Source organism: Mucilaginibacter sp. P2_A4, from assembly GCF_056405015.1.
Map to the genome: position 1 here is coordinate 115,343 of NZ_JBFUCX010000013.1, position 110,369 is coordinate 225,711.

At 40.5% G+C, this 110,369-nt stretch carries 91 protein-coding genes and 1 rRNA gene; 36 read left to right on the forward strand and 56 right to left on the reverse strand.

Going from position 1 to position 110,369, the window contains the following annotated elements:
• Positions 1-82 precede the first annotated feature (82 nt).
• The 3 genes from AC1DYB_RS22290 to pyrE all read right to left on the reverse strand — a co-directional run bounded on the left by AC1DYB_RS22290 (position 83) and on the right by pyrE (position 3,280).
• Positions 83-1,711, reverse strand: coding sequence for an ABC-F family ATP-binding cassette domain-containing protein (locus tag AC1DYB_RS22290; RefSeq protein ID WP_477438127.1), 1,629 nt, complete (start codon positions 1,709-1,711; stop codon positions 83-85).
• Positions 1,712-2,088: 377 nt separating this feature from the next.
• Positions 2,089-2,484: an SRPBCC family protein gene (locus AC1DYB_RS22295; RefSeq protein ID WP_477438129.1), complete on the reverse strand. Its 396-nt coding sequence runs from the start codon at positions 2,482-2,484 to the stop codon at positions 2,089-2,091.
• Positions 2,485-2,620: 136 nt separating this feature from the next.
• On the reverse strand, positions 2,621-3,280 hold the full coding sequence (gene pyrE / locus AC1DYB_RS22300; RefSeq protein ID WP_477394902.1) for an orotate phosphoribosyltransferase: 660 nt from the start codon (positions 3,278-3,280) through the stop codon (positions 2,621-2,623).
• Here pyrE and AC1DYB_RS22305 point away from each other — a divergent pair.
• Positions 3,279-3,917, forward strand: a complete 639-nt coding sequence (locus tag AC1DYB_RS22305; protein ID WP_477438131.1) for an NUDIX domain-containing protein — start codon at positions 3,279-3,281, stop codon at positions 3,915-3,917. The genes pyrE and AC1DYB_RS22305 overlap by 2 nt on opposite strands.
• Here AC1DYB_RS22305 and coaD read toward each other — a convergent pair.
• The 3 genes from coaD to nudK form a co-directional block, all read right to left on the reverse strand.
• Positions 3,886-4,347: a pantetheine-phosphate adenylyltransferase gene (gene coaD / locus AC1DYB_RS22310; RefSeq protein ID WP_477394906.1), complete on the reverse strand. Its 462-nt coding sequence runs from the start codon at positions 4,345-4,347 to the stop codon at positions 3,886-3,888. The two genes, AC1DYB_RS22305 and coaD, sit on opposite strands and share 32 nt — an antisense overlap.
• A 70-nt stretch (positions 4,348-4,417) precedes the next feature.
• A complete protein-coding gene (locus AC1DYB_RS22315) occupies positions 4,418-4,786 on the reverse strand; it encodes a DUF4406 domain-containing protein (protein ID WP_477438133.1) in 369 nt (122 codons plus the stop codon).
• Positions 4,783-5,361, reverse strand: a complete 579-nt coding sequence (gene nudK / locus AC1DYB_RS22320; protein ID WP_477438135.1) for a GDP-mannose pyrophosphatase NudK — start codon at positions 5,359-5,361, stop codon at positions 4,783-4,785. The genes AC1DYB_RS22315 and nudK overlap by 4 nt, the downstream gene beginning before the upstream one ends.
• Positions 5,362-5,419: 58 nt before the next feature.
• On the opposite strand from nudK, the gene AC1DYB_RS22325 reads away from it, so the two are divergent.
• Positions 5,420-6,169, forward strand: coding sequence for a DeoR/GlpR family DNA-binding transcription regulator (locus AC1DYB_RS22325; protein WP_477438137.1), 750 nt, complete (start codon positions 5,420-5,422; stop codon positions 6,167-6,169).
• On the opposite strand, the gene rsmD is transcribed toward AC1DYB_RS22325, so the two are convergent.
• The 3 genes from rsmD to AC1DYB_RS22340 all read right to left on the reverse strand — a co-directional run bounded on the left by rsmD (position 6,170) and on the right by AC1DYB_RS22340 (position 8,052).
• Positions 6,170-6,721: a 16S rRNA (guanine(966)-N(2))-methyltransferase RsmD gene (gene rsmD, locus AC1DYB_RS22330; protein WP_477438139.1), complete on the reverse strand. Its 552-nt coding sequence runs from the start codon at positions 6,719-6,721 to the stop codon at positions 6,170-6,172. It abuts the gene before it with no gap.
• Complete coding sequence (locus AC1DYB_RS22335; RefSeq protein WP_477438141.1) at positions 6,697-7,509, reverse strand: DUF3822 family protein; 813 nt, start codon at positions 7,507-7,509, stop codon at positions 6,697-6,699. The genes rsmD and AC1DYB_RS22335 overlap by 25 nt, the downstream gene beginning before the upstream one ends.
• A 78-nt stretch (positions 7,510-7,587) precedes the next feature.
• Positions 7,588-8,052 (reverse strand): hypothetical protein, encoded by a 465-nt coding sequence (locus tag AC1DYB_RS22340; protein WP_477394919.1) that lies wholly within the window; start codon positions 8,050-8,052, stop codon positions 7,588-7,590.
• A 78-nt stretch (positions 8,053-8,130) separates the two neighbouring features.
• Between AC1DYB_RS22340 and AC1DYB_RS22345 the strand changes: the two genes are divergently transcribed.
• Positions 8,131-9,552, forward strand: coding sequence for an ATP-dependent DNA helicase (locus tag AC1DYB_RS22345; RefSeq protein WP_477438143.1), 1,422 nt, complete (start codon positions 8,131-8,133; stop codon positions 9,550-9,552).
• 297 nt (positions 9,553-9,849) lie between these two features.
• The gene (locus AC1DYB_RS22350) at positions 9,850-10,683 is read left to right on the forward strand and encodes a nuclear transport factor 2 family protein (RefSeq protein ID WP_477438145.1); all 834 of its coding nucleotides are present in this window, start codon (positions 9,850-9,852) and stop codon (positions 10,681-10,683) included.
• Between the two features lie 173 nt (positions 10,684-10,856).
• Here AC1DYB_RS22350 and AC1DYB_RS22355 read toward each other — a convergent pair whose 3' ends face one another.
• The 3 genes from AC1DYB_RS22355 to AC1DYB_RS22365 form a co-directional block, all read right to left on the reverse strand.
• The gene (locus AC1DYB_RS22355; protein WP_477394927.1) at positions 10,857-11,183 is read right to left on the reverse strand and encodes a HesB/IscA family protein; all 327 of its coding nucleotides are present in this window, start codon (positions 11,181-11,183) and stop codon (positions 10,857-10,859) included.
• Positions 11,184-11,317: 134 nt separating this feature from the next.
• Positions 11,318-11,731, reverse strand: a complete 414-nt coding sequence (iscU, locus tag AC1DYB_RS22360) for a Fe-S cluster assembly scaffold IscU (protein WP_477438147.1) — start codon at positions 11,729-11,731, stop codon at positions 11,318-11,320.
• 126 nt (positions 11,732-11,857) lie between these two features.
• Positions 11,858-13,069 carry an IscS subfamily cysteine desulfurase gene (locus tag AC1DYB_RS22365; protein WP_477438149.1) on the reverse strand — a complete coding sequence of 404 codons (1,212 nt, stop codon included), beginning with the start codon at positions 13,067-13,069 and terminating at the stop codon, positions 11,858-11,860.
• 106 nt (positions 13,070-13,175) lie between these two features.
• Between AC1DYB_RS22365 and mce the strand changes: the two genes are divergently transcribed.
• The 6 genes from mce to prmA all read left to right on the forward strand — a co-directional run bounded on the left by mce (position 13,176) and on the right by prmA (position 17,904).
• Positions 13,176-13,577 carry a methylmalonyl-CoA epimerase gene (mce, locus tag AC1DYB_RS22370; RefSeq protein WP_477438151.1) on the forward strand — a complete coding sequence of 134 codons (402 nt, stop codon included), beginning with the start codon at positions 13,176-13,178 and terminating at the stop codon, positions 13,575-13,577.
• A 218-nt stretch (positions 13,578-13,795) separates the two neighbouring features.
• A complete protein-coding gene (locus AC1DYB_RS22375; RefSeq protein ID WP_477394939.1) occupies positions 13,796-14,044 on the forward strand; it encodes a type B 50S ribosomal protein L31 in 249 nt (82 codons plus the stop codon).
• 66 nt (positions 14,045-14,110) lie between these two features.
• The gene (locus AC1DYB_RS22380; RefSeq protein WP_477438153.1) at positions 14,111-15,295 is read left to right on the forward strand and encodes a GlmU family protein; all 1,185 of its coding nucleotides are present in this window, start codon (positions 14,111-14,113) and stop codon (positions 15,293-15,295) included.
• Between the two features lie 127 nt (positions 15,296-15,422).
• Positions 15,423-16,187 carry a triose-phosphate isomerase gene (gene tpiA / locus AC1DYB_RS22385; RefSeq protein ID WP_477438155.1) on the forward strand — a complete coding sequence of 255 codons (765 nt, stop codon included), beginning with the start codon at positions 15,423-15,425 and terminating at the stop codon, positions 16,185-16,187.
• A gap of 157 nt (positions 16,188-16,344) precedes the next feature.
• Positions 16,345-16,812 (forward strand): hypothetical protein, encoded by a 468-nt coding sequence (locus tag AC1DYB_RS22390; protein WP_477394945.1) that lies wholly within the window; start codon positions 16,345-16,347, stop codon positions 16,810-16,812.
• Between the two features lie 255 nt (positions 16,813-17,067).
• Entirely contained in the window at positions 17,068-17,904 is an 837-nt protein-coding gene (gene prmA / locus AC1DYB_RS22395; RefSeq protein ID WP_477438157.1) for a 50S ribosomal protein L11 methyltransferase, read from the forward strand.
• Positions 17,905-17,995: 91 nt separating this feature from the next.
• Here the strand turns inward: prmA and AC1DYB_RS22400 are convergent, their stop codons facing one another.
• Together AC1DYB_RS22400 and AC1DYB_RS22405 are read right to left on the reverse strand one after the other, a co-directional pair.
• Positions 17,996-18,640, reverse strand: coding sequence for an NAD(P)-dependent oxidoreductase (locus AC1DYB_RS22400; protein WP_477438158.1), 645 nt, complete (start codon positions 18,638-18,640; stop codon positions 17,996-17,998).
• Between the two features lie 54 nt (positions 18,641-18,694).
• Complete coding sequence (locus tag AC1DYB_RS22405) at positions 18,695-19,102, reverse strand: Rrf2 family transcriptional regulator (protein WP_295716395.1); 408 nt, start codon at positions 19,100-19,102, stop codon at positions 18,695-18,697.
• A gap of 296 nt (positions 19,103-19,398) precedes the next feature.
• Here AC1DYB_RS22405 and AC1DYB_RS22410 point away from each other — a divergent pair, with 296 nt between their 5' ends.
• Positions 19,399-19,740, forward strand: coding sequence for a helix-turn-helix domain-containing protein (locus AC1DYB_RS22410; RefSeq protein WP_295716393.1), 342 nt, complete (start codon positions 19,399-19,401; stop codon positions 19,738-19,740).
• Between the two features lie 30 nt (positions 19,741-19,770).
• Here AC1DYB_RS22410 and AC1DYB_RS22415 read toward each other — a convergent pair whose 3' ends face one another.
• The 5 genes from AC1DYB_RS22415 to AC1DYB_RS22435 form a co-directional block, all read right to left on the reverse strand.
• On the reverse strand, positions 19,771-20,889 hold the full coding sequence (locus AC1DYB_RS22415) for a GNAT family N-acetyltransferase (RefSeq protein WP_477438160.1): 1,119 nt from the start codon (positions 20,887-20,889) through the stop codon (positions 19,771-19,773).
• A gap of 76 nt (positions 20,890-20,965) precedes the next feature.
• Complete coding sequence (locus tag AC1DYB_RS22420) at positions 20,966-21,163, reverse strand: hypothetical protein (RefSeq protein ID WP_295716391.1); 198 nt, start codon at positions 21,161-21,163, stop codon at positions 20,966-20,968.
• Positions 21,164-21,301: 138 nt separating this feature from the next.
• Complete coding sequence (scpB, locus tag AC1DYB_RS22425) at positions 21,302-21,853, reverse strand: SMC-Scp complex subunit ScpB (protein ID WP_295716390.1); 552 nt, start codon at positions 21,851-21,853, stop codon at positions 21,302-21,304.
• An 87-nt stretch (positions 21,854-21,940) separates the two neighbouring features.
• Positions 21,941-23,065: a CofH family radical SAM protein gene (locus tag AC1DYB_RS22430; protein ID WP_295716389.1), complete on the reverse strand. Its 1,125-nt coding sequence runs from the start codon at positions 23,063-23,065 to the stop codon at positions 21,941-21,943.
• A gap of 122 nt (positions 23,066-23,187) precedes the next feature.
• Entirely contained in the window at positions 23,188-25,173 is a 1,986-nt protein-coding gene (locus tag AC1DYB_RS22435) for a M1 family metallopeptidase (RefSeq protein ID WP_477438162.1), read from the reverse strand.
• A gap of 120 nt (positions 25,174-25,293) precedes the next feature.
• Between AC1DYB_RS22435 and AC1DYB_RS22440 the strand changes: the two genes are divergently transcribed.
• The 3 genes from AC1DYB_RS22440 to AC1DYB_RS22450 are packed head-to-tail and all read left to right on the forward strand — an operon-like array spanning position 25,294 to position 27,744.
• A complete protein-coding gene (locus AC1DYB_RS22440; protein WP_477438164.1) occupies positions 25,294-26,043 on the forward strand; it encodes a prolipoprotein diacylglyceryl transferase in 750 nt (249 codons plus the stop codon).
• Entirely contained in the window at positions 26,036-27,433 is a 1,398-nt protein-coding gene (locus AC1DYB_RS22445) for a radical SAM protein (RefSeq protein ID WP_477438166.1), read from the forward strand. The genes AC1DYB_RS22440 and AC1DYB_RS22445 overlap by 8 nt, the downstream gene beginning before the upstream one ends.
• The gene (locus AC1DYB_RS22450; protein WP_477438168.1) at positions 27,430-27,744 is read left to right on the forward strand and encodes a hypothetical protein; all 315 of its coding nucleotides are present in this window, start codon (positions 27,430-27,432) and stop codon (positions 27,742-27,744) included. Before AC1DYB_RS22445 ends, AC1DYB_RS22450 begins: the two co-directional genes overlap by 4 nt.
• A gap of 84 nt (positions 27,745-27,828) precedes the next feature.
• On the opposite strand, the gene AC1DYB_RS22455 is transcribed toward AC1DYB_RS22450, so the two are convergent.
• From AC1DYB_RS22455 to AC1DYB_RS22495, 9 genes are all read right to left on the reverse strand, one after another.
• Positions 27,829-28,755: a Ppx/GppA phosphatase family protein gene (locus AC1DYB_RS22455; RefSeq protein WP_477438170.1), complete on the reverse strand. Its 927-nt coding sequence runs from the start codon at positions 28,753-28,755 to the stop codon at positions 27,829-27,831.
• A gap of 75 nt (positions 28,756-28,830) precedes the next feature.
• Positions 28,831-30,069, reverse strand: a complete 1,239-nt coding sequence (locus tag AC1DYB_RS22460) for an ABC transporter permease (RefSeq protein WP_477438172.1) — start codon at positions 30,067-30,069, stop codon at positions 28,831-28,833.
• Complete coding sequence (locus tag AC1DYB_RS22465) at positions 30,062-30,982, reverse strand: ABC transporter ATP-binding protein (RefSeq protein WP_295716380.1); 921 nt, start codon at positions 30,980-30,982, stop codon at positions 30,062-30,064. The genes AC1DYB_RS22460 and AC1DYB_RS22465 overlap by 8 nt, the downstream gene beginning before the upstream one ends.
• Positions 30,983-31,221: 239 nt before the next feature.
• On the reverse strand, positions 31,222-32,373 hold the full coding sequence (locus AC1DYB_RS22470) for an exo-alpha-sialidase (protein WP_477438174.1): 1,152 nt from the start codon (positions 32,371-32,373) through the stop codon (positions 31,222-31,224).
• Positions 32,374-32,628: 255 nt separating this feature from the next.
• The gene (gene dnaJ / locus AC1DYB_RS22475) at positions 32,629-33,798 is read right to left on the reverse strand and encodes a molecular chaperone DnaJ (protein ID WP_295716376.1); all 1,170 of its coding nucleotides are present in this window, start codon (positions 33,796-33,798) and stop codon (positions 32,629-32,631) included.
• A gap of 130 nt (positions 33,799-33,928) precedes the next feature.
• The gene (locus AC1DYB_RS22480) at positions 33,929-34,540 is read right to left on the reverse strand and encodes a nucleotide exchange factor GrpE (RefSeq protein ID WP_295716374.1); all 612 of its coding nucleotides are present in this window, start codon (positions 34,538-34,540) and stop codon (positions 33,929-33,931) included.
• Between the two features lie 231 nt (positions 34,541-34,771).
• Positions 34,772-35,452, reverse strand: a complete 681-nt coding sequence (locus tag AC1DYB_RS22485; protein WP_295716373.1) for a cell division ATP-binding protein FtsE — start codon at positions 35,450-35,452, stop codon at positions 34,772-34,774.
• A gap of 4 nt (positions 35,453-35,456) precedes the next feature.
• Positions 35,457-35,660 (reverse strand): fructose-6-phosphate aldolase, encoded by a 204-nt coding sequence (locus AC1DYB_RS22490; protein WP_295716372.1) that lies wholly within the window; start codon positions 35,658-35,660, stop codon positions 35,457-35,459.
• A 107-nt stretch (positions 35,661-35,767) separates the two neighbouring features.
• The gene (locus AC1DYB_RS22495) at positions 35,768-36,793 is read right to left on the reverse strand and encodes an acyl-CoA reductase (protein WP_477438176.1); all 1,026 of its coding nucleotides are present in this window, start codon (positions 36,791-36,793) and stop codon (positions 35,768-35,770) included.
• Between the two features lie 100 nt (positions 36,794-36,893).
• Here AC1DYB_RS22495 and AC1DYB_RS22500 point away from each other — a divergent pair, with 100 nt between their 5' ends.
• Complete coding sequence (locus AC1DYB_RS22500; RefSeq protein WP_295716369.1) at positions 36,894-37,247, forward strand: 4Fe-4S dicluster domain-containing protein; 354 nt, start codon at positions 36,894-36,896, stop codon at positions 37,245-37,247.
• A gap of 186 nt (positions 37,248-37,433) precedes the next feature.
• Positions 37,434-38,195 carry a C40 family peptidase gene (locus tag AC1DYB_RS22505; RefSeq protein ID WP_295716367.1) on the forward strand — a complete coding sequence of 254 codons (762 nt, stop codon included), beginning with the start codon at positions 37,434-37,436 and terminating at the stop codon, positions 38,193-38,195.
• Between the two features lie 15 nt (positions 38,196-38,210).
• Here the strand turns inward: AC1DYB_RS22505 and AC1DYB_RS22510 are convergent, their stop codons facing one another.
• From AC1DYB_RS22510 to AC1DYB_RS22565, 12 genes are all read right to left on the reverse strand, one after another.
• Positions 38,211-39,113, reverse strand: coding sequence for a WD40 repeat domain-containing protein (locus tag AC1DYB_RS22510; RefSeq protein WP_477438179.1), 903 nt, complete (start codon positions 39,111-39,113; stop codon positions 38,211-38,213).
• An 85-nt stretch (positions 39,114-39,198) separates the two neighbouring features.
• The gene (gene hisIE, locus AC1DYB_RS22515; RefSeq protein ID WP_477396786.1) at positions 39,199-39,786 is read right to left on the reverse strand and encodes a bifunctional phosphoribosyl-AMP cyclohydrolase/phosphoribosyl-ATP diphosphatase HisIE; all 588 of its coding nucleotides are present in this window, start codon (positions 39,784-39,786) and stop codon (positions 39,199-39,201) included.
• A 166-nt stretch (positions 39,787-39,952) separates the two neighbouring features.
• The gene (locus AC1DYB_RS22520; protein WP_477396788.1) at positions 39,953-40,342 is read right to left on the reverse strand and encodes a hypothetical protein; all 390 of its coding nucleotides are present in this window, start codon (positions 40,340-40,342) and stop codon (positions 39,953-39,955) included.
• Positions 40,343-40,345: 3 nt separating this feature from the next.
• Positions 40,346-41,101, reverse strand: coding sequence for an imidazole glycerol phosphate synthase subunit HisF (gene hisF, locus AC1DYB_RS22525; RefSeq protein WP_477438181.1), 756 nt, complete (start codon positions 41,099-41,101; stop codon positions 40,346-40,348).
• 125 nt (positions 41,102-41,226) lie between these two features.
• A complete protein-coding gene (locus tag AC1DYB_RS22530) occupies positions 41,227-41,976 on the reverse strand; it encodes a 1-(5-phosphoribosyl)-5-[(5-phosphoribosylamino)methylideneamino]imidazole-4-carboxamide isomerase (RefSeq protein ID WP_295716362.1) in 750 nt (249 codons plus the stop codon).
• Positions 41,977-41,981: 5 nt separating this feature from the next.
• Positions 41,982-42,572 carry an imidazole glycerol phosphate synthase subunit HisH gene (hisH, locus tag AC1DYB_RS22535; protein ID WP_295716360.1) on the reverse strand — a complete coding sequence of 197 codons (591 nt, stop codon included), beginning with the start codon at positions 42,570-42,572 and terminating at the stop codon, positions 41,982-41,984.
• A gap of 87 nt (positions 42,573-42,659) precedes the next feature.
• Positions 42,660-43,802, reverse strand: coding sequence for a bifunctional histidinol-phosphatase/imidazoleglycerol-phosphate dehydratase HisB (gene hisB / locus AC1DYB_RS22540; RefSeq protein ID WP_477438183.1), 1,143 nt, complete (start codon positions 43,800-43,802; stop codon positions 42,660-42,662).
• Positions 43,803-44,876, reverse strand: coding sequence for a histidinol-phosphate transaminase (gene hisC / locus AC1DYB_RS22545; RefSeq protein WP_477438257.1), 1,074 nt, complete (start codon positions 44,874-44,876; stop codon positions 43,803-43,805).
• 207 nt (positions 44,877-45,083) lie between these two features.
• Complete coding sequence (hisD, locus tag AC1DYB_RS22550) at positions 45,084-46,370, reverse strand: histidinol dehydrogenase (RefSeq protein ID WP_477438185.1); 1,287 nt, start codon at positions 46,368-46,370, stop codon at positions 45,084-45,086.
• A 77-nt stretch (positions 46,371-46,447) separates the two neighbouring features.
• Positions 46,448-47,299, reverse strand: a complete 852-nt coding sequence (hisG, locus tag AC1DYB_RS22555) for an ATP phosphoribosyltransferase (RefSeq protein WP_295716355.1) — start codon at positions 47,297-47,299, stop codon at positions 46,448-46,450.
• A 300-nt stretch (positions 47,300-47,599) separates the two neighbouring features.
• A complete protein-coding gene (locus AC1DYB_RS22560; protein ID WP_477438187.1) occupies positions 47,600-49,141 on the reverse strand; it encodes a hypothetical protein in 1,542 nt (513 codons plus the stop codon).
• A gap of 153 nt (positions 49,142-49,294) precedes the next feature.
• The gene (locus tag AC1DYB_RS22565) at positions 49,295-49,786 is read right to left on the reverse strand and encodes a D-glycero-alpha-D-manno-heptose-1,7-bisphosphate 7-phosphatase (protein ID WP_477438189.1); all 492 of its coding nucleotides are present in this window, start codon (positions 49,784-49,786) and stop codon (positions 49,295-49,297) included.
• Between the two features lie 427 nt (positions 49,787-50,213).
• Here AC1DYB_RS22565 and gltB point away from each other — a divergent pair, with 427 nt between their 5' ends.
• From gltB to AC1DYB_RS22580, 3 genes are all read left to right on the forward strand, one after another.
• Positions 50,214-54,731, forward strand: a complete 4,518-nt coding sequence (gltB, locus tag AC1DYB_RS22570; protein ID WP_477438191.1) for a glutamate synthase large subunit — start codon at positions 50,214-50,216, stop codon at positions 54,729-54,731.
• A gap of 6 nt (positions 54,732-54,737) precedes the next feature.
• The gene (locus AC1DYB_RS22575) at positions 54,738-56,216 is read left to right on the forward strand and encodes a glutamate synthase subunit beta (protein WP_477438193.1); all 1,479 of its coding nucleotides are present in this window, start codon (positions 54,738-54,740) and stop codon (positions 56,214-56,216) included.
• 203 nt (positions 56,217-56,419) lie between these two features.
• Positions 56,420-56,953 carry a DUF4142 domain-containing protein gene (locus AC1DYB_RS22580; RefSeq protein WP_477438195.1) on the forward strand — a complete coding sequence of 178 codons (534 nt, stop codon included), beginning with the start codon at positions 56,420-56,422 and terminating at the stop codon, positions 56,951-56,953.
• Here AC1DYB_RS22580 and AC1DYB_RS22585 read toward each other — a convergent pair.
• The 3 genes from AC1DYB_RS22585 to AC1DYB_RS22595 all read right to left on the reverse strand — a co-directional run bounded on the left by AC1DYB_RS22585 (position 56,945) and on the right by AC1DYB_RS22595 (position 61,149).
• Complete coding sequence (locus AC1DYB_RS22585) at positions 56,945-58,147, reverse strand: DUF763 domain-containing protein (RefSeq protein WP_477438197.1); 1,203 nt, start codon at positions 58,145-58,147, stop codon at positions 56,945-56,947. The genes AC1DYB_RS22580 and AC1DYB_RS22585 overlap by 9 nt on opposite strands.
• A gap of 130 nt (positions 58,148-58,277) precedes the next feature.
• Positions 58,278-60,191, reverse strand: a complete 1,914-nt coding sequence (locus AC1DYB_RS22590; protein WP_477438199.1) for an AMP-dependent synthetase/ligase — start codon at positions 60,189-60,191, stop codon at positions 58,278-58,280.
• Between the two features lie 70 nt (positions 60,192-60,261).
• On the reverse strand, positions 60,262-61,149 hold the full coding sequence (locus AC1DYB_RS22595; protein WP_477438201.1) for an alpha/beta fold hydrolase: 888 nt from the start codon (positions 61,147-61,149) through the stop codon (positions 60,262-60,264).
• A 323-nt stretch (positions 61,150-61,472) separates the two neighbouring features.
• On the opposite strand from AC1DYB_RS22595, the gene AC1DYB_RS22600 reads away from it, so the two are divergent.
• Genes AC1DYB_RS22600 through AC1DYB_RS22610 form a run of 3 tightly spaced genes read left to right on the forward strand, consistent with a single transcriptional unit; the run spans position 61,473 to position 66,749 of the window.
• Entirely contained in the window at positions 61,473-64,916 is a 3,444-nt protein-coding gene (locus AC1DYB_RS22600; protein WP_477438203.1) for a ThuA domain-containing protein, read from the forward strand.
• Positions 64,917-64,941: 25 nt separating this feature from the next.
• Complete coding sequence (locus AC1DYB_RS22605) at positions 64,942-65,802, forward strand: sugar phosphate isomerase/epimerase family protein (RefSeq protein WP_477438205.1); 861 nt, start codon at positions 64,942-64,944, stop codon at positions 65,800-65,802.
• Between the two features lie 2 nt (positions 65,803-65,804).
• Entirely contained in the window at positions 65,805-66,749 is a 945-nt protein-coding gene (locus AC1DYB_RS22610; protein ID WP_477438207.1) for a sugar phosphate isomerase/epimerase family protein, read from the forward strand.
• Between the two features lie 204 nt (positions 66,750-66,953).
• Here AC1DYB_RS22610 and AC1DYB_RS22615 read toward each other — a convergent pair whose 3' ends face one another.
• The 5 genes from AC1DYB_RS22615 to AC1DYB_RS22635 form a co-directional block, all read right to left on the reverse strand.
• Positions 66,954-68,555, reverse strand: coding sequence for a T9SS type B sorting domain-containing protein (locus AC1DYB_RS22615; protein WP_477438209.1), 1,602 nt, complete (start codon positions 68,553-68,555; stop codon positions 66,954-66,956).
• Positions 68,556-68,628: 73 nt separating this feature from the next.
• Positions 68,629-68,763, reverse strand: a complete 135-nt coding sequence (locus AC1DYB_RS22620) for a hypothetical protein (protein ID WP_295716336.1) — start codon at positions 68,761-68,763, stop codon at positions 68,629-68,631.
• Between the two features lie 249 nt (positions 68,764-69,012).
• Positions 69,013-70,911 carry an AAA domain-containing protein gene (locus AC1DYB_RS22625; RefSeq protein ID WP_477438211.1) on the reverse strand — a complete coding sequence of 633 codons (1,899 nt, stop codon included), beginning with the start codon at positions 70,909-70,911 and terminating at the stop codon, positions 69,013-69,015.
• 71 nt (positions 70,912-70,982) lie between these two features.
• Positions 70,983-71,564 carry a TetR/AcrR family transcriptional regulator gene (locus AC1DYB_RS22630; protein WP_477438213.1) on the reverse strand — a complete coding sequence of 194 codons (582 nt, stop codon included), beginning with the start codon at positions 71,562-71,564 and terminating at the stop codon, positions 70,983-70,985.
• A gap of 78 nt (positions 71,565-71,642) precedes the next feature.
• Positions 71,643-72,398: an SDR family oxidoreductase gene (locus tag AC1DYB_RS22635; RefSeq protein ID WP_295716332.1), complete on the reverse strand. Its 756-nt coding sequence runs from the start codon at positions 72,396-72,398 to the stop codon at positions 71,643-71,645.
• Positions 72,399-72,758: 360 nt separating this feature from the next.
• Here AC1DYB_RS22635 and AC1DYB_RS22640 point away from each other — a divergent pair, with 360 nt between their 5' ends.
• Positions 72,759-74,495, forward strand: a complete 1,737-nt coding sequence (locus AC1DYB_RS22640; protein WP_477438215.1) for a phospho-sugar mutase — start codon at positions 72,759-72,761, stop codon at positions 74,493-74,495.
• 376 nt (positions 74,496-74,871) lie between these two features.
• Here AC1DYB_RS22640 and AC1DYB_RS22645 read toward each other — a convergent pair whose 3' ends face one another.
• The 3 genes from AC1DYB_RS22645 to AC1DYB_RS22655 form a co-directional block, all read right to left on the reverse strand.
• Positions 74,872-75,936: an AI-2E family transporter gene (locus AC1DYB_RS22645; RefSeq protein WP_477438217.1), complete on the reverse strand. Its 1,065-nt coding sequence runs from the start codon at positions 75,934-75,936 to the stop codon at positions 74,872-74,874.
• Positions 75,937-76,064: 128 nt separating this feature from the next.
• Positions 76,065-76,394, reverse strand: a complete 330-nt coding sequence (locus tag AC1DYB_RS22650; protein ID WP_477438219.1) for a nuclear transport factor 2 family protein — start codon at positions 76,392-76,394, stop codon at positions 76,065-76,067.
• Between the two features lie 33 nt (positions 76,395-76,427).
• Entirely contained in the window at positions 76,428-77,231 is an 804-nt protein-coding gene (locus AC1DYB_RS22655) for an SDR family oxidoreductase (protein ID WP_477438221.1), read from the reverse strand.
• 139 nt (positions 77,232-77,370) lie between these two features.
• Here AC1DYB_RS22655 and AC1DYB_RS22660 point away from each other — a divergent pair, with 139 nt between their 5' ends.
• The gene (locus AC1DYB_RS22660; protein WP_477438223.1) at positions 77,371-77,769 is read left to right on the forward strand and encodes a winged helix-turn-helix transcriptional regulator; all 399 of its coding nucleotides are present in this window, start codon (positions 77,371-77,373) and stop codon (positions 77,767-77,769) included.
• 56 nt (positions 77,770-77,825) lie between these two features.
• On the opposite strand, the gene AC1DYB_RS22665 is transcribed toward AC1DYB_RS22660, so the two are convergent.
• Positions 77,826-79,058 (reverse strand): multiheme c-type cytochrome, encoded by a 1,233-nt coding sequence (locus AC1DYB_RS22665; RefSeq protein WP_477438225.1) that lies wholly within the window; start codon positions 79,056-79,058, stop codon positions 77,826-77,828.
• A 730-nt stretch (positions 79,059-79,788) separates the two neighbouring features.
• Between AC1DYB_RS22665 and AC1DYB_RS22670 the strand changes: the two genes are divergently transcribed.
• Positions 79,789-81,009, forward strand: a complete 1,221-nt coding sequence (locus AC1DYB_RS22670; RefSeq protein ID WP_477438227.1) for a DUF2264 domain-containing protein — start codon at positions 79,789-79,791, stop codon at positions 81,007-81,009.
• A gap of 64 nt (positions 81,010-81,073) precedes the next feature.
• On the opposite strand, the gene AC1DYB_RS22675 is transcribed toward AC1DYB_RS22670, so the two are convergent.
• A complete protein-coding gene (locus AC1DYB_RS22675) occupies positions 81,074-81,682 on the reverse strand; it encodes a hypothetical protein (protein WP_477438229.1) in 609 nt (202 codons plus the stop codon).
• Between the two features lie 298 nt (positions 81,683-81,980).
• Positions 81,981-82,325, reverse strand: a complete 345-nt coding sequence (locus AC1DYB_RS22680; protein ID WP_477438231.1) for an RNA recognition motif domain-containing protein — start codon at positions 82,323-82,325, stop codon at positions 81,981-81,983.
• A gap of 680 nt (positions 82,326-83,005) precedes the next feature.
• Here AC1DYB_RS22680 and AC1DYB_RS22685 point away from each other — a divergent pair.
• From AC1DYB_RS22685 to AC1DYB_RS22705, 5 genes are all read left to right on the forward strand, one after another.
• Positions 83,006-84,616, forward strand: a complete 1,611-nt coding sequence (locus tag AC1DYB_RS22685; protein WP_477438233.1) for a DUF6377 domain-containing protein — start codon at positions 83,006-83,008, stop codon at positions 84,614-84,616.
• Between the two features lie 500 nt (positions 84,617-85,116).
• Complete coding sequence (locus AC1DYB_RS22690) at positions 85,117-88,143, forward strand: SusC/RagA family TonB-linked outer membrane protein (protein ID WP_477438235.1); 3,027 nt, start codon at positions 85,117-85,119, stop codon at positions 88,141-88,143.
• Positions 88,144-88,153: 10 nt separating this feature from the next.
• Positions 88,154-89,692, forward strand: a complete 1,539-nt coding sequence (locus tag AC1DYB_RS22695) for a RagB/SusD family nutrient uptake outer membrane protein (RefSeq protein WP_295716310.1) — start codon at positions 88,154-88,156, stop codon at positions 89,690-89,692.
• Positions 89,693-89,764: 72 nt separating this feature from the next.
• Positions 89,765-93,064 (forward strand): VCBS repeat-containing protein, encoded by a 3,300-nt coding sequence (locus AC1DYB_RS22700; RefSeq protein WP_477438237.1) that lies wholly within the window; start codon positions 89,765-89,767, stop codon positions 93,062-93,064.
• A gap of 8 nt (positions 93,065-93,072) precedes the next feature.
• On the forward strand, positions 93,073-96,408 hold the full coding sequence (locus tag AC1DYB_RS22705; RefSeq protein ID WP_477438239.1) for an FG-GAP repeat domain-containing protein: 3,336 nt from the start codon (positions 93,073-93,075) through the stop codon (positions 96,406-96,408).
• 7 nt (positions 96,409-96,415) lie between these two features.
• Here AC1DYB_RS22705 and AC1DYB_RS22710 read toward each other — a convergent pair whose 3' ends face one another.
• The gene (locus tag AC1DYB_RS22710; protein WP_477438241.1) at positions 96,416-97,345 is read right to left on the reverse strand and encodes a GyrI-like domain-containing protein; all 930 of its coding nucleotides are present in this window, start codon (positions 97,343-97,345) and stop codon (positions 96,416-96,418) included.
• A 228-nt stretch (positions 97,346-97,573) separates the two neighbouring features.
• On the opposite strand from AC1DYB_RS22710, the gene AC1DYB_RS22715 reads away from it, so the two are divergent.
• Positions 97,574-98,902, forward strand: a complete 1,329-nt coding sequence (locus AC1DYB_RS22715; protein ID WP_477438243.1) for a vanadium-dependent haloperoxidase — start codon at positions 97,574-97,576, stop codon at positions 98,900-98,902.
• A 17-nt stretch (positions 98,903-98,919) separates the two neighbouring features.
• The gene (locus AC1DYB_RS22720; protein WP_477438245.1) at positions 98,920-100,962 is read left to right on the forward strand and encodes a glycosyl hydrolase family 95 catalytic domain-containing protein; all 2,043 of its coding nucleotides are present in this window, start codon (positions 98,920-98,922) and stop codon (positions 100,960-100,962) included.
• A gap of 51 nt (positions 100,963-101,013) precedes the next feature.
• Here AC1DYB_RS22720 and treA read toward each other — a convergent pair whose 3' ends face one another.
• Entirely contained in the window at positions 101,014-102,606 is a 1,593-nt protein-coding gene (gene treA / locus AC1DYB_RS22725) for an alpha,alpha-trehalase TreA (protein ID WP_477438247.1), read from the reverse strand.
• A gap of 340 nt (positions 102,607-102,946) precedes the next feature.
• Here treA and AC1DYB_RS22730 point away from each other — a divergent pair, with 340 nt between their 5' ends.
• From AC1DYB_RS22730 to AC1DYB_RS22745, 4 genes are all read left to right on the forward strand, one after another.
• Positions 102,947-104,155 (forward strand): efflux RND transporter periplasmic adaptor subunit, encoded by a 1,209-nt coding sequence (locus AC1DYB_RS22730; RefSeq protein WP_477438249.1) that lies wholly within the window; start codon positions 102,947-102,949, stop codon positions 104,153-104,155.
• 40 nt (positions 104,156-104,195) lie between these two features.
• Positions 104,196-107,360 carry an efflux RND transporter permease subunit gene (locus AC1DYB_RS22735; protein WP_477438251.1) on the forward strand — a complete coding sequence of 1,055 codons (3,165 nt, stop codon included), beginning with the start codon at positions 104,196-104,198 and terminating at the stop codon, positions 107,358-107,360.
• 17 nt (positions 107,361-107,377) lie between these two features.
• The gene (locus AC1DYB_RS22740) at positions 107,378-108,784 is read left to right on the forward strand and encodes an efflux transporter outer membrane subunit (protein ID WP_477438253.1); all 1,407 of its coding nucleotides are present in this window, start codon (positions 107,378-107,380) and stop codon (positions 108,782-108,784) included.
• Positions 108,785-110,236: 1,452 nt separating this feature from the next.
• Positions 110,237-110,369 (forward strand): 16S ribosomal RNA (locus AC1DYB_RS22745); the annotation flags it as partial.

The window sequence follows — 110,369 nt, forward strand, 5'->3', positions numbered from 1 at the left end:
TGGTTTGGGGATTATAGATTTTAGGTAGATTTTTTTGAATTAATCCCTTTGTCTTTAAGCCTTAGCCTGTTACAGCAGTATTTTATACTGCTGCATACAAATCCTCACGCTGTTTTAGTACCACAGCGCTGTTAATATATTCATCATAGGTCATCAGTTTATCAATATAGCCACCAGGGGTTAGTTCAACTATGCGGGTAGCAACGGTTTCCACCAGTTCATGATCCCGTGAGGTAAACAAAATGGTCCCCCTAAAGTCTTTCATGCCATTATTAAGCGCTGTGATCGATTCAAGATCAAGGTGGTTGGTAGGCTCATCGAACATTAACAAGTTGGCTTGTTGCAGCATCATACGGCTAAACATGCAGCGCATTTTTTCGCCTCCTGATAATACATTGCTTTTTTTCAATACTTCTTCGCCAGAGAATAACATTCTGCCTAAAAATCCGCGAATAAATTGGTCATCCTTTTCGCCGGGAGAGTATTCACGCAGCCAGTCGATAAGGTTATCATCTTTGCCTTTAAAGTATTCTGCATTATCAATAGGGATATCTGCCGGGTTGATGGTAACACCCCATTTAAAGGTGCCCTTGTAATCGGTATCTCTGCCGGTTAAAATGTTATATAAGGCAGTTGTGGCTAAACTATTTTGCGACAAGATGGCAATTTTATCGCCTTTGTTCACAGTAAAATTGATGTTGGCGAATAAAATTTCGCCATTAAGCGATTTGCTTAAATTTTCAACCTGCAGGATTTGGTCACCTGCTTCACGGCCAAGGTTGTTAAATATAATTCCTGGATATTTACGGTTCGACGGTTGTATCTCGTCAATATTGATCTTATCCAGGGCCTTTTTACGGCTGGTTGCCTGCTTGGATTTAGAAGCATTTGCGCTAAACCGACGGATGAACTCCTGTAGTTCCTTAACACGCTCTTCTGTCTTTTTATTTTGATCAGATCTTTGTTTTAGGGCTAATTGGCTTGATTCGTACCAGAATGTATAGTTACCGGTGTAGATGGTCATCTTGGCAAAGTCAATATCCACAACGTGAGTACAAACAGTATCCAAAAAGTGCCTATCGTGCGATACTACTAATACAATAGCCTCATATGAGGCTAAAAAGTCTTCCAGCCAGCTTACTGTTTGGATATCCAGATCATTGGTAGGCTCATCAAGCAGTAAAATATCAGGTTTGCCAAAAAGAGCCTGTGCTAATAACACACGTACTTTTTGAGTATTATCCAAATCTTTTACAAGGTTGTAATGAAATTCTTCTTTAATGCCCAGGTTGCTCAATAGGGTAGCTGCATTACTTTCGGCATTCCAGCCATCCATTTCGGCAAAAAGATTTTCCAGTTCACCTGCACGCTCACCATCGGCATCCGTAAAATCTTCCTTTAGGTAAATGGCATCCTTTTCTTTCATGATGGCATACATTTCCTTATGCCCCATCATCACGGTTTCTATTACCGAAAATTCATCAAAGGCATAGTGGTTTTGACTTAACACCGCCATACGTTCGCCGGGTGTAAAACTCACCGAACCACTGGTTGGGTCAATATCGCCCGAAAGAATTTTTAAAAATGTTGATTTTCCTGCACCGTTGGCACCTATAATGCCATAGCAGTTACCTTGCGAAAACTTTAAATTAACGTCTTCAAATAATGTACGCTTACCGTAACGTAGAGATAGATTGGATACCGTGATCATGCTGCACCTGTAATTTGCCGCAAAATTACGGTAAATACTTCGTTTTATGGTAAACTAAGCAGATATTATGTTTTTGAGGGTGTTGGGGAAAAATATCGTATTTATTTCCCACAAATATTTTGGTAATTGTGGATGCAATTGCTCAAAATATTTGCTAAGAGTAGACTAAATGCCTGTTTTATACGTTGTAAGGATAAATTTTACAAAATACAAATGAATGGAACAACCTTTGACTTACAATAATAAATAAATTAAATATCAACGGGTCATGGGAGCATTAATCGTAAGCTTAGTTATCATCAATATTGTGATAGCTTTCAATAATATACAAAAACGCAAGGTATATTAAATATATACCTTACGGCCTGCAAATGCACTTAAATTAATATATTATTTAAGGTTAGTGTTTCATGGTCGGCCAATTTTTGTAGAGGCCCCGAGGCGAGCATCTTTAACATCATGTTAAGGTCTGCATTAATTGTAAAAAGAACATCGGTATGGTTGTTATTGGAAGATAATGACCATTTTAATTTCAGATCAAACGGAGGCTTTGCAGCCGGAACAATCACAATTTCCTCATTAGCTACGCGGCTTTCTATTTTTAGTGATAGTTTGGCCATATTTGGTATGCTAAAACTGGCTTCATCAGCAGTAGATACCCATTCCTGTATATTATCAGGCATTAGTTTCTGGTGATTGTTAAAGTCGGCCAGGTAGCTATATACCTCAATTATGGGTTTGTTTATGCTGATAGAACTGGTGAATGTGGTCATTTATTAATTTTGAGATTTGAGAAATGCTGAAAGTTAAATCGGTCAAAGTTCAAATAGCCCAATAATTACCTGCATTAAGCTTTATGCAAGAATTACAGGGCATTACCGGCGATATTATAATATTTAGGATTAATTTTTAGCTCGAAGCAATTTGTCCCCAGGTAGCAGGAGCTTCACGCCATTGTTTTAAAACGGCAACGTCCTTTTCTGCAATAAATTGGTTTTCTTCGGCGTATTTTATCAAGGCATTATAGTTTGATAAGGTAACAAACGGACAACCGGCATTCTTGAAATTTTCTGTTGCCACATCAAAACCATAGCTGAATATGGCTGCGAGGCCGGCAACTTCAAATCCTGCGGTTTTTAAAGCGTCAACAGCCTGTAAGCTGCTTTTTCCGGTTGATATCAAATCTTCAATTACAACAACCCTTTTACCGGTAGTAGTAGTAATATCTCCTTCAATTAAACTGCCTGTGCCATGTTCTTTTGCTTTGGCACGTACATATATAAATGGAAGCCCCAATTCCTGTGCTACTAAAGCGCCTTGTGGTATGCCCGCGGTTGCTACGCCAGCTATACAGCCAACACTGCCAAATTTTTCCTGAATAATAACAGTTAATTGTTGCCTGATATAGGTACGGATTGACGGATGAGAGAGCGTGACGCGGTTATCACAATAGATTGGCGATTTCCATCCCGAAGCCCATGTAAAAGGATTATTAGGTTGTAATTTAATTGCTTTAATTTGCAACAGGAATTCGGCAACCTGCTGTTCTATCTCATTTTTATTAAACATGGCTCAAAAATACAGAATTTATATTAACGAAAAGGTTATCCTGCTAACAGAATCAGAACCTCATAAAGTTGAAGATTATGAAAAGCTTGAAGCAGAGACTTTTGATCTTAAAATAATTTATACCTGGATATTGGCTAACCCCAAAAAACTGTTTTATATAAAGTGCAATAACGCCAAAGAATTTTTAAAATCAGTTAAAAAAAGCATAACACTTATTGAAGCTGCCGGCGGACTTGTAAAGAACACTGCAGGGCATTATTTATTTATATATCGTAATAATAAATGGGACCTGCCAAAAGGTAAAATTGAAAAAGACGAAAAGGTAAAAGAGGCCGCCGTGCGCGAGGTAGAGGAGGAGTGTGGTATAAAAGTAAGCAAGCTAAAAGATAAGATATGCAAAACTTACCATGTTTATATTAACCGGGGGGATGTTGTGCTCAAAAAAACCCACTGGTTTAACATGGATTGCAAGGACAGGAACAAGTTAAAACCCCAAAAAGAAGAAGGCATTACCGATGCCCGCTGGTTTGAAAAGCATCATATTGAACCCATAATTGACAATACGTTTCCATCTATTTTGGATGTATTGCATAAAGAAAAACTGGCTATAAATAAGCTAATGCCTCAGAAGGAATAAATTGGGCAACATCGCCGTGATGACGCATAATTTCACGTACTATAGTTGAGCTGATGGATGAATATCCTGGCTTACTTACTATAAAAATACTTTCAATATCGGGTACCAGGGCATGATTCATTTGGGCAATGGCTTTTTCGTACTCAAAATCGGATACGGTACGAATTCCCCTGATCATGTACGTGGCTCCAATGCTTTTACAAAAGTTAACTGTAAGGCCTTCGTAAGCTATGATATGAATGCGGTCATCGTGCTTAAAAACGGCTCTCAGCATCTGTTCGCGGGTTTCAATACTCAATAAGCCTTGTTTGCTGCTGTTTGCCCCAATGCCGATGTAAACTTTATCAAACAGATTAACAGAGCGTTTCACAATATCAACATGGGCCTTGGTAACCGGATCAAATGAGCCTGGAAAAAGAGCGATTTTCATAGTAGGGTAATGTTAATGCTTCTGCCAAAAGTAGCAATGATTTTTAAAGTTTAATGCTGTTAGATGGAATTTATAATGCTATTATATCTTCCAGTTTGTAATAAACTTTAATGCCTTGTTCTTTTGCTATTCTAACATCTTCATCAGCTCCTTTTGATTCCCCTGAAATTCTAAATATCGCGTCACATTTTGAAAGTATCCTGCGCGATACCGGGTATGAAATTTCTTCGTAGGCTTCGTCGCCGGGATATTTTGAGCCGGCCTGTTTTAAAAGAGGTAAAGCAAACCATTCGCCAATTACAGGGATGTGCCCTGCCCTGAATATGGGGAGTGCCGCCTCTTCCATTTTTTTTAAATTTTCTGCCATTAATTCAGGATTGTCATTTGTGCCCGAACGGTAGGGGCCGGCTATTAAAATTGTTAAAGGTTTATTCATCATGATATTAAATTATTTATTTGGGCATATTGCAATAACATTATTGTTTTGGCATCTCTTATTTCGCCATTGTTCATCATTAGTAAGACTTCGGCGAAAGGTAGTTCCAGCACTTCTATATTTTCGTTCTCTTCGTCAAGGCCGCCGCCATTGCTTACTTGCATGTCTTTTGTATATTCGGCTATAAAAAAATAAAGTAGTTCAGTTACCGATCCGGGCGACATGTAGGCCTCAAATACTTTTTTTACATTGGCAACCTTGTAGCCTGTTTCCTCCTCAGTTTCTTTCCTTATACAATCTTCGGCGTTATCTTTATCAAGCAGGCCGGCACAACACTCAATAAGCGTCCCACTTGCGTTGCCATTGATGTAAGTGGGCATCCTGAATTGCCTGGTAAGTATTACAGTTTTATTGGCAGTATTATATAAAAGTATGGTTGCACCATTGCCCCTGTCATAGGCTTCGCGGCTGAGTTGCGATACTGAGCCGTCCTTTTTGGTTGCCTCAAAAGTCACTTTATTTAGGGTATACCAATTATTTGATAGGATATCAATCTCTAATATTTTAATTTTATCCATGGTTTTTGATTGAATTTGATCAATTATGATTATTTTTGAACAAATCAACAATATTTAAATGAACTTTCAAAAAAGAAAACAAAAAATTCTTGATAAACTAAATAGCTTAGGGGAGGTGGATATTAAAGATCTGGCTATTGAGTTAAATATTTCAGAGATCACCGCCCGGCGGGATTTAAATCAGCTTGCTAATGATGGGCTCCTTTACCGCACGCACGGCGGGGGGATGAAGCTTGATCCATTAGCAAAACCACATGATTTCTTGAATAAAACTGCTCAAAATTCAACAGTTAAAGATAATATTTGCCGTGAGGCAGCCGAACATATAAACGATGGCGATATTATTTTTATGGATTGCGGCAGTACTGTTTTTCGTTTATGCCAGTTTATAAAAAATAAAAAAATAAAGGTGATAACCAATTCGTTACCTGTTGTTTATGAATTGCAAAATTGTGCGGTATCACTAAATGTAGTAGGAGGTGAGTTTAATAACGAACGACAAGCGGTGCATGGTAAAATAGCAAATGAACATATAGCCAGGTATCATGCGGGCAAAGCCTTTTTGGGTGTTGATGGTATATCACAGAACGGGTTATTTGCCAATAGTGAGCTGGAAGCTGATATTACGTTAGCCTATATACTACAAAGTGCCTACACTTATATGTTGTGCGATGGCAGTAAGATAGGAAAAGAAACTTATTTAAAGTTTGCTGATATTAACCAGGTAGAAGCCATTATTACCAATGCTGATGACGCAAAACTGGCCTGCTTTAAAGATACTGCTTTAACTATTTTAAAAGTGAAATAACTAAAGTGGCTGATCTGTGGGGTTTCTGAAAAAAGAAAACGACGAATGCCCATATTTTCGCTGCTCCACAAAAGCCGGGTGTTGACTAATGTTTTGCATTGATTGATGTTCAACTATTAACAGAGCGCCTGGTAAAAGAATGTTCCTTTCAAAAACAATTTTTGGTATGTCGGGAATCCTGTTCAGGTCATATGGTGGGTCGGCAAAAACCAGGTCATATTGTTCCGTTTCTATCTGCAGGTATTTGAACACATCTTCTTTGTAAACTTTTACCTGGTTTAGTTTATGCTGGCGCGATGTATCTTTCAGGTAATTTACACAATGTATGCTCCTGTCAACAGAAATAACTTCAGCAGCGCCCCTTGAAGCAAATTCCAGTGATATATTGCCGGTACCGCTAAACAGGTCAAGCACCTTGATACCCTCAAATTCAATTTGATTGAGCAGAATGTTAAAAAGAGCTTCCTTCGCCAGATCGGTAGTAGGGCGTACCGGAAGATTTTTAGGTGGGTTAAGCCTTAAACCTCTTAAAGTGCCTCCGATGATGCGCATAATGAAAGAGCAGAAAGTGACAGTATTTTATGACCTTCAATTTCGTAAGGTAATTGAAGCGGGGTTATGTTGTTGATTTCCACTTTGCCGAAAAATTCGGCTAAGCGGGTGATGTTTTTATCGCCGGTGTTAACCTCGCCACTTAAATATACATAAGTGTAGGCAGGTTGTAAATTAAGTTCACTGGTTACTAATGATACAAAATAAGCCAGTTCATCTTCGCCGGTAAACTCAAAGGTATTGTAAAAACGAAGCTTGCTAAAGTTGAAGTTGGCTATCTCCACCGTTTCCTCGTTGATGTTCAGGTACAGGTCCCGGTCGCCGGGGTGGTTAGCAGCTATCGCGTTTAGCCAGCCTTTTGATGAAAATACAGTATTGCGTAAACCAAAATCCTCAGCGGCACTTATTAAAGCTTCTGATGTTTTATAAATAATGATGTTTTTATTATCCAATGGCTGGGCTAAAACTTTTTCGTTAGCCTGTACATCAAGAAAACGAGCCACATTGCTTACCTGGTCCTGCTTAAAAATGCTTTGTGGCAAAAGTGTAAAACCAGTATTGGGTAAACCAATAACTACCTTTTTGTAGTTTGCAGATAACAGATCGAGCAACTCTTGCGGATCACTTAATTCATCCAGCGGGTGTTTATCTGCCAGGGCGATAAGCTTGTTTTGATCGCTTACCGCGTATGAAAACGATGTTTTATCAATTTGTATTAATAAAGTATAGCCCTGTGCTTTATCAAGACTAAAGTTATCATCATGGTAATTGTAGTTGTGTTCGCTCATGCCAGTTTAACAAAAGTAATATTTTTTAGCAGATACCATATAGGCAACTATTAAAATGCTTTCACTTTTGGGTGATGCCTAAATAAGAAACCTTGAAAAAAGAGATAGCAGAATATAAATAATTAGAGGCCGCCAGATAGGTTTGGGGTAATAGTCATCATCAGGGAAGTATTTTTTAAAGAAATATCTTGTTAGTATCAACCCGCCTATAATGTTTAGCGCTATAATTAAGCCCATGAGTTCCATCATGGGTAATAGCTGGCCAAATGTTAAAGTTGCACCCGACGAAGCTTTTTTAAGTAATTCGGTATCTATTTTAATACCAGAATACCTTATTACATTAATATATAACAAATAAAAAAGCACCAGGAAAAGTAAAACCTGGCTTATTGCTTTTTTATAGCCGGCTGCCCATAAGTTTAAAACAAGCAACACCCCGGCAAATAAAAAACTGAAAATAGAAAAACCAAAAATTGCCCGTTTTGAATAGATATCTACAAAATCGTCTGGTTGTTCTTCTACTTTATCCTCATTAAATTCCATGGTCAAATTTATAACTAATCCTGTTAGCTTTTTAATAAGGGTAAAGGTTTTTCAATTACTTATCAGCATTTTTGCAAAGTGACTGTAATTGATCATATCCGTAAAGCATTCCCGCATACTCCCACAGGCCAGCAACTGGAACTGTTTGATCGGTTGCATGCTTTTTTGCAGAGCCGCGATGGCGACGAATGTTTTATACTGCGTGGTTATGCAGGTACCGGCAAAACCACGGTGCTGGGCGCTCTTGTAAAAGCATTAAAGCAATATAATTACAGATCGATATTACTGGCGCCAACCGGGCGGGCTGCCAAAGTGATCACCAATTACTCGGGCAAAAAAGCCTTCACTATTCATAAACGCATTTACCGTAAAAAATCGGCCCTTAACCTTGATGATGGTTTTGCTATTGCTGATAACCTGGCCAGCGATACCCTGTTTATTGTAGATGAGGCATCTATGATATCAGATGATCCTGTTGGCAGCAGGGCATCTTTGTTGTATGACCTGGTAAGGTACGTGTACAATGATAAAAACTGCAAACTGGTACTGGTGGGGGATACCGCACAGCTGCCGCCTGTGGGCTCAGATAATAGCCCTGCTTTGGATGAAGCTATTATGAAGGGGAAGTTTGGCGTAAACGTTTTTAAATATGAGCTTACGGATGTACTTCGCCAGCAAAAGGATTCGGGTATCTTGTTTAATGCTACTGCTATCCGCGATATTATCCGACAAAAAGAGGTGACTACCCCTAAAATTATTACCAAAGGCTATAAGGATGTTTTTAGGATGACTGGTGAACGGCTGGAAGAAGGGTTGAACTATGCTTATAACAAATACGGGTACGATAGAACGCTTATCATTTGCCGCTCAAACAAGAACGCCAATTTATATAATGGCCAGATCCGTAACCGCATCCTGTACCGGGAAGAGGAACTCACCGGTGGCGATCAGATCATGGTGGTTAAGAATAACTATTTCTGGCTCAAAGATAATGATGAGAATAGTACCGATTTTATTGCCAACGGTGATATTGCCCGTATAAGAAAGGTACGCAGGATTGAGGATATGTATGGTTTTCGTTTTGCAGACGTGCAGATAGAATTTATTGATTACGCCGAAGACCCGGTACTGGATTGCAAAATACTATTGGATACCTTGTATGCCGATTCGCCAGCCCTATCGCAGGAAAATCAGAAGAAATTTTACGAGGAGGTAATGAAGGATTATGCACACCTCACTAATAAAAGGGCAATGCATAATGAGTTAAAACTAAATCCATATTATAACGCCCTGCAGATCAAATTCGCCTATGCCATTACCTGTCATAAGGCCCAGGGCGGCCAGTGGGATGCGGTTTTTGTTGACCAGGGTTATGTAACCGACGAAATGATCAATATGGATTTTCTTCGATGGTTTTACACCGCTGTTACCCGTGCCACTACCGAACTGTTTTTAGTAAATTTTGATAACCGCTTTTATAAGGTTCCGGTGGAGTTTTAATGAGCAGGTGCATAGTTCCTGTCATGTGAAAACATCACCCGGAATACTTTTAATATGAATTTTCAGCAATTTAAGTGACCTCGGTCCAAATTCTGTCTTCAAAAATTCTTTTATTCTTTGTTCGGGTACTTCGCTCTAAAAAGCTATCTTTATTCCATAATTACTTCAACAACATATCAAATAAGGATTGCCAAAAATCCTGCCTGTTAATCCAGGTTTCTGAAACGCTGATTGCTTAGCGCAAGTGTTTCGCACAATCTAATTTTTACATCATTCTATTATTCTAATCTAATCGTAATGAAAATTACAAATAAATTGGCAATGGGTTTTTGCTGCGCATTAATGTACACAAGCCCGGCCATCAAAGCAAATACACCTATGGATACTTTATCAAATAAACAAAAAGTACTATCGTTTTACAAGCTGATTGTTGGTCAGCGCAAAGCCGAACTTATCCCCGAATTTGTATTGGAGGATTATAAACAACACAACCCAACAGTTGCCCAGGGCAGAGCGGGCATCACCGGGATGATCAACTACCTGAAAACGCTGCCACCGCCGCCTGCGGAAGCTAAATCACCCATCATTCGCGCTATACAGGAGGGCGATCTTGTTGTTACCCATCTTGATATTCAGTTTATGGGTAAGCACATGGTAGTTATCGACCTTTTTAAACTAAAGGACGGAATGCTGGCCGAACATTGGGATGCCATACAGGAAATGCCCGATCAAACAGGCCTGGCTATCACCGCGACCAACGGTACCACAGATATCGATAAAGGGAAATCAGCAGAAAATAGTAAACAGATCGTAAATAGGTTTTATGAGTCTGTCATCAATAAGCAATCACCTATTGAGCTTATTAAGCCTGATTACATTGAGCATGATCCATCAGTAATTAACAGCGGTAAAGGCCTTGCGAATTATTTATCGGGCGATCCTGATCGTAACATTAAAATTCACCGTGTTATCGCCGAAGGAGATTTTGTAGTAGTTCAATCTCAATTTAAAAGAGGGGGGAAGGGATTTGTACGCTATGAAATTTTTAGGATTGGCACTGATAAGATTGCAGAGCACTGGAGCGCAGAACAGGCTGTGCCGGAAGGTATTGAGGCTGAAGATATGTTTTAAAATTCCGTCTGGGTCATCCCGAATTTATTTCGGGATCCCACTTGCAAGGTCGCCAGCATGTGGGTTAGCGTGTCCTGTGGGATGCTGAAACGAGTTCAGCATGACCTTATTTAGTAAAAACAAAAGCGGCATCAATTCGACGCCGCTTTAATATATTTTTTTACTGTAAATGGTTATACAGAGAAACTTTCGCCACAGCCACAGGTACGGCTTGCATTAGGGTTGTGAAAATTGAAGCCTTTTCCGTTTAAACCGTCAGAGAAATCAAGTTCGGTACCGGCAAGGTAAAGGAATGATTTCATATCCAGGGCCATGCGTACGCCCTGATCTTCAAAAAACTGGTCGCCCTTTTTTTCTTCGTTATCAAAATCAAGATTATATGATAAACCAGAGCAGCCACCTCCCTGAACAGACACACGCAGAAAATAAGAGGCATCAAGCCCCGAATCCTGCATCAGGTGTTCTATTTTACTTTTAGCTTTATCAGTTACAGTTACCATAGTAGTAGAATCAAGAGGTAAGAATCAAGAGTCAAGAATTTATCTTGAAATTCAATCTTACTTAATATTTATTAATCTATGTTAAAACCAAGAGACCATAGTCTTATATCTTGACTCTTGATTCTAACGTCTTATTAATGGTGTGCTTTTTCGCTTACAAATGCTTCTAAGCCGTTTTTTACGCGGAAATCATTGATAGCTGCTTTTATAGCATCCTCTGCCAAAACAGAGCAGTGGATTTTTACAGGTGGCAAAGCCAGTTCTTCAACAATATCCATATTGTCAATCTTCATGGCATCATCGATGCTTTTGCCCTTTAACCACTCAGTAGCTAAAGATGAAGAAGCGATTGCTGAACCGCAACCGAAAGTTTTAAATTTTGCATCGGTGATAACATTGTTATCATCCACCTCAATCTGCAGACGCATAACGTCTCCGCATTCAGGCGCACCAACTAAGCCAGTACCTACTTTGTGGCTACTTTTATCCAAAGTGCCCACATTGCGGGGGTTAGTGTAGTGATCGATTACTTTATCAGAATATGCCATTTCAAAAATTTTTAAGTAGTAGTTATTTGTTCTGAGCCAGGTAAATCCTAAACTCTAATTTCTAAATTCTAAAATAAATCTTGCGCCAAATCCGAAATTGAAATTTCGAAATCCGACATCAAAAAATTAATGTTCTGCCCACTCAATTGAGTTAAGGTCAATTCCCTCTTTAAACATCTCCCAAAGCGGAGAAAGCTCACGCAGGTGGGTAACCGAGTTTTTGGTTACTTCAATAGCGTAATCAACTTCTTCTTCGGTAGTAAAACGACCTAAGCCAAAGCGGATAGATGAATGTGCCAAATCGTCAGATAAACCTAAGCTTTTCAGTACGTATGAAGGCTCCAGCGAAGCTGATGTACAGGCAGAGCCTGATGATACAGCAAGGTCTTTCATCGCCATCATTAAACCTTCACCTTCAACATATTTGAAAGAGATATTGGCTACATGTGGCAAGCGGTGCTCAACGTTTCCGTTTACATAGCTTTCTTCCAGTACAGTTAATGCCGATTGTAGTTTATCGCGTAAAACTGAAAGTCGTTTTGCTTCGCTTTCCATCTCTAAACCGCAAAGCTCGCAGGCCTTACCTAAACCAACAATGCCCGGTACGTTTAAGGTACCTGAACGCATACCGCGTTCGTGGCCACCGCCATCCATTTGCGCTGTAACTTTAACTCTTGGTCCTTTACGGCGAACGTATAATGCGCCAACACCTTTAGGACCATATATTTTATGTGCCGATAATGCCAAAAGGTCAATGCCATCAGCATTAACATCAACAGGTATTTTACCAACCGCCTGTACAGCATCTGTCATAAACAGTGCGCCATATTTGTGAGCGATAGCAGATATTTCTCTTATAGGTTGTATAACACCAATTTCGTTGTTGCCATACATAACCGATACTAAAATGGTTTCGCTGGTCATGGCAGCCTCTAAAACAGCAAGATCAACAAGACCATCTTCTTTAACCGGAAGATAAGTAACCTTGCCACCCAGTTTTTCTACGTGTTTACAGGCATCAAGCACAGCTTTATGCTCCGTAACGGTAGTTATAATGTGATTGCCTTTATCCTTATACATTTCAAATACACCCTTGATAGCAAGGTTATCTGATTCTGTAGCGCCAGAAGTAAAAATTATTTCTTTCTCATTAGCGCCAATCAATTTGGCCACCTGCTCACGTGCATAGTCAACACCTTCTTCGGCCACCCATCCAAAAGGATGGTTACGGCTGGCGGCATTACCAAATTTTGTTGTAAAATAAGGTAACATGGCCTCCAGAACGCGTGGATCCATCGGTGTAGTTGCATTGTTATCTAAATAAATTGGGATATTCATAATGCTAAGTATATTAACAATACAAAGATACACAAGTTTTTATTTAAAATCATTCAAAACAAAGGGTAAATTAACAAACCTGACTATTAATTTACAATATTTGGACATGAATAAAGTGGAGCATATTGGGATTGCCGTAAGCGATATTAAGGTTGCTGGTGATATATACGGGAAGCTTTTAAATACTCCTGTTTATAAAACCGAGACCGTGGAGCAGGAGGGGGTACTAACCGCTTTTTTGCAAACGGGCCCCAATAAAATTGAGTTGTTACAGGCTTTAAATGAGGATAGCCCCATAGCTAAATTCATCTCCAAAAAAGGGGAGGGGATTCATCATATTGCTTTTGAAGTAGATGATATTATTGCCGAGATGCAGCGGTTGAAAAGTGAAGGTTTTATATTGCTGAATGATACACCTAAGCGTGGTGCTGATAATAAATTAGTTTGCTTTGTGCATCCTAAGAGTGCGAACGGTGTGTTGATTGAATTGTGCCAGGCGATCAGTTAGCAGTTTGCGGTGGGCAGTTAACAGGCGATTGTGATTTGTAAATCAATAGTTTATGGTCGATTTTTATTGCCGAATGATAACTTATTATTATCTGTATTTTAAAGATGCAAACTGCCAACTGAATACTGCAAACTAATTTGAATCATTCTTTTGCTTATTCTAAAATAAATATTACATTTGCGCCTCTTTTAAAGACTACAAAGATAAGTTTATATATAATGAAAAAAGATCTGCATCCATCAAACTATAGGTTAGTTGTGTTTAAAGATATGTCAAACGACTATGCTTTCATGACTAAATCATGCATCGATACACGTGAATCCATTAAATGGGAAGACGGTAACGAGTATCCATTGATCAAATTAGAAATTTCGCACACTTCGCACCCTTTCTATACCGGTAAAATGAAACTGGTTGATACTGCAGGTCGTATCGATAAATTCCGTACACGTTACAACAAGAAGTAATTTCTTGTTTAATTAAATATTTACAAGTCTCGGCTTTGCAGCCGGGACTTTTTTTATTTTTGTGCCATGGGACTTATCCTTTTCGACGATAACACACACCAAACACTGCTACCGCTTACCTATACCAGGCCCGTGGCCGATATGCGCATAGGTATCCTTACCATTGCAGAAAAGTGGGCTAAGTATTTAAATACTAATACTTCTTTTTATACGCTTGATTATTTGCAGGCCAAATTTCCTGTAAAAATCGAGTCTGATAATTTATTTATAAACGGCGCGGTTTGCCCCGACGAAAACTTGTTGAATGCTATTAACAAGCTACAAATCGGTGAAGCGTTAAAATGTAGCGATCAGCTGCTGGCCGTGAGGCTGAACCGGGCCGAGGCGGAAAGCTTTGATGCCGGTGCAGCATTTGGCAACGTTACTGATTACACAGATTCGTTTGTTTTTATTCGCTATCCGGAAGATATTTTCAGGAAGAATGAAATTGAGCTTAGGAAGGATTTTCAACTTCTTACCAAAGGCCGCACTAGCGCCCAAATAAGTTCAACCAATACCATTATAGGTAACGATTTTTTTGCCGAAGAAGGTGCAGTTGCTGAGTGTTCTACATTTAACACTACCAACGGGCCAATATATTTATCAGCCAATACCGAGGTTTGGGAAGGTACCCATATTCGCGGCGCTTTTGCATTATGCCAGCATTCGCAGGTAAAAATGGGGGCGAAGATCTATGGGGCTACCACCGTAGGGCCGTATTCACGTGTTGGTGGCGAATTGAATAACGCCGTTATCTGGGGGTATTCGTCAAAAGGGCATGAAGGATATTTAGGCAATGCTGTGCTTGGCGAATGGTGCAACATTGGTGCCGATACCAATAACTCGAATCTTAAAAATAATTATGCAGAGGTGCGCCTTTGGGATTATGATACGCAGCGTTTTAGAAAAACCGGTCTGCAATTTTGCGGATTAATTATGGCCGACCACGCCAAATGCGCCATCAATACCATGTTTAATACGGGTACCGTGGTGGGGGTTAGCGCCAATGTTTTTGGGGCCGGCTTTCCACGTAATTTTGTTGCCGATTTTTCATGGGGTGGAGCGCAGGGTTTTGAGGTTTACTCCATCAAGAAAATGTTTGAAACTGCCGAGAAAGTATTTGAACGCCGGGATCACCGTGAGTTCGACGACATAGAAAAGAACATACTGCAAAAAGTATTTGAATTAACCGAGGAATATAGAAGGTTTTAGTGAGCAGCTATTGGTTGATTAGGTGAATGGTTTTGCCGGGCGTCCTAGATCTAAAACCACTCACCTAATCAACTTAATCAACCACTCACCAAACCCCATAAACTAAATCAATTAAAATAATAAAATCATGAGAAAAAAAATTGTTGCCGGAAACTGGAAAATGAATCTTGACTATAATGAAGGATTAGGCGTATTTACCGAGATCATCAATATGGTTAAAGACGAAGTGACCGGCACACAGGAAGCGGTTATCTGCAGCCCTTTTATTCATATCAATAGCCTGGTACAATTGGCAAAAGGTTACAATAAAGTTTCTGTAGGAGCACAAAATGCTCACCAGGCAGAGAGTGGCGCGTATACCGGTGAGATCTCTGCAAAAATGATCAAATCAGTAGGTGCTGCTTATGTTATAATAGGTCACTCAGAGCGTCGTCAGTATTTTGGCGAAAGCAATGAGTTGCTGGCTAAAAAAACCGATACGGTATTAAAGCATGATCTTCGCCCTATTTTTTGTATCGGCGAAACGTTGCAGGAGCGCGAAGCTAACCAACACTTTGATGTGATTAAATCACAGCTTGTTGAAGGTGTATTCCATTTAGAGGCTGCCGATTTTTCAAAGTTGGTTTTGGCTTATGAGCCTGTTTGGGCTATTGGTACCGGCGTAACTGCTTCATCGGCGCAGGCTCAGGAAATTCATGAATTTATCCGCAAAGAAATTGCCACCAAATACGGCCAGGATGTTGCTGATAGCACTACCATTTTATACGGAGGTAGCTGTAACCCTAAAAATGCAGCCGAACTATTTGCTCAGCCAGATATTGATGGTGGCCTGATAGGTGGTGCATCGTTAAAATCACGTGATTTTGTAGATATCATCAAGGCTTATAATTAATTGGATAGGGTGTAAGCTAAACTACGTTTCATTGCTAATATTTCAAACAGAAATAATTATTGAACGTTAATCAGGTGTGTTAATGAACACACGAACACAAGCCAACACGTCATTGCGAGGTGCCTCGCAATGACGTGTTTTTAGGTAGCTTTTAAATATGAAAGTTTTTCTCCCGCCATTAGTTGCTTTTATTGGGTTTGCTGCCTTTGTAATAGTTAGCGCACTTGCCCATGCTATGCAGATAAGTGATATGGGAGAGGGGAACGTTCATGCTTTTATGGCTTGTTTTTATTATTGCTGGCCATTATATTTTATAGTAGCCATATTAACGCAGTGGATAATTATTGTTCCTGTTTGGAATGCCTTTGTGTTACACTCAGCAGCTGCAGCGTTGATTACCTTTAGTGTGGTTGCCGCTATTTGTACGTTTGCAGCAGGAGGCGTTGCTTATGCCATTTGGGATGAGCAATCCGGGTATGATAGTTTAATTGGCCTCACTACCATTATGTTATTTATTCAGCTGGCTTATTGGGCTGTTAATTTTTTTATATTGTTTTTGGTTACCGGTAAAACGGTTACGTTGAAAAAGAAGGATGTTGAAGAGACAGCTGTGCTGGAAGAGTAAAACAAGATAAAAATTTGTGAACGCAAGTTTTAAATTTGGGACACTGAATAATTTGTCATCCTGAACGCAGTGAAGGATCTATTCGGAGACTGTACAGGGCGAAGATGTATGGCGGATAACAGATCCTTCACTGCGTTCAGGATGACAATTTTTTGCTAATACGTCATACAAGGAACGAAGCAATTGGATACGATATGGAATGAGTTCGCAATCATTCATATCCCGCAATTGACGTGTTATAAAACATTATCTATTATGAACTACTACGAATTACTTTTTACCACTATAACTACCGAAGATTACCAGCAGGATCTGCTGATAAATACCCTGGGTGATATTGGTTTTGATACTTTTGAAGAACTGGATTTTGGCTTTAAAGCTTATATTCCGGTTGATGATTTTGATGAAGAAAAGCTGATAGAACAGCTATTGCCGTATCGTGAATTGTTTACTTTTAGTTATGAGGTAACGCTTATCCCTCAAAAAAACTGGAACGAAGTATGGGAAAGTAATTTTGAACCGATAGAGATAGGCGATAAAATATATGTAAGGGCCACCTTTCATCCGGCCCGGCCAGAGATTAAATACGAGATCGTGATAGATCCTAAGATGGCTTTTGGTACCGGCCATCATCAAACCACATCCATGATGCTGGCATTGATGCTGGAGAATGATTACAAGGGTAAAAATGTATTGGATATGGGATGTGGTACAGGCATCCTGGCCATTATGGCATCTAAACTGGGTGCCTCAAGGGTTACTGCTATTGATTACGACCCGGTTTGTTACGATAGCACTATCGAGAACTCCGCTTTAAACCATATCGACAATATTATACCACTTTGCGGCTCAAAAGAAGTGATCCCAAATGAACAATATGATACTATACTGGCCAACATTAACCGCAATATCCTCATGGATCAGATGGAGCGGTATGCGCAGGTACTGAAACCAGATGGTGAGATCTATTTCAGCGGGTTTTATGAATCTCCCGATCTGGATATCATTACTGATGAAGCCCGTAAGTATGGATTAAAATACATCATCCATAAAAAAGATAAGGATTGGGTTGCGGCTAAGTTTATAAAGTAAGTTGTCTGAACCGGAATTTGTCGAATTTGCAGAATTAATGGAATTCTAAAATTCTTTAATTCGATAAATTCCGGTTCAGACAAAATTCTTCCTAATACCCCACCGTAAATCTCCTTTTTACAAATTGGTTATTCTCCAATTCGTCCAAAATGGCAACTGCCAGGTCTTCCACAGATATTTCGTGCACACCTTTTTCATTAAATACTGGTTCATCAGTGCCTAAACGGAATTTACCTGTGCGTTCACCTGGGTGCAGGTTGATAGCCGGGCTCAAAAATGTCCAGTCGAGTTCCGTTTCCTTCTTAAGGGTGTTAAGGTAATCACGGGCGGCTGTAGCGCCGGCTTTCCACTCGGCAGGGAATTGTGGCGAATCTACCAGTTGCAATCCTGGAGCAGCATATAAACTGCCTGCGCCGCCAACAACTAATAAGCGTTTAACGCCGGCTTGCTTTACAGCCTGCTGAATGGCCTCTGAGCCTTTTACAAAATCATCGTAAAGGTTGGGGTTGGTCCAGCCGGCATTGTACGCGCTTACTACAGCGTCATGGCCTCTAAGCTCGACAGCAAGGGACTCTGTATCCAATACGTCGGCAGCTTTAAGTGTTAATTTATCACTTGCTGTTTCTACCTTTTTCGGGTCGCGTGCTATAGCTGTTACATCATAACCGCGTTGTAATGCTTCGTTTAATACAGCTTTGCCTACAAAGCCTGTGGCACCTATTAATGCTAATTTCATAATTGTTTGTTTTTATATTGTAATTAAATTTATTACAGTTTTGTTTAAATTTTTTTAATTGAATTTGCCGCTAAAGTCGGCCAGGGTAATTGTATTTAATTTATTAAAGATGGTAACGTCAACCTCATCGGCCAAGGCATCCAAATGTTGGCTAATTTGCTTACCTACCGGGCAATTGGGATTAGGCTTGTTTTTTGCCTGCCCTAAAGCAGGTTGCACTTTTACTGCTCTGTAAACATCGCTCAGCAATATTTTTTGAGCTGGTAAGCCCAGGGTATAGCCGCCGGCTTTGCCTTCTTTACTATCAATGAGGCCATATTTCCGCAGGTTGCTGATCTCTTTACGTACAAGTACCGGGTTTATGTTGATGCTGCCGGCAATATAATCGGATGATAATAGCTCATCCGGCTGCTTGCTGAGCAGGGTAAGTATATGCACCGCTATCTGAAATTGTCCGTTCATCTGTAATTTTAATTATTACAGTACAAAGATACGCATGGTAAAATTAAATCCAAACATTTTTAACTGTTATTTTAATTATTACAGTTTTGTGATATGCCCCTGATTATGGAGATAATGGGCATGAGAGGTCGCACTGCCATTTATTTACCTCGCTTTAATACAGCTAATTACCAATTGTTTTGTTTGCCTGACCGTTTTAATAAAATATTATGCAAATTAGTTGATAATTAGCGTGATAATAAATATTATTGCAAAGTAATTAACTTTTGCGAAACCTTTACTATTATACAGATCACATGAAAACACTTGGAAAAAAAATCAGACTGCTACGTCATCAAAAAGGGTGGAGCCAGGAAGATGTTGCAAAGCGGTTAGATATTTCCATTCCTGCATTCTCAAAAATTGAGACGGGAATTACCGATATTAACTTATCAAGGCTTGAGCAAATTGCCACTTTATTTGAAATGACAGTAGTTCAGTTACTTACATTTAATGATGCCGAACAGGATCAGAAATTTGTAAACGAACTGGAATCTGTCAACAAACGCTTAATGGATCGCGAAACTGAAGTTATCGATCTGCAAAAGAAGGTGATAGAGCTATTTGAAGAGCTAAGGCACTCAAAAGCTACTGCATAAATTTATGCCCGGTTAATAGCCGGGCATACTTTAAAAAATATAGCGCATTGTTAAATGCTTTTTGCCAAAGGTAGCCCCAACCGCAGCATGAATGGCAATCATTTTCTCGTTAAAATCTCCAACCCACGATAATTCAAGTTCATCATATTGCTTTAAAGGCAAAACGTATTCTTTGAGTTTAATGAATATGGCGGATTCCAGTCCGTGTTTCTGATATTTTTGTTTGGTTCCCATTACTATTGCCCGCATGCGGGATACGCCTTTCCATCGGTAATATAAAAATTGAAGCTTACCTATCAGGTTAAGTTTGCCATTTAATGGTTTAAGCATCTGGTTGGCATCGGGCAAAATGATAACAAATGCCGCGGGTTCGTCATCGATGTAGGCAAACCAGATTAGCTTTTCGTCCATCAAAGGTTTCATTTTCTTAAAGCTTTCGGCAATGGTGGCATGGGTAATGGGCACAAAATTTTCAAAATCTTTCCAGGCATCGTTATAGATCTCCATAAAGTCTGCTGTGAATTTCTCCATTTTGCTAACCTCAAAATGCCTGAAATCATACCCGGGTTTCTTGATCACCCAATTAGCAATTTTTGTAAACCGTTCCGAAAACGGCTTATTCACATCGAGATGATTGGTGATCTGCTCATACTGGGTTTTAAACCCATAATCTTCAAAAAAGGCTTTGTAATACGGGAAGTTATAATTCATCCCATAGGATGGTGGGGTAAAACCCTCCACCAGTAAACCCCAAAAATTATCATTCTCGCCAAAGTTTATGGGGCCATCCATAGCTTGCATCCCATTATCCTTCAGCCATTTTTGGGCGGTATCAAACAACAGGAAGGCGGCTTTTTTATTATCAATACATTCAAAAAAGCCCATACCTCCCGTTGGCTGATCATAATGGTATGCCTTTTTATTATTTATAAAGGCCGCTACCCTGCCAATAGCTTGGTTGTTATCATCGGTAAGTATCCACCTGATGCATTTGCCATCCTGGTGAAAATTGTTTTTGGCTGGGTCAAATACCGCTTCTATATCATTATCAAGCGGGCAAACCCAGTTTTTGTCATCCCTGTAAAGGGTACGCGCCACATCTAAAAAAGCTTTTTTTGTCGCCTTATCTTTTACTTCTGTTATGATCATAGGAGGGCTAAATATAAAAAAAAGCATTCAGGGCATGCGCTGAATGCTTTACAAATAGAATATGTTTCCTTAAAGACTAATAATCTTCATCGTCTTCTTCGTCGAAAGATTCGAATCCCCTGCCCAGATCATCATCTAATGGGCCATCAAAATCATCATCGTCGTCATCAACCTTTTTCTTCGATTTAGGGTCGAGAATTAGATCATCGTCGTCTTCATTGTCATCTTCGGAATTGTCGATCTTCTTGGTAATCGGTTTTTTTGGCGCTCCCATTGTAACGGATTTTATTTGTAAAACTTTGTCAATAATACTTTAAATCGGATAAAAAGCAAGAATTTTTTTATGCTTTTATTTCCTTATTCAATAGTAAAAATAATCAAAATCATTTTTATTAAAAAGATGAAATTAAAATTATTCTGTTTGTTCGCCAATTGCAACTGAATTGTTTGTAAAATCCTTAATCTGAGGCAATTCCTGTATATTATTGATCCCAAAGTAATCCATAAATAAGCCACTGGTACCGTAAAGAATAGGTTTTCCTAAGGCTTCAGACTTCCCAATTATAGCTATTAGCTCTTTTTCCAGTAGTTTTTGTATGGAATAATCGCAGTTTACCCCACGGATCTGCTCCACATCGGTTTTGGTAACCGGTTGTTTGTAGGCTATAATGGCCAGGGTTTCCAGTGCGGCCTGACTTAATCTTTTTTTAGATCGCTGTAGTTGCAAAAGATTTATAACCGGGTGGTATTGCTTTTTGGTAAAAAACTGGTATCCGTTACCTATTTTCACCAGTTCAATGGCCAAATTATCATCACTATATTTTAACTCTATAGCTTTGAGGCTTTCATTTACTTCGGTGGCATTAAAATCCCGCTCAAAAGCCGCCTGCAGGCAATACATGATTTCCTCCATGCGAATACCTTGTTCTGATGCGAAAATTAATGCTTCTATGTAATGTTCCATTTTTGTGAGTGGTGAGTTGTGAATGGAGAGTAGTGAATAGTTTTTTAACTTAACCAACTATTCACTACTCTCTATTCACCATTCACTTTAATAATTGATAACCTGTTCCTCAATTTCAACCGGCACATCACGCCAATCGTATTTTTGGGTACGCAGTTGTGGTTCAAAACCTGCTTCAATGATTGATTCCTGGATGCCTTTGGCCGTAAACCTGTGTGGTGCGCCGGCAGCCGAAACTACATTCTCTTCGATCATGATTGATCCAAAATCATTTGCGCCGCCGTGTAAGCACAATTGTGCTACCTGTTTACCTACGGTGAGCCATGAAGCTTGTATGTTTTTGATATTGGGCAGCATAATGCGGCTCAAAGCTATCATGCGGATATATTCATCGCCGGTTACATTATTGGTAATGCCCCGTACTTTACGTAAAAGTGTGCCATCATCCTGGAAAGGCCACGGAATAAAGGCAACAAAACCATAATGTCCCTCGGGCTTTTCGGCCTGTACTTCGCGGATCCAAACCAGGTGTTCAAAGCGCTCTTCGATGGTTTCAATATGGCCAAACATCATAGTAGCCGACGAAGGTAAATTAAGCTGATGAGCAGCACGCATAACATCCAGCCATTCCTTACCACCGCATTTTCCTTTTGATATCAGCCGGCGTACACGATCGTTCAATATCTCGGCACCTGCGCCGGGCAGTGAATCTAAGCCCGACTCTTGCATGGCTCTAAGCACATCAATATGGCTCATGCCTTCCAGTTTGGCCACGTGCGCAATTTCTGGCGGGCCTAAGGAGTGCAGCTTTAATTTAGGATAGAGCTGTTTCAGTTCTCTGAAAAGATCGGTATAAAACTTAAGACCAAGATCGGGATGGTGACCGCCCTGCAGCAGTAACTGATCGCCGCCGTAACGGAAAGTTTCCTCTATCTTTTTTTTATAGGTTTCAATATCAGTAATGTAACTATCCTCATGGCCGGGCCTGCGGAAAAAGTTGCAGAACTTGCAATTGGCTATACATACATTGGTTGTGTTTACGTTACGATCTATCTGCCAGGTAACCTTACCATGCGGAACCTGCTTTTTGCGCAGTTCGTTGGCGGTATACATGAGATCGGCAGTAGATGCGTTGTTATATAGGTAAACCCCTTCATCCTGGGTTAAAAAATCAAACCGCAAAGCGCGTTGCAACAGATCGGCTGTGTTCATAAAACAAAGATAAGCTTTAGCTTATTAATAGTTTAACGTTGGGTTAAGATTGACAAATTAATGAGAACCCAAATACACGCCATTGTGTGTGACACAAAGCAATGGCGTGTATTTTATGGCTTTTATTTTACCTTTAAAACATTGTTCCCCCTGTTCAAATCAGGCAAAGCGTTATCAGGATCTATAGTCACAGTTTCTGCTTCCCCTGTAGTTGGCAATGTAAAGGTGGCCTGCGCGCGGGATAGCCATGTTTCAACCGGCATGTAGCTGCGTGTTTTGCTGCCATCCTTAAATTTTACTTCAATAGTAAATGGCATTGGCAGTTGTTCCTTATTCACCACTGTTATATTTAAGCCTTTAACACCATCAGTAGTTATATTTTTGGCATCTATAAGAGCTATATCAGTTGTCCAGTTGTTATAAAACCAGCCTTTCCAAAACCAGGAAAGGTCTTCGCCTGCTCCGCTTTCCATCGATCTGAAAAAGTCATCGGGCTGTGGATGTTTAAATGCCCATTTGCTGATATAGTTTTTGAAAGCATAGTCAAACCTATCTTTACCCAATATCTGTTCCCGAAGTAAAACCAATCCAAATGCAGGTTTAAAGTAAACCAACGGATGGCGGTATTTTTCAGGAACCGCGTCGGCAGCCGTCATAATGGCCGGCGATTCCGGGTCGGTGATGATTGGGATAATCTCATCGGCAGGGTTGCCACCTCCCGGTGCATATTCACCATCGCGTTTGGGTGCGTATTCACCTTTGTTAAACTCATCGGATGCGTAAATATCGATGAAGGTGTTAAATCCTTCGTCCATCCAGCCAAAGCGACGCTCATCAGAGCCAACAATCATCGGGAACCAGTTATGCCCAATCTCGTGCGCTGTAACCCAATAAAGCTCGCTTCCTTTATCGGTAATGCCATCAAACACAATACCGGGATACTCCATACCTCCTGCTATACCAGCTTCGTTAATGGCAACCGGATAGGGGTATATAAACCATTTTTCTGAAAAATATTCAATCGATTTTTTTAAATATTCTGTAGCGCGGTTCCATGCATTGGCACCAACACTTTCGGCCGGGTAAACAGACATAGCCAATGATTTTTTACCCCCTGGTAAATTAACCCTCGCGGCATCCCATACATAGGCTTTTGATGCGCCAAAGGCAACATCGCGCGTGTTGAACATTTTATAATGCCAGGTAAGTGTGCCTTTATTTACCGGGCGACTTGATGGATCAGTCACTTCGGCAAGGCTGCGGATCATTACCGTTTTATCGCTGTTGCGGGCAGCATCCAGGCGGGTAATTTGTTTAGCTGTTAGAACTTCCTTAGGATTTATCAATTCTCCCGAGCCAGCCACAATCATATCCCATGGAACAGTAACCTGGTAATCAAAATCGCCATAGTCGAGGTAAAACTCACCGGCACCTAAAAACGGTAGGGTATCCCAGCCGCGGGTATCATCATACACACACATGCGCGGAAACCATTGGGCTATTTCATATATTTTGCCGTTTTTGGTATCTACATAATCTGTGCGGTTACCAAAATCACCCGGGATGGTGTAGTGATATTTGATCCTTAAACGCAAAGATCCCTTGCCCAATGCGTGGGGCAGGCGTACCTGCATCCGGGTATCGGTGATAACAAATGGAACTTGTTTAACTACATCGCCCTGGTCTAACGCTACGGATTCAATGGTGTATCCGTTTGTATGCTGATTTGGTCCGGGTGCTCTGTTGGTAAAAAAGTTTGAGCGGGCTTCCTTTTTGTAGGTGTTTTGGTCCAGCTGTAACCACAGGTATTGCAAAGCATCGGGGCTATTATTAATATAATCGATAGATACAGTACCATCAATAGTTTTGCTTGCAGTATCAAGGGTTACTTTAATATTATAGTTTGCGCGGTTTTGCCAGTACTTTGGTCCAGGATCGCCATTAGGGGAATGAAACTCATTACCTTTTTCGCTATAAAACTGTAGCGAAAATGCTGCAGCGGGGTTGTAGTTTGATGTGGTATCGTTGGGGTTGATCTTTCTTTTTTGCGCTTGCACATTAACAGCCAAAAGAGCGAATAAGCCTAAGCCTATAAAGTTTATTTTCATGAGGGTGTTTTAAAGGCAGCAATATACAAAGGATGGCTGTAAATTTTATTTTAAACAATTCAGTTTTGTTATTATTGCTTTTATTGAAAAATCATTGCGGAGATTGTTACATTGCCTCCAATGCACTTCCCTGTAAACATCCCCATTGGCAAATCATCCATCCCGGTACATTTTGTGTGCGAAACACTGGCGTACTTTTTAGGCTACCGCTATTATGCTTATTTACGCAGGCATACCAACGATACAATAAGTGCAGATAACCGTCTCATTATCTTTATAGGCGCCGCTTTCGGGGCATTTATAGGATCGCATGTGGTAGGGGTTTTAGAAAATCCAACTTTGTTGGCACGTTTCAATATCATTTATTTTATGGGCAATAAAACCATAGTTGGTGGCATGCTGGGCGGTTTAATAGGGGTAGAGCTCACCAAAAAGAAAATTGGTGTAACCGTTTCATCCGGCGATCTGATGGTTTATCCTTTAATATTGGCCATGGTAATTGGCCGTATAGGTTGCTTTTTGGCCGGATTAGAAGATGGTACTTATGGCATTGCTTCCAAACTTCCATGGGCCATTGACTTTGGCGATGGCATCTGCAGGCATCCCACTAATTTGTACGAGATTTTATTTTGGATAATGCTTTGGATTGGATTGAAAACAATTGAAAAGCGCCATCACTTTACCGATGGCTCAAAGTTTAAGTTGTTTATGGTGAGCTACCTGCTGTTCAGGTTTTTGGATGAATTTATTAAACCTGATTACTTTTTTAGTTTTGGACTTTCGGTAATACAGTTAGTTTGTTTCGCTGGTATTTTGTATTATTATAAAGTATTTCTATCCCCGTCAAAACTGATAAAAGCCTATGCCTGAGCGCCCGTATATTTACTATGACTTTACCCTAAGCATTTGCTCCACCTGTTTGCGCAGGGTTGATGCCAAAATAGTTTTTGAGGACGATAAGGTGATCATGTTAAAAAACTGTCGTCAGCATGGTTTCGAGAAGGTACTTATAGCAACCGATATTGAGTATTACAAAAACTGCCGCAACTATGCCAAGCGCAGTGAAATGCCCCTTAAATTCAATACCAAAACTCATTATGGCTGCCCTTATGATTGCGGCTTGTGCCAGGATCATGAGCAGCATTCCTGCCTTACCGTTGTTGAAGTTACCGATAGGTGCAATTTAAGTTGCCCAACTTGCTATGCTATGTCATCGCCAACTTATGGCAGGCATCGTACTTTGCAGGAGATTGAGCAAATGCTGGATGTTGTTGTGGAGAACGAAGGTAGCCCGGATGTTGTACAGATAAGCGGTGGAGAGCCTACCGTGCACCCACAGTTTTTTGAGATCCTCGACATCGCCAAAACAAAGCCTATTAAGCACCTGATGCTGAATACCAATGGTATCAGGATTGCTAAGGATGAAAATTTTGTAAAACGACTGGCAACCTATATGCCCGATTTTGAGGTTTACCTGCAATTTGATTCGTTTAAAAAGGAGGCGTTGGAGCAGTTAAGAGGCGAAGATTTGCGGGAGGTTAGATTAAAAGCGATAGAACATTTAAATAAATATAATTTATCTACCACATTGGTGGTCACCTTACAAAAAGGATTAAATACGGATGAGATAGGTGAGATCATCGAATATGCTCTTAAACAGCCCTGCATCAGGGGGGTAACCTTCCAACCGACACAACAGGCCGGCCGGTTGGAGAACTTTAATGAACATACCGACCGTTATACACTTACCGAAGTGCGTACTGCAATATTGGAGCAAACTAACATATTCAACAAAAACGACCTGATCCCGGTACCCTGTAACCCCGATGCATTGGTAATGGCCTACGTACTAAAATTGGGCGACCAGGTTTTTCCGCTTACGCGAATGATAAACCCCGACGATTTGCTGGATAACTCTAAAAATACGATCGTTTATGAGCAGGATGAACAATTGAAAGGGCATTTGCTCAATATGTTCAGCACCGGTAATTCGGTTGATAAGGCTAAAGAACATTTGCATTCTATTTTGTGCTGCCTGCCCGAAATTGATGCGCCAAATTTAAGTTATGATAATCTTTTCAGGGTGATCATTATGCAGTTTGTTGATGCGCAAAACTTTGATGTGCGCGCTATAAAAAAGTCATGCGTGCATATTGTTAATAAGGATATGCAGATCATCCCCTTTGAAACCATGAATATATTTTACCGTGATGATAAGCGTGAATATTTGGAACAATTACGAAATGAAATAGTGATATGACAGAAGAAAACTTAGAGGACAATTCATCCGCAGAAAAAAATATTCATTCTGATATTAAGAAAAGTAAAGTTCCTGAAAGTATGAAAATTGTAGGTTTCAATTTATTGGTACTTGCATTTTATACAGTTGCGTGTAAACTTAGTAATGATGTAGGCGGGATTATCATTGATGCTTTTATAATAGGAATTCATGTTATTGTTTGTATAATAACAGCTATTGCACGCCAAAGTTGGATATGGTTACTCAGTGCCTTAGTTATTTTAATTGTAGGATTTTCTACCTGTATATCTTTTGGAAATATGAAAATTTAATGCCAGATCATATAACTCTTAAATATTAAGAGCATTTATTGTTTTGCCCATTGGCATTTCAACCTGTTGGGCGGCTTTTTTGAATTAACTAAGCATCCCCGCCAAAACCCCTTCCTTTAACGAATTACTGCACATACTCACCTTATGAATAGCCAGCTTGTGCATGATAAAGCGTGTGATAAGTGAGGCCGTCACAATCATATCAATCCTTACAGGGATAATTCCTTTATTGGCTGCACGCTCTTGATGGGTGGATAGTACAAATTTGTTGGTGAGCGTTAAAAGTTCATCCTCATCAAAACTGTAGTTTTTGGTTGTCTTTAAATCGAAGGAATTACCTTTTTCGGTTTCAATCACTTCGGCAAAAGTTTCAAACGCGCCGGATGAACCGATTAGCGTGTCAATTTCATGGTTTTCTAATGCCGTAAACAACTCTGTTAAATGATCTTCAAGGTAGAGGTTTAAAGCTTCGATAGAGGAAGGCGGGATGGGATCAGTGCGGTGGAAAAGGTCCATTAAGCGGGCAGCGCCAATTTCAAAGCTTTGTTTCCAGGTAATGCCATCTGCATTGCCTAATATAAACTCCACACTGCCGCCGCCGATATCCATAATGAGGGCGTTTTGTGCCGATAAGCATCCGCTGATTTTTACGCCCTGATAAATGAATACGGCTTCCTGTTCGCCATCAATAATTTCTATCCTGATGCCGGTTTTATCCTCAACTTCTTTAATGAAATCTGTTCCGTTTGATGCACTACGCAAGGCCGATGTTGCTATAGCCCTTGTTGCGGTAACATTGCCCGCCTTTATTGCCTCGTGAAATTGCTGCATGGTACTAATGCCCCGCTGATAGGCTTCAGGTAAAATATAGCCTTTATTAATGCCGCCTTCGCCAAGCTTTACCGCCTTGTGCTCATGAACTATTTCCTGGTAACTATGCAAATCGCCATCGGCAATTAATAAATGAAAGGTATTGGTACCAAGGTCCATTACGGCAACGCGTTTACTCATGTAGCTAAAATAAATAATCCCCGAAATTGTTTAGCCATTTTCGGGGATTTATAATTTTTAACAATTGTGCTGGGTTTATTCTTTATAAAAGAACCATTTAGCTAATTCCTTAAAGTTCACTTTTTTACCATACATCAGAATACCCACCCGGTATATTCTTGAAGCTACCCAGGTAGAAAATATGAAGCCAATTACCATTAAGGTCATTGATAAACCCAATTCCCAACCGGGCACCCCAAAAGGTACACGAACCATCATTGCCACGGGTGCGGTTAAAGGTATTATGGAAAGCCAGAAGGCCAGTGTACTATCGGGCTTTTGAAACAAGTATGATACAGATAGTATGTAAGTAAATAACAATGGCAACGTAATAGGGAACATGAATTGCTGCGTTTCGGTTTCACTATCAACGGCCGAACCTACGGCGGCAAACAATGCACTATAAAGTAAAAATCCGCTTATCCAGAAAAACAGGAAGCAGGCGAGTTCATAACCTGCGTTAGCTCCCAAATTGTGAATAAAAGTGTAAACGGGGCTTGCCTGAGTGGCATTTTGCCCGGCCAGGTAACTCACCAGAGCTGATAGGCTTATCCATAATGCAAATTGCGTTAACCCTACAAGTCCCACGCCGATGATCTTACCCATCATCAATTGAAAGGGTTTTACCGATGATACAATTACTTCAATTATACGGCTGGTTTTTTCTTCAATTACTCCCCGCATTACCTGCGCCCCGTAAATAAACAGTGACATATAAATTAATATTGCTCCCGCAAAACTCAAGGCATATGTGGCGCCCATACTGGTGCTTTGATCACCTGTTTCGGTTATTTCGTTAGCATTGACAGTGATGTTGCTTTTTATCTTATGTAAACGAGCCGTATCAATGCCGGCTTTTACCAATGCAGAACCAGAGGCAATGTCGTTTAGCTGACGTTGCATATCATCGCTTAACGATAAGGTTGATTTCTTTTTTGCAAAAACTTCGGCCGTTTCTGGTTTATGTGTGGGGATGTACAATACAAGGTCGTTTTCCTGTTCCTTTACTTCGGCTTTTAGTGCCTTTAGTGTTTTTGAAGAATTGTCAAATTTGATATATTGTCTATCTTGAAACTTGCCTTTGTATATCTCAGCACTATCAACTACATGTACAATATGCATAGCTTTTACCTCGTTCTTATCATCAGCGACGTAGGCAATAACTTTATACATTAAAGCAAACAAAGCCGGAACAAGTAGCGTCATCACGATGAACGACTTTTTTCTTACCCTGGTAAGGTATTCGCGCTGTATAATGAGTAATACTTTATTCATGGCTTAAAGATTTAGCGTTTACTTTTTCAATAAATATTTCGTTCATGCTTGGTATTACCTCCTGGAGCATATTGATGCGGGTTTGCGGGATAAGATATTGCAGTACATCGTTGGATGTTTTGCCTTCTTTCAGCTTTATGCGAATGGTATGGTTATCATCATCGGTAATAGTTTCACCAATTTGCGCAAAAGGCTGTGCGCCGTTAAAGTTTAAGGGATTGCCGGCATATTCAACAAGGTATGTATCGTTACGATAGGAGTTGCGGATACTTTTAACCTTGCCATCCAGTATTTTATGCGATTGATGAATTAGGGCAATAGCATCACAAAGTTCCTCCACAGATTCCATACGATGGGTCGAGAAAAGAATAGTAGCACCCTTGCGGTTAAGTTCCAGGATCTCGTCTTTTATCACTTCGGCATTCACCGGGTCGAAACCACTAAAAGGTTCATCCAATATGATCAGGTCGGGCTCATGCAGTACGGTAGCCACAAACTGGGCTTTTTGCTGCATCCCTTTGGATAGTTCCTCAATTTTTTTCTTCCACCAGGTTTCCATTCCCAGCTTATCAAACCAGAATTTTAAGCGTTTAGTAGCTTCATCTCTGCTTAAGCCCTTGAGGCGAGCCAGGTAGATCATTTGTTCGCCGATCTCCATTTTTTTATAAAGACCACGTTCTTCCGGCAGGTAACCAATCCGTTCGATATGCGATTGATTGAGTTTTTCCCCATTAAAGAAAACTTCGCCCGAGTCTGGCGCGGTAATCTGGTTAATGATACGGATGAGGGAGGTTTTACCGGCACCATTTGGGCCAAGCAGGCCAAACACCTGGCCACTTGCAACCTCCAGGCTCACATCGTCTAAAGCCCTGTGACCGGCGTATTGTTTTACAATATTGCGGATGCTTAACATTTTTGAGTTAGGTTTATGATGATAAATTTAGGGTTTAGATACGGGCAGTTTTAAAATGTTACAGGCACTAATTGCACGAATCAAATTACACTAATTGCACGAATTTATTCGAATTACACGAATTGAATTATTTAACACTAATTGCACAAATTTATTCGAATTACACGAATTGTGCATTGGGACACTCATTGTACGAATCAATTCGCGTAATTCGCCCATTTCGTGAAATTCGTGTTTATTTATTTTAGTTGATTGATCTTGAACCTTATCGTTTCAATAGCTTCCTTCTGCCTGGAAACTATCACATATAAGTAGCCATTGTAAATCATGGTGTGCGGATAACCATATTGACCGCCTTTCCACAGGCCCTCTTTTTTAAGGTGATAAAGTTCATTGGCGATGATATAGTTTTTATTGAAAGCTTTGCCATTTGTTGATAGGGAGATCACCAGGGGATTCCGGTCGTAATGATGTAGCGTATCGGGGATACCCACATAATAAAAGCGTTTGTCCGGTAACCGGCCAAAATGAAATTTGCTGTCGTTATCAGAAAAAGGAGCCTCAACAGGGCGCGACCAGCTTGTACCATTATTCTTGCTTTCGGTAAGCCATAGTCGGCCTTTCCATCCTTTGCCGGTAACGCGTAAAAGCATGTGCAGGATGTTATCATCAGTCTGGAAAAATGAGCCCTCGCATAAAGGAGGTAAACCTAATTTGGCAGCTGGGGCATAAAAGGCTGCCGAATTATCCTGTTTATAAAGCGAATCAGGGTAAAAGCTGCTTAACTTCCATCCTGAAATACCATGCGGGTCATCGGTGTATGGGAACAGAAAGTTACCGCTGATGATAAGTCTGCCGCTTTTGGTAGCCTCTGGTCCATGGTTAGGGATTAAAGGTACGTGCATATCACCAGGAGCGCTCCAATGTATACCGTCGGTACTGGTTTTGGCCCACAAATGCGTGTTTTGACGGTGTTTAGTGTATTCGCCGTAATAGGCAACCAATGTGCCTTTATATTGATATAAACCCGCTGCTGTTAGTACTGTTAATGTATCATTAACCTTGCCCGGTGAAGCAAGCACTGCCGGTACCGACCAGTGTACAAAATCTTTAGAAGTGGCATAAATTACCCGCTGGCCCGGTGAATCTTCATCTATCAAACCGTTGCTCCATATCGCTATGAACTGATCTTTAAAATGGATGATGGAAGGGTGGTGATTGTACAGCCATTCTTTTTCCGGCGAGTAGATCATCGACCGCTCAATGCTTAAATGTGGGATGCCCGCTTCCGTTTGGTAATTATTGCTGATAGCTGGGGACTGGGCATTTGATTGGCTGAAAAGTATAAACAAACAGCCTGTAAGCAGTAATAATTTTTTATATAAATCCATCTTAAAATAATACAGATTGCAATATACCCAATCCCCAAAAACAAAAAGGCTTGAAATTATAAAGATTATTAGCTTTTTGCTAAGTGGGGTTGTCGGCTTTAAGCGAATTTTACGGTAGCAATAAAATAAGGCAAGGGTTCAATTGATTTAGGCGAAACTATTTTCAGGATAAGATATAAAAACACAAAAAGCCCGAAGTCATAAAACTCCGGGCTTTTCAAAATGCTTTAAGCTTTCCGCCTTCGGCTTTCCGCTTTATTCAAAATATTCCTTCATCCGTTCAAAGAAGCTTTTCTCGTTTTTGCCCGGATTTGGTTTAAAGTTAGGGGATGATTGTAGTTTTTCCAGTATCTCGCGTTCTTCGCGACTTAGGGCCTTTGGTGTCCATATGTTGATGTGCACCAGCTGATCGCCACGGTGGTAGGAGTTTACCTCAGGCGTTCCTTTGCCTTTAAGGCGTAATATTTTACCGCTTTGTGTGCCTGGTTCAATCTTTATTTTGGCCTTGCCGTCAATGGTTGGTACTTCTACTGTGGTACCTATGGCTGCATCAACAAAGTTTACATGCAGGTCATAAATTACGTTGTTACCATCGCGTTTTAAGGTTTCATGCGGAATCTCTTCTATCAGTATGATCAGATCGCCCGGTACGCCACCACGTGGGGCAGCATTACCTTTACCGCTCATACTCAGTTGCATGCCTTCGCTTACACCAGCAGGTACATTTATAGTGATCAGCTCTTCGCCGCGCACAACACCATCACCATGGCAAACATTACATTTTGATAGTATGGTTGATCCTTCGCCATTACAGGTAGGGCAGGTGCTGGTAGTTTGCATCTGGCCCAAAATGGTATTGGTTACCCTGCGCACCGCACCCGAGCCACCACAAGTTTTACAGGTTTGGAAAGAGGCTTTATCTTTAGCTCCAGAGCCATCGCAGGTTTTGCAGATGATCTGTTTGTTTACTTTTATTTTCTTTTCGGCGCCATTGGCAATTTCTTCAAGTGTTAACCGTACTTTAATACGCAGGTTGCTGCCACGGGCTACACGCCTGCCACCAGCACCACCACCCTGGCGACCGCCACCGCCAAAGAAACCTTCGAACGGACTGCCACCACCAAAAATGTCACCAAACTGGCTAAATATGTCGTTCATATCCATACCGCCGCCGCCATAACCACCGCCATTTGGTGATGAAGCATTAGCCGCATGACCAAACTGATCATAACGCTGGCGTTTTTCAGGACTGCTTAAAACTTCATAAGCTTCTGCTGCTTCCTTGAATTTTTCTTCCGCCTCTTTATCGCCCTGGTTTTTATCAGGGTGATATTTAATAGCCATTTTACGATATGCCTTTTTTACATCATCAGCATTAGCTCCCTTTGCAACACCAAGAATATCGTAATAATCTCTTTTAGCCATGTATTTAATTATTGAATTATTGATTTAGTGAATTAGTGAGGTGTTTTTGAAATGTAAAAATTAGTGCATCAATGAATTGAACATATGGCTCAAATCAATAATTCACTAATTCAGTCCCTCAATAATTGAATTACGCTCCTACAATTACTTTGGCAAAACGAATTACCCTGTCTTTCAGGTAATAGCCTTTTTCCATTTCATCAATTACCTTGCCTTTAAGGTCATCGGTAGGGGCAGGTATATTTGTAATAGCTTCCTGCAAATCGGCATCAAAAGGGGTTCCTATTGATACCATTTCTGTTAAGCCTTTTTGTGTAAGTATATTTTTTAATTTATTTTGAATTAAGGTAACACCTTCTTTAACGGGGGCTACTTCAGTCGCTTTTTCCATGGCGCGTTGTGCACGTTCAAAATCATCCAAAACCGGAAGTAATGCAATAATTAAATCCTTTCCTTCAGTTTCGCGGGCTTCGGCACGTTCTTTCTGCGTACGTCTGCGGAAGTTGTCAAATTCGGCATACAGGCGTAAATATTTATCATTGGCCTGTGCCAGTTCGTCTTTTAATTTATCTTCGGCAGATGGACTTGCTACTTCGTCCGCTTCAACAGCTTCAACGGTTTCTGTTTGTTGGGCTTTTAGCTGTTCTTCCTCTGCTAAATTTTCCTGGGTAGGCTCATTAATATTTTCAGGAGTATCCATATTTTCTTTCTTCTTTTTCTTCAACATGTCGTTAAATTTCATAGCTGATAGTGCCAATCAAGTATCCTGCCATTGCATTAAAGCCGACAAGCTGTCAGTGGTGTGTTTTATTATAGGCAGGAGTGGCGCAATATGCGCAAGGGTGACAGGATTATTTGTCTGATTATTTTTTTTGGACGGGGATTGTCTGAACCGGAATTCATCGAATTAAAGAACGACCAGAATTTTGAAATTCTATTAATTCAATAAATTCGTTTAATTCCGGTTCAGAAACTATATTTCAGCATCCTCCAAAACTTTACCATTCTCGCATTTGATTATACGTGATGGGAAAGTGCGGATGATATGATAATCATGCGTAGCAATAAGTACGGCAGTACCCATTTGGCTTATCTGCTTTAGCAGCAGCACAATTTCTTCTGATGTTTCGGGGTCAAGGTTACCCGTTGGTTCATCGGCAAGGATAATTTCCGGGTCGTTAAGTAAGGCACGGGCAATTACAACGCGTTGCTGCTCCCCGCCAGAAAGCTCGTGAGGCATCTTTTTTAGTTTGGAGCGCAAACCAACCTTTTCCAATACATCAAGAGTACGTTCTGCTATTAGTTTTTTATCTTTCCAGCCTGTTGCACGCATCACAAAAAGCAGGTTTTGCTCAATGGAACGATCTGTAAGTAATTGAAAATCCTGGAAAACAATACCCAGCTTACGGCGCAGGTAAGGTACATCCCGGCTTGGCAATTTGCTTAGTTCATACCCGCAGGCAGTTCCTGTGCCGCTTTTAATGGCCAGGTCGCCATAAATAACCTTAAGCAGGCTGCTTTTTCCTGAGCCTGTTGAGCCTATGAGCCATACAAAATCTCCTTTATCAACATGCAGGTTTACATTTGATAATACCAGGTGCGCCTGCTGAAAAATATCAACATTATTTAGCTTAATAATAGAGTTCCCAATCATCTTTTTATAGCTCCAATTTTAAAATCTGCCCAAAAGGCAAATCTTTAATAATATTCATAATATAGTCGGCCTTATCAGTTAACCCAACCTTATCCAGTGATTTTTCGGGCCTATCTACCCGGAAATATGCCAGCAGCGTAAACTTATCATCCCTCAACTGTACATAATCGGGTATTTTGGCAACGCCTTTAACTTTTATAATATACATTTTTTTAGCTTAAGGCTTAAAGCAAAAAGCTTAAAGCATTTTTTATCTCAAAGATAGCTTTTAGCTTTAAGCCTTCGGCTTTCAGCATTTTCAAAGGTATTGTAATTTTAAAGATTTGACAAAAATTCCATTGTATCAATACCATCAGCATAATCCCATAATGCGGGTTGCTGACTTTGGCCAAACGCAACCACCTGGTTGTTTACACTTATTGGGGCTGTGGTAACAATACATTGTATATTTTCGGCTTGTTGCTCCAATGTTTGTTGTGCTGATGCCAAATTATCATAATAACCAAAATACAACACGGCCAGGGGCGAAGCTATTCTTTCATCTTCCTTAAGCATCAGAAAGCCATTATCAAGGTGTTTATTGCTGTTTACCAGGTAAATAGATTTGTTGTAATCGTAATTATTGTTGTATTTATGATGATGGATGATAGCCTTATGATCCTCAATCGATTCAAAAAAGAAATTGAAATTATAATCCTTTGGCACTAATAGCTTACTTACATTGCGGCAGCCTAAACCATAGTAATCAAAAATATCATGACCAAGGTTAAATAATTGCTCTGCGGTTTCTTCACCGGTAATTAATGCGATGCTGTTCCTGTTTTTGCGAATGATGTTGGGCACTTTGCCAAAGTAATAATCAAAGTATCGCGAGCTGTTGTTGCTGCCTGTGGCAATAATGGCATCAAAATCTGCCAATCTTTCCACAAAGCTAAATTGTTCGGCAAAGCCCGGATCGATATCAACTAATTTTTGCAAAATTACCTTAATCAGGCGGGCATCCTGTGATGATGCTTTAATAAGCGCGTGATTGCCAGATGCCAGCACGCAAAGTACATCATGAAAACCCACAAGAGGGATATTGCCGGCCAAAATAAGCCCTACCTTTTTGTTGGCAGCTTCCTTATCTAGGTTGTATTTAGATAACCAGTTTTCCAGATCGGCTTCATTCAGCATTTTGCCGATGGCTGTTACCGCCTGTAAAACACTTTGGGGGGTGAACCAGGCGTTGTGATAACGCTCATCTTCAATAGTAGCCATTAGTTGTGCATCGGAGGCAATTAACTGCTTTCCTAAGCTTGAAAATGAATTTATTGAATTTTTTATGTTAAATTTTGACATATTTATGGTAAGGCTTTAAGCCCTTAAAGCCTTTTTTGTTATATTTGTGCGCTTGTAAATTACGGGCAAAGTTAATTGAGATTATTATATATTTAGAAATATGGCGATTAAAATCACCGATGAATGCATAAACTGCGGAGCTTGCGAACCGGAGTGCCCCAATAATGCTATTTATGATGCAGGTGCAGCGTGGCGCTTTAGCGACGGTACCGGTCTTAAAGGGGTTATTGATTTTGGAGATGGCAATACTTTAAATGCCGAAGAAACCCAGGCTGCTTTATCCGATGAAATATATTATATAGTTCCGGATAAATGTACCGAATGTGTAGGTTTTCATGATGAGCCGCAGTGTGCTGCTGTATGCCCGGTTGATTGTTGTGTTGATGATGAGGATATCCGCGAAAGCAAAGAAGAATTGTTAGCCAAGAAAGATTGGCTGCACATGAACGAATAAGATATTGATATTAAATCATTAGAGGGAACAGCTTGCTGGTCCCTTTTTTTGTGCTAATTTAATATTTTAATATATTAGCTTAATCATTTTAGCCGCACCCCTTTGGCTAAAATATACCAATTATAATATTGTAACTACTTTAGCGGTTATAATGTATTGCTAATTTTATTTCTATCTAACTAAGCTATGGAATATGGCATTTGTAACCTTGCGGTTATTCCGCTTCGCGCAGAACCTAATGAAAGGAGTGAGCAGGTATCGCAGGTTTTGTTTGGTGAGGCATTTGAGATTACAGAGTGGGCTGAATATTGGGTTAAGATCATTACTGATATTGATAACTATGTTGGCTGGATAAGTAGGCTACAGTTTGCCCCGTTAGGCCATATTGCTCATAAAAATTTAAAAAGCCATCAACCACCTTTAACTTACAGGGCTGTAACACAAGCCTGGAAAATTGCTGATAATTCTGTTATCTATTTGCCGGCGGGTAGTTCGCTTGCTTTTTTGGAGGGTACAACCTGTAAAATAGGAGGTGATAGATTTGAGATCATTGGAGAAATTGGAGAGAATGAAAACATTGCAACTACGGCAAAGTCTTTTTTAAATGCCCCTTATTTATGGGGTGGTCGAACCCATTTCGGAATTGATTGCTCTGGCTTTACACAGGTGGTATTTAAGCTAAATAAAATAAAAATAAAGCGTGACGCCAGTCAGCAGGCAGAAGAGGGGGTTAAAGTTAACAGCTTAAAAGACGCACGCCTGGGCGATCTGGCATTTTTCAATAACGCCGAAGGAAGAATTACCCATGTTGGAATATTGCTTAATGGCGAGCACATTATTCATGCATCAGGAAAGGTTAAAATAGATTTGATTGATGATGATGGAATTTATTCGGTTGGGTTAAAAAGACACACCCATAAGTTACACAGCATTAAAAGATTTTTTTAAGCAAACGTGGTATCGCTATATGGTTATATTCCATACCATAATGCTTTTATCATCGCTTACTGATATAAGGTGATCTCCGTTCCAGGCCAGTTTATTTACCGAGAGGGGATGGCTTGCATATCCTTTTTCCCGGCTGATGATTTTGTAAAGCTTAAAATCATCAGATCCCCATATTTTAATGCTTTTGTCCATACTGGCAGTGGCAAAATAGGGTTGCGTAGGGTGGAAGAGAATGTGATTTACTGCAAATAAGTGCGCGGGAATGTTTTTTATAAGCTGATAGGTTGCAGTATCCCAGATCTTCACCTGTGCGTCACGCCCTCCCGAAATAAGGTGCATTCCATCAATACTGTAAGTTAATGAAAAGACTGACATGGTATGCCCATGCAACGTTTTTACCAGGGTATAATCATCCAGGTCGTAAATCTTTACCTGGTTATCCCGACAACCAAAGGCTACCCGTTTTTCATCGGGCGAAATGGCTATGCAGCGTACCGTATCGGCAGATACAGTGAAGCTGTGTACTATCTCTAATGTATCCAGGTTCCAAACGGACACTGTGCCATCTTCAGAGGCTATTAGCAGTTCTTTTTTATGATTAACGGACCTGATATCAAAAATTGGTTTAACGTGGTGCCTGAGCGATTTAATGACCTTCTGTTCAATAAAATCGAACACCAAAACTTCCCCACTGCGTAAACCTGTAAACAGTAAAGGATAGCCCGCAGGGCAATGAATAGCATAAACAGAAGCCTGAACCGGGAACATTACTTTAATAAAGGAATTGTCCTTTAGGCTCCATTCTACCAGTCCTTTATCGTTACCGCCGGTAAATAATATACCAGGTTTTTGCGATAGTTCCAGTGTAAAAATTGGGTTGCCGTGTCCGGTTAGTTCAGCTATTTTTTCCGCGGTCATTTGTCAGTTTGCTTTATCGGTTTACGGGTTGCAAAGCGGATTTATAGTGAATATCAACTACAAACTACTTACTGCAAACAGAGAACTATTTATGCCTGTTTTCCAGATTTTTAGCAATTGTTTCCAGTGTTAAACCTTTTTCGCGAAGCAATACCAACAGGTGAAAAACAAGATCTGATGATTCATTGATCAGGTCTGTTTCAGTTTCGGCAAGTGCAGCTATCACGGTTTCAACACCCTCTTCGCCAACCTTTTGCGCTATTTTGTTGAGTCCTTTATTGCGGAGTTTATTAACATACGATCCTTCGACCGGGTTTTCATATCTATCGGCAATAATATTTTCCAGTTCTAATATAAAATTCTGGTTGTATTCGGTTTGGAAACAACTGCGTGAACCGGTATGGCAGGTTGGGCCGTCAGCTTTAACTTTTATCAGCAGGGTGTCGTTGTCACAGTCAATGCTGATGTTTTTCACATGCAAAAAATTGCTGCTGGTTTCGCCCTTGGTCCACAAACGGTTTTTTGAGCGGGAAAAGAAGGTAACTACATTTTCTGCAACTGTTTTATCATAAGCTTCCTGGTTCATATAACCCAGCATTAGCACCTCTAACGTTTGCTCATCCTGGATAATAACCGGCACTAATCCGTCTGTTTTGCTAAAATCTATATTCATATCTGTTGTTCTGGTTCCTGTTGCGGGTTGCCAGGTTCGTGTGTTATTAGTTTTTCTCCACTGCCTGTGTCCTCACAAACAGCTATCCGTAGCAAGTTGTCTGTGAGGACACAGACAACGGTTAAGAATCGCCATAACTAAATTTAGGTGATGGCAAATGTGAGCTTTAATTATTTTGACTGTAACTTAATTTTATTTCTGAAATCCATTTTTGATAATTGTCAAACTGACCATCTTGCTTAAAGTTGACGGAATATCGTTCAACCGTTTCAAGGCAGTCTTCTACTGTAGATTTGTCATCATTTAATCCAATTAACTTTTCTGATGTCTTAGGCCTAAACCTATCTACAATAATGATTGCAGCCCACAAATTAATAAAGTATTGTCCTTCCATCAAATAACCTGTAAACTCATTCAGGCTTAGTTGATCCGCTAAAAAACAAAGTGTTTCATACAACTCATTCGTGCGAATATGATTACCAAATGGTTCTATGCCGTCTCTATAGCCATTTTTACAACTGACTATATAATTCATAAAAACTTCTTCTTTGCGCACCAATTATATCCTCACCTCAATATTATTACTTTTCAATATCGCTTTCAAATCAGGTATCAATATCTCACCGTAGTGGAATACCGAAGCTGCTAAAGCGGCATCAATATTTGTTTTTTCAAATACATCAACAAAGTGCTGTACAGATCCAGCGCCGCCAGAGGCTATTACCGGTATGTGCACCGCATCATTTACTATTTTGAGCAGGCCATTGTCAAAGCCCGCTTTAGTGCCGTCATGATCCATTGAGGTAAGCAGTATCTCGCCTGCGCCCCGGCTTTCTGCCTCCAATATCCACTCCAGTGTTTCGCGCTCAGTTGGTAAACGGCCGCCATTCAAATGGACGATGTTTTTATTACCAATACTGCGTGTATCCACCGCGATAACCACAAACTGTACACCAAATGCTTTGGCCAGTTCATCAATGAGGGCAGGGTTACGCACCGCAGCCGAATTGATGGATATCTTATCGGCGCCGGCGTTTAACAATGCGTCGGCGTCGGCAATTTCATTGATGCCACCACCTATTGTAAATGGTATATTGATCTGCCTGGCTACGGCTTTTACCAGTTCAACCATCGTTTTACGGCGTTCAACAGTAGCTGTAATATCCAGGAAAACCAGTTCATCGGCGCCCTGGCGCGAATAGTTCCAGGCCAGCTCAACCGGGTCGCCTGCATCGCGCAGGTCAACAAAGTTAACACCTTTTACCGTACGTCCGTCTTTAACATCAAGGCAGGGAATAATTCGTTTACTTAACATGGGGTTTTATAAGACCGTCATTGCGAGGAACGAAGGAATCTCCAATTTACAGAGAGGCTCTGTATAGCATAGAGATTGCTTCGTACCTCGCAATGACGTTTTTATTATATTATATAGAAATCAACTTATATAGAAATCAGCGATTCCAGATTCCAGTTCTTTATATCTTCGATGCTGATATGCCCTTCATAAATGGCTTTGCCTACTACAACTGATTCTACTTTTAAGCGACTAAGTTTTTCGATATCATTCATAGAGCTTACGCCGCCAGAGGCGATTAGTTTGATGAACGGAGAATGATCAAGTAGTTTTTCGTACAGTTCAATACCTGCGCCACCCAACTTGCCATCTTTATTAATATCGGTACATAAAAAACGGAAAAAGCCCAGGGCAAGGCATTTATCAACGTAATCCATCAGCTTAATTGGTGAGCTTTCCATCCAGCCGGAGTATTTAATTACCTCATCCAATACGTCGATAGCGATAACTACCTGGTCAGAACATTTGTCTCTGCCGCAGATTGATTTACCCAATTCTGGTAAAAACTCGGGATTAGTAAGGGCCTGTGTGCCTACTATAACACGATGAACGCCGGCATCTATTAACTCTTTTACCTTATCAATACTGCGGATACCTCCGCCATATTGCACTTTCATTTCGGTTTTACGGATCACATCAAACAGGTATTGCTGGTTGCTGAAATCGTTTTTGGCGCCATTCAAATCAATGATATGGATAAAGTTGGTGCCGTTGCTTTGGTAACGCTCAATCATTTCTTCAAGCGTTACATCATATTCTGTTACCTGTTGGTAATCACCCTCACGTAGTCGCACTACTTTTTTATTCAGAATATCGATAGCCGGGATTATGTACATGTCTTTTATATTTTTGAAAAGTTTGTTAATAGTGTTTCACCATACACTCCCGATTTTTCGGGGTGAAATTGTACGCCATAAAAATTATCCCGCCAAATTGATGCCGAAAATTCATTATTATAGTTAGCCGATAATAAAGTATAAGCTTTATCATACTCAATAAAGTATGAATGTACAAAGTAAAAATGTGAACCTGACGGTATATTTTTAAATAGTGGGTTTTCTTTTTCGGGAAATACCTGGTTCCAGCCGGTGTGCGGAACTTTGTATAAATTACTATCCTTAAACCTTAAAGTTTTAATTGGAAAGATATCTAAAAGGTTGGAATCCCCTTCCTCGGAATGGGAAGTGAGCAACTGCATGCCCACACAAATTCCAAGCGTTGGCTTTTTTAACGCCTTAATAGTTGGAACCAAACCTGTTGATTCCAGTTTCTTCATTGCCGCACCGGCATGCCCAACACCCGGAATGATATAACGATCATATTGAGCAAAATCCTCCTCGCTATTGATCATGCCATAAGGTATGCCCAACCGATCAAGTGCTGCTGTCAGTGAAAAAATATTTCCGGCTCCGTATCTTATTATACCTATCATTCTTTTAGTTAGAATCAGGAGTCAAGAGTTTAGAGTCAAGAAAGAACCAGTAATGTCTTGATTCTTGACTCTAAACTCTTGACTCTTTTATAAAAGTCCCTTAGTGCTTGGTAAAACCATCTTATCTACATCACGTTTTATAGCCATTTTTATTGCCTTTGCAAAAGCTTTAAATATAGCTTCAATTTTGTGATGTTCGTTTTGTCCTTCGGCTTTAATATTTAAATTACATTTTGCCGCATCACTAAACGATTTGAAGAAATGATAAAACATTTCTGTTGGCATTTCGCCTATCTTTTCTCTTTTAAACTCGGCATCCCAAACTATCCAGTTTCGGCCGCCAAAATCAATAGCTGCCTGTGCCAGACAGTCATCCATCGGCAGGCAAAAGCCGTAGCGTTCAATGCCCATTTTGTTGCCCAAAGCTGTAGCGAAAATCTCGCCTAAAGCAATTCCGGTATCTTCAATGGTGTGGTGTTCGTCTATATGGAGGTCGCCATTGGCGATAATTTCAAGATCGATACTTCCGTGGCGGGCAATCTGATCCAACATATGATCAAAGAAATGCAAGCCGGTAGAAACTTTGGCTTCACCAGTACCATCCAGGTTTATTTTTATGTAGATGTCTGTTTCTTTGGTACTGCGGCGGTGCTCTATTACCCGCTCGCCCAGTTTTAAAAATTCATAGATCTTTTTCCAGTCAGTAGTTTCTAAAGCTATGGTATCCTGGATATGATCGGCTTCGGTAAACTCACCGCCACCTAAGCCTGAATGATTATTTAGCCAGATGGCTTTTGCACCCAGGTTTTTGGCCAGCAATACATCGTTTTTCCTGTCGCCAATGGTAAATGATCCTTTCAGATCATACTTTTCAGCATCAAGGTATTGTGTAAGCAAGCCGGTTTTTGGCTTACGGGTAGGAGCGTTATCAGCAGGGAATGTACGATCGATACAAATGTTTGAAAACTTTACACCCTCGCTTTCAAATGTTTTAAGGATAAGGTTATGTACCGGCCAAAAGGTATTTTCGGGATACACGGCGGTGCCTAAACCATCCTGGTTGGTCACCATTACCAGCTCAAAATCAAGTTCTTTGGCTATTTTAGGTAGATAGGTTAAAGCGCCGGGATAAAAGGTAAGTTTCTCAAACGAATCGATCTGCTCATCCGGCGTTTCGTTAATCATCGTGCCATCACGATCTACAAATAATATTTTCTGCAGCTTGCTCATTTAAAAGTTCTGTAAGGTGTTAAGTAATATGGTGTTTTCATCTGGCGTACCTACTGTAATACGCAGGCTGCCCTCGCATAGTTCAATTTTTGAACGATTGCGTACAATGATGCCTTTACCTACCAGGAAATTATAGATGCCGTTTGCATCCGAGGTTTTAACCAAAATGAAATTCGCATCAGACGGATAAATATCTAACACAAAATCAAACTCTTTTAAAGCAAGTACCAACCTGTCGCGTTGGATAAGTGTTTCCTTTATCCATTCATTTACTTGTGCAACGTTAGCCAGGGCCTCTAAAGCCAGTTGTTGCGACGACTCGTTAACGTTATAAGGAGGCTTAACTTTATTCATTACCTCGATGATCTCTTCGGCGGCAAAAGCCATTCCAACACGTAAACCAGCAAGTCCCCACGCTTTGGAGAGGGTTTGCATGACTACCAGGTTGGCATATTCGGTTAATTCCTGTATAAATGTCTTTTGGCGACTGAAATTGATATAAGCCTCATCAACCACAACAATTCCATTAAAATTAGCGAGCAGAGTTTCTACATCTTCCCGGTTAATGGAGTTGCCCGTTGGGTTATTTGGCGAACAAATAAATATCAGTTTGGTATGCTCGTCAATAGCCTCAGCAATACCTTCTAAATTAAGTTGGTATTCTGGTGTAAGGGTTACTTTACGAGCCTCCACATCGTTGATGTTGGCCGATACCTCGTACATGCCGTAGGTAGGCGGTACCAGGATCACGTTATCTATGCCGGGGTTACAAAAACTGCGGAACAGGATATCTATAGCCTCATCGCTGCCATTGCCTATAAATATATTGCGGGCTGGTACGCCTTTAATTTCGCTCAGCCGCATTTTTACCGCATACTGCATAGGATCGGGGTACCGGTTAAACTGTTGTGCCAATGGCGAACCGTAAGCATTTTCATTAGCATCCAAAAAAACACTTGCTTCACCCTGGTACTCATCGCGAGCGGATGAGTAGGGTACTAACCGTTTGATGTTTTCTCTAAGTATATTATTGATATTGTACATTATTCTTTTAATCTTTTTTTCGCCCGTCATTGCTTCGTGCTTACCGATGACCATGACATGTTTGAAAACTATCTTTTTGTGATCCTGAGGAACGAAGGATCTATTCTCCATCATGCTTTTTCGCCCTGTACAGTCTGCGAATAGATCCTCCGTTCCTCAGGATGACAAACCTTTTAAAATGTCATTTCTCCTTCAGCGTACTTGAGTTTTATATACTCGCAATGACGCTTTTTCATGTTAATTATTGCTTCTGATAGATACCGCATTCCTATGCGCATGCAATCCTTCCATCTCTGCCAAAACCTCAACAGTATGACCGATATTCTGGATGCCTTCACGCGTGATATGCTGAAACGTGATCTTTTTCACAAACGAATCAACCGATACACCGGAATAAGCCCTGGCATAGCTGCTGGTTGGTAATGTATGGTTAGTTCCTGATGCATAATCGCCGGCACTCTCCGGGGTTAAATTGCCCAGGAAAACCGAACCTGCGTTGATGATGCTGCCGGTGATCTGCTCCCAGCTATGGGTTGCCAAAATTAAATGTTCGGGTGCATATTGGTTACTGAAGTTCATGGCTTCTGCAAGGCTGGATGTCACTACAATGTATGAATTATCTAAAGCTAACCCTGCAATTTCGGCACGTGGTAAAACCGGTAATTGTTTCTCTATTTCTGCCAATGCTGCATCTGCAATTGCTGCCGATGTGCAAACCAGAACCGATTGACTATCAATGCCATGTTCTGCCTGTGCCAGCAAATCGGCTGCTATATAAGCCGGGATTGCAGTACTATCAGCAATTACTAAAACCTCAGACGGACCCGCTGGCATATCAATAGCGGTTGTGGTAGTTGATTGAATAATGGTTTTGGCCTTGGTTACAAACTGGTTGCCCGGACCGAAGATCTTATCAACTTTAGTTATAGTTTCGGTACCATATGCCATTGCCGCAATTGCCTGCGAACCACCGGCAAGATAGATCTTGTCAATACCCAACAGCAATGCTACATAAGCAATAAATGCGTTTACCTTGCCGCTTTTTTGCGGGGGAGAACACACCACAATTTCATGACAGCCTGCTATACGAGCCGGGATGCCCAACATTAAAAATGTACTTGGCAAAACAGCTGAACCACCGGGGATATAGAGGCCCACTTTCTCAATTGGCCTTAACTCGCGCCAGCAGGTTACACCGGGCATAGTTTCTACCTTGTCCTCGGTTTTTAGCTGTGTTTGATGAAATTTATAGATGTTGCTATAAGCAGTTTCGAGAGCAGCCTTTTGTTGAGGGCTTATAGCTTGTGCCAGTTCTTCCAGTTCGGCTTTATCCAGGTAAAGTTTACTTAATTCAACCTTATCAAATTTGTGGGCGTAATCAATTAAAGCCCTATCGCCATGTTGCTGAACGTTAGCTATTACCTCCTCAACAACAGCGCGGATCTCATTGGCCGGATCAACATTACGCTGAACCAGTTGCTGGATATCGCCAGTACTTAAATCTGAATAATTGTATGTCTTCATTGCAGTTATCAGTTTGCAGTGGGCGGTTTACTTTAGCAGTCTGAATTTTAATGCAAACCGCTAAAGTAAACTGCCAGCTATAAAATTATCTTTTCAATCGGCATTACTACAATGCCTTGTGCGCCTGCTTGTTTCAGCTGGCTTATTCTATCCCAGAAATCACGCTCGGGGATTACGGTGTGTACAGCAACCCAGTCAGCCTCGGCCAATGGTACTACCGATGGGCTTTTAACGCCCGGTAATAAAGCAATTACCGCATCAAGGTTATCTTTACGAACGTTAAGTACCACGTACTTAGTCTCCTTTGCGCGCAAAACAGATTGTATACGTTGTATCAGTTCTTGTACCAGGTGGTTGCCATCAGTGCCTTTGCTGCCAATTAACACCGCTTCTGACGACATTACATCAGCAAATGGTTTTAAACCGTTGCTTTTCAGCGTGCCACCGGTAGAAACAAGATCGCAAATGGCATCACTTAAGCCGAGGCCCGGAGAAATTTCTACAGAACCGGATATGGTGCGGATGTCTGACTGGATACCTTGCTCTTGCAAAAATTTCCGTAATATAACCGGATAGGTAGTTGCAATGGCTTTTCCATTTAAATCGGCAAGCGACTGAATATCATTATTGTTTGGTACTGCTATTTTTAAGGAGCATTTGCCAAAGCCTAAACGTTGCAGGTAATTTACTTCAACTTCGGTTTCCTGTATCACATTTTCGCCCACGATACCCAGGTCGGCAATGCCGTCCTGAACGTATTCTGGAATATCGTCATCACGAAGAAAAAGGATCTCTAAAGGGAAGTTTGATACTGGGGAGATAAGCGAACTTTTGTAATTTTCGAAGTTTAAGCCGCAATTTTTTAGTAATTCGACTGATTTTTCGTTGAGACGACCAGATTTCTGGATCGCAATTTTAAGTGTTTTCACAAAATGAATTTAAGGAACTATAATAAAAAAGAGTATAAACGGAGGTTGTTATTTCGCGTAGAAACATACATTTAGCTGATCACCACATGGTGGTGATGCAGGTGAAGATGATGTAAAGCGATACCGTTCATTTTTTATAGTATACTACGGGTAAGTCTGCGCAAATATAGACAGATGTTTTTTAAATCAAAATTTAATATGAATTTGTCTGAATCAGAATTTACAGAATTTAAGGATTTGCAAAATTTTGCCTGAGCCGAATTGATGGAAATATTCGAATTTTTAAATTCTGTTCATTGTTTAATTCTGTAAATTCTGATTCAGATTATTTTCATCATACTCATAAATACCGCCTTCTGCCCCAAAATCTTTAATTAACCTCAGATGTTTTACTTTTTGAATGTCCTTTATATTAATAAGCTCCGGATTTTCGAGCACATTAAACCAGATGAGGTAAAAACGTTTGATCTTGTAAAATTTGGCCACATCCTTTTTGAAAAAACGGTGAGGGACAAGGTATGATGACATGCCCGAGAAGAAGTAAACAGCCTCATGTGCATCTGTATAAATAGTAACTTTTGGGTCGAACTGGCTTTTATCTATCGTTTTTAAATAAGCAGCAAAGTCCGAATCGATCCAGCTTTCATCTGTATAACCAGGGTTGCCGTATTCTCCGGCTATTTGGTCAACATAACGGGCTTTATCTATGAAAAACTCTTTGGTAACAAAGCCCAGCATCAGCACTATCATTATGCCGGCCACTACTTTGCGTGTGTTGGTATTTACTATTTTTTTAAGCAGCAGCAAGCCCCAGCTGGTATAACCCCAAAGCGCGGTTATATACATAGGCGCGAGCAACCGGTGGTTAATGCGCTCGTACCGTGAAAAAGTTGATGATATCACGATAAACAAACCATAAACCAAAGCGAAAGTAATAGCCAGGTTCTCGAAGCTATCTAAATGGCGTCGATAATAATTATATGCCAATGCCGCTATAAAGCCGAGCAATATAATGGTAGCCAACGGTATAGATAGCCAATATTGATTTGGGGTAAGCCCCATCCAATCACAAACCACATTGCCAAAATAATAGAGGTTTTTACCGAACGAAGTTATAGATGGTTCCCGCGGGCCTGTAGTAGTGCCAGACATGAACGCGTTAAATACCAGGTTGCTTACCAATAGTGATATGCAAACAAAGCCATATATAATAATGTGAAAAATCTTCTTTTTTAGCGGTAAAACCCTGTCGAGCAATAAAAGTAATCCCCCTGTACCCACAATGGTAACGGCGGCATACCGGGTTATACAGCTTATGGCAGCTATAAGTGCCGCTATAACCAATGTTTTAATGGTATGCTTTAAAAGATATTCCCTAAAGGCTACCAGGAAAAACAGGGTTTCTACTATAAACAGTGTCTCTGACCATAAATAGGAGTATACCTGTAAAAGCGCCGGACTCAATATAATAGCCACCAGCATCAACCATTTATAAACGCGGGATGTTGGTACAAAACGGTGCATGATCCAGCCACTGGTATATATTAGCGTTGCAAACATTAATCCGTTTAATACCGCGCCAAATATAACCGGATCGATGCGGGTAATAAACATAATGCTCCCCAAAAATACTGGGTAAAATACCGGGAAATCAACGATGGGGATATGGTTGAATGTTTGAAGCGTGCCGTTGGTATTTAAGCTGCGCGCTGCACTGGTATACATGATGGAATCCGGAGAGATGCCAATGCCACTGTATTTGCAAAATAGCTGGATAGCAAAAAAGCCAATTACTGCGGCGATGAATGTGTCGTAGTTTTTTAAATAGCGGCTAATCTGCATAAAGGTTTCTTTGCTTTGTAATAGTGGTAAAAGTTGTAGCGGGGTAAAATGTTTTAAAAATAGTTAAAAAGCCCCCTCTAAATCTCCCCCGGTAGGGAAGACTTTTGAATAATATTTTTAAATCCCTCCTTTTCGGGGAGGGTTTGGGTGGGGCTAAGCTATCAAATCCAATATGGTACTTATCGGCTGATCGCTATCTATCAATATGCCTTTAACGCCTGCAGAAGTTCCTGCTTCTACGTCGCGCTCGCGATCGCCTATAAAATAGGATAGGGCAGGGTCAATGTTGTATTTTTCGATGCCTTGTAACAACAAGCCGGGTTTTGGTTTGCGGCAATCGCAATCGCCGGTGAAATTTGGATGGTGCGGGCAGTAAAAAAAGTCAGTTATTTCTACACCGTGCTCTTCATATACTTGTTTTAGATGATTATGCATTTTTGCAAGTTCATCCTCTGTATACCAGCCTTTAGCCAGGCCTCCCTGGTTGGTAGCCACCAACAGCATATATCCCCTGTTTTGCAAAGTTTTAAGCGCTTCGAAATTATCGAGTACATGAAAATCTTCAAAACGACGAACGTAATCGCCCATTTCCTGGTTTAGTACTCCATCACGATCTAAAAATACAGCTTTAATTTTTGCAGACATTTGTTATTAATTTTTTGCGAAGTTAGCAATTTTTAAAAGTTCATGGGTGATATGTAATGGAACCAGGATTTTAGTCAATATCAGTTGCAGGAAGTGCATTGTTTCTTCTCAATTAATAAATTAAAAAAAGACGACCGCATATATAGATTTACCAAACAAAATTTTATTCTGTTATAAATAAATATACCGCTTGTATAAATGATTACGGTTAAGTTGGTGCAACTTTATATTGATTCTAAACAATAAAACATCTTATTTCATTTAGTAAATCATAATAATTGCCTGTTTGTGTTGATGAATTGTTAAATAAACATGATTTAAATAATTGATTTTTTAGAAATCTTTAAAAATTCTGATAAATTTTATAATTTATTTATATATCAGTAACTTCGTAGTTACACCATTTTATAAAACGGTTTAATTTACGATGAATCAAACTGAGAGCAACCAGGGCCTTTACAGGCCAGAATTTGAACACGACTCCTGCGGGACTGGATTTACAACCAATATTAACGGTCATAAAAGTAACCAGATTATTGATGATGCGCTTACCATGCTGGAGAACATGGAACACCGTGGCGCTTGCGGATGCGACCCAGAAACCGGCGATGGTGCTGGTATTTTGATACAATTGCCACATGAGTTTCTGATGGAAGAATGCTCAAACCTGGAGATCAGCCTGCCCGAACCGGGTGAGTATGGTGTCGGGATGATATTTTTTCCTAAAGATTCGGCACAAAAGAAAGCTTGTCGTATAGTTATTACCAATGCTATTGAAAAGTTAGGCCTTGTAAAATTAGGTTACCGCAAATTAACCGTTGATTCAATGGCAGTTGGTGAAACCGCCCGCCAGGCCGAACCTGATGTTGAGCAGATATTTATTGCCCGCCCGCATCATATTACCAACGCAGAAGATTTTGAACGTAAGCTATTCATTTTAAGAAGGTATATTAATAAAACCATCACCGAAACCATAGCTGGTGCGGCAGAACATTTTTATTTTACCTCGTTATCCTGCAAAACCATTGTTTACAAAGGACAGGTAACTACTTACCAGCTGCGTAAATATTATGCCGATCTTACAGATCCTCGTATTGCATCTGGTTTTGCCATGATCCACTCGCGTTTCTCAACAAATACATTTCCATCATGGAAACTGGCTCAGCCTTTTCGCCTGATAGCCCATAATGGTGAGATTAACACCCTTACAGGTAACTTAAACTGGTTTTATGCCGGTTTAAAATCATATGCTTCGTCGTATTTCACGGCCGAAGAAATGGACATGCTGTTACCGGTGATTGATAATAACCAGTCGGATTCTGCCTGCCTGGATAATATCATCGAAATATTACTGCATTCTGGTCGCTCATTACCTCACGTAATGATGATGCTGATTCCTGAAGCATGGGATGGCAACGTACACATGGACCCGGTTAAAAAAGCATTTTATGAGTATCATGCAACGTTAATGGAACCCTGGGATGGCCCGGCTGCAATTACCTTTACCGATGGTAAACTGGTAGGAGCTTTGCTTGATAGAAATGGTCTTCGCCCGTTGCGTTATGTGATCACCAATGATGGCCGTGTTATAGCAGCATCTGAGGCTGGTACTTTAAATATTGACGAGAGCACCGTTTTACGTAAGGGACGTTTGCAACCTGGTAAAATGTTGTTGATCGATACCGAAAAAGGCCGCATCATTACTGATGATGAGATTAAAAAGCAAATTACTTCACAACAGCCTTATGGCCGTTGGTTAGAGAATTATAAAATTAACCTGAGCGAACTTACTGAACCGCGTTTGGCATTTGCCAGCCTTTCAGAAGCATCTGTGTTCCGTTACCAACAGGTATTTGGTTACAGTCGCGAGGATATAGATACCATTATTAAGCCTATGGCTGTTGATGGTAAAGAGCCCATCGGCTCTATGGGTACAGATGTGCCTTTGGCTATCTTATCTGATAAACCACAACATTTATCAAGCTATTTTAAACAGTTTTTTGCACAGGTTACCAATCCGCCTATCGATCCTATTCGTGAGCGTTTGGTAATGAGCTTAGCTACCTTTATAGGTAACAATGGCAACCTGCTTGATGAGGATAAAATGCATTGCCATTGCGTGGTTTTAAAGCACCCGATATTAAAAAATCACCAGTTAGAGAAACTGAGAAGTATTGATACCGGCCTTTTCCATGCTAAAACACTGCAAACTTATTTTGTAGCCGATGGCATGCCCGGTTCATTAGAAAAAGGTATTGCAAGACTTTGCCGCTATGCAGAAGATGCTGTTGATGATGGTTTTGAGGTATTGATCCTTTCGGATCGTGCGGTAGATTCAGAACACGCGCCAATCCCAACTTTGCTTGCTGTTTCGGCTGTGCATCACCATTTGATTAAAAAAGGACGTCGTGGCGCTGTAGGTTTAGTTGTTGAAACCGGCGATGCATGGGAAGTTCACCATTTTGCCTGTTTGCTGGCTTTTGGTGCTACTGCTATCAACCCGTATTTGGCTTTGGCTACTATCGAAACTGTTAAAAATAACGGTAGTTTAGAAACCAACTACGATATTAAAAAACTACATACTAATTATGTGAAATCAGTAAATGATGGTTTGCTAAAGATTTTCTCTAAAATGGGAATCTCCACGCTGCAATCATACCATGGTTCACAGGTGTTTGAGATATTAGGTTTAAACAAAAGTGTTGTTGACAAATATTTCTGCGGAGCTGTTACCCGTATAGGTGGTTTAGGCCTGGATGAAATTGCCCGCGAAGCACTTTGTAAACACCGCATTGGTTTTAATGCAAAAAGCGCCGATAATTTACTGCCCGAAGGTGGTATTTATCAGTGGAAACGCAGGGGAGAGGCTCACTTGTTTAATCCAACTACGGTGCATTTATTACAACATGCTACCCGCAGCAATGATTACTCCGTATATAAAAACTATGCTAAAGTAATTAACGAGCAAACCGAAAAGCACTTTACTATACGTGGCTTGCTTGATTTTGCCCATCACCGCGAGGCTATCTCCATTGATGAGGTTGAATCTGCAGGAAACATCATGACACGCTTTGCAACAGGCGCCATGTCATTTGGGTCTATATCTCATGAGGCACATAGCACCATGGCCATTGCAATGAACCGCATAGGTGGTAAAAGCAATACTGGCGAAGGTGGTGAGGACGAAATGCGTTATGAAAAAATGGCCAGCGGCGATTCTATGCGCTCGGCTATTAAGCAAGTGGCATCGGCTCGTTTTGGGGTAACGTCAAATTATCTTACCAATGCCGATGAGTTGCAGATTAAGATGGCACAAGGTGCAAAACCTGGTGAAGGCGGGCAGCTGCCGGGTCATAAAGTTGATGACTGGATTGCAAAAACACGCCACTCTACACCAGGCGTAGGTTTGATTTCGCCGCCGCCACACCACGATATTTACTCTATCGAGGATTTGGCCCAATTAATATTTGATCTTAAAAATGCCAACCGTGCTGCACGTATCAACGTGAAATTGGTATCTAAAGCGGGTGTTGGTACTATAGCAGCTGGTGTTGCCAAAGCACATGCCGATGTGATCCTGATTGCAGGGTACGATGGTGGTACAGGCGCATCGCCAATAAGCTCTGTAAAACACGCCGGTTTACCATGGGAGCTTGGTTTAACCGAGGCTCACCAAACATTAGTTCGTAACAAACTACGCAGCCGTGTGGTATTGCAAACAGATGGTCAGCTAAAAACTGGTCGCGATTTGGCTATAGCCTGTTTAATGGGCGCCGAGGAGTGGGGAGTTGCTACTGCTGCGCTTGTTGCAGGCGGTTGTATTATGATGCGTAAGTGTCATTTAAATACCTGCCCTGTAGGCGTTGCTACTCAGGATCCTGAATTGAGGAAACTGTTCAGCGGCAAGCCGGAGCATGTGGTTAACCTATTCCGCTTTATGGCCGAAGAACTTCGCGAGATCATGGCTGAACTTGGTTTCCGTACCATTAATGAAATGGTTGGACGTGTTCAGTTCCTGAAAGTAAAAGATCATCTGGATAACTGGAAAGCTAAAAAGATAGACCTGAGCGGCATATTGCACCCGGTTACCAATACCAAAGGCATGACACTGTACAACAGTGAGCAGCAGGATCATGGAATGAGCGAAATAATTGACTGGCAGTTATTGGAGACAGCGAAAGTTGCGCTTGAAGATAAAACACCTGTATTTGCTTCATTTGATGTAATCAATGTTAACCGTACTATCGGCACGCTTTTATCAAACGAAATCTCTAAAAAATATGGCTCTGCCGGCTTACCGGATAATACCATCAACTATAAATTCAAAGGATCGGCCGGGCAAAGTTTCGGCGCGTTTACAACCAAAGGAATTTCCTTTGAGTTGGAAGGCGAAGCTAATGACTATGTAGGTAAAGGTTTATGCGGTGCACAACTGGCTATCTATCCTGCAGCAAATGCAACATTTGTTCCTGAAGATAATATCATCATTGGTAACGTCGCACTTTACGGAGCTACTTCTGGTGAGTTGTTTGTTGGAGGTATGGCGGGCGAGCGTTTCGCGGTGCGTAACTCTGGAGCTACCACAGTTGTTGAGGGTATTGGCGATCATGGTTGCGAATACATGACGGGTGGCCGAGCACTTATCCTGGGTAAAACAGGTCGTAATTTTGCGGCAGGTATGAGCGGTGGTTTAGCCTGGGTATTTAACCCGGATAATAGCTTTGCCGAAAACTGCAATACCGAGATGGTAGACCTTGATCCTTTATCATTAGAGGACGAAGAGCAGATACTGGCTTTATTGCGTAAGCACATCAGCTTAACCGGAAGCAAGCTTGCCCAACAGATACTTACCAATTGGAACGAGGCATCAACCCAATTTGTTAAGGTGTATCCAAAAGAGTATAAAAGAGTTTTAGAGCAATTACAATATCAAACAATAGGCTAAATTTCAATGGGAAAACCAACAGGATTTCAGGAGTTTAACAGGGAATTACCAACCAAGGTTCCCGCTGCTGAACGCGTAAAGAACTATAATGAGTTTGTTAATTTATATACCGACGAGAAGCTAAATCAGCAATCGGCCAGGTGTATGAATTGCGGTATCCCCTTTTGCCATTCGGGATGCCCGCTGGGTAATATTATTCCGGAGTTTAACGATGCAGTATATCGTAAAAACTGGGAAGAGGCTTACCATATTTTATCATCAACTAATAATTTCCCTGAGTTTACAGGCCGTATATGCCCTGCACCCTGCGAATCTGCTTGTGTTTTAGGTATCAACAAGCCAGCCGTAGCTATCGAGGAAATTGAAAAACATATTATTGAGATAGCTTACAAGAATAACCTGGTTAAGCCAACAGCCCCATTAGTAAAATCTGGCAAAAAGGTAGCTGTAATAGGCTCTGGTCCGGCTGGATTGGCAGCAGCAGCTCAATTGGTGAAGGCTGGTCATGCCGTAACCGTTTATGAGCGCGATGATAAACCAGGTGGTTTATTACGCTATGGTATTCCCGATTTTAAATTGGAGAAAAATGTTGTTGAGCGCCGTATCGAGGTGATGGAAAAAGATGGCATTGTATTTAAACTCAACAGCGAAGTTGGTGTAAATGTAGCCGCTGATGATCTGTTGCGTAGCAATGATGCTGTAGTATTGGCAGGTGGCTCAACTGTACCACGTAACCTTATGATCCCCGGCAGGGAATTAAAAGGGATCCATTTTGCTATGGACTTTTTGAAGCAGCAAAACAAGCGTGTAAGCAATATTAGTGTAGATGCAGAAGATATTTTGGCTACAGATAAAGATGTTGTAGTAATTGGTGGTGGTGATACCGGCAGCGACTGTGTAGGTACTTCAAACCGGCAGGGCGCAAAATCTATCAAGCAGTTTGAGGTGATGTATCAACCACCTACAGAGCGTACGCAACACATGCCATGGCCAACATACCCAATGGTGCTGAAAACTACCAGTTCGCACGAGGAAGGCGCTGAGCGTTTTTGGGGCGTTAATACACTGGAGTTTTTAGGCGATGAAGATGGTAATTTGAGGGCATTAAAAGTTGTTGATGTGTCCTGGGAGCAGGATGTTATGGGCCGCCCTTTAAAGTTTAATGTTGTTGAAGGTTCGGAGCGCGAAATACCTTGTCAAAGAGTATTCCTGGCAATGGGTTTCTTATATCCTCAGCCTGCAGGTTTATTAGCCCAATTGGGTGTTGAACTTGACGAACGTAAGAACGTTAAAGCTAAAGAAGGTGTTTACCGTACCAATGTAAGTAAAGTATTTGCAGCAGGAGATATGCGCCGCGGACAATCGCTGGTTGTTTGGGCCATTTCAGAAGGCCGCGAAACTGCCCGTAAGGTAGATGAATTTTTGATGGGCCACTCTGTGCTGGAAAGCAAGGATGCCGTTAACCAGTTTGACCAGGTGTTTTAAATAGAACCCTCTATCTATTGAAGATATAACCACTTTGTAATGCCCTTTAAGGGTATGGCAAAGTGGTTTTTTGTTTAAGGAAATTGTGATTTAAGATAATTGTAAAAAACATACATCATTATTGATCAACTTAATTATGCTACCTGGGAAACCAGTTTACAGTTTTTTTGTTAAACCTGAACAGTAGTATAATCGATTTATAAATGAAGCAACTAATATGCCTTGTATTTGGTTTGGCGGCCATTGTTTTAGTACAATCATGCCAGAGTAATAAACGCGCGAATAATTACAACGATAAAGCTTTAGTTGATGACAGTGTTTCGCTTTTCCTGAAAAATAGTACAGAGGAAAGTTTAATGGCCGTAAAAGCCTCGGGGTTGGCTATATCAAACTCGAAAAATCAACGGGTTATTCAGTTTGCCAAAACCATGATAGATGATCATACCAGGCTAACCGATGAGTTGAAACAATTACAGGCCGATGATTCAGTTAAAGTTACTGATAAGCTTAATGTCATCCATCAGCAAATAATTGCAAACTTGGAGCAAAAGAAAGCTGCCGAATTTGATAAGGCTTATTTAGAGATAATTGTAGCCCAGGATGGGCAGGAAATGAACCACTTTAAAGCCGCTACACAGGCAAAAAGTTTAAATGTGGTGGAATTTGCGAAGAAAGGTATATCGTTATTACAGACTCATCTTGATTCGGCAAAAACAATCAATGATAACTTAAAATAACTTCAATTGCTGCTGTATTGGCGGTTTTGCTTTACCCATCACAGTTCTGCCACCGTATTTCCAGGAGTCGTCGCGTTCTTTGGCTATAACCTGGTCAAAGTTTGCATTTGGGGTAAAGTCTTTTTCAGCATTCTCAGCAATTTTGTGTAAGCGTTTAATAGCCTCGTTCTTTTCTGATAAACCCAGTTTCGATTTATATACAGCGTTTTGCAGCGTACTGATAGTTTCATCGTAAACGGTGATAGGCACAGGGAATGGATGACCATCCTTGCCGCCGTGCGCAAAAGAAAACCTTGCCGGGTCTTTAAATCGCGATGGCGTTCCGTGGATCACCTCGCTTACCAAAGCCAGCGATTGTAAAGTACGCGGACCTAAACCTTGCAACAATAACAGGTCTTCAAAATCGGTGGGCTGTTTTTCATGAGCCAGCCAAAGTACGGCCCCCAACCTTTTTAAATCCACGTCTTTAGCTTTCACGTCGTGATGATTGGGCATAACCAATTTACTGATCTCCCTGATCATCATCTCCGGATTTTCGGCTGCTATCTGCATTACACCATTTCTTGAAGTATCCGCAAGCTTATCGGTCATGTTCAATATCAGCCCGGTATTTTTACCGTAGATAGAAGTATGCGGGTCATCTACAAAAGAAGTAAGTTGTTCCGAATGCCAGTGATAGCGCCGGGCGGTACTGCTGGCATCGCTCATACCTTGTTGTACAACCGCCCATTTGCCGGTATCGCTCAAAATAAAATTATGGGTATATAACTGGAAACCGTCCTGTATGGCGGTGTTATCAATCTTAGCACTTAGTTTGCTGCATTTAACCAGGTAGTTGCCGTCGAGCCCGGTTGATTCGCTGATCTTTAACAGCTCGGCCGGGGTTTGTTTAGAATGTTTGCCTTTGCCGCCGCAAATGTAAATACCCAGCTCGCGGCTATGTGGGTTGATAGCCCGCTTCAAAGCGCCCATAACCGAGGTAGTAATGCCAGAGGAATGCCAGTCCATTCCCATAACAGCACCTAAGCTTTGAAACCAGAAAGGATCGCTTAAACGGCGTAATACTTCATCCTTGCCATAATCAATCACTATATTTTCAACTATGGCCAAACCTAACTTTGCCATGCGCTCAGCCAGCCACTGCGGCACATAGCCATAGTGTAAAGGTAAATCAGCACTGCCAGATCGTTTCATGCTAACAAAGTTAGTAAAATGTTTTGGTGAATTAAGGAAAGTATTCTTTATAAACGAATCAATGCGCTATATGCAAACAAAAAGAGACACATGTAATGTGCCTCCTGTTAATATTTAAAACTATTATTAATTAATCTTCCGTATCCGCTTCACCCGCATACAACTCGTCAATATCGGCAGCGTATTTCTTTTCTATCACTTTGCGTTTGGCTTTCATGGTAGGGGTAATTTCACCTTCTTCCATGCTAAAAGGATTGCGTTTTATTTTGAATGATTTTACACGTTCAAATTTGGCAAGTTCATTGCTCAGTTTACGAATATCCTGGCCAATCCAGTCAACAATCTCTTTATCTTCAATAAATACTTCCGGTCGTTCAAAAAACTCATTTTTGAGGCCAAAGGTTTCCTGAAGAGTTTCTTTGCCGGGCACTATAATAGCTGCAATGTATTCGCGTTTATCGCCCACTAAAAACACCTGCTCAATTTTAGGGCTTTTAAGGTACGTGTTTTCAACCGGGGTGGGGTAGATGTTTTTGCCATAAGCATTCACCAGCATATTTTTAAGGCGATCGGTAATTTGCAGGTTGCCGCGGAAAAACCGGCCAATATCCCCCGTATGGAACCAGGCATCAGCGTCAATTACCGTGGCGGTTTCTTCGGGTTTGTTCCAGTAGCCCTTCATTACACAATGGCCGCGAACAATGATTTCGCCTTCTTCGGTTATCAGATCTTCTTTGAAATTATCGTGATTTTGTATGGTGTATATCTTTTTGGTTTCAACGTCCTGGATACCTACCTCGATACCCGGAATAATACGGCCTACGGTGCCATAAATTACCCTATGGCGCTCCGTAACAGCCATCACAGGTGATGTTTCTGTTAGTCCAAAACCTTCCAGGATCACAATACCCAGATCGCCAAAAAACTCACCAATATTTTTAGGCAGCGCGCCACCACCAGATACCATGAATTGTAATTTGCCGCCGGTTTTTTCCTTAATCTTGCTAAATACCAGCTTTTCAGCAATGGCATGCTGTGCTTTTAAAACAGGCCCGGGTTTTTTACCGGCTTCCTGCACTAATCGCACTTTTTTGCCAATCTCAAAGGCCCACAAAAATATTTTGGTTTTAAGGCCGCCGGCAGATGTTCCACTTTTTATGGCTTTATCATGAATGCGTTCAAGCAGGCGCGGTACACAACATAAAATGGTTGGCTTAACCTCGGCCATGTTTTTGGCTAATAATTCTAAACTTTGCGCAAATGCAATTTGCGAACCCTTTAAAATAGCAATATGATAAATGGTACGCTCAAACACATGTGATAAGGGCAGGAACGACAGGAAACGATCATCCTTTGTTACAAAAGGAATCTGGATAACACTGTTTAAAGCATTTTGGGTAAGGTTGTAATGGGTAAGCATCACCCCTTTAGGTATACCGGTGGTACCCGATGTATAAATAAGGCAGGATAGATCGGTTGGTAAAATGGCTTCACGGGCTGCATTAATAGCCTGGCGATATTGTTCAATTAATACAAGTCCTTCGCTAATTACCTGGTCAAACCCAATAACGCCGGCGTTAAGGTTTAGCTTATCGCTAAACTTTTCAAAATCATCAAAAGCCGGAATAATACGGATAAGTGCCGCGCAGTTATTAGCTATTTTAAGCACCTTGCGAAAAAGGAAGGGATTACCAACAATAACGGTTTTTGCGCCAGAGTCATTCAGGATATATTCAATCTCATTCTCGGTAAGGGTTGGATATATAGAGGCATTAACCGCACCTATCTGCTGCAGGGCCTGGTCGTAGTAAACATAGTTTGGCCCGTTCTCGATAATGAGTGAAAGTCGGTCGCCTTTTTGTATCCCCAGACTGAGCATCCATGCAGATATAGCATCAATTTTTTCTAAGGCTTCGCCGTAAGTGATCTCTACCCAGTTGTCTTTTACTTTATGAATCATAAAAGTGTGACTTTCCGGATGGATATTGGCAACGGTATTACGTATAAATGACGGAACGGTTGATAGGTCGCTTACCTGGCTCATTAAGTATAAATGATTTATATAAACATCAAACTTATGTTTTTTAAGCTAAATACTAAAATGAAATAATGCTTTACTTAACCCCGGGCATCGGTGCTGCCAAATATTCATTTAACATAGCAACAAACAACTCCGGTACTTTACTGTCGGCGTTAGGCGACATGATCTCGCCCATATAGCTACCATGGTTATCTGGAAATATAGACAAGCGGCCGTGAGGCAGCAAACGATACATTTCTACAGCATGCTCAGGACGGACAACGTCCTGGTCTCCAATAACTATTAAAGCCGGGGCTTGTATCGATTTAATAACATCGCTTTCCCAATCCTTAAAAGTTTGCATCCTTTTGGCGTCTTTATCGTGCATGTTTTGCAGCCCGGCCTGGGTGTTACCGGGAATACTTAAATATACTTCCTGGTATATCTTAGGCATATCTTCCAGCCTGGCATGTTTCATCCCTTCCCAAAGCCAGGAATACATCCCTTCACGCTTGTAAAATGCCGACGCCAAAACCAGTTTGCGTACCCGTTCCGGATGCCTGATGGCTATTTGCATAGCGGTATTGCCCCCATTGCTGAAACCCAAAATATCGGCACCGGTAACATTCAGTTGTTTAAGCAGTTGGGCCACGTCGTCAGCATCCTGCTCAAAGCTCACAGGAGTGTCCCTGTCAGTTGTATGCCCATGAGCCTGAAGCTCTACTGCTATAACCTGGTGTGTTTTGGATAGCATTGGCAGTATTTTTCCAAAGGAAGTGGTTATAGTTGATCCGCCGCCATGGATCAACACCAACGGCTGACCGCTGCCATGAATCTCATAATACATTTTTATGCCATTTACATTGGCATAGCGGCCCGTTTCCTGGCCCTTGGTTTTATTAACTGTTGTCATAGCTATCAGGATAAAAGCAGTGATTTTAATAAAGCGGTTAAGCAAGTTTTGCATAATCAAATATACCATTGGTTAATAAAATAATAAATGGTGACTTGCGACAATTGCAGATCTATTTACGACTCTTTTCTTTAAAAGATATAAAGTACTTAGGGTAACAATTTACTTACAATGCATTTGGTGGTAAAAATAAGCGTGTATTTATTACACTCTGATTAGTTATAAATGCTAATATTGTATTAACCAATTAGTTCGCCGGTACTTTTTTGCCATTACATAATACGTTTTTATCATCAAGGCTTAATCCTGTTTTGGGTTGGATTTTTGAAAGGACGCGTTGCTTTGGCAGATTGATTGGGAATAAGCAGAACATCAACTAAATCTCTCAAATAATGTCATTAAAATTAAAACTCACCTGTATTTTATTGATTGGGCTCAGCTTTGGGCTGTATTCATTTAAAAAACCAGTGCCAACGCAGCATGTTCTTGTTTTTTCAAAAACATTAGGCTGGCATCACTCCTGTATTCCTTTTGGTATAGCTGCTATACAAAAGTTGGGAAAAGAGAATAATTTTGAGGTGGATACCACCACCAATGCAAATGCTTTTACAGATAACAATTTAGAGAAGTACGATGCCGTAATATTTCAATGTACAACCGGCAATGTGCTCAATGCCGAACAGCAGGCTGCCTTTGAAAGGTACATACAGGCGGGGGGCGGCTATGCGGGCGTGCACTCCGCAGCCGATACGGAATATGATTGGCCCTGGTATGGTAAACTGGTAGGCGCCTATTTTTCAAGCCATCCCAATAACTCAAATATTCGTAAGGCAACAATAGATGTTACCGATAGGACAAACCCTATTACAGCTAATCTGCCGGCAAGGTGGGAGCGTACCGACGAATGGTATAATTATAAATCCATCTACAGTGGCATACATGTGCTGGCCAGTTTAGATGAAAATACCTATGATGGGGGTACCAATGGAACAAGCCATCCCATTACCTGGTTTCATGAGTTTGATGGCGGTCGCTCTTTTTATACCGGATGCGGTCATACCGATGAAAGTTACAGCGATCCATTGTTTCTGGGGCAATTGTTAGGTGGTATCCGCTATGCCATGGGCAATGGCAAGCCAATGGATTATGGTAAATCCTATTCAAAAGTATCTCCGGACCAAACGCGTTTTATAAAAACAGTATTGGTCAGCAATATTGCATCACCAATGGAACTGGCAACAGCTAAGGACGGCCGTGTGTTTTTTACCCAGCTGATGGGCAACTTTTCTGTATTTAATACCCGTACAGGTCAGTTCAAAGTGATCCATAAATTTCCAATTACGTATGAGGGAGGCACCGGCGTTATTGGTTTAACGCTCGATCCTAAATTTGAAAGCAACCAGTTTGTTTATATTTATTACATGCCCGCAGGGCAAACTATTGAGCCACTTAACTTTCAGCTGTCCCGTTTTAAATTAAGTCCGTTAAATGTGCTCGACCTGAAATCTGAAAAGATATTATTGAAAGTTCCCGTTCAAAAGGTGAGTGGTGCTCATCATGGTGGCTCATTGGCCTGGGATAAAAATGGTAATTTATACCTATCAACAGGTGATAGTTCAAGTCCGTTTCCTGCAGATGGATATGCTCCTTTGGATGAACGCCCCGGAACGGAACATTATAGTTTAGATGCGCAGCGCAGCGCGGGCAACACAAACGATTTTAAAGGAAAGATATTAAGGATCCACCCGGAGGCTGACGGTACCTATACTATACCCGAAGGTAACCTTTTCCCTAAAGGCACGGCTAAAACCAAACCCGAGATTTATGTAATGGGCTGCCGTAACCCTTACCGTATAGCCGTAAACCCGGTAACCTCGGTGTTATACTGGGGCGAAGTGGGACCTGATGCAGGTAAAGACTCGCCGCGCGGACCGCGTGGGTACGATGAATTTAACCAGGCACGCAAGGCCGGTAATTTTGGCTGGCCTTATTTTGTGGGCAATAACTATGCTTATTCTCACTGGGATTTTGTGACCAATACACCAGGACCGAATTTTGATCCCAAGGCACCTGTAAATAACTCGCCAAATAATACCGGTTTAAATGTGCTGCCACCCGCTACACCGGCGATGATTTGGTATCCTTATGCTGCATCGGATGAATTTCCGGAATTGGGTATGGGAGGAAGATGCGCCATAGGCGGTGGTTTTTATGAGTATGATGCCAGTGTTAAAAACCCCAACAAGTTTCCCGAATACTACAACGGTACCTTATTCATGGCTGATTGGATGCGCAACTGGGTTATCAACCTAAAGTTTGATAAAGACGAGAATTATCTGCGTAATGAAGCTTTTATGCCGGCCAACGGCGATTTCAGAAGGCCAATTGATATGGAATTTGGCCCTGATGGCGTATTGTATATGCTGGAGTATGGCTCGGTGTATGGTGCACAGAATGAAGATGCCCGTCTTGTGAAAATTGAATACAATACAGGTAACCGCGCACCGATAGCCAAAGCGGGCATTACAGATACGGCTATGCAGTCGTACTATCAGCACACCAAATATTTGACAGCTGAGCTAAAGGAAATGCCCGTTAAAAAAGAGATTTCTGGCCAGGCCCCACTTAGCGTGAGCTTCAATAGTCAAAACAGTAAAGATCTGGATGATGATGACGCAATAACTTATCAATGGTTGTTTGATGGTAAAACAGTAGGTGCAACAACCGCTTCGGGAAGCTATGTTTATACTAAGCCCGGCGTATACAAAGCCATACTAAAAGTTACAGATAAAGGTGGACTAACAGGCAGAGATACCGTAATGGTAAGAGTGGGTAATACCAGGCCCGTTGTAACTATTGCCAGTGCCGATAACAAGTCATTCATCTGGAATGGTAAGCCTTTTAAGTATCGTGTAGTAGTGAAGGATAAAGAGGATGGAAAGATTGATCCTAAACGGGTGAAATTATTTTACATGTATAACCCGCAGCCATCCACAGATGGCAAAGCCGTACAAAACCTGGCCGCGTTATCTGCTACAGAAATCAGCTATCCAGGTAAGGCCTTAATGGCATCCAGCGATTGCAAATCGTGCCATACAATCAATAAACTGGCTGTTGGCCCAAGCTTTACTGCCATTGCGAACCGGTATAAAGCACAAAAAGGTTCTACCGATAAACTATCCAAAAAAATAATTGCCGGTGGTGCAGGCAGCTGGGGAACCGAGCACGTGATGAGCGCGCACCCACAGCTGTCAAATGCTGATACAAAGGAGATTGTAAAATATATATTCTCTTTAACCGACAAGAAGGGTAAGGTTATGCCTTTGCCTTTGAATGGCACCCTGAACCCGAAATTTAATGATACCGAGCCACGCGGACAATACACCATATTGGCATCTTATACCGATAAAGGTGGTAAAATTGTTGGTCCGCTAACTGGTACCGACGTGGTTACATTACGCAATGCTGATGTTAAAGCTGTTTATGCTGATGATTTGAAAGGTTTTAACCGTTACGGAAATGATCTTTCATTGGGTAATCACAAATCATTTGTGCTATTTAAAGATGTGGATCTGACGAATATTAAAAAGTTCAATTTTCAATATGCGTCAAAGGAGATTGATGGCGAAATTGAGGTACGTATGGATTCACAGGCCGGCCCGGTTATTTGCTCAACAGCTTATGGCGATACAGGCAGTTGGGACAAACTGGCGTGGTTAAGTGCTGACGTGCAGAAACCCGTTACAGGCAAACATAATGTATTCATATTTGCTATTAAACGTACCAAACCAAACGACGGGATCCTTAAGCTAAGCGATATTAGGTTTGATCAATAAATTAAACAATTAAATAAACTCATTTATGAAGAAAATAGCTGTAGTTACAAGTGTTTGTTTAGCAATGGGTTTGCTATCAACACAAACTTTCGCTCAAAGCGGCAAACCGGTTTTTATTGCGCCGGTTGGTGTACAAGCTTATACTTTTCGCAGCAGTATGCCTAAAGCTACGATTGCTGTGCTTGATACTATTAAATCAATGGGCATAACCGAAATGGAGGGCCAGGAGCCCAAGGGCATGCCGCCCGAAGAATTCAGGAAACTGTGCAATGAGCGCGGCATAACTATCCCATCCATTGGTGCAGGTTATGATGATATTGTTAAAAGTCCCGGCGATGTTATTAAGCAGGCAAAAATTCTGGGTGCTAACTATGTGATGGTGGCCTGGATACCTCATGGTAAAGAGTTTACGCTTGAAGATGCCAAAAAAGCTGTGGCTGATTTTAACAGGGTAGGGCAGATACTCTCAGAAGCCGGACTTACATTTTGCTATCATAACCATGGTTACGAATTTGGGGCTTATGAGGATGGTACGCTGTTTGATTACATCGCGAAAAACACCAACCCTAAATACGTATCCTTTGAGATTGACCTGTTATGGTCGTTCCATGGCGGGCAGGATCCGGCTAAGCTGATCAATAAGTATCCAAACCGTATAAAACTAATGCACCTGAAAGATATCCGTAAGGGTGTGGCTAATGATTTAACCGGGGGAACAGATACCAAAAATGATGTAGCCCTCGGCACCGGACAAATTAACATTCCTGAAGTTTTAAAGGCAGCGAGAAAAGCTGGTGTTAAGCACTATTTTATTGAGGATGAAAGTCCATCATATGCTACCCAGATGCCTGTCACTATAGCTTATATCAAGAGCTTAAAATATTAAAGATGGCTGAGGAATTAAACAGACGACAGGTGTTAAAAACAATAGGTTTAGTGGCAGGTGCGGCAGTTTTGGGTAATCGTGTTTCGGCGGCAATTAAAGTGGAAAAGAAAAACGATAATGGCTTTGTGTATTCGCTAAACATGAGCACCATCCGGGGTCATAACCTGGGTTTTGTGAAAGAACTTGAAGTAGCGGCAAAGGCTGGTTTTACCTCAGTGGAGATTTGGCTGGATACGCTGCAAACCTACCTGCAAAACGGCGGTTCATTATCCGAGGCAAAAAAGATCATTGACGGCCTGGGGCTTAAAGTAGAGGATGCTATAGGGTTTGCCCCCTGGATAGTTGATGACGATGCCGTTCGGCAGAAAGCTCTTGTTCAGTTACAGGCAGATATGGATATGCTGGCCAAAATTGGTTGCCCGCGCATAGCTGCCCCGCCTGCCGGCGCTACAAAGTTACCATTGATAGCCCTGGATACTATTGCCGAACGTTACGGTACTATACTCAAAATGGGTAAGCAAAGTGGTGTTATCCCACAGTTAGAAATGTGGGGAGGTTCTGTAAACCTGAAACAAGTGAGCCAGGTATTATATGTGGTTGCTGCCTGCGGGGATGCGGATGCTCGGATTTTGCTGGATGTATTCCACGTTTATAAAGGGCAGTCGCCTGTGGAGAGTTTAGCATTTGTAGGTAAGCCGGCATTAGATATCTTACACGTAAATGATTACCCGGCCGGTATCAGTCCGGAAAAGATCTCGGAACCGGATAGGGTATATGTGGGTGATGGTATTGCTCCGGTAAAGCAAATATTGCAACTTGCCAAACATCCCGATAAACCTTTAATTATATCCTTCGAGGTATTTAACAAAAGCTATTATGCACAGGATGCATTGCAAGTGGCAAAAACAGCACTAAAGAAAATGAAGGCAGTTACTGCATCAGTTTAACATTGCGAATAAGTGTTCCACCGGAACGGGTGAAACGATTGATACACCTGGAACGCCCAGGATGCTGATTATCAGTGTTCTGGGTGTATTTCTTAAAATAGCAGAATGGGGTGCCTTTATTATTGATTATCAATACTTTGTGTTTGTTTAGTTGTACCCGCCGGTAATTGATATAAGATCGAGCAATATTTTTTTAGATAGATGCTACCTGATTATAACTACGTACCCCGAAACAGGCGGCGAGTTGTTGCCTAAATTGATGATGTAATAATAAGTACCTGCAGGCAGGTTTTTACCGTTATACCGGCCATCCCAGGCTTGAGTATAGCCGGTGCTTTTAAATAGCAGGCTGCCCCATCGCGAATAAACAAAAACTTTACAACCGGGGAAATATTGAAGATCTTTAATAACCCAGGTATCATTAGTGCCATCATTGTTTGGGCTAAATGTATTTGGCGGTTTTAATGTTGAACAGGAATTTTTCTTAATATTAACGGTATCAGAAGTTTCGCAGCCATTTTCATCGGTAACTTTTACCCGGTAAGTACCGCCGGTTTTAACTAAATAGGTAGGGTTTGTGCTGCCATCCTGCCATAAATATTGAGTAAATATGCCAGGGTTTAATATTACGGAATCGCCCAGGCATAAAACCAGGTCGGTGCCAAGGTTTGGCTTGTTGTGTACTGTTAAATTTAAATTAGTAATAATGTCATCGCAGCCTTGGTTGTTGCGTAAAGTATCGCTGTATTGGCCGGTAGAATTTATAACCCTGCCCGACGGTAACCTGTAAGAATCTGCAGGGCAAATGGTAGCGGAAATGTTATTGGTTTTAGGGGGATCATATACATGATAAATAATGGTTATTACATTTGAGTTGGTACTGCTGCAATTACCATTATTGTTATCTTCCACCACATTTAACCGCAAAAAAGAGGTGCCTGCTCCCGGCGGGATAAATTGGTAATCTGGATTGGTTGCCCCCTGTATATTTACCCAGTTAGTTTTATCTGCCGAAATTTGCCATTGATAGGCGTTCTTCACATAACAGTCCTCCACTTTTGAATTGAGGCTAATGTTGCCTTTATAGCACGAATTTTCAAATGTATCACCTGTAACACCATCTATACCTATTGTAGTTACAGGGCCTGCTGGTGTAATAGTAATATCATCTAAAGCCAAGTCGTTTCCGTATCCCCCGGGAACATCGTTGTGCATCCTTATTACAACGGTAGACATGCCGGGCGAGGTTTTGAAATTAAACCCGCATTTGAGCCATTTAACCGGGTCTGTTACAACTATTGGCCCTGTACTATAACTTTTTAAAACCGTTCCGTCAGTAGTTTCAATAGTGATGGTAATAGCCGRCTCAAGGCCGCCTTGAGCCGCAAACATATTTAAAACATAGGCGGCAAACTGGTAAGTTGTTCCATCACATAAACCATTAACCTTTTGTACAAAAAAGTCGCCGGCTGCACGTTTCATACCATAAATCATAAAATAACCGCCAGTATTTCCAGTATGATCTGTTACCGTATGCCAAAGGCCGTAGCAACCCGCAGTGTGGTTAACAATGGAGTAGAAGTCGTCTTCCGGGCATATCCCTGCACCATACCTGTAATCTGTTATGCCATCTTGCAGGGGCGGACCAATTTCGTCATCGCCCGATCCGAATGTTTCATTAAAAACGGGTACTCCCGAACTTTTTGAACATTGCGAATAAGCCACAGCAGCACTTAGCAGGAAAATAAGAAGGATAACACCCCTTAGGCACATCAGGTAATAATTGGTGAATAAAGCTATAAACAATTACCTGATTTTTTTACTGCCTCCGAGAGGTTCTCTAAAAATAAATAAACAGATTGTCGTTGCTTCGTGCCTCCTATGGCGTATTTGCTAAAACCTCTTTTGTCATCCTGAGGAACGAAGGATCTACCCTCCACCATGTTTCTTCGCCCTGTACAGTTTGCAAATAGATCCTTCGTTCCTCAGGATGACAAACCTTTCTAAACGTCATTTCCCCTTCAGGGTCCTCCGGATTTTAAAACTACCTATGACATATTGGATTTTGAGGAGTGTGGGCCTGTTAGTCTGAGCCTGTCGAAGACTCGCGCGGAGAGGCCTTTGCCCGCTATCCTTCGACAGGCTCAGGATGACAGCCATTTTTGTTGCGTCATTTTCTCCTTCAGAGGCCACCGGATTTTGCAATTAACTATGAAATATTTCTTAAAAAGGCTTTTGTTATCCTGAACGATTTGAAGGATCTTTAATCTCCTGAATATTCCCATGCACTTTGGTATCCGCCCAGTTTTTCGGCGTGGTCAACAAAATCAGCATAAAATTTTAACCTGGTAAGGGTTGCGCTATCGCCAATAACTACTAACTTTTTGCGTGCACGGGTCATGGCTACGTTCATGCGGCGTATATCTGAGAGGAAACCGATCTCGCCATCAGTATTGCTACGGGTAAGGCTGATGTAAACCACGTCACGCTCTTGTCCCTGGAAACTATCAATGGTATTAATGGAGATATCATCCGCATGTGGTAATAAGTCGGGATTATTTAGTAATTGCTCTTTCAGTATCCTGATCTGTTCTTTATAAGGGGATATAATGGCAATGCTCGGAAATTTAGCGGTGGGATCAATTGCGGTTACCAGCCTGTTTAAATGTTTAAATAACAATGCTGCCTCATCGGGATTAAAAGTACTGGTACCAGCCTGTTGTTCTTCAAAACCGGCACCCGCGGTATCAATAAATGTAACTGGGATATCCCCGTTAAAAAGTAAACGGTTAGCTACTGATGCATGCGCTTTTAATTTATCTTCATAAAATTCCCTTGAAGAGAAGCCCATAATAGCTTCATTCATGCGGTATTGCACATCTAATAAAACAACAGCTTCGGGATGGAGGGCTACGCATTTTTCGAGCAGGGTAATGCTTAAGCCCGCTTTGGCCGCTTCGGTTGATTTGATGGTAGGCGGGAGCTGTAGATGATCTCCCGCTAAAATTACCTTTTGAGCTTTCAGGATCGGGATCCAGGTGGCTGGTTCAAGAGCCTGCCCAGCCTCATCTATCACAACAGTATCAAATTTTACATCCCTGATGGTATAATGATTGGAGCCCACCAGTGTTGCAGTAATCACTTGCGCTTTACTTACCAAATCATCAATGATGTGCTGCTCTGCAAGCGCTACATCTTTCATGATCTTGTGTGCTTCATTAAATAGCGCCTTTCGTTGGTCGCGCTCAGATTTTCCAAAGCTGCGCTTGTACTTATGGGCCATGTCTTTATACGCACTGGCCTGCTTTTTTAAGGTGCGGATCAATTTATTATCAGCATGTGCGGTCATTTTGCTATCGAGCGTTAAAGCCACCAGCTTTTCAGAAACACGATTAGGGTTACCTATTCTTAATACGTTTAATCCTTCGTCTGCCAGTTTATCGCTTAAAAGGTCAACAGCTGTATTACTGGCCGCAACTACCAGTATTTGTTTATGGGTTTGTTTAGCCAATAGATTGATGGCCTGTACCAGTGTAGTGGTTTTACCTGTACCGGGCGGGCCGTGAACAATGGCCAGGTCCTGTGCTGCAACAATTTTGTTAACTGCCGCCAACTGCGAAATGTTTAAACGGGATATAGGGACGGGTATAATATCATCTGCAAAAGCAGCTGCAGTTTTACCGGTAAGAATTTTTACTAACCTGCCTTCGTCTGGTTTTGCGTTTAAAATAGCTGCCTGTTTAATGGCTTTCAGCATTTCGTCATAACTGTTGTTATCAAACAACAAGTCGATACCCAGTTTGCCGTCCCGACTCCAATCGGGCAATTCATCGGTATATAAAGTGATCTTGAGTCTGTTGCCGCCCTGGTAGGTGATGAGGCCTTCTACGCGGTCCTTTTTAGGGTCGTGATTGGAAAATAAGGCAGCAGGTACACCAAACCTAAGTTGGTGCGATAGGTCTTGATGGGTAGTTCGTTCAACTTCAACACTCAGATAGTCGCCCCGGCCAGGTTCTGTATTCCTGATAGCGATAGGGTACCAGCTCAGGCCCTGCGCGCGGCGGTCGGCTGCCGAAGTGTTTTCTGTTAGCTTTAAGTAAGTGTTGCGGTCTTCATCTTTCTCTTTGTTCAGCAGATCAAGCAGCTTTTTAAAATAGTCCATCGGCTGCAAAGGTAATATAAATGCTAAAGGCTTAATGCGGAAGGCGAAAAGCTAAGGGATCATCGGCAAACTTAACGTAGGGCAGACAAAGCCACGGTCACAATATCTTCCAGTACTTTCCTGTCGGCTCCTGCCCGGGCCGCCACTCTTAAGCCGCTGATGGTGCTGAATATAAACCTTGCCAAAGCCCTTGAATCAATTGCTGTTTTAAATTGACCGTCATGCTGGCCTTTTTCAATTGTTTTGGCAAGGGCATTTTCCACGCTCAGGTTGTTCTCAGTTACTAAATCGGCAATTTCTTTATCGTGACTGGATAGCTCAACAGCGGTGTTCACCATAAAGCAGCCCTTTGCCAATGTATCTTCTTCGCTTTCTTTAATAACAGCATAAAGGATCTGTGTTATTACTTCTTCGGCGTTATCGGCATTGTTAAGCAGTGAAAGTACTGCATTGGTATTTTTTGATTGATATTGTCTTAGTGATTTCGCAAAAAGCGTTTTTTTATCAGTATAAGTATTATAAAGGCTTGAGCGGTTTATGCCTAACCTATCTACCAGGTCCTGAGCGGATGTGGCGTGGTACCCTTTGTCCCAAAATAATGAAAGCGCTTTATTAAGCAGTTCATCCTCGTTAAATTCTTTTTTCCGGGCCATAATAAATCTCTCTTATACAAAATTACCGATTTGAAACAAACGTTCCAAATCGGTATAAATAAATTAGAAAACTATTAATTAATAGATAACGGCGTTTACAGTTAAGCCGCCATCAACAGTAAGTTCGGTACCGGTAATAAATGAAGCATCGTCAGAAGCTAAGAATCTAACTGCGTTGGCAATTTCTTCTGATTTAGCAAAACGGTTTAATAAGATCTTCTTACCTAATAAGCTTCCAAAGCCACTTACTTCTTCTTCTGATAAACCTAATTTACCATAAAGTGGAGTTTCAACCGGGCCGGGAGAAATTGCGTTTACACGTATCTTGCGGCTTGCAAGTTCACTTGCCAATACTTTGTTAAGCGATAATAAAGCTGCTTTGCTGGCTGCATACACGCTGCTATCGGGCACACCCAAAGCGGCATTTACAGATGTGTTAAAAATAATAGAACCACCATCGTTTATTATTGGCAGAAATTTTTGAACAGTGAAGTAAACACCTTTTACATTTAAATTCATGATGGTATCATAGTGTTCTTCAGTTGCAGTGGCTACAGAGCTAAATAAGGCTACACCAGCATTCAGGAACAGGATATCCACTTTACCAAATTGATCTTTAACTTCGGTAACAAGGTTATCAATCTGGTCTAATTTAGCCTGATCAGATACGATACCGGTTACGCCCAACTCTTCTGCTGCTTTGCTTACTGCTGCTGCATTCCTGCCGGTGATAACCACCTGTGCACCTTTTGATGCTAATTCTTTAGCTGTTGCATATCCTATACCGCTATTACCACCTGTAACTACGGCAACTTTGTTTGTTAAATTACTCATTGTTTTATTTTTTATGTTGTTGTTTTTGTTTTGATAGGTCAAAGATAATAATTTTGAAACGATCGTTTCAAAATTATTTTTTGTTTTTTATTGATGATGACATTCGCTTTACAAACCTCACTATACGGAATCCGGTTTAGCCTGTAAAATAATAATTATGTATGGACAATAACAGGGCAAATGCAGATTAATTAACTGTTGGCAATTTTTATAATTATAGATAATTGCAGAAAATGTTACATTTAGCAACATTAAATGGTATTTATATTTTAAGCGTTGCAGTTTTTTTATTGCACTTTTAAAAACACATTTTATTACCATATTTGTTACAGTACAGGTTTACCAATAATCTATTTAAAAATGCAAGACTTAGACCCATCAATTCTTCAAAAAGTGAACACCTGGCTTCAGGGAAATTATGATGCCGATGTTAAACAGGAAATTCAGACGTTACTTGATCAAAAAGCATATACCGAATTAACGGATTCGTTTTATCGCGATTTGGAGTTTGGAACCGGCGGTTTGCGCGGAACCATGGGTCCAGGATCAAACCGTATTAATAAGTACACTATTGGCGCTGCTACCCAGGGCTTAGCTAATTACCTTAAAAAAACGTATCCGGGCGAAAAGGTTAAGGTAGCTATAGCGCATGACAGCCGTAACAATGCCGATCTGTTCTCAAACATCACTGCCGAGGTGTTTTCTGCTAATGATATTCACGTTTACTTTTTTAAAGCGCTGCGCCCAACACCAGAGCTTTCTTTTGCTGTACGCCACTTTGGTTGCAAAAGCGGAGTAATGTTAACCGCTTCTCATAACCCAAAAGAATATAATGGCTACAAAGCTTATGGTGCCGATGGCGGTCAGTTTGTTGCGCCTCATGATAAGGCTGTAATGGATGAGGTGGCTAAGATTGCCAGTGTAGATGATATTAAATTTAATCGTGTTGATGCCAATATTGAAGAGATAGGTGAGGAAATAGATAATCTTTATTTAGATAAGATCACTGAGCTTTCTGTTTCGCCGGAAGCTATCCAGCGCCAAAAGGACCTTAAGATTGTTTTTTCACCTATTCACGGTACAGGAATTACTTTGGTGCCACAGGCATTAAAGCGATTTGGTTTTGAAAATGTGATCCTGGTTGACGAGCAAACTACACCCGATGGGAATTTTCCTACTGTAGTGTATCCAAACCCCGAAGAAAAAGAAGCGTTAACGCTTGCCCTTAAAAAGGCGCAGGAAGTTGATGCCGACCTGGTACTGGCAACAGACCCAGATGCTGACCGGGTGGGTATTGCTGTAAAAAATACCGATAATGAGTTTATCCTGCTAAACGGTAATCAAACCGGCTGTATGCTTATCAATTACCTGCTGAGCGCATGGGAAGAAAAAGGTAAACTTACCGGCAAAGAATACATTGTTAAAACCATTGTAACTTCAAACCTTATTGAAGAGATAGCTAAAGCCAAAAACGTAACTTATTATAATACCCTAACCGGCTTTAAATACATTGGTGAGTTAATGACCAAATTTGAAGGTAAACAAACCTTTATCGGCGGCGGTGAAGAAAGTTATGGTTACCTGATAGGCGAACTGGTGAGAGATAAAGATGCTGTGGTATCAAGCGCGTTTATTGCCGAAATGACAGCTTATTATAAAGATAAGGGCAGCAGCTTATTTGAAGCCCTTTTAGATACTTATGTACAATATGGTTTCTACAAAGAAAAACTGATCTCGATCACCAAAAAAGGTAAAACCGGAGCTGAAGAGATTAAGGCCATGATGGAAAAATTCAGGAACAATCCTCCTGCTACATTAGGTGGCTCAAAGGTTATTACTTTGAAGGATTACGAAAACAGGATAGAAACCGACCTGAACACCAATACAACTTCCGCTATTGAACTGCCAACGTCTGACGTTCTTCAGTTTATTACCGCGGATGGCAGTATCATTTCTGCCCGCCCATCAGGTACAGAGCCAAAGATCAAATTTTATTGCAGTGTAAACGGTAAACTGGCCAGTAAAGAAGCCTATGCTGAAACCGATAAGCAATTGGAAGCTAAAATTGATGCAATTATGCAGGATCTGGGCGTGTAATTTTAATTAACGACAGGATGAGAAAAGAAATCCCGGGCAATGGTCCGGGATTTTTTTGTACCACGTACGCACAATAGCTGTAGGTTTCCGTACGATATTTTTGGGATGGTTTTTTGGTAAGTAGCTGTGTGTTAAATATTTATTTGATTGGCACGAACTTTTAAGTGAAAGCTTTGTTATTAACCTTGAGTTTTAACCAATTAATAACAACGAAAATATTAAAAAGCGCCTGGCGCTTTAAAGCCTGCTCTTTATGAAGATAAATCAAACGTGAGAAATTTGATTTAGTTGATGTTACGTATTTAGTAACCATGCGTTCCGGGGTGAGATACGGAACGCATTTTTATTTTAGCATCTGCGTTTATAGTTTGCTGAGTTAGGGTGTAACAGGCGTATCAGTTTCGTTTATTTTCTTAACATACAACTCATCAACCAGTATCATCACAATAGCCAATAAAGGCACCGCCAGTATGATACCCAAAACACCGGATAAGGTTCCCATAAGCACCTGCGCTAAAATGGTTAACGCGGGTGGCAGGTTGATCATTTTATTTTGAATAATTGGTGTTACAATATTGCTTACAATTGTTTGCGTTACCATATAAATCAGCGCTACAATAATTGCCGTATTTGTACTTATGGTTAAAGCGAGTAAAACACCCGGAATCATGGCTGCCAATGAACCAAAGTTTGGTATAAGCTTAAGCAGACCAGTAAGCAATGCCAAAACGAGTGCTACCGGGATACTCATAATGCCTAAACCTATAGAAAGTAAAATAAACACCAGTACCATGGATAGCATCATGCCCTTTAACCAACCTTTAAGCGCATAGCTGATGCGGTCAAATATCTGACGGGCGAGAGGTTTCTTGCTATCTGGTACCAATTTTATCAGCCCATCTTTGTATAAATCAGGATTGGAGGTGAAAAATATGGCAAGGAACAGGATGATATAAATATCGCCCAAAACACCAAAACTGGTATTAAAGAATGATTTGGCAGTAGTCATTAATGCATCCGAATTATCAGATGCAAGGTATTCAAGGATTTTTCTGCCAATTGGAGTTTCGGCCATTTTTATTTTAGCGTTGCTGATGGTATGGGGCAGCGTATCGCTCAAGACAGCCACCTGGTTTGATATTTTGGTTCCCATGATCCAAAAAAGCACTGCCAATATGGAAAAGGAGCCTCCTATAGAAATGGCCATACAAATGCGGCGTTTCCATTTGGTGTTTCGCTGAATTAAATCACCGAGCCCGTGAAAATAAACGGAGATCAGTATTCCGGCAAGCACCATCAACAACACATTGAAGGCAACACGGGCAATCAGTATCACTACAACCAACAGCGCAACAATGGCTACCGTATGCCATACTTTTTCAATGTACGTAAGTTCTTTTTGAGTTATTTTATCTGTAGGCTGCTTGCTTTCATTTGTCATACTAACTGAATAGAAAAAGGGGTACAGATAGGGGACAATAAATACGCTCAAAAGTTTTAGTGAATGTTAAATTGCTATTAATTGAACATGGTTTTAATAAAAATTTGTTAATTACATGCATTAGAAAATCAACTGTGGGATAGCTCAATTATTTTATCGCCTGCTAATTTGAAATGGTTTTGTATGTCAATCGGGTTTTTACCGGGGAAATTTCCTGTAAGCCGGGTGGTAACAATAATAGCTGGTTGCTCCAGTTCAATATCCAAAACTTCCATCTGGAATTCATATAATTCAGTGATCAGTTTCAGCCATGCTTTAATCTCATTTAAACCTTTATAGCTTTTTCCTTCATCCTTAACAATGGCATCATCAGTAAAAAGGGAAAGTAATTTTGCTGTATCCCTGCTGTTTGAGGCATCAACATAATCGCTGATTATATTTGGTATTATATTTTTCATGGTGTCCAATTTGCCTGGTTGTTTTTATTATAGTTATACTGTGGGTACAGATCCGCCGTCAATCACAAACTCGCCACCGCTCAGGTACGCTGCCCTGTCAGATACGAGAAAAGCAACCAGCTCTGCAACTTCTTCGGGTTCAGCCGGTCGTCCCATGGGGATGCCGCCTAATGAATTCATAATTGTTTCTAATGCCGCAACCTTGTCGCCTCCATTTTTTGATGCAATATTATTTATCATTCCCTGTGCTCCATCGGTATTGATAAATCCGGGCGAAACTGTATTTACACGTACTCCTTTTGGCGCCAGTTCTTTTGCAATTCCTTTGCTGTAATTGGTTAATGCAGCCTTGGCTGCGGCATACGCTATTGTAGCCTCAAAAAGCGGCATTTTTCTTTGGATAGACGAAATGTGGATAATTATACCGGAGCCCTGAGCTAACATAGCGGGTAACATGCCCCTGTCTAAGCGAACAGCCGCCATTAAATTTGTATTTAAGGCATTTGCCCAATCTTCGTCAGTTAAAACCATAACCCCACCACTTGGTGCCGAAGATCCACCTAGGGAATTGATAAGGATATCAATTCCGCCTAAACGTTTAAGCGTTTCATCAATTACCTTTAACGCGCCTTCTTTGGTGCTCAGATCTGCCTGGATAAATTGTTCGGGCTTCAAATCATCAGGAACCGTCCTTGCAGTGGTAACAATCCTTGCCCCGCCTTTTAGTAAACGATTAAAAATCGCTTTTCCCGCGCCCTTTGTTCCGGCGGTTACCAGGATTCTTTTACCCGTAAATTCAGTTTCATCGATATTAACATTCTTTTTCGTTGTACTCATGAGATGTTGTGTTTTTATGGCAACAAAGTTCGACAGGGCGTCACTCGCGTACAAGTACGGAAAAACGATTCAATAGGGATAAATTATTCCCTATGCTGTTTTAGTTTCCAATACCTTAAATTTGTGATATTACAACACAATGTATAAAAGGAAAATTCCAATAGCACTTGATTGTGGACTCGATCTGGTTAGAGAGATACTAAACGGCAAGTGGAAGATCATGTTACTTTATTATATCTCCAAAGGCATCAAACGTCCTGGTGCCTTACAAAGAAGTATTCCTGAGGCATCGCGCAGGGTATTAAATATGCAACTTAATCAATTGGAAGATCATGAGCTGATTAGTAAATTAATTTATGCTGAACTTCCTCCTAAAGTTGAATACAGTTTAACAGAATTCGGAAAATCGTTAATTCCTGTTATTGAAGTCATAGGCGATTGGGGTGATAATAACCGCGACCGCTTGCAACAGGTTATTATTAAAGCAGAAAATATGCTTGCTGCTGCTGATGAGGCTGTTGTAAGAAAAAATGATTGAAATTGGTCTTGTTTACTATTAAATAAAAATAAAACGGTTAGCCTGTTTTAGTTGAACTATTTCTTTTTATTTGATTCTTCGCCCTTTATAAAGGCTGCAATTTTTTGAGTTTCTTCGGGATATATTGCTATATGGTGGGTGCGTACCTCATAGGGCGGGTTCATTTTATTATTGAGGGCTGTTAAACTAATTACATGAGAAGCTTTTTGAGGCATATGGCAGTTGATGCAATATGTTTTGATGGCTGTGCCCAATTTGGGTGCAAGCTTGCAAAAGTTATGATTGGCTTCGCTATGGCAGTTAAGGCATTTTTGGGTAAACATTGCCATGCTTTTTTCCTGGTTTATATGCGGATTATGACACGTGCCACAATCCATATTGCTCATGATATAGCATTTACTTGATGATAGCAGCGCATTTTGATTTCCATGTACATCAAGTGTAGGCGGGGTTGCTGTTGCAGCAAATGAATCAGAGCCTACAAACTTGTTTAACGTATCACCCATCTGGAAATCAAAAGTGGATCTTTGCGGCACCATTTTATTACCCGAATGGCAAACAGCGCATGCATCCATTTTTTGAGCCCGGGTTAAAGAGCGGTAAGTAGTAATATATTTCGCCTTTTTTTCATCAGGGTATTCGGTATGATAATTCACATGATTGGCAGCCGGCCCGTGGCAGCGCTCGCAATCAATACCATAAATGAGCGATGTTTTATCAAACCCCAGTTCTTTGCTTTCGGGAGGAAGCTCGCCAATGTATGAGGTATGGCACTCCAGGCACTTCCTTAATATGGGCCTGTTGAAATTTACCCTGTCGGGAATATAACCGGGGCTATTGGTCCATTGATGCATAGCACTGAAATAGGAGACAGGTAATTCAAATAACTGCTTTCCTTTCCAGTACAAATAAGTTTCGGCTTTAACACCTCCAACAGATATATCAAATGGTTCTGCCCCGGTTTGTTTCCCGTTTTGATAGGCCACCTGGTATAAGCTGTCTCCACGCTTTTCCATGGCTACTTTAAGGCCGTAACCATAATCTAAAATGTTAAAACCCTTTAAAAAGTTGCCACCAATTGTTTGTAACGATGCCGGGCGCGAAGTTTTAAAATGCGCTGTGTGGATATAAGAATCATATTGGGCGCTATGGCATTTTATACAGCTTGCCGAACCTGCATATACTTCCCCGCGTGGGTCGGCGGCTGTGCCGTTAAAGCATTGTGTTAAAATAAATGTTAATGGAATCAGTGATATCAGAACTAAAAAAAGTGTCCTTTTTTTAAGCATAGGTTTATTACTTGCTGTGTAGGTTTAAAATTGGAAAAGATTTTTAAAAGGCGTTTAAAATCCGTTTCAAGTTACTTCAATAATTGAGCAAAGCAAATAAACATTATTGAAATAACGATAGTTTTTAGTTGATGTAGGCGATTTGTAGTAGCGTTTCCATTTGATTTGAGTATAACACAAACTTGAAGAAGTGCAAGCTTACCGACAGAAAAGCCAAAGAAAGGAGGTAAGCACAAGATAAAGAAACAAACAGAGAGCGCTAAATAACTCCCCTTTTTATTATTCAAATAAAAGCTAAAATTATTTCATGCAAAAGTAGAGACCAATAACCGATAGTATTTGAATACAAATCACCGCTGAAAGTCTCTTAATGCCATTTATTTTGGATGGACCGAATATATATGCTGCCGAAGATAAAATATATACAGCGAGTGTCAAGCCTGCAACTATTATCAAATTTGGGCCTTCTGGGTCATTGAAAAAGAAGAATAGCATTCTGGAGCAAATGATGGCCGTTACTGCCAACATTATTAACGAAATCTTTTTTGACTTGTAATATAGATTTGCAATGTTATTACCCATGTCCATAAGATGAGCGTTCTCACAAATATAATAATTTCACAGGAAATTGCTTAGTTGTGCCTTCTTCAAACTGAGACGCCGCCACTATTTGTAATACTAAGATTAACTTTACTGCCTATATTTACGGGACTAATTCCACATCCCGGTTATGCCAAGTAAATTCTGCTGTTTTATTGTAATGCTATTTTCATCTGCGGGATTGTTTGCCCAGGCTCCGGTAAATGTTAACGCCGGTGTTAAGGAGCGGGAATACCTTATCAATACCTTGGTGCATATAGCCGACCCTGTTTTAACAGCCCTAAGCAAAAATGAGCTTAAAAAGCGGATACCTGTAGAGGCAAAAACGGCTGATAGGGGTGCCTATGTTTGTCTTGAAGCGTTTGGCCGTTTATTGGCCGGCATGGCTCCCTGGCTTGAGCTGGGTGCTGATAAAAGTGCCGAAGGAAAACTAAGGGGTAAATATATCACGCTTGCTAGGCTTGGCCTTCATAATGCAACTGATCCCAATGGCGCCGATTTTATGAATTTTAATAAAGGTGGTCAGCCTTTGGTGGACGCCGCTTTTTTAGCCCAGGCTTTATTGCGTGCACCCCGGCAGTTATGGGAACCATTGGATGTACAAACCAAAGCAAACATCATAGCGGCATTAAAATCAACACGGGTTATTACGCCGGGATATTCAAACTGGCTGTTGTTTAGCGCTACCATTGAGGCTGCACTATTGAAATTTGATGATAACTGTGATATGATGCGGATTGATTATGCGCTGAAACAGCATCAGTTATGGTATAAAGGCGACGGCGCTTATGGCGATGGGCCCGATTTTCACTGGGATTACTACAATAGCTTTGTAATTCAACCTATGCTGTTAGAGGTGCTTCAAACTTTAAACCAGCTAAAGCACGATAAGGAACCAGATTATGCCTTAGCACTAAAACATGCGCAACGTTACGCTGCAGTATTAGAAAGATTTATCTCGCCGGAAGGTACTTATCCACCGCTGGGCCGTTCATTGGCCTATAGGTTTGGTGCGTTCCAGCTGTTATCAAAAGTGGCGTTGTTAAAAACTTTACCTAATGACATAAAACCACAGCAAGTAAGGGCAGCCTTGTATACCCTGATAAAAAGGCAAATTGAGGCGCCCGGTACTTTTGATGCAAAGGGGTGGTTACAGATAGGGCTTTACGGCCATCAGCCCGAAATAGGCGAGGGGTATATTTCAACAGGCAGCCTTTATTTGTGCTCGCAGGCTTTCCTTATTCTTGGTTTGCCTGTATCTGACGAATTTTGGCAAAAAGCTGATGCGGACTGGACGGCAAGAAAAATCTGGAATGGTGAGGATGTTGATACCGATCATGCAACGGATTAAACTTCGAATCAGTGCCTTTTTTGTAGGAACAAGGAAAGGCTGATAGTTTAGTGAGCCTTTATTACTAAAAAATAAAACCCGGTAGAGATAGCGTCTGGTAGTTTTCTTTTACAAGCGATTTTTGTTTTGCCTCTTCTATTTTGCTTTCTAACTCATTGCAGGTAAAAACAGCTACCCCTAATTCAACTTTATATTCAAACTGCAAGGATAAACTGGCCACGCTTGAATTCCAATTATAAATATCTGTGTAATTATCGGGTCGCTCAGTAAACTGACCGTAGCTTTTAATAAAATCGTCTAAAACTTTATAGGCGATAACTCTTTTAAAAAACAAGTAGATGTTAACGATTTTGCCTTTATATGTTCGGATTCCAATTAAGTCGAGCTTTAAACTATCGCCGATGGCTAACATATTGTCATCGTCATAAACATATTTTACGCAACTATCAATATCCGGTTTGTTATCACCATCAAGATATGCTAACCTGTAAATTGGAAGAGTTGTTATATCTGCTCCAAGAGTGATGTTTTTAAGGCCATTACAGAATTTTAAATATTCAATGGAGCCCGGCTTAAGTGATTGCGAGCACGCGGGGAGGGGTTTGCAACATATTATTGCAAAGAATATTAACTTAAAATAAAAGTATGTTATGATAACAATATACCTTCGCATGTACCCCGATATTTATTAGGGTACAGTCGCAATCAAAATGCCGTATTTTTTAATTCAAGCTTGTTATCGTTTGTTTGTGTTAATAATTGAGAAAAAAAGCGAAAAATTGTAAACCTCTTATACGCTTTTTTGTTTTTTATTTGTACTGACTGTCAGTGTGTTATTGACAACGTGACCGATTCGGTGTGGCAGTTTTGCTACAGATGCCATTTCCTAAAACTGCAGACTAACGCGGTTCAAAAAAATAGTAAAGGTAGGCTATAACATCTGTAAGTTATCTTACTATTAAATGCTATAACTAAATAGTTCTTCTTGGTCTTTTGTTTCTTACGGCTTCAACTGCTGGTTTTTTGAAACTATTAAAACCGAAAGCCTTTTTTGGTGGCGCCGGGCGAATTGCTGTTTCCTCGTTAATTTTAACATTTAAGGTTCTATCACCAATAGGGGTGCCGTCCAATGCGTTTACAGCATTTTCGGCGCCTGCACGATCTTTCATTTCCAGGAAAGCGTAGCCTTTGCAAATCCTGGTTTTTTTATCGCGCACAATTTTGATAGTACTTACTTCCCCGTGTAAGTTAATCATCTTGACAAGATCGAGTTCGGTCATGTCTAAAGGGAATCCCCCCACAAATAATTTTATCATTATAAGCTTTAATTCAGTTTAAAGTTAGTTGCAAAAACAACGACTATGGATTTTATTTTATTTCAATTAAATGGAATGAAAATAATTTAATCAAAGGTAAGGAGATAAAAACTACTTATGCACAAATTTCCGCAACATATATAATTCAAACCTTAAAATTATTGCGTGAGACGCCATTTAAGTGAGTTTTTTGATTATGACCGAACATATATCAAGTTACTTAAAAAAATTCCTTTCATTTTATTGGCATTATTTGTTTCCTTATCTATTTGATGTATTATATCCGCATTTGGATGTCTCAGAAACTTGTTGTTTTAATTTTATGAGGCGGTATTTGCACGCTAATTTTATTTAAACATAAATTAGGTAAGTGGTCAATAACTTTTACACTATTGTTTATATTTGAAAATATAAACCAGTAATTAAATTTATAATGAAATAAAAAATACCTTGGTCGTGGATGATTGATTAGGGATGCTTTTTAGTAATTCATGTTCGGTAAATTTTCTTTAAATTTAATAGCTGTTAGTAATTTTTTTGTGTTTCAATATTGATCAACTATTTTAGGTTTATGATCGATACATTTAAAACTAAACCTTATTTTCAAACAAAGCTTAAGAGCAATTTGATTGTTATTAATAACTACTTTGCTGTATAACCCTAATTGACTATCAATAAAGATGAAATATTATTTCTGCCTGATTTTTTTGCTGACAAGTTTTTCAGTGTTTGCCTTGAATACTACGGACAATTTGATAGATGAGTTGAAAAATGAAATAGCAAAAAAAAATGGCTACGATAACAATAAAGAGATACGGATAAAGAAGTTAAAGCTTAATCTGTCACGCCTCTCAAAAGACGACTATGATGGTCAGTTTTATAACTGGAATAGCCTTTATAGTGAGTATAAATCATACCAGTTTGATTCGGCCTATGTTTACGTTGATAAAATGATATCATTAAGTAAGCTTAGGGGAGATAAACCCCGGGAGTATTACAGCTATGTAAAAATGGCTTTTATACTGTTATCATCGGGCATGTTTCATGAAGCATTTGATTTTTTACATAAAGTAGATGTAAAGGCTTTAAATAACCCGGCCAGGATAGATTATTATTTTTTTTTGGGCAGGTGTAATTACGATCTGGCAAATTATAGTAACGATAAATATTTTACCCCAAATTACATTGAAACGGGTAATAAGTTTATTGATTCGGCCATATCTTTTTGTGGCGACGACTATATAAGCCGAAATTACCTGTTGGGTTTGCAAAAACTCCAGGAAAAGAAATTTGAAGAGGGTAAAACCTGGTTTACCAAGCTCCTGGAAAGCAAAACACCTATAACCATGCATTTAAGGGCAATGGTTTCGTGTTCATTAGGTACTATTTATTTAGAAAATAACCAAAAAACAGAAGGGCTTAACCTCATGATTCAATCGGCCATCGCCGATATTAAATCTTCAACAAGGGAAACAGTTGCGCTTTATACCCTGGCCGAGATACTATATAAGGAGGGCAATATTAAAGATGCCTATAGTTTTATACAATTGGCAAAGGATGACGCTGATTTTTACGGGGCACGCCAGCGAAAAATACAAATAGGTTCAATTTTGCCGGTAATTGCCGCCGCAGAACTTAATAATTCTGAACATCAAAAAAACAGGTTCCTTGTTTTCCTTGTGATTATAACAGCGCTTGCATTGCTTGTGGTGTTTTTTATGCTCATGCTATTTAAGCAACTAAAAAAACTTAAAATAAAGGAACGGATAATTGAAGGCAACAATGTACAGCTGAGTGAGATCAATGGCAAACTAATTGAAGATGCCAAAATAAAGGAAGAGTATATAGGCCAATTTTTTAAAGCAATTTCGGGTTATATACTAAAGCTCGAAAACTTAAAAATATCTATTGATGCAAAGCTTTCTATGAAAAAGTATGATGCTATTCATCCCTTGATTGATAGTATTGATATAAAAAAGGAAAGAGAGAATTTATATTATAGCTTTGACCACATTTTTGTTAAGATCTTCCCCAATTTTATAAATGTTTTTAATAGCCAATTTGATAAAAAAGATCAGATATGGCCACAGGAGGATGAGGTGTTAAATACCGATCTCCGGATATTTGCCCTCATTCGGATGGGAATATCTGATAATGACACAATTGCCAAAATACTGGAATATTCCGTAAATACAATCTATGTTTATAAGATGAGGATAAAAGCCAAGTCATTGCATCCCGAGCAATTTGAACAATGCATTATGAATATTAAAGCTTTTGATTTTAATTGAGTTTTTAAAGGCGTTTAATGTGCTTTAAAGTTAAAAAAGGTCGTTTTTGAATTGGTTTAAAGTTTAAATTTTATTAAAAAACGGTAAAAAAAGATTATATTTTTTTCAAGTTTTTAAAATTTAATTAATTGATTATCATGTATTTAAATTTTAAAAACACTTAAATAATTTATATAAATATTAAAATTAATTGTTTAACCCTCAAATCATACCTGCCTGGTATTTTTCTCCATCTATTATAACTAAATTGCATTACATTTTAAGGTGTGATATTATAAACCATTACATTTTCAGCTACCGTTATTAAAAAAACAACTCAATTAAGCTTCATTTATAGGTGTTTAAGGGATGTGCTTTTGATAGATTTTTGTACTAATGTTTTTTGATTTTCTCAGTCGGGAATATAAGTACATTAAGGTGTACGGGTGTTTTGAACTACCAGTATTAAACTTTAAAACTAAACCAATTAATAAACCAATTTCAACTAAATCTCAGTAATTATGCAATTTAAACACTTACTCAAAGTATGTTTGTTTGCTGTTGTCTATCTTTTTTCGGTGTCAGCTATGGCCCAGAATAAGATTATTACAGGTAAGGCAACTGACAAAAAAGATGGATCTCCTTTAATAGGAGTTTCTGTTAAAACATCATTAACCTCACCAGGGGGGGCTATAACCAACACCGAAGGAGAGTACCGCATTTCGGTTCCCGGGAACGCTACCGCTTTGGTATTTACCTACCTTGGTTATGTAAGCCAAACAGTTAACATTGGTAACCTTACTGCCGTTAACGTTAGCATGGAGGCATCCAGCAAAGCGTTAAATGAGGTAGTTGTAATAGGCTACGGAACACAGCGTGTACGTGATGCTACAGGTTCTGTGGCTTCTCTAAGTCCTAAAGATTTCAACAAAGGTGTTATAGCAACGCCAGATCAGTTACTACAAGGGCGTGTAGCCGGTGTACAGGTAACCCCATCAAGCGGCGAGCCTGGCGCAGGCGCTACTATTGCTATACGTGGTGCTGGATCTATCCGCGCAAATGATAACCCTTTGTATGTAATTGATGGTATACCTATTGATCAAAGCGGTACAAGTGGTGGATATGGAGTTGGAGCCGGTAGCTCATCTGCCCGTAATCCACTCTCTTTCCTTAATCCGGCTGATATCGAGAATATATCCGTTTTAAAAGATGCCTCATCTGCGGCTATTTACGGTGCACGCGGTGCAAACGGTGTAATTTTAATCACTACACGCAAAGGCCGTAAAGGCCAGGGCATACAGTTTTCTACTACTACCAGTGTTGCCAGTACTGCCAAACGCTATGACGTGCTTGGCCGTGATGCTTTCTTAAAAGCAGTTGCAAGCGTGGGGGCCAACGCTGGTCCTTCATCAAGTGGTGGTGTTGATTATGGGGGCAATACCGATTGGCAAAAGCAGATTTTCCGCACTGCTATATCGCAAGGCTATAACCTTGGTTTTGGCGGAGCAAGTAACACAGGTAGTTACCGTGCTTCATTAGGTTATGATGACCAGCAAGGTACAGTAAAAAATTCTTCATTAAAACGCTTTAACGGTCGTATCAACGCTTCTCAATCTTTTTTTAACAGCAGGCTTAAGTTTGATTTGCAATCAACTTATTCCAACGTAAAAGATCAGTTTGCGCCTATTACCAATAACGCCGGCTTCAATGGTAGTTTAATAGGTGCAGCTATACAATTGAACCCAACTGCTCCGGTATATGATGCCCAAGGCAGATTGTTTAATTTAAATGGTTATAATGATGCCGGATTTCCAACAGGCAATAGTTTCAGAAACCCGGTATCACTGTTAAACCAGATAGATGACAGGGATAATATTAACCGTTATTTGAATAACCTGACAATGACTTTGCAACTATTTGAAGGCTTGTCATACAAAGGGAATTTTGGGGCAGATATATCAAGAGGTTTAAGGAAAACTTTTTATGATCCCAAAGTTATTGGTTATACAGACGCGATTGGTATCAGGAATCAAAACTTCCCGTCTCCAACAGGTAACGGAACCGCCATTTATCAATATAATAAATTAACTAACTATACTACTGAGCATACTTTAAATTACGAGAAAAAATTTAATAATAATAGCTCAATTACTGCTTTAGTCGGTTATTCTTATCAAACATTTAAAAACTTTAGCCGCAATGAGTTTGGTTTCGGTACTTCACAACCGGGTGTATTAGTTAAAAACTATAACGATTTTAAAACTCACCTGGCTTATCCGGTGGGCGATAGCTCAAGCTATAAGTTACAATCATACTTTGCGCGTGTTAACTACTCATACAAAGATCGTTATATCTTGACAGGTACAATCAGACGGGATGGATCATCTCGCTTTGGAGCAAATCATAAATATGGTAATTTTCCAGCTCTTGCGGCAAAATGGCGTATAACGAGCGAAAGCTTTATGCCAAAAGACGGTTTCTTTGATGATTTGAGTTTGAGGTTAAACTACGGTAAAACTGGTAATCAAGAAATTCCGTCTTATGCATCGTTAGCTGTAAGCCAACTTGATTATCACGGTGCTAATCCACAAATATATCAGCAAAACGTTGATCTGAAATGGCAGGGTAATAGAACTTATGGTGCCGGTATCGATTTTTCGGTTATTAAAAGCCGGTTAACAGGTTCGGTAGATTATTTCAACAAATCAATCAGCGATCTGTTATTTTACCAGGATATCGCACAGCCCACCAACTCTCCCAAAATATACAAAAACCTGGATGGAGATGTTATCAATAAAGGTATTGAAGTTGGTTTAAACTTCGCTGCACTTCAGAGTGGTAAGTTTACCTGGGATATTAGTTACAATATGACCTTTATTAAAAACACATTAAAAAACTTTAAAAACTACATAGTTACAGGAAATATCGACGGACAAGGTTTATCTGGCGCTTATGCGCAGCTCATTACTAACGGCCAGCCACTGTACACATTTAATGTTCCTAACTTTGCAGGTTTTAATGCCAATGGCTTTTCCATTTACCCACAAGGTATTGACGTTTCAACGTTACAAGGTAGCCCAAACCCTAAGTTTACAGCGAGCTTAACCAATAATTTTACTTATAAAAACTTTAGCTTGAGTTTCTTTCTTAATGGTGCAACCGGTTTTGTTATTTATAATAACACTGCTAATGCTTTCTTTTATAAAGGCAACCTTGTTAGTGGTCGTAACGTAACTAATGATGTAGCAGCATCTAAAGAGAATCCACTTAACTCAGGTGAGGTATCAACCCGCTTCCTTGAAAAAGGCGATTTTTTAAGATTAAGCAACGCTACAATTGGTTATACCTTCCCGCTTAAAGGCAGCAAAATTAAATCCTTGAGGGCATCTTTAACCGGTCAAAACTTATTTCTTATCACCAACTATTCTGGTTTAGATCCGGAAGTTAACACCGACAAACAAAGGTCTGATGTGGCTTCAAAAGGTATAGACTATACCTCGTATCCAAAATCACGGATATTCACCTTAGGCATAAACGCAAGTTTTTAAAATTACGAAAATGAAAAATATAATCTCACGAGTAACTATATGTAGCATTGTTTTTATGACCGCTGCAGGTTGCGCAAAATTGGATGAGAAACTTTATGGCTCAAAATCCATAACGTCGGCCGGTGCAGGTGCCGCCGAGCTTGGTGGTGTTTACTCACAGTTAAATGGTCAGGCCGATCAGGCAAATACTTACGCTTTACAAGAACATCCTACAGACGAAATGATGGGTCCTACCCGTGGTACAGACTGGGGAGACTTTGGTACCTGGCGTAAATTACATACGCACACCTGGACACCAACGCACAACCAGGTTAATGATACCTGGGATCAGTTAAACATAGGTGTATTCCGTGCAACGCAGGTTTTTACTAAAGCATCGGATATTAGTATTAAAGCTCAGGCAAGCTTTTTGCGTGCTTACTTTATGTTTCAGGTTGTTGACCTTTACGGTCAGGCACCATTCCGCGACCCTGATGCACCTTCCTCATCTATCCCGACTGTTATGAGCCGTACAGAAGCTACTGCTTTTATAATAAAAGACCTTGAGTATGCCGAAACCAATCTTCCAGCAACATCTGCTAACATCGGTGTTGCAAACAAGGTAGCTGCAGAGGCTCTTTTAGCAAAAGTGTATCTAAATAAAGCGGTGTATACTTCCACTACTGTAGGTGGCCCTTTTACATTTGCAAAAGCAGATATGGATAAGGTTATTGAATATGCCAATAAAATTACCGCAGCGGGTTATTCTCTTGAACCTGCCGGTAAATACTTTCAGGATTTTGCATGGGATAACTCAGAACAATCTCACGAAAATATTTTTGGTATATACAATACAACAACAAATGCCCCGGGTTCTGCAAAAAACCGCTGGAGGATGGGTTTACATTATAACCAAACACCTGATGGATGGAATGGCTTTACTACCCTTGCCGACTTTTATAAATCGTTTGAAGCAACTGACGAACGCCGTGGCGTTGCATACCCAGGCTTAACTGATAAAGTTGGTTTAAGGGCAGGTTTTGCTGTTGGGCAGCAATATGGTCCTAACGGTAAGGTTTTAACTCAGCGTAGTGGTAAACCACTTATTTTTACACCCGAAGTGGATCTTAACTTTTCTACTGAAGCTCAGGGTATCAGGGTGTTTAAATACTTTCCTCAACCATCTGCAAACAATACAGTTAATGATGATAACTCATCTAACGACTACGTAATTTTGAGATACGCGGATGTATTACTTGAAAAAGCCGAAGCTATTATGCGTGGCGGTACAGACCCGAGCGGACAAACGCCTTTGGTAATTGTAAACTTGCTACGTGTACCTCGTGGCGCAAGTGCTTTATCGTCTGTTGACGCTACAGTTATGCTTGCCGAAAGAGGCCGCGAGCTTTATTACGAAGGATGGAGAAGAAATGACCTGATCAGGTTTGAGAAATTTAACGATCCTGTTGATCAGCGTCCTAACAAAACGGATAAAACCAAAACCTTGTATCCTATCCCTCAACGTGCTGTGGATACAAATCCTAATCTTAAACAAAATCCAGGTTATTAATATATTGGGGTTTATTTGATTTATAAAAGAACGTAGCGGAAATTTTCCGCTACGTTTGTTTTTTCTAAAAGTATGATACTATCTAAAAAGTGGTTTTTCGTTTTTCCCTTACTTGTAATATTTAGCTGCAAAACCGGTAATAAATTTTCGTTATTCACACTTCAGGAAAATGATGAAACAGGTATAAATTTCGTCAATCAGTTAAATGATCAGGATCGTACAAATGTGTTTACCTTCCGTAATTATTACAACGGAGGTGGTGTAGCCATTGGCGATGTTAATAATGATGGACTTAATGATGTTTATCTAACCTCAAATATGGGGGGCAATCAGCTTTATATTAATAAGGGCAATTGGAAATTTGAAAATATTACAGATAAAGCCGGAGTAAGGGGAACCAAATACTGGAGTACGGGGGCAACCATGGTTGATATTAATGGCGATGGCTGGCTTGATATTTATGTTTGCCATAGTGGTAACGCACATGGTAAAGAAAAAGGAAATGAATTATTTATAAATCAGCATGATGGTACATTTAAAGAAGAAGCTGAAAAATATGGCCTGGTAGATAATGGATTATCAACCCAGGCCATATTTTTTGACTATGATAACGATGGCGATCTGGATTGCTTTGTGTTAAATAACTCTTTCAGGCCAATAGGATCATTTGATTTTAATAAGGATCTGAGGTCTGTTGTTGATGAATTGGGTGGAGCACGCTTGTATCGTAATGATGGCGGGCATTTTACTAATGTAACCCGGCAGGCAGGCATATTCTCCAGCGATATTGGTTTTGGTCTTGGCGTTTCTGTTGCTGATGTTAACCAGGATGGCTACCCGGATATTTATGTATCCAATGATTTTTTTGAGCGGGATTACTTATACGTCAATCAAAAGGATGGTACTTTTAAAGAAGATATTCAAAATGAAACAGGCCACGTTAGCCTGGCTTCTATGGGCTCAGACATAGCCGACATTAACAACGACGGTCAGTATGATATTTTTACTACAGAGATGCTGCCCGAAGGAGATAAACGCCTTAAAAAAATGTCATCTTTTGAATCATATGACGTAATTAAAGCCAAACAATACGATGGTTATTATAATCAATACATGCAAAATTGCCTGCAGGTAAATAACGGCGATGGAACATTTTCTGAAACAGCTTTTTACTCTGGCATAGCCGCTACCGACTGGAGCTGGGGCGCGCTGATGTTTGATATGGATAACGATGGCTGGAAAGATATTTTTATATCTAACGGGATTTACAAAGACCTTACCGACCAGGATTATATCGAGTTTTTGGGCAATCGGGATAATATGGCAAAAATTGCCGAGGGGCGCAAAAAGTTTGATTTTAAGGATTTTACAGATAAAATGATTTCAACCCCTTTATCAAACTATGCTTACTTAAATAATCATAATCTCACATTTACCAATAAATCAGCCGATTTTGGTTTGGATAAACCATCATTCAGTAATGGCGCCGCTTATGCCGATTTAGATAATGACGGCGATAACGACCTGGTGGTGAATAACGTAAATTCTCCTGTTTACATTTATAAAAGCAATGCCGAAAAAAATGGCAATCATTATATTCAATTAAAGTTAAAGGGCAATACTTTAAACAGCTTTGGGGTAGGTACAACTATTAAGGCTTTCATGAAAGGCAGCTCGCTTATTTACTATAACCAGCCAACCCGCGGTTTTCAAAGCTGTACATCACCCAATTTGCTAACTATTGGTATAGGTAAATTTAAACAGGTAGATTCAGTGCAGGTAATTTGGCCGGGAGGCAAATACCAGCTTTTGCAAAACGTTAAAGGCGATAAAGTTTACACTTGTAAACAAGCCGACGCCAACCTTACTTACAATTGGAGTAAGCCTGTCGTAAAACCATTATTTACAGATGTAACCAAAACTATTTTTGATAGCATACCACGGCACAAAGAAGACGATTTTATCGATTTTGATAATGAACGCTTAATGCTGCAGATGTTATCAACCGAAAATCCATATATGGCAAAGGGAGATGTCAACAATGATGGTTTGACGGATTTTTATTTTGGCAGCTCAAAAAATGGCTTTGCCGCTATCTATATACAACAAAAAGATGGCAGCTTTAAACAAACCATTCCTGATGATTTAAAAAAACAGGAATATCTTGAAAACGCAGGCGCGGTATTTGGTGATTTTGATGGAGATGGCGACCAGGACCTGATCATCGGAGTAGGTGGTAACGCAGACGAAGCTGAGACGCCTGTATATAACCCCCGTTTTTATGAAAACGATGGTAAAGGAAATTTTCATCGCAGTGCTGATAAAACTTTACATGCCGCAGTTAACGCATCGGTAATTGTATCCTGTGATTATGATGGCGATGGTCATCCGGATCTGTTTATCGGTGGCAGAAGTGTGCCTGGGCTTTATGGATGTTCGCCAAAATCATTTGTATTTCATAACGATGGCAACGGTCATTTTACAGATGTATCGGCACAGGTATTAGGTAAAAACACCAATCTGGGTATGGTAACCGCAGCCAAATGGGCCGATTTGGATAAAGATGGTTATCCCGATCTGGTGATTGCCGGCAACTGGATGGGTATTAGTATATTTAAGAATGTTAAAGGCCGGTTTACCGAAGATAAACAACTGGCTAATTACAAAGGCTGGTGGAGCAGCCTTGAAATTGCGGATGTTGATGGCGATGGAAATTTGGATATTATTGGTGGTAATATTGGCTTAAACTCCAAGTTCAGAGCATCATTTACCGAGCCTATGGAAATTTATATAAAAGACTTTGATAAGAACGGCACAAAAGAATGTGTTACTTCGATGTACAGAACAGATAACGTTAAATACGTTTTTCATATGAAACCCGATCTTGTTGGCCAGCTGCCGATATTAAAGAAACGTTTTTTGAGGTATATAGATTACGCCGGAAAACCCTTTAATGAAGTATTTACAAATGATATGCTTGAAGGTGCCGAAAAACACGAGATGAACTTTTTAGCTTCTGCGGTATTTTTAAATAACGGCAAAAAATTCACCTGTAAACCTTTGCCTGCCGAGGCGCAGTTTTCAATGGTTAACACTATTTTATGTGATGATATTGATAATACAGGCCATGTCAAAATAATTTTAGGAGGCAACTTTTATGGCTTTAAACCAGAAGTAGGAAGGCTTGATGCAAGCCACGGCCAGGTTTATCAATATAATAAAAATGGGTTTAGCTACTACTCCCCATGCAAAACAGGGTTTGATTTAAACGGGCAGGTAAGGTCATCATTGGTTATTAAAAATGCCATGGGCAATAAATATTACCTGTTTGGTATAAATAATCAACCGCTTAAGGCATATAAATTACGTTAATATTCAAGATGTCGCTATTTGCAAAATATATACCAGCGCCCATGAAATTGTTTGGCTTCCTGTTTTTTATCGGGATTTTTTACATGAGTTCATGCAAACCTAAAAAAGCAGGAGAAGGTATTTTTAAATTGCTATCCGCAAGTGAAACAGGGATAGGGTTTGTAAATAAAAATATTGTATCAGATTCTGTTAATATTTTAGATTACCTCTATTTCTATAATGGGGCAGGGGTAGCTGCAGCAGATTTTAATAACGATGGTTTGCAGGATCTTTATTTTGTATCAAACCAGGGGCCTAATAAGCTTTATTTAAATAAGGGTGGTTTAAAGTTTGATGATATCACCGCAAAAGCGGGCGTTGCCGGTACAGGTAATTGGAAAACCGGCGTTACTGTAGTTGATATTAATGGGGATGGGTTAAAGGATATTTATGTATCCGTGGTATCTGGCTATAAAGGTTTTAAGGGTAAAAATCAACTTTATATCAACAACGGCGACCTTACGTTTACAGAAAGTGCTGCAAAATACGGGCTCGACTTTGCAGGACTGTCAACGCAGGTTTCTTTTTTTGATTATGATAAGGATGGCGATTTGGATATGTTTCTGCTTACCTCGTCTGTACATAGCAATGATACCTACGGCGATTCTACTTTAAGGTTTAAATACAGTCATGACGCCGGCGATCATCTTTTCAGAAATGATGGCGGCCATTTCACCGATGTTACCCAAAAATCTGGCATTTATAGTGCTCCAATAGGTTATGGGCTTGGCCTTAGTATCGGCGATTTAAACAACGATGGCTGGGACGATATTTATGTAAGTAACGATTTTTTTGAGCAGGATTATTACTATATCAACCAGCATGATGGTACCTTTAAAGAACAGCTTAAAACTGCCTTTGGGCATACCAGTCTGTTCTCTATGGGGAATACGATTAGTGATATCAACAAAGATGGTCATTTGGATGTGCTTACTACAGATATGCTTCCCGAGGATATAAAAGCATTACGATCAACTATCAATGATGAACCATTGGATATTTATAACCAGGAGGTAAATGCAGGTTATTATTATCAATATTCAAAAAATAGCCTGCAACTGAATGTTGGCAACGGAAATAAATTTGTTGATATGAGTTTATACAGCGGTGTATCAGCTACAGATTGGACGTGGTCGCCCCTGGTGCAGGATTTTGATATGGATGGCCACAAGGATCTTTTTTTTAGCAACGGAATAAAAAAGCGGCTCAATGATATGGATTATCTTAAATATCTGGGCAATCCGGCTGTGATGCAGGAGTATAAAAATAGCCGTGTTTTTGATAAAGATAAGATCAACCTGATGCCTGATGGCGCTGTTCACAATTTTTTTTACCACGGAGATGATCTGCTGAAATTCACCGATGCCTCATTTACAAATGATATGCAGCAGCCCTCTATTTCGGCGGGCTCTGTAGCTGTGGATCTGGATAACGATGGTGACCTGGAGATTGTAACCAACAATATGGATGAACCGGCCTATCTATATAGAAACACTGCGATGGAAAGCCATAAAGATGATAAGCCTGGCTTTTTAAAATATGCGGTTAAGTATACCAAAGCCAATCCCGATGGTATCGGAACGAAGTTTTTCCTGAAATCAGGTAAACAAGTAGATCACCAGGAAATGCAAACCAGTAATGCTTACGAAAGCAACCTAAGTAACGAATTGCTTTTTACTTTTTTACCCGGAGATAAGCCAACTGATCTTTTAGTGATATGGCCTGATAATACCTGGCAGATAGTAAATGATTTTAAACAGGGTAAAAAAGCGATATTAACTTATAATAGTAAACAAGTGCAGTCGACTAATGACATTTCATCAGTGATAAATACCTTCATCAGTGGGGAAAAACAGTCGGATTATAAACCTGTACAAGCTAAACTGTTGACACAAGTAAAAACTTTTGATACACCCGATTTCAATTATTATTCATTATTGCCGCATACCTATTTACCTCATATCCCCGCTATTGCGGTTGCCGATGTTAATGGTGATGGTATGGATGATATTTATGTGGGTGGTTTGACCGGTGAAGAAAAATATATACTCGCCGGAAACAAAGCAGGCGGTTATGATAAAGTGAAAGTAGCGGAATTTGATAAATTTAATGAATATGGAGATGAGCAGGCTGTTTGGGCCGATGTTGATAATGATGGTAAGCCCGACGTGGTTGTGATCAGCACTAATCACCCGCTTTTAGATGATGACAAAAGATTACCTCCGCGCTTATATATTAACAAAGGTAATTTCAGGTTTGAGTATAAGGCATTGCCTAAAATAACCAATCAAACATCAAAAATTGCTGTGTTTGATTTTAATGGCGATGGATTGAAGGATATATTATTAACCGGAAGTATATCCTATAAAGATTATACGGCCAAAATACCATCAGTTATTTTGATAAACAAAGGCAATGGTAATTTCGATGTTAGTCATGATAAGGTTTATGATGATATAACCTCAATCCAATATATAACCAGCGTTACCGAAGCCGATGTTGACCATAATGGTAAATCCGATCTGGTGATCACCGCTGAGTGGCAGCCTATTCAGATTTTTTTAAATGATGGAAAAAAACTTCGTAAATTTTCTTCGAAGGTATTGGATAATGAAAAGGGCTGGTGGCAATCAGCTATAGTTACCGATATGGATGGAGATGGCAAAGCCGACCTTATAGCGGGTAATTGGGGCTTAAATAATAAATATAATGTAACCCCAAACCAACCATTGTATGCTTACAATGCCGATTTGGATAAGGATGGAAAAAACGACCTGATATTATCCTATTTTGTTAAAGGAAACTATTATCCGTTTAGACCCAAAAATGATTTGGAACAAGAACTGCCTTATTTGAAAAAAGAATGGCTGAGCTACCAAAAAATGGCTGATAAAACAACCAGCGAAATATTTAAAGATAAATTGAATGATAACGATCGTTTAGCTGCCAATCAATTCAGCAGTATTTTTGTAAGCGATGTGCTGCATGCTACTACATTTAAAGAGTTGCCTTACCAATACCAGCAGGCGCCTATACGATCAATTCTCGCTGACTATAAAAGCGGGGATGTATTGCTTAACGGTAACTTTTGGGGAGTTGTTCCTTATGAAGGTAAATATGATGCTTTAGGTTTAGTTGGTTTGCATTATAACAAACAACTAAAACAGTTTTCGCCCCCGGGTTATTTAATAAACGCAGCCTTTAACTTCCAGGAACTGCCATATATTTCAACCATAAGACGAGTTGGAAGTGCAGATTATCTTATTGTTACCTATGATGGTAGGATTGTTTTGGTTACTAAGTAGTTATGGTTTAAAATATCGGATAGTATATTTTGGTTACCCATTTTGAAGTATCTTTTTCAACGGATCTATCCGTGATTAGTGATTCAAAAGGCATGGCTGGCGATGTTAAATTATGATCTTTCATATAAGCTTTAACGGCGCCAAAGGCGTCACTTATAGTGTTAGGTCCACCCTTTACATCAGCTACTAACAAATTGCCACCCAGTACAAGGTTGTTCATGAATGATTTTTGGTCTGGCTTAATTGTTTTATTGATCGGGATTGCAACGGTAATCTGGTATTCTTTATTTGCAATTTTTGTTACATTAAGAATTGGGAAGTTGGTCAATATAACACCTTTAGTTTTAGCTTGTGCTTTAAGGTCGTCAACTTTTTCATAAATCGTTTGAATGGACGGATAGTTATCACTACTTGTAGTTGTAGTGAGCAAATAAGGGTCCTTTATTTTATTAATATATATTTTATAACCATAAGCATTATTTTTATCCTCCAGGAATAATTTAAGGTGCTTTAAAATTTCGGCTGTTTTGGTTTTAAGAGCCTGGGCATTTAAATAATTTTCAACCCTTTGAACCGGATTAAGGCTGTTGTGTAATTCAGTGTGCCATGTTATTTTCACAGCAAAATCGTCAGCTAGATAACTGATTTCGCTATTGAGTTTTAAATTGCCCTTTTGCAAAGTAACATGTGCACCGCCGTTGGTAGTTTGGCTAATATAAAAATGGATGCCTTCATAGTCAAACCGATTGTCATTGATCTTTGCGCCGGGCCACCATTTTTCCCATTGTTTGCTATGGGTTAAAAACTTAGCAGCGATGGCGTCAGATGCATCAATGTTAACCTGGTTATTAATTGTTAAGGTAGATGGGATTATTAAATATATTGCTATTATAATTACTGCAGCAACAGCTAAAACTATAAATGTTATTCTTTTCATTTGGTTTAATCGGGGGCGTAAATCTATGAATACTGAACAGCTTATTTGCATTTACAGCAAAAATAAGCCACCCGGCAACGAAATAAATAAACGATATTTTATGTCAAAAAACAACGTTTTATATGCTGATGTATAGCATTAAAAAGCCTATATTGGCTGTTAATCCAATATGAAAACCTGTGGATATCGCCACGATATCTATGTGATTTTTAACCTATATTTTAAATTATGAAACCCTTTTTATTTTGTATTGCAGGAGTATTGTTTTTATTCGCATCCTGTAAAAAGCCCGATTATGAAAAAGTTTTACATGATCCTGAACTGTACCGTGTAACAGTAAAAAAGCTTAACGATATTGTATTAGAAAATAATTTTCCGCCGGTTACCGCCTCCCGAAATTATGCTTATGCCAATATAGCGGCGTACCAGGTAATAGCAGCTGGCGATTCAACACATTTCAGGTCACTGTCCGGGCAAATTAAACATTTGCCACCAACGCCCAGGCCCTCAAAAGATACTACGGTTGATTACCAATTTGCATCCTTACTGGCATTTTGTTATGTGGGTAATGCGGTAACGTTTCCGGAAGGTAGTATGGATCAGTATGTTGATGGCTTAAAGCAAAAGGCAAAAGATGCCGGTATGCCTAATGATCTTTTTGAAGGCTCGGTAAATTATGCTAATAAAGTAGCCAAATTTATCATGAAGTGGAGCAAGGGTGATAACTATTTAAAAACCAGGTCGGCAAGTAAATACACTGTAAAACAACAGGATGGCCGCTGGATACCAACACCACCTATGTATGCCCAGGCGTTAGAAGCACATTGGGGCGAAATAAGGCCAATGGTCCTTGATTCAGCTGCACAATTTATACCGCCAAATCCACCTGTGTTTGATGTGAAAAATAAGAATAGTAAATTTTACCTGCAGGCTTTAGAGGTTAAACAATTGGTGGATAGCCTTACCAAAGAACAAAAGCACCAGGCAGATTTTTGGGATGACAATGCATTTAAACTTAATGTCGTGGGCCACGCATCGTTTGCCACCAAAAAGTTTTCGCCGGGAGGTCATTGGATGAACATTACCGGGGTTGCTACAAGAGCAAAAAAACTTGATTTTAATACCACCGTTAGCGTATATGCCGAAACTGCTATTGCTTTGTTTGATGGATTCATCAATTGCTGGTATTTAAAATACAGATCTAACTATGTAAGGCCCGAAACGATAATTACCAAATATATTAATGCAGATTGGCGGCCGTATATTCAAACTCCTCCATTCCCTGAATACAGTAGCGGGCACGCTGTAATATCATCAGCCGCAGCCGAAGTACTTACGAGTACGTTTGGAGATAATTTTGCCTATACAGATTCGTCTGAAATGGAATTTGGTATTGATCCGCTTTCTTTCAAATCTTTCCGGGAAGCAGCGCAATCGGCAGCAATGTCAAGGGTGTATGGTGGTATTCACTTTAAAAACGCGTGTGTTGTGGGTAATAAGCAAGGTGCCGAAATAGGGCAGCTGGTGGTGAAAAAGCTTCAACTAAAAATTAAATAAATCAATTAAAATTGATAATGAAAAGACTATCAAAATGGTTTTTACTGATAACCTTATGTGCTCCAATTGTAGTAAGCGCTCAAGGTGGTATTGATCCCTGGAATATTAAGGCTGATAAGATTGATCCGGCCAACTATTACGGAATTACTGTTGCCAACGGAATGATCGGCATTGTATCGGCACCAGAACCTTTTAAGGTGAAAAACGTGGTATTGGCAGGTGCTTATGACCTTTACGGTCGTGGCAGAGTGAGCAATTTTTTAAACAGTTTTAACCTGCTTAACATGTATCTGGAGGTTGATGGTAAACGCATCGATACCAAAAACATTAGTAATTTTAAGCAGGAGCTGGATATGCAGCACGCGGCATTTACCACAACGTTTGATTATGGTGATAAGGCCACTATAAAATACACTTATTATTCCCTGCGCCAGTTGCCATTCACGGTGTTGATGGATGTATCAGTTGTAGCCAAAAAGGCAATTAATATTACATCGGCAAGTGTGATGGAAGCGCCGGATGCGTTGAAAGAAGTACAGAATTATTACAATGAAATTGACCGCCCGCATGTTACAATCAGCCTTTTAACTTCAACGGCGAAAAGCCCGACAGGTAAAATGCAGTTATGTGCCTCAACTTCGTTTTTGTTTAATGAACCACACGGGCAGGAGCCACGGATTATTCACGAAATGTGGGATAATAATATGCACCTGATGAAATTTAGTAAAGCTATTGCGGCGGGACAAACTTATAAATACGCGGTAACAGGCTCATCGATAACATCTGCCCATCATGCCGACCCACTAAACGAGGCTGAACGATTAACCATTTTTGCCAAATTAGAAGGCCGCGACCGACTTATTAAATTTCATAATAAAGCATGGGATGATTTGTGGGCCAGTGATATACAAATTGAGGGTGATGCCCAGGCGCAGCAGGATGTACACAGTATGTTATATCACCTGTACTCATTCTCGCGTGCGGGCACAGCTTATTCACCTTCGCCAATGGGCCTTTCTGGTTTGGGTTATAATGGTCACGTATTTTGGGATTGCGATGTTTGGATGTACCCGGCAATGTTGGTGTTACACCCCGATATAGCAAAATCAATGGTTGAATATAGATTTGAACGACTGGAGGCCGCCCGTAAAAATGCGTTTTCGCATGGTTACAAAGGGGCTATGTTCCCCTGGGAAAGTGCCGATAGTGGGGTAGAAGAAACTCCTGTTTGGGCATTGAGCGGTCCGTTTGAACATCATATAACAGCCGATGTTGCCCTGGCTGCCTGGAATTATTATTGTGTAACCCAGGATAAGCAATGGCTGCGCGAAAAAGGCTGGCCAATACTATCGGCAACCGCCGATTTTTGGGCAAGCCGGGTAGAGCGTAACGGTCCTGGCCAATATGATATTAAAAATGTGGTGGCCGCTGATGAATGGGCCGAAAATATTGATAACAATGCTTTTACCAATGCTGCTGCCAAAGCCAACCTCTTAAACGCAATTGCTGCCGCAAAAATATTAGGGGAGAAAGCTGACGCCGATTGGCAAACGGTTGCTCAAAATATCCCTATCCTTAAACTGGATAACGGAGTTACCCGCGAACATGCCAGCTACAATGGCGAGGGTATTAAACAGGCCGATGTAAACCTGCTGGCATACCCATTAAAAACCATAGCCGACCCTGCTCAAATAAAAAAGGACCTTGAATATTATGAAACCCGTGTGCCAAATGAAGGTACACCTGCCATGACGCAAGCTGTTTTTGCATTATTGTATGCCCGTTTGGGGAATGGTGATAAAGCTTATCATTTTTTTAAAGATGCTTATGAGCCCAACCTTAATCCGCCGTTTAGGGTAATTGCAGAAACCAAAGGAGGCACCAACCCTTACTTTGCCACAGGCGCGGGAGGCATCATTCAAAGCTTACTGATGGGTTTTGGCGGTTTGGATATCACGCCTGCAGGTATTGTGCAGGTTAAAAGCAAATTGCCATCAAACTGGAAATCATTGAAGATTACCGGTGTCGGGCTTAATAAAAGTACTTATACAATTAAATAGAAGGGATAGTTAAGATGCGTATCGCATACGCATCTTAACTAATTCCAAAAATCAATTCTGGTTTTCAGGTAAATTCTTCGATTCCTGTGCCGGATCAAAATGATAGCGGTTAATGAGATGCAGTAGCACCCCATTTGTCCATCCAAAACCATCTTGTAAAGGGTACTCGCCACCGCCGGCCGTTAATTTGGTATCCACCACGTTATATTTTTCCAATAATTTGCCGGTTTGCTTAAACACACGAATATTTAACCTCAACCAGCGGGTGGCAATTTCTTTTGCCAATGCATTGTAATTGTATTTTTCTAAACCATCAATAGCCATGTATTGTAAAGGCGCCCAACCATTTGGCGCATCCCACTGCTGGCCCGAGAAATTCAACGTGGTGACCAGTCCGCCGGGTTTCAGGAAATTATTTTTTAATCCTTCGGCTATTAACCGGGCTTGCTCTTTTGTCGCAATTTTAAATTCCAGTGGAAATTCAGCTGCAAGGGTGGGTACGGTTGATAGTTGATTTAGTTGCAGATTGTAATCATCAAACCAACCGGTTTTACGGTTCCAGCAGTATTTTAATATTGCTTTTTTTCTGTTTTCGGCTTTGGCCCGATATTGCCCGGATAGTTTTAAATTACCACTTTGCTGATAGGAATGGGCAATGGTAAGTTCAAGATTATAGATCAGGCAATTCAAGTCAACCGGTACAATATCAGTGGTTTGTATAGTGGAAAGCTTGCCCGATGCATCAAACCAACGGGTACTGAAATCCCATCCTGAAGCAGCAGCAGCCCGTATATTATGATAAAACTGGGGTAGGGGTTCTTTGGTTTCTTTGGCTGCATCCACGTCCTTTACATATGATTCTTCCCTGGGTTGGTCGCTTTCGTCCCAGTAGCGGTTCATGATTTCGCCACCACGCATGCGTACGGCTCTATGAGTTTTTGAATTTATCTTTAGCTGTGCCGAACCCAGCATCCAGTAATTATACTCCTTAATTAGTTGAGGCCTAAATTGGGTTAGTACCTGTTGCCCTTCGTTTTTGGCCAGCAAATTTACCATCATGGCAAAAAATGGTGGTTGCGAACGGGTAAGGTAATAGCTGCGGTTGCCGTTGGGTATAAAACCATATTTATCAATCAGGTAAGCAAAGTTCTCTACCATGTTGTGGATCACCTTAATTTGATGACTCTCCTGTAAACCCAGCATCGTAAAATAGGAATCCCAATAATAGATCTCCCGGAAACGACCGCCGGGAACTATGTAGGGATTGGGCAGCGCCAATGTTGATGAATTGGCCTTTGCCTCATCTGGTCTGCGCTGCAATACCTGCCACAATGTATCAATATGCTTACGAATCCCAGCTTCAATATCGGTTTGGAAAGCATTATGAGATACGGGTATATCAAAATTTGCTAATACAAATGCCTTTAAATCAAAACCCGGTTTATCTTTTTGATCATGATAAGCTTTCATGATCAATGCCGGATCTTGCCTGGGTACAGCATCAACAAAGGTTTTATTATCCGGAAATATGTTCGACAATTGAACGGCTTCAAATAAGTCGGGATATTGTTGCCGCGGAGTTAAGGTTTGCGATTTAACACTAAGCGTGAAAAATAAAAGCGCGAGTAAAAAAAGTCTTCTCATTATCGTTTTGATGTACCTTTTACAGGATAAGGTAATTGATTTATAATAGTTTATAAATTTACTGTTTTTGAGAGGATTGTAAGCGGTATCTTAATAATTTTATGCTGTTTTGATATAAAAAGGGTAGATATCTGCACTTACAACTTATTATGAAATTCAATGTATATGAACATTCCAGATGCGCTGTTTCGGCTTTGCTGGATATTGGCAATTTAAACTTAAAGCATAAAATTTTACTTATCCTGTAACAATACCATCTACTTAAACATCTATATAGAAATTATATCCGAATTTAGCGGCCGCTTTGCCGTACCCGGTATTGATTATGATTTAAATAATAATGATGTCTTTTATCCTGCCTTTAAAAAAAAACAATTTAACGCCCTTAACTATCGCTAAGGGAATTATGATCACGATGGTTTCTACGGTGTTCTTTTCTGCCTGTGTTGATAAAAGCAAGCAGGCTGCGGCAGGCCCGGTAAACCAGGTTTTGGATTACAAAGTAATGCAATTGCAACCCCGGTCGGCTACTTTAAATATTGATTATCCGGCAAGTATTCAGGGGCAGCAGAATATCGAGATAAGGCCAAAGGTTGATGGCTACGTAGAGAAAATTTATGTAGACGAAGGCTCGGTTGTAACCAAGGGGCAATTGCTTTTTAAAATAAACGCTCCGCAATATGAGCAGGAAGTACGCACGGCAGAAGCCGGTATTAAAACCGCCGAAGCTGATCTGAGCATGGCCAAAATGCAGGTAAACAAGGTGAAGCCACTTGTTGAAAAGGATATCATCAGCCATTATGAACTCGAATCTGCCGAGTATACACAACAATCAAAAGCAGCTGCATTGGCACAGGCCAGGGCTGCTTTGGTAAATGCCAAAGTAAATTTAGGATACACCACGATAACCAGTCCGGTGAACGGTGTTATTGGCTCATTGCCTTATAAATTGGGAAGCCTGGTAACAGGTTCCACCACAGAACCGCTTACAACCGTTTATAATACATCAAATATTTACGCCTACTTCGCGCTTAACGAAAAGCAATTGCTCAATTTGAGTAGGGATAGCGTAAATAATACCTCATTAAAAACCAAGCTGAGCAAACTCCCGTCGGTATCGCTGATATTGCCAGATGGAACTACCTATGAGCACGGCGGCCGTGTTGAAACTGTAAATGGCTTAATCAATACCGCTACAGGTACAGCAAATGTGCGGGCTGATTTTGTGAATCCGCGTGGCCTTATCCGCAGTGGCAGCAGCGCGGTGATAAGGATTCCAAATGTGGTTAAATCGGCACTACTGGTTCCCGAAAGTGCCACCTATGAGCTACAGGATAAACGCTTTGTGTATGTGGTAGATGATCAAAATAAGATAAAAAATGTAGCCATTAATGTGATGGATAACACCGCCGGTCAGTTTTATGTAGTTTCTGATGGTCTTAAAGCCGGCGATAAGATTATACTGGAAAGCTCTGGTAACCTACAGGATGGTACTGTTATTAAACCGAATGAAGTAAGCGCCTCATCTGTTTACGGTAGCCTTAAATAATCACACCTTTTCACCTTCTGCTCATTACTAAAGCAATATTATGCTTAAAAAATTTATAGAACGCCCGGTACTATCAACAGTTATTTCTGTATTACTTTTGATTCTGGGTATTTTAGGACTTATCAATCTGCCCATTTCACAATACCCTGATATTGCGCCGCCAACTGTACAGGTTCAGGCCTATTATAGCGGCGCCAATGCCGATGTGGTACTTAAAAGTGTCATCATCCCGATGGAAGAACAGATTAACGGGGTGGAGAACATGACCTACATGACCTCATCTGCCAGTAATGACGGTTCTGCATCTATCACTGTTTATTTTAAGGTAGGCACCAATCCCGATCTGGCTGCTGTAAACGTGCAAAACCGGGTTTCAAGAGCTACCAGTTTGTTGCCATTAGTAGTTACCCAATCTGGTGTTACCGTTGCCAAAAGCCAAAGTAGTAACCTGATCATTTTTTCGCTCTACAGCGAAAATAAAACCTATGATGAAACATTTTTACAAAACTATGCCAAGATAAACCTGGTGCCTCAAATACAGCGTGTTACCGGTGTGGGTAACGCCAATGTTTTTGGATCGCGGGATTATTCTATGCGGATCTGGCTAAAACCCGACGTAATGTCGAGATACAGCCTTATTCCTGATGATATTACCGATGCGCTTAATGAGCAAAATATTGAAGCCGCACCCGGAAAGTTTGGCGAGAACAGCAATCAATCATTCCAGTACGTAATAAGGTATAAAGGGCGACTTAAAACAGCTGCTGAATTTGGCAATATTATCATCAAATCTGTAGGAGGCGGGCAATTGCTGCGGTTAAATGATGTGGCACGTATTGAATTGGGTTCATTGGATTACTCTTTTGATATCCAAACCAACAGTTTACCATCAGTAGGAGTGGCCATTAGTCAAACAGCCGGCTCAAATGCCCGTGATGTAATTAATGAATCAAAAAAGATCCTGGATGCGGCTGCCGAGAAGTTCCCTAAAGGGATGAAGATCACTTACCTGGTTGATGCCAACAATTTCCTCGATGCCTCCATTGAAAAAGTGATTAGTACCTTGATTGAGGCATTTATACTGGTATTTATTGTGGTATTTGTGTTTCTGCAGGATTTCAGGTCGACGCTGATCCCCGCCATCGCGGTTCCGGTAGCTATTGTAGGTACTTTCTTCTTCCTTAATCTTTTTGGTTTCACTATCAACTTGCTCACACTATTTGCCCTGGTATTGGCAATAGGTATTGTGGTAGATGATGCCATTGTTGTGGTTGAAGCAGTACACGCCAAACTCGATCTGGGTTATAAATCGGCACGAAAAGCGTCCATAGATGCAATGAATGAGATCTCGGGCGCCATAGTTTCCATTACATTGGTCATGTCGGCTGTGTTTTTACCCGTAACATTTATTACCGGCTCAACCGGTGTTTTCTATAAACAATTTGGTATAACCCTGGCTGTTGCTATTTTACTATCGGCCGTAAACGCGTTAACATTAAGCCCCGCTTTGTGTGCCTTGTTTTTAAAACCACATGAAAAGGGAACTAAAAAGCATGGTTTTCTTAACCATTTTTACGTAGTGTTTAATGCTTCGTTTGATGCCGTAACTGGTAAGTATAAAAAAACGGTAAACTTTTTGGCTCATAAAAAATGGATAGCACTCGCGGCTGTCGCTTTGTTTTCGGCCGTGTTGGTGTATTTGGTTAAAACAACTCCATCAAGCTTTGTCCCTAACGAAGATCAGGGAACTGTTTTTGCCGCTATCAGCCTGCCGCCTGCATCCTCAATGGAACGTACCGAAGCTGTTGCTAGTAAAATAGACAGTATCGGGCATACCATCCCCGAGGTTCAGAATACGCTTAAGCTGGTAGGTTTCAATTTTATAGCCGGATCGGGAAGTGCTTACGCTATGGTAATCATGAAGCTGAAAAACTGGGATCAACGTAAGGAGAAAAGTCAAAGCCTTCAAAGCATCATTGGCCAGCTTTCAACTAAAACAAGTGGATTAAGGGAAGCCAACGTGTTTTATTTTTCGCCACCAACCTTACAGGGCTTTGGTAACAGCGATGGTTTTGAATTGGAGTTGCAGGATAAAGGAGGCCATACTGTTGATGAGTTATTTAAGGTGAGCAACAACTTCCAGGCGGCTCTTAAAAAGAGGAAAGAGATCCAAAGTCTGAACTCATCATTTAATCCTAATTTTCCGCAATTCCAGGTAGATGTAAATGTGGCAAAATGTAAAGAAGCCGGTGTAACCGTAAATTCGGTATTAAATACATTGCAGGGTTACTATGGTGGCTTGTATGCTTCCAACTTTAACCAGTTTGGTAAACAATACCGCGTAATGGTGCAGGCAGATTATGATTACAGGGCTAATGAAATAGGCTTGAGCAAAATATTTGTACGCAATAGTGCTGGTACCATGGCGCCCATTACCTCGTTTATATCGCTAAAAAGAGTATTCGGCCCCGAGTCAATTTCAAGGTTTAACCTCTTTACGTCTATCTCTGTTTCCGGATCACCCAATCCTGGGTATAGTACAGGCGATGCAATCAAAGCAATTAAGGAAGTAGCCAAGCAAACGTTACCCGCCGGGTACGACTACGAGTTTTCTGGCCTCACCCGGGAAGAATTGAGTACCGGTACCCAATCGGCATATATATTTATGCTTTGCCTGGTGTTTGTTTACTTTTTATTGAGTGCCCAATATGAAAGTTATATCCTGCCTTTTGCAGTGCTTCTTTCTTTACCTGTGGGTTTAGCGGGAACGTACTTGTTTGCACAAATTTTTGGAGTAGGAAGTAACATTTATCTGCAGATCTCACTCATTATGCTCATCGGCTTACTGGCAAAAAATGCAATCCTGATTGTTGAGTTTGCTTTAGATAGGCGCAGGGCCGGCATGGACCTGATACCCGCTGCCATTGCAGGTGCAGAAGCCCGTTTACGTCCCATCCTCATGACATCTTTCGCTTTCATTTTTGGTATAATGCCTTTAATGGTTTCAACCGGAGCAGGTGCCAACGGTAACAGATCAATAGGTACAGGAGCTGTAGGGGGAATGTTTGTGGGTACAGTGTTCGGTGTATTTGTAATTCCTGTTTTGTTTATCATATTCCAGCATCTGCAGGAAAAAGTAAGCGGCAAGCGGAAATATAATGACGATGATGAAAATGATGATGCAGTAACAACAGCTGCTAATTAATTCATAAAAGGTAAAATATGAACAAATCTGTTTTTAAATATATATTGCTCTTTACACTGATATTTGGTGTATTGGTGTCCTGCAAAATTACTAAAACGTACAATCCCCCGGGCGTGATCACCAGCGGGCTATACCGCGACCGCGAGTTAAACGATACTACTACACTGGCAACAATGCCGTGGCAAAGCCTTTTTGCTGATACGGCGTTAAGGGCGCTGATACAGGAAGGGTTGAATAATAACCTTGATCTTAAAACGGCTGTACAAAGGATTTTAGAAGCACGGGCAACATTGCTGCAAAGCAAGGCCGCGTTTTATCCATCGTTATCTGGTAATGCAGGTGTAACCAGGTCTAAACAATCCTCGGCCGGCTTAAATTATCCTGCCGGGGTAAGTATAAATACCTTAACTACTACGTACCAGGCCGGTTTAACATCTTCATGGGAAGCCGATGTTTGGGGTAAATTGAACAGTACCAAGCGGGCGGCCCTTGCCGGTTATTTACAAACCGATGCCGCGAAAAGGGCTGTACAAACGCAATTAATTGCAGATATAGCAAATAATTATTTTACGCTATTAGCTTTGGATAGGCAAATGGATATTACGCTTGAAACCCTCAAAAACAGGATCAAGGACGTGGAAACCATGAAAGAGCTTAAAGCCGGTGCCGTGGTAACCGGGGCTGCCGTGGTGCAAAGTGAGGCTAACCGTTATGCTGTAGAAGTATCCATTCCCGATTTAAAACGCAGCATCCGCGAAACCGAGAACGCTTTAGATATATTGCTTTCAAGAGCGCCGGGACCCATTAACCGGAGTAGCCTGGCTAATCAAAAGATAGTAAGCGAACTACAGGCCGGTATCCCAACCCAATTACTTAACAACCGTCCCGATGTGCAACAAAGCGAATATGCTTTCAGAGCAGCTTTTGAGAATACAAATGTTGCCAAAACTTATTTTTATCCGTCATTTACCATAACTGCTTCCGGAGGTTTATCTACATTACAGTTGAAAGATTTTTTTGTCAATTCTATATTCTATAATATAGCCGCCGGCTTAACGCAACCCATTTTTAACCAGGGACTGAACAAAGCGCGCCTGCGTACCGCACAAGCCCAGCAACAGGAAGCTTTAAATAGTTTCCAGAAAACGCTGCTTGTAGCCGGACAGGAGGTGTCCAATGCACTGTACGCACAGCAAACCGCTTTGGAGAAACAGGATGCACGCAACAAACAGATTATAGCCCTGCAAAAGGCTGTAGATTATACTCAGGAGCTGTTAAGATATAGCTCGGCCACTAATTATACGGATGTATTAACATCCGAACAAAACCTGCTATCTGCACAGCTCGGTGGAGTTAACGACAGGTTGCAGGAGTTACAGGCAGTGGTAAATCTTTATCATGCTTTAGGTGGTGGGTGGAGATAATAGCTAAATAGATTAACTGTTAGTTGTTGAATTTAGTGTGTTTTTTAACTCTGCTGTAATTTTTTGTGCAAATGACAGGAGGCCTGTCTGTAAAAAGCTACATTAAAATAAAAAGATATAGTACAGAAATGAAAAAAGCTTCTTAAATAGAAGCTTTTTTCATTGGTAGATGTTATATAGTGATCAGGCAATAAAGCCTGTAAAATGAGTTGATCGATCTTGATTATTGCCTATTAGCCTGTTATGAATCGCTTTCAGTGTTACAGCCTTTTTGGTAAGAAGGTCAAAAATAGTATTTCTGACACTTTTAACAGGTTGATTGAGATTGATGTGGACTATTTTCATATTTATATGTAAACCAATTTCATGCCATGTATTCAATTTAATGGCATGATAAGTTATTGACATGCCCAATCAATAAGTAATTTCTATCCAACATATATAAGATACAGCGGGGATTACTGTCGTCAACCTTGTCTGGAGCCAAACGAGGTGATACCTTATTAATCTGTTGCTCTTAATGTGGGCGTTGCCTGCGGCCGGGTCATCCGCTCATACGGCACAAGGCCTTAGGCTCGGGCCGGTATCCGCTACTCCCCCTAACGCAATTACGGTGTTTATAAAATATATATGTACTGAAAAAGGGAGACCAGGATTTACCGGAAGAGAGTTTACTATATATTAAGGTGCGATGAGATATTAAGGGATGATAGCGTTTCACATAGCGGATACCTATGTTTATAGCATTCTTCGGGCTTAATTTGCAACAGATAGCCCTTTTATAAAGTTTTTCAGATTGATTGCTAAGGAGTTAAGCTTATAGGTTAAGTAATTGTTAAAAACAGCTTGTGGAATTGTGAAATCGGCGTACCTTTGCAGCCCGCAAACGAGGAAGCGGGGATTGTTCTTAGAAAGGTTATTGAAAGGGTTTTTGAAGCGGGAAGAGAGAAAGAGAGAAGAAGAAGGCTTCAAAAAAAGATCAGATAAATTTTCGGAAAGCCAAAAAGTTTGCTACTTTTGCACCCCGCCGCTGAGGGAGATAAGAGAGAAAGAAAAGGGGATTAAAAACTGAAAAAACGCTTGAAAAAATAAAAGCGAAAAAGGTTTTGGAAAAGCGGAAAAGGTTTCTACCTTTGCAGACCCAAACGGAAGGGTCCTCGAAAGAGGAAAAGAAGTAAAAAAGGCTAAAGCGATTTTAGCCAATAAAAATGAAAAGTTAAGAGGTGTTAAAACCTCCAAAACATATAGCGGATTCGGATGATGAAGCGAGAAAGTTCTTTTAAGAAATAGAAAATCATGTAGAGTAACACTAAAGCGAAAAGCGGAAGGCGTAAAGCTGAAAGCAGGAGCAGAGGAGTTATGATAACAAAAGAAGAGAGATACTGTATAAAGATATAATTATATACAGATTCTATTATTAATAATAGGGTCAGTGAACAAACAAAACATTTTACAATGGAGAGTTTGATCCTGGCTCAGGATGAACGCTAGCGGCAGGCCTAATACATGCAAGTCGGACGGGATAGGAGAGCTTGCTTTCCTTGAGAGTGGCGCACGGGTGCGTAACACGTATGTAACCTACCTT

Bases quoted from the DNA above. Each gene is read 5' to 3' on its own strand.
- AC1DYB_RS22290 (WP_477438127.1), bottom strand. From the start codon at position 1,711: ATGATCACGGTATCCAATCTATCTCTACGTTACGGTAAGCGTACATTA.
- AC1DYB_RS22295 (WP_477438129.1), bottom strand. From the start codon at position 2,484: ATGACCACATTCACCAGTTCTATCAGCATAAACAAACCCATAATTGAG.
- AC1DYB_RS22305 (WP_477438131.1), top strand. From the start codon at position 3,279: ATGGCTCAAAAATACAGAATTTATATTAACGAAAAGGTTATCCTGCTA.
- pyrE (WP_477394902.1), bottom strand. From the start codon at position 3,280: ATGTTTAATAAAAATGAGATAGAACAGCAGGTTGCCGAATTCCTGTTG.
- coaD (WP_477394906.1), bottom strand. From the start codon at position 4,347: ATGAAAATCGCTCTTTTTCCAGGCTCATTTGATCCGGTTACCAAGGCC.
- AC1DYB_RS22315 (WP_477438133.1), bottom strand. From the start codon at position 4,786: ATGATGAATAAACCTTTAACAATTTTAATAGCCGGCCCCTACCGTTCG.
- nudK (WP_477438135.1), bottom strand. From the start codon at position 5,361: ATGGATAAAATTAAAATATTAGAGATTGATATCCTATCAAATAATTGG.
- AC1DYB_RS22325 (WP_477438137.1), top strand. From the start codon at position 5,420: ATGAACTTTCAAAAAAGAAAACAAAAAATTCTTGATAAACTAAATAGC.
- rsmD (WP_477438139.1), bottom strand. From the start codon at position 6,721: ATGCGCATCATCGGAGGCACTTTAAGAGGTTTAAGGCTTAACCCACCT.
- AC1DYB_RS22335 (WP_477438141.1), bottom strand. From the start codon at position 7,509: ATGAGCGAACACAACTACAATTACCATGATGATAACTTTAGTCTTGAT.
- AC1DYB_RS22340 (WP_477394919.1), bottom strand. From the start codon at position 8,052: ATGGAATTTAATGAGGATAAAGTAGAAGAACAACCAGACGATTTTGTA.
- AC1DYB_RS22350 (WP_477438145.1), top strand. From the start codon at position 9,850: ATGAAAATTACAAATAAATTGGCAATGGGTTTTTGCTGCGCATTAATG.
- AC1DYB_RS22355 (WP_477394927.1), bottom strand. From the start codon at position 11,183: ATGGTAACTGTAACTGATAAAGCTAAAAGTAAAATAGAACACCTGATG.
- iscU (WP_477438147.1), bottom strand. From the start codon at position 11,731: ATGGCATATTCTGATAAAGTAATCGATCACTACACTAACCCCCGCAAT.
- AC1DYB_RS22365 (WP_477438149.1), bottom strand. From the start codon at position 13,069: ATGAATATCCCAATTTATTTAGATAACAATGCAACTACACCGATGGAT.
- mce (WP_477438151.1), top strand. From the start codon at position 13,176: ATGAATAAAGTGGAGCATATTGGGATTGCCGTAAGCGATATTAAGGTT.
- AC1DYB_RS22375 (WP_477394939.1), top strand. From the start codon at position 13,796: ATGAAAAAAGATCTGCATCCATCAAACTATAGGTTAGTTGTGTTTAAA.
- AC1DYB_RS22380 (WP_477438153.1), top strand. From the start codon at position 14,111: ATGGGACTTATCCTTTTCGACGATAACACACACCAAACACTGCTACCG.
- tpiA (WP_477438155.1), top strand. From the start codon at position 15,423: ATGAGAAAAAAAATTGTTGCCGGAAACTGGAAAATGAATCTTGACTAT.
- AC1DYB_RS22390 (WP_477394945.1), top strand. From the start codon at position 16,345: ATGAAAGTTTTTCTCCCGCCATTAGTTGCTTTTATTGGGTTTGCTGCC.
- prmA (WP_477438157.1), top strand. From the start codon at position 17,068: ATGAACTACTACGAATTACTTTTTACCACTATAACTACCGAAGATTAC.
- AC1DYB_RS22400 (WP_477438158.1), bottom strand. From the start codon at position 18,640: ATGAAATTAGCATTAATAGGTGCCACAGGCTTTGTAGGCAAAGCTGTA.
- AC1DYB_RS22405 (WP_295716395.1), bottom strand. From the start codon at position 19,102: ATGAACGGACAATTTCAGATAGCGGTGCATATACTTACCCTGCTCAGC.
- AC1DYB_RS22410 (WP_295716393.1), top strand. From the start codon at position 19,399: ATGAAAACACTTGGAAAAAAAATCAGACTGCTACGTCATCAAAAAGGG.
- AC1DYB_RS22415 (WP_477438160.1), bottom strand. From the start codon at position 20,889: ATGATCATAACAGAAGTAAAAGATAAGGCGACAAAAAAAGCTTTTTTA.
- AC1DYB_RS22420 (WP_295716391.1), bottom strand. From the start codon at position 21,163: ATGGGAGCGCCAAAAAAACCGATTACCAAGAAGATCGACAATTCCGAA.
- scpB (WP_295716390.1), bottom strand. From the start codon at position 21,853: ATGGAACATTACATAGAAGCATTAATTTTCGCATCAGAACAAGGTATT.
- AC1DYB_RS22430 (WP_295716389.1), bottom strand. From the start codon at position 23,065: ATGAACACAGCCGATCTGTTGCAACGCGCTTTGCGGTTTGATTTTTTA.
- AC1DYB_RS22435 (WP_477438162.1), bottom strand. From the start codon at position 25,173: ATGAAAATAAACTTTATAGGCTTAGGCTTATTCGCTCTTTTGGCTGTT.
- AC1DYB_RS22440 (WP_477438164.1), top strand. From the start codon at position 25,294: ATGCACTTCCCTGTAAACATCCCCATTGGCAAATCATCCATCCCGGTA.
- AC1DYB_RS22445 (WP_477438166.1), top strand. From the start codon at position 26,036: ATGCCTGAGCGCCCGTATATTTACTATGACTTTACCCTAAGCATTTGC.
- AC1DYB_RS22450 (WP_477438168.1), top strand. From the start codon at position 27,430: ATGACAGAAGAAAACTTAGAGGACAATTCATCCGCAGAAAAAAATATT.
- AC1DYB_RS22455 (WP_477438170.1), bottom strand. From the start codon at position 28,755: ATGAGTAAACGCGTTGCCGTAATGGACCTTGGTACCAATACCTTTCAT.
- AC1DYB_RS22460 (WP_477438172.1), bottom strand. From the start codon at position 30,069: ATGAATAAAGTATTACTCATTATACAGCGCGAATACCTTACCAGGGTA.
- AC1DYB_RS22465 (WP_295716380.1), bottom strand. From the start codon at position 30,982: ATGTTAAGCATCCGCAATATTGTAAAACAATACGCCGGTCACAGGGCT.
- AC1DYB_RS22470 (WP_477438174.1), bottom strand. From the start codon at position 32,373: ATGGATTTATATAAAAAATTATTACTGCTTACAGGCTGTTTGTTTATA.
- dnaJ (WP_295716376.1), bottom strand. From the start codon at position 33,798: ATGGCTAAAAGAGATTATTACGATATTCTTGGTGTTGCAAAGGGAGCT.
- AC1DYB_RS22480 (WP_295716374.1), bottom strand. From the start codon at position 34,540: ATGAAATTTAACGACATGTTGAAGAAAAAGAAGAAAGAAAATATGGAT.
- AC1DYB_RS22485 (WP_295716373.1), bottom strand. From the start codon at position 35,452: ATGATTGGGAACTCTATTATTAAGCTAAATAATGTTGATATTTTTCAG.
- AC1DYB_RS22490 (WP_295716372.1), bottom strand. From the start codon at position 35,660: ATGTATATTATAAAAGTTAAAGGCGTTGCCAAAATACCCGATTATGTA.
- AC1DYB_RS22495 (WP_477438176.1), bottom strand. From the start codon at position 36,793: ATGTCAAAATTTAACATAAAAAATTCAATAAATTCATTTTCAAGCTTA.
- AC1DYB_RS22500 (WP_295716369.1), top strand. From the start codon at position 36,894: ATGGCGATTAAAATCACCGATGAATGCATAAACTGCGGAGCTTGCGAA.
- AC1DYB_RS22505 (WP_295716367.1), top strand. From the start codon at position 37,434: ATGGAATATGGCATTTGTAACCTTGCGGTTATTCCGCTTCGCGCAGAA.
- AC1DYB_RS22510 (WP_477438179.1), bottom strand. From the start codon at position 39,113: ATGACCGCGGAAAAAATAGCTGAACTAACCGGACACGGCAACCCAATT.
- hisIE (WP_477396786.1), bottom strand. From the start codon at position 39,786: ATGAATATAGATTTTAGCAAAACAGACGGATTAGTGCCGGTTATTATC.
- hisF (WP_477438181.1), bottom strand. From the start codon at position 41,101: ATGTTAAGTAAACGAATTATTCCCTGCCTTGATGTTAAAGACGGACGT.
- AC1DYB_RS22530 (WP_295716362.1), bottom strand. From the start codon at position 41,976: ATGTACATAATCCCGGCTATCGATATTCTGAATAAAAAAGTAGTGCGA.
- hisH (WP_295716360.1), bottom strand. From the start codon at position 42,572: ATGATAGGTATAATAAGATACGGAGCCGGAAATATTTTTTCACTGACA.
- hisB (WP_477438183.1), bottom strand. From the start codon at position 43,802: ATGAGCAAGCTGCAGAAAATATTATTTGTAGATCGTGATGGCACGATG.
- hisC (WP_477438257.1), bottom strand. From the start codon at position 44,876: ATGACGGGCGAAAAAAAGATTAAAAGAATAATGTACAATATCAATAAT.
- hisD (WP_477438185.1), bottom strand. From the start codon at position 46,370: ATGAAGACATACAATTATTCAGATTTAAGTACTGGCGATATCCAGCAA.
- AC1DYB_RS22560 (WP_477438187.1), bottom strand. From the start codon at position 49,141: ATGCAGATTAGCCGCTATTTAAAAAACTACGACACATTCATCGCCGCA.
- AC1DYB_RS22565 (WP_477438189.1), bottom strand. From the start codon at position 49,786: ATGTCTGCAAAAATTAAAGCTGTATTTTTAGATCGTGATGGAGTACTA.
- gltB (WP_477438191.1), top strand. From the start codon at position 50,214: ATGAATCAAACTGAGAGCAACCAGGGCCTTTACAGGCCAGAATTTGAA.
- AC1DYB_RS22575 (WP_477438193.1), top strand. From the start codon at position 54,738: ATGGGAAAACCAACAGGATTTCAGGAGTTTAACAGGGAATTACCAACC.
- AC1DYB_RS22580 (WP_477438195.1), top strand. From the start codon at position 56,420: ATGAAGCAACTAATATGCCTTGTATTTGGTTTGGCGGCCATTGTTTTA.
- AC1DYB_RS22585 (WP_477438197.1), bottom strand. From the start codon at position 58,147: ATGAAACGATCTGGCAGTGCTGATTTACCTTTACACTATGGCTATGTG.
- AC1DYB_RS22590 (WP_477438199.1), bottom strand. From the start codon at position 60,191: ATGAGCCAGGTAAGCGACCTATCAACCGTTCCGTCATTTATACGTAAT.
- AC1DYB_RS22595 (WP_477438201.1), bottom strand. From the start codon at position 61,149: ATGGTATATTTGATTATGCAAAACTTGCTTAACCGCTTTATTAAAATC.
- AC1DYB_RS22600 (WP_477438203.1), top strand. From the start codon at position 61,473: ATGTCATTAAAATTAAAACTCACCTGTATTTTATTGATTGGGCTCAGC.
- AC1DYB_RS22605 (WP_477438205.1), top strand. From the start codon at position 64,942: ATGAAGAAAATAGCTGTAGTTACAAGTGTTTGTTTAGCAATGGGTTTG.
- AC1DYB_RS22610 (WP_477438207.1), top strand. From the start codon at position 65,805: ATGGCTGAGGAATTAAACAGACGACAGGTGTTAAAAACAATAGGTTTA.
- AC1DYB_RS22620 (WP_295716336.1), bottom strand. From the start codon at position 68,763: ATGACGTTTAGAAAGGTTTGTCATCCTGAGGAACGAAGGATCTATTTG.
- AC1DYB_RS22625 (WP_477438211.1), bottom strand. From the start codon at position 70,911: ATGGACTATTTTAAAAAGCTGCTTGATCTGCTGAACAAAGAGAAAGAT.
- AC1DYB_RS22630 (WP_477438213.1), bottom strand. From the start codon at position 71,564: ATGGCCCGGAAAAAAGAATTTAACGAGGATGAACTGCTTAATAAAGCG.
- AC1DYB_RS22635 (WP_295716332.1), bottom strand. From the start codon at position 72,398: ATGAGTAATTTAACAAACAAAGTTGCCGTAGTTACAGGTGGTAATAGC.
- AC1DYB_RS22640 (WP_477438215.1), top strand. From the start codon at position 72,759: ATGCAAGACTTAGACCCATCAATTCTTCAAAAAGTGAACACCTGGCTT.
- AC1DYB_RS22645 (WP_477438217.1), bottom strand. From the start codon at position 75,936: ATGACAAATGAAAGCAAGCAGCCTACAGATAAAATAACTCAAAAAGAA.
- AC1DYB_RS22650 (WP_477438219.1), bottom strand. From the start codon at position 76,394: ATGAAAAATATAATACCAAATATAATCAGCGATTATGTTGATGCCTCA.
- AC1DYB_RS22655 (WP_477438221.1), bottom strand. From the start codon at position 77,231: ATGAGTACAACGAAAAAGAATGTTAATATCGATGAAACTGAATTTACG.
- AC1DYB_RS22660 (WP_477438223.1), top strand. From the start codon at position 77,371: ATGTATAAAAGGAAAATTCCAATAGCACTTGATTGTGGACTCGATCTG.
- AC1DYB_RS22665 (WP_477438225.1), bottom strand. From the start codon at position 79,058: ATGCTTAAAAAAAGGACACTTTTTTTAGTTCTGATATCACTGATTCCA.
- AC1DYB_RS22670 (WP_477438227.1), top strand. From the start codon at position 79,789: ATGCCAAGTAAATTCTGCTGTTTTATTGTAATGCTATTTTCATCTGCG.
- AC1DYB_RS22675 (WP_477438229.1), bottom strand. From the start codon at position 81,682: ATGCGAAGGTATATTGTTATCATAACATACTTTTATTTTAAGTTAATA.
- AC1DYB_RS22680 (WP_477438231.1), bottom strand. From the start codon at position 82,325: ATGATAAAATTATTTGTGGGGGGATTCCCTTTAGACATGACCGAACTC.
- AC1DYB_RS22685 (WP_477438233.1), top strand. From the start codon at position 83,006: ATGAAATATTATTTCTGCCTGATTTTTTTGCTGACAAGTTTTTCAGTG.
- AC1DYB_RS22690 (WP_477438235.1), top strand. From the start codon at position 85,117: ATGCAATTTAAACACTTACTCAAAGTATGTTTGTTTGCTGTTGTCTAT.
- AC1DYB_RS22695 (WP_295716310.1), top strand. From the start codon at position 88,154: ATGAAAAATATAATCTCACGAGTAACTATATGTAGCATTGTTTTTATG.
- AC1DYB_RS22700 (WP_477438237.1), top strand. From the start codon at position 89,765: ATGATACTATCTAAAAAGTGGTTTTTCGTTTTTCCCTTACTTGTAATA.
- AC1DYB_RS22705 (WP_477438239.1), top strand. From the start codon at position 93,073: ATGTCGCTATTTGCAAAATATATACCAGCGCCCATGAAATTGTTTGGC.
- AC1DYB_RS22710 (WP_477438241.1), bottom strand. From the start codon at position 97,345: ATGAAAAGAATAACATTTATAGTTTTAGCTGTTGCTGCAGTAATTATA.
- AC1DYB_RS22715 (WP_477438243.1), top strand. From the start codon at position 97,574: ATGAAACCCTTTTTATTTTGTATTGCAGGAGTATTGTTTTTATTCGCA.
- AC1DYB_RS22720 (WP_477438245.1), top strand. From the start codon at position 98,920: ATGAAAAGACTATCAAAATGGTTTTTACTGATAACCTTATGTGCTCCA.
- treA (WP_477438247.1), bottom strand. From the start codon at position 102,606: ATGAGAAGACTTTTTTTACTCGCGCTTTTATTTTTCACGCTTAGTGTT.
- AC1DYB_RS22730 (WP_477438249.1), top strand. From the start codon at position 102,947: ATGATGTCTTTTATCCTGCCTTTAAAAAAAAACAATTTAACGCCCTTA.
- AC1DYB_RS22735 (WP_477438251.1), top strand. From the start codon at position 104,196: ATGCTTAAAAAATTTATAGAACGCCCGGTACTATCAACAGTTATTTCT.
- AC1DYB_RS22740 (WP_477438253.1), top strand. From the start codon at position 107,378: ATGAACAAATCTGTTTTTAAATATATATTGCTCTTTACACTGATATTT.